Below are 113275 nucleotides of genomic sequence, written 5' to 3' on the forward strand. Positions count from 1 at the left end.
GCGCCGTGTAGAACAGCATCGCGATCGTGGTCTCGGTCGTGGCGAGCATGCGCGACAGCAGCTGGTAACCGACCGTGAATGCCGCCGCGCCGAGGGCGAACGCGGTGCCGGCCAGATCCATCTCGCCGCCCGGATGGGCGATCAGCAGGATGCCGCCGAAACCGGCCAGCGCGGCGATCCAGCCCAGCACGCCGGCGCGCTCGCCGAGCACCGGGCCGGCGAACAGCATAACCAGCAGCGGCGACAGAAAGAGGATCGCGGTCGCTTCGGCAACCGGCATCCGCTGAAACGCCAGGCCGACCATCAGCGAAGCCCCGGCCAGGCAGGCCGCGCGCAGCACAACCAGGCCGGTGCGCTGCGTCTGGACGAGCTTGCGGCCCTGGGTCGGCGCCAGCAGCACGATCATCAGAAGACAGTTGCCGATGTAGCGGATCGCGACGACCAGCGGCACGTCGTAGCTGGCGACCAGATACTTCGTCGCGCTGTCCATGCAGGCGAACAGGAAGACGCCGAGCATGAACAGCAGCACACCGCGCAGGGAGTGCGGCTCGGTGAGCGGCGCGTTTGGAGTTTTCGAGGGTTCCGGCGGAGTCGCGCGGGGGGTGCCGGCATCTGTCATGCGCATAGTTTACGGCGAGTCATATGTCGTCCGTTTGTTATGCTCGCGCCCATGCAGCTTCCAGACCGGACCGTGCTTGCCGCGGCAATCCTCAGCGCGCTCGGCATCCTTGCCGGCGAACATCTGGTGTGGCCCCTGCTGTCCCGCAGCGAGACCGCCGTGCCGGCGACGCCCAGCCCGGTCGACATCGGTTTTGCCCAGTCCATGGCCCTGCATCACCAGCAGGCGATCGGCATGGCGCAGCTGATGCTCGACAACCGGCCGACGCCGCTGGCGCCGCTCGCCAGGACCATCGCGGCAACCCAGCTGCTCGAGCTTGGCGAGATGCGCGGCTGGCTGCGGCTGTGGAACCAGCCGCTGATCTCCGACAAGCGCGGCATGGACTGGATGCGCCTCGGCAGCAAGCCGCTCGACGAAACCCTGCAGCGCTACCTGCTCGACTGCCAGCGCGCACCGACCGGCATGGTCGGCCTGGCGACCGACGACGAGCTCAACCGCCTGCGCTTGCTCGACGGCCGCGCCCGCGACAAGGAGTTCCTGCGCCTGATGCTGGCCCATCACCAGGGCGGCATCCCGATGGCGCAGTTCGCAGCCGCGGAAGCGCGCGTGCCGGTCGTGCGCGACCTCGCCGGCCGGATCGTGCTCGAGCAATCGGAGGAGATCTATCGCATCCAGCGCACGCTGATGGCGATAGCAGCGACACCGGAGTGACCCCGCGCGCGGATATACTGCGCGAAACGGCACGCAAGACAGTGTCGGAAACAGTGCTCGGGGGAGCCAGACCATGAAAGCTCAGACCAAGATCAAGACGCCGCTCACGACGCTGCGGCGTTCCCTGCTGTGCCTGACCGTCGTGTCGGCGCTGAGCGCCTGCGGCGGCAGCGAAGGCGGCCCGACGGAAGTCGTCGACGGCCCCACGCCGAAAGCGAGCTGCGGCACCGGCTCGCGTCCGGAAACCGGCATGCAGGGACGCGTCAGCCGGGAAGACCACGACAGCGGCCGTGCCGCCGAGGGGTACACCTGCAACACCGAGATGGTCGGCTCGTACACGGTCGAGAATCCGATCGGCACGGTCGGCGGCTTCAAGGTCGAGCGCTACGTCGACAAGAACGGCCGCGAGTGCGCGTACTACGACACGACCCTGCTCTACCCGACCAACATCCTGGACCTCGAGGCCGGCGTCAACGTCCTCGACATGAGCGATCCGACCCAGCCGGTGCGCACCGCGCGCCTGCTGACGCCGGCGATGCTGTCGCCGCACGAATCGCTGGTCGTATCCCAGCAAGGCGGCGTGCTCGCCGCCGTGCTCGGCAACCCGGCGTTCTATCCGGGCGCGATCGACGTCTACGACCTGTCGGAAGACTGCCGCCACCCGGTGCTGCGTTCGACGCTCGGCTTCGGCTTCCTCGGCCACGAGAGCGGCATGGCGCCGGACGGCAAGACCTTCTTCTCGTCGTCGCCCGGCACGCCGACGCTGACCGCGGTCGACATCAGCAATCCGCTGCTGTCGATCCCGTTGTGGACCGGCAACTACCGCTCGCACGGCCTGTCGATCAGCGACGACGGCAACCGCGCCTATCTGGCCGCCGGCAACGGCAACGGCGTGCTGATTCTCGACACTTCGGAAATCCAGGCACGCACGGCGAACCCGCAGGTGCGCGAAGTCGGCAAGGTGTCCTGGGACAACCAGACGATTCCGCAGAACGCGCTTCCGTTCACCCGCGACGGCAAGCCCTATCTGCTGGAAATCGACGAGTACTCGTCGAACGGCGGCAGCGTCGCCGCGCATGGCGATATCGTCGGCGCCGGTCGCATCATTGACATCAGCGACGAGACCGCGCCTTTCGTCATCTCCAACCTGCGCCTCGAAGTGCACGAGCCGGAGAACCGCGACGCGATTGCCGGCGATCCGGGCGCGTTCCTGCCGATCCAGGGCTACGCCGGCCACTACTGCAACATCCCGACGCGGGTGAATCCGGATATCGCGGCCTGCAGCATGATCGTGTCCGGCCTGCGCATCTTCGATATCCGCGATCCGAAAAAGCCGCGCGAGATCGCCTACTTCAACGCGCCGGTCAATCCGCGCATCACGCCGGTATTCGAGGCGAGCAACTGGGCGATGTCGAGCCCGTCGTTCGTGCCGGAGCGCAAGGAGATCTGGTACACCGACGGCTACGGCGGCTTCTACGTCGTGCGGGTGACCAACGGCGCCTGGTAACGCCTCACAACAACCAGCCGAGCCCGTTGCGGATGATCGCGCGGGCATCGCGCTCGATGTTGGCGCCATGCGCCACGAGCACGCGCTCGAACGGCAGGTCGAGAATGCGCTGCATCGAGGCGCGCGCCTTGCGGCGCTTGATGTACATCATCCGCAGCAAGGGATGCCAGCCCGGCTTGCCATAGATACCGCCAAGCTTCAGGTACCAGCGCGTCGGCGCATGGTCGCTGTGCGAGAAATTCTCGATCAGGTCCGCCGTGATCAGCGTCTTTGACGCGCCGTGAAACAGCACGGTCTCGCCGAGCAGGCTGCCGTCGATCGTCACGCCGACGAGGTCCTCACGCCAGCTGGACGGCAGCGACTCGCCGAACAGCCCATCGAAGCTCAGATCCTTGCGCTTGCGCTGCAGGGCCGCCGGCCCGTACAGCTTCGCTTCCGGCCAGATCGCGAGTGCGCTGCCGGCGTGCAGATGGTGAAACAGGTTGGGACAGACGATGTACTGCACCGGCCCGAGCGCTTCGATCCGGTCGCGCAGCTCGGGCGCGATGGCGATCGGCGAATGCAGCACGAGGCCACCGCCGCTGAGGCGCACGACGGTCATCTGCGTGCCGATGTGCAGGCCGATGAAGGTCTGCGGCGCGCGCACCGTCCAGAGATTGTCGGCAATCGGCTGCAGGGCTTCCACGATGCGCTCCGGCGAAACGGGCACCTGCCCGTCGCCAGAGCCTAGCATCGGCTTGGCGCTTTAGGGCTGTCGTTCGCCGACCAGCTTGGCCGTGCCGAAGATACCCATCTTGCACTTGCCGGTCAGCTTGTCGCCTTCGATGTGCGCCTCGTACTTCAGCGTGATGTTCATCGGCTTGGTCACCTTCAGGTCCCACTTGAGGTGATTGCCGGTGACGGTGCCGCTGAAATGCGCCTCGTCCATGTTCATGATGAAGACGCCGGTCAGCTTGTCGCCATCGGTGCTCATGCGGCCGGTGAAGGCCTGCGGGCCGAGCGGCGTCGACAACACGAACTTCCATTCGCCATCGACCTGCACGGCGGCGTTGCTGACGATCTTTTCCTGCGGCGCCGACGGCGTCGCCACGTTGTGGACCGCTGCTGCGGGCGATGGCGTCGACACGTCGACCGCCGGTGCCGCGACCGGCGCGGCATGCTCGGCGATCTCGCGCCGGCCTTCGATGTGCGCGAGCAGGCGCGACGGTGTCAGCGGGAATTCCAGCTTGATCTCGCCGAACGGCGCGAGCGCATCGGCGATCGCGTTGACCAGCGTCGGCGGGCCGACGATGCAACCGCCCTCGCCGACGCCGCGGAAGCCGCCTTCGGCCTTCGACGGCTGCGAAGCGTCGTGGTTGTACTCGAAGTCCGGCACGTCGAAGATCGTCGGCAGCATGTAATCCTTGTACGTCACCGACGTCGGATTGCCGCGCGGGTCGTAGTGGATCTCTTCCATCAGCACGCTGCCGATCGCCTGCGCGAGACCGCCGGCGATCTGGCCCTCGACGACGGCCGGATTGATCATCACGCCGCAGTCCTCGCTCGAGACCCAGCGCTTGATCTTGACGAAGCCGGTATCGGCATCGACCTCGACGATGCAGGCGTGCGCCGCGCTGGTCATCGTGATCGGCGGCGGCCGGTAGCGGTACTGCACCTCAAGTCCGGCATCCATGCCTTCCGGCAGACGCTCCGGCTCGCCGTAGGCGATGTCGGCGAGATCGCGCAGGCTCACGGTCTGCGGCTTGTCGCCGGAGACATGGATATAGCCTTCGCGCAGCAGGACGTTGTCGGGCTTGGTGTTGAGCAGATGCGCGGCGATCGTCTTGATCTTGTCGACCAGCAGATCGGCGGCGCGGATGCAGGCGCCGCCGCCGGCGACCGCCTGGCGGCTGCCGTAGGCGCCGGAACCGTAGCCGCCGCGCGAGCTGTCGTCCTCGTGGACGCTGACGTCGTCGAACGGCACGCCGAGGCGCTCGGCGATGACTTGCGCCATCGTCGTCTGCGTACCGTGGCCCTGCGAATGCGTCGATACCACCGCGTTGACGCGGCCGTTCGGCTCGATGCGGATATGCGCCGACTCGCTGATCAGCACCGCGATGCCGGTGCTGCCAGCGGTCGGCTCGATGTACGTCGCGATGCCCAGGCCCAGATAGCGACCCTGCTTGCGGGCCTCCGCCTGCTCGACGCGGAACGCCGCGATGTCGACCTTGGTCAGCAGCACATCCAGGCATTCGGCCGGGCTGATGTCTTCGAGCTGCAGGCCCATCGGTGTTGTGCAAGGCTGGTCTTCGCGACGGATCAGCGTGCGCTTGCGCAGATCGACGGCGTCGATCTTGAGGCTGCGCGCCGCGCGATCGAGCAGCACTTCGCGCACCAGCGATTCGATCGCCCAGGGGCCGCGGTACGCGGCGAGACCGATCGTGTTCGTGAACCAGCCACGCGAGTAGAAATCGAAGCGCGGCAGCTTGTGCGCACCCCACAGGAACATCATCACCGCGATGTTGCTGTCGGCGCCTTGCGGATAGGCGCCATTGTTGAGGCCGTACTCGGCATGTGAAGCCAGCATGTTGCCTTCGAGATCGAAGGCGACGCGCAGCTTGATCTCCTGCTCGCGCGCCTGGTTCGCCGCGGTCAGATTTTCGAGGCGATCCTCGATCCACTTCAGCGGCCGCTTGAGCAGCATCGCGCCGAGCACCACGGCAACTTCCTCGCGCCAGGGCTGTCCCTTGAGACCGAACGAGCCGCCGACATCCTTGGAGATCACGCGGATCGAGGTCTGCGGCATGCCGAAGGCCTGCGCGAACCAGCGCGCGCACAGCTGCGGCCCCTGGCACGAAAGATAGACAGTCAGCTCGCCCGAGCCCTGCGGCGCGGCGACGACACCGCGCGTTTCCATCGGCGACTGCGCGATGCGCTGATGGTTGAACTCGACGGTTTCCAGATGCGGTGCGCTGGCGAGCAGCGCTTCAAGCTCCTCGTCCGGGTCTTCCGAGCCGGTCGCGGCGGCAACATTCGAATCAGAATCCGGATGCACCTTGGCGCCGGTCTTCGCATCGGCGAGCGTGACGACCGGATCTTCCTCGTCGTACTCGACCGTGATCAACCCCGCCGCGTCCTCGGCGATGTAGCGATCCTCGGCGACGACCATCGCGATCGGATCGCCGACATGGCGCACGCAGTCGGTCGCCAGCACCGGCACCGGCACGACCGGCGCCGCGAGGAAGAAGCTCAGCATGTCGACATGAAAGCGCGCGAGGTCTTCGGCGATCAGCACCGCATGCACGCCGGGCAGCTGGCGCGCGACGGAAAGATCGATCGCCTTGATGCGGCCGCGCGCGATCGGGCTGCGATGGAACGCGACCTGTAGCATGCCGGGCAGGCCGACATCGTCGACGTAGACGCCGCGGCCGGTCAGCAGGCGCGCGTCTTCCTTGCGCGGCACGCGCTCGCCGATGTAGCGGCCGGTGCGCACGCCGCCCTGCGTATCGGGCGCGTTCATGCCGCTTCCCCGCCGAGCTTGAGCGCCGCGCGGCGGATGCCTTGGTAGCCAGTGCAGCGGCAGATGTGGCCGGACATGGCCTGCACGAGCGACTCGCCGGTCGGCTTCGCCGGCGCGGCGGTCAGTGCCGTCAGCGTCATGACGATGCCCGGCGTGCAGAAGCCGCACTGCAGGCCGTATTCGTCGCGCAGCGCCTGCTGCACCGGGCTCAGCGTGCCGTCATCGGCGGCGAGACCTTCGACCGTCGTCACGCTGCTGCCGTCGGCCTGTACCGCGAGCATCAGGCAGGAGCGCACCGCCTTGCCGTCGACGATGACCGTGCAGGCGCCGCAGACGCCGTGTTCGCAACCGACATGCACGCCGGTATAGCCGGCGTTGCCACGCAGGAAATCGCTGAGCGTCAGACGGCCTTCGACGTTCGCGCTGTGCGTGCGGCCGTTGATCGTGAGCTGAATCTGATGATTGCTCATGCGGCCTGCCTCAGATTCAGGGTGTCGCTCAGCGCCCGCGCAAACACGCGCTTGCCCACCGTACGCCGGTACTCGGCCGTCGCGTGCTGATCGTCGAACGGTGCGGTGTCTGCAATCGCCAGCTCGGCGAGCGCACGCGCATCGAGTGCAGCAATGGATTGACCGAGCAACGCCGCTTCGACCTGGCGCGCCTTGATCGGCGTCGGGCCCATGCCGAACCAGGCGATGCCGGCTTTCGTGATCTTGCCGTCCTGCACGCTGAGCGCACCGGTGAGGCCGACCAGTGCGAAGTCGCCCGGACGCTGTGCGAGTTCCTGGAACAGCCAGACCGTGCCGGTGGGCCATTCGGGAATGTGGATCGAGGTCAGCAGTTCGTCCGGCTCCAGCGCCGTCGCGTACGGCCCGAAGTACAGCGCGTCGGCGGCGATGCTGCGCGTGCCGCGCGTCGACTGCACTTCGACAGAAGCACCGAGCGCAACGGCGGTTGCCGGCAGTTCGGCGGCCGGTTCGCCGAGCGCGATCGAACCGCCGATCGTGCCGCGGTTGCGCGTCTGGTGATGGCCGACGTGTTTCGTCGCGGTGACGATCAGCGGCTGCGCCTGCGCGAGCACCAGATCGGCGATCGCCTCGTTCTGCCGCGTCACCGGGCCGATGCGCGTGATGCCGGCATTGCGCGACACACCCTTGAGCGCGGCGATACGGTTGATGTCGATCAGGATGAATGGCTGGCTCATGCGCAGCGCGAGCAGCGGCATCAGCGTCTGGCCGCCGGCGATGATCGTCGCGCCGCCGCCCGCCTCGGTCAGCAGCTTGCAGGCTTCGTCGACCGTATGCGGCGCGTAGTAGTCGAACGGCGCCGGCTTCACCGCTTGTCCTCCAACAGCCGCGCGAGCAGCTGCGGATCGAGCGTGACGACCGGTGCGGCGGCACGGCGGCCGAACTCGAAACCGACGGCGCCGACGATCAGCAGCAGCAGACCAATCGCGATGCCCATCCAGTCGGCCTGGCCGACCCCACCGCCCTGGCCGATCAGGTAACCGGCTGCGGCCGCGACACCGACCGACAGCACCCAGACCAGCGGGCTGCCGCGCATCGCAGGTGCAGCCGCCGCACCTCGTGCAGCGACCGCGGCCTTCGCGGAAGGCGCGGGACCAGCGATGACGTTGCCGAACTGGCCGAAGAAGCGCGCCGCGAGCTGCTTGGCCGTCGCATCCATGATCGGCCCGCCGAGCTGCGCGAGACGGCCGCTGACCTGCGCGTCGACGTCGTAGGACAGCACGGTGACGCCGTCGCCGCCGTCCGACAGCTTGACCTTGGCGATGCTCTTGACCGAACCGACCGTGCCGCCCTGGCCTTCGATGATCAGCGTGTACGAATCCGGCGCGACGATGTCAGCCAGCTCGACCGCGCCGTTGAAGCGCGCACCGATCGGGCCGATCTTGATCTCGACCGTCGCCACCATGCGCGTATCGGATTCCTTGCTCAGCGACTGGCAGCCGGGAATGCAGCGGCGCAGCACTTCCGGATCGTTCAGGGCGTTCCAGACCTGTTGGCGGCTGGCTGGAATGCGTTGCTGGCCTGTGATCTGCATGTTCGGCTCTCTCTTCCTTCGGTGCGTTGCTGCCTGATGTTCAGCGCTTCATAACCTGTAGCCCGCGTGCAACCCGGGTTTCACCCGGGCTACGGTCGGACTCAGCGCTTCAATCGATACGCGACAACCGAATCGCCGGTCGTCGAGTGGTACATGGTGTGGCCGCCGGCGGCGATGACGACGTACTGCGTGCCGTTCGCCTCGTAGCTGACCGGCACCGCGGTGCCCGCGGCCGGCAGGTCCGACTGCCACAGCACCTTGCCGCTGTTGAGATCGAAGGCGCGCAGCGTGTCGTCCAGCGTGTAGCCGATGAACACCAGGCCGCCGGCCGTGACCAGCGGGCCGCCGGCGCCCGGCGTGCCGAGGTTCGTGTCGAAGTTGGCCCATGCCGGCGGCTTCATCGGCATCAGCTTGTCGATGCTGCCGAGCGGCACTTCCCAGACGATCTTCTTGTTGGCGAGATCGACGGCGGTCAGCGCGGCCCACGGCGGTGCCGAGCACGGCGAACCGAGCGGCGACAGCAGCGGCGAGATTTCGTAGACATACGGCGCGCCCTGCGCGGCGAACGCCATCGTGCCGCCCAGTTCGACCTTCTGGCCCTTGTTGTCCTTGGCCTGCGCAACCGGCACCAGCTTGACGATCGTCGGCACGCGGTTCGACGGCACGATCATCAGCCCGCTCGCGGGATCGTAGGCGCCGCCGCCCCAGTTCGGGCCGCCGCCGACCGACGGCGAGAAGATCGTGCCCTTCTCGCTCGGCGGCGTGAACGTCGGGCCGTAGTTCAGCGCCTCGACCTTGCGCTTGCAGAGCCAGCGGTCGATGAACGAAAAGCCCCAGGCGTCGTCCGGCGCGAAGCCCTGCTTGACCAGCGTCGGCATGCCTTCCGGGAACGGCTGCGTCGGCGACAGCACTTCGTCGGCGACCTTGCCGGCCTGCGGCACCGGCTTCTCGACGATCGGCACCAGCGGCTCGCCGGTCGCGCGGTTGAAGACGAAGATCAGGCCGGTCTTGTTGTTCTGCACCAGCGCCGGCACCTTCGAGCCGTCGTCCAGCGTCCAGTCGATCAGCAGCGGCTCCGACGGCGTGTCGTAGTCGAACACGTTGTGATGGACGAACTGGAAGTGCCAGGCCACCTCGCCGGTCGAGCCCTTCAGCGCGACGATCGACGACGAGTAGCGGTTGTCGCCGGCGCGCGTGCCGCCGAAGAAATCGCCGGACGGACTGGTTGTCGGCAGGTAGACCAGATCGAGCGCCTGATCGACCGCCATGTTGGCCCAGACGTTGCCGCCGCCGAAGCCTTCGGCCGTGCCCTTGGCCCAGGTCTTCGCCGCCGGGTCCGACGGATCACGCGGCAGCGGATCGAACTGCCACTTCGGCGCACCGGTGCGCGCGTCGTAGGCCAGCACGCGGCCGCTCGGCGCATCGACGCGCTGGTTGTCGGCAACCGCCGACCCGACGACGACCACGCCGTTGACGACCGCCGGCTTGGAGCCGGAGACGACCTCGCCGACAAAGATTTCCGGCTTGCTCTTCGGCATGACGACCTGACCGTTGTCGCCGAAGCCCGCGCAGCGCTTGCCGTCGCGTGCGTCGATCGCCATCAACCGGTAGTCGGCGGTGCCGAACAGGATGCGCGACTGGCAGGCCGCACCCACTGCGGCCTCTGGATCGACCCAGTGCGAGACGCCGCGGCACTTCTGCATGCCGACGACCGGATCCTTCGGATCGAAGGCCCAGCGTTCCTTACCGGTCGCCGGATCGAGCGCGATGATGCGGCGCGAGGTCGTGCAGATCACGAGGTTGCCGTCGATCAGGCTCGGCTGGTCCTCGAACGCGATCATCTTGCCGACGCTGTCCTTGGGCGGCGCTTCGCCGGTGTGGTACTCCCAGGCCAGTTCCAGATTGGCGACGTTGTTCTTGTTGATCTGCGTCAGCGGCGAGTACTTGGTACCGCGCTGATGCGACTCGGGGTCCGCCGCCTGGGCGCCGAGCGAGATGCCCAGCAGGATCAGCAATGCGGCACGGCAAGACGTTCTGAGGCTGGCTTTGAAGCGCACGACGAATCCCCTGTAATTTTGCTGTCAGAAGTATGACACTAATATCTGAACGTGATCTACTTAGCTCATAAAATGCGGCATCGCAGCATTTCCCTCGCGACGGAACGGCCGTGCTCAGATCCCCGATCCGAGCCGGATCAGCGGCGACATGATCAGCCAGTCGAGCATCTTGGCGACCTGTTCTGCAGGCATCGGCTCGGGCTGGCGCAGCCACCAGGACAGCACCTCGACGGTCGAGCTGGCGGTGACGATCACGCCGAGCTCGGCCGGAATCCAGCCGGACGAACGGGTCGACGCGACGATCATCGAGACCCGCACCAGCTCTTCCTGCACCGCCTTCTTCGCGCCACTGCTGAACAGCGCCGCCCAGACCTTGCGGTGCTCGTCGACGTAGGTGCACAGCGCCAGGCAGGCGGCCCGGGTATCGACATCCTCGAGCGCGGTCAGCGAGCGCGAGACCAGCTGCCGCACCTGGTCGCCGGCAACGTCGTCGAGCAGCGCTTCCTTGCTCTCGTAGTGGCGGAAGAACGTCGCGTAGCCGACGCCGGCCTCGGCGGTGATCTCACGCACCGTGATCTGGTCGAAGGCACGCTGGTCGATCAGCGCCAGCAGCGCGGCGCCCAGCGCGGCGCGCGACCGCACCATGCGGGCGTCCTTGATATCCGACGTCTTCGTGTTTGACGTCTTCGCGCTCGGCTGCTTATGATCCATCTGTATCATATTTGGCAGTCTAACCGGCAATTCCGGACTTGGGTAGAGGGTCCGGCGCCCTGTTTTCGGAGTCATGGAATGACCGAGTTTCGCCGTCACCGCCTCATCGCAGGCCCGCTGTGCACCGCACTGCTCGTACTGGCAACCGCCGGCGCCGCGCTGGCCGCCGACGCCGGCGGCTGGAAACTGCAGAAGGACAAGGACGGCATCCAGATCTCGACGCGCCCCGTCGCCGGCTGGGAAATCCATGAAGTACGCGGCCAGGTCGTCATCGACGCGCGCCTGCCCAGCGTCGTCGCGACCATCACCGACGAAGCCGCAACGCCGGAACTGACCGATCTGGTCAAGCATTCCGAAGTGCAGAACCGCGAGAGCGATACGCGCTATCAGATCTATGCGCAGATGAAGATGCCGTGGCCGGTCAGCAATCGCGACATCGTCAACCAGCGCGAAGTCGTGCAGGACCCGCAGACGCTCGCCGTCACGATCACCGACACCGCGACCACCGCCGGCATTCCGCCGAACAAGGACTATGTGCGCATCGTCAAATCGACCCAGCGCTGGGTGCTGACGCCGCAGGCCGACGGCGGCGTGCTCGTCGAGTCTTACATCCTGTCCGATCCCGCCGGGCCGATTCCGTCGTCGATCATCAACGCCATGTCGGTCAGCACGCCGTTCAAGACGCTGACCAAGCTGCGCGAACTGGTCAAGCGGCCGAAGTACGCCGATGCGAAACTGACTTACATCACCGAGAAGTCCGGCGCCTGACCCGGCACCGCCCCAACCCGCCAGCGCGATTTCGAGCGAGCCCCGCATGCCCAAGATCCTCTTCATCGAACACAACGGCACCGAACATGTCGTCGAGGCCGAGATCGGCAAGTCGCTGATGCAGACCGCGCTCGACAACATGGTGCCCGGCATCGTCGGCGATTGCGGCGGCTGCTGCAGCTGCGCGACCTGCCACGGCTACGTTGATCCGGCGCAGTGCGACAAGCTGCCGGCGAAGAGCGAAGAGGAAGTGATGATGCTCGACGGCGCGCTGCGCGTCGAAGACAACAGCCGCCTGACCTGTCAGCTGATCGTCAAGGAAGAACTCGACGGTCTGATCGTGCGCCTGCCGCCCAGCCAGTTCTGAATCTGTTTTTCGCAGCGCGTCCGGCGATCGAGTTCGTCGGGTGACGGCTTTGGCCCGCAACAAGGCTCGCCCGATATCCAGTTCGGAATAAGTGCAGATGAAATGATTCCTTCATTTCGAATAAATGCCTGCCTAGAGTAAGGACTCCGGCTTGTTGCCGAGCCGGCTGCAACTCCTCCAGCACGTCGTATCTTGGCCAACGGGACTGACCCTGTTCCCGTTGGCCTTCCTTTTTCTGCCACCGCACGCGGCTTCCTGATCAGGCCGCTTTTAGCCCCGCATCTCGATTCATATGCGCCCTAAACTCGTTGCACGTTCGCTGGCAAGTTATCAGGACAAGTGCTGTGAAGACTGGACCCGCGGACTGCCGGCTCGCCCGGCCAATGCGCTCAAGCGATACGGATTCTCCAGCCGGGCGGAAGTGGCCGCGGTGCCCCAGCAGGTGCTGTGGCAGGTCGAAGGCCTTGGGCGTGGCGGCATGGCCGAGCTCATGTCCTGGCTGCGACAGCGTGAAGACGATACCGAGCATCGCCCGACCTTGGCGGAAACCGGGCTGAACCCATAATGCCGGCGCTTTGCCAGCGGCGATGGGCATCACTCCGCGGATCGAAGCCCGCCGCGGAATAAGCAGAGGCCCCGAAAGTCTTTCCAATCCGGAACCGCGGACTCCTAGCATCCTCGAATCTCGATTGACCGAAGGACCGGCATGAAGCTGTCTTGCTCGAAACCGCTCGCAGCGCTGGCTGCGCCAAGGCCGATGTCGGGCATCCTGCGGTCTCTGCTGCTGATGCTCTGCGCGGCGACGATGCCCGGTGCGCTGGCGAACACCGGCGAGTGGCGCCTCGAGCGGGACCGGGACGACATCCGGATCTACACGCGCCCCGTCGGCAACAAGGAGATCCGCGAGATCCGCGGCAACATGCAGGTGGTCGCGCGCCTCAGCAGCGTCGTGGCCGTGCTGACCGACATCGGCGCCCGTCAGCTGCTCAGCGACTCAGTGTCCGAGGCCACGGTGATACAACGCGACAACAGCACGCGCTATCAGGTGTATTCGGTTCTGAAAGCGCCTTGGCCGTTTTCAAAGCGCGACCTGCTCAACCAATGCGAGATTGTTCAGGATCCGCAAACCCTGGCGGTGACCATCAGCAGTTTTGCGTTGACCGAAGGCCTGCCGCTGAAGGACGGCCACACCCGCATTGTGGACTCCCGCCAGAGCTGGCGGATAACACCGGCCGAGGGCGGCGCAGTCGACGTCGAGCTGCTTGCATTTACCGATCCCGGCGGCACGGTACCCGCTTCACTGATCAACAGCCTGTCGGTCAGCTCGCCGTTCAAGACGCTGGACGCCTTGCGAGCGCTGAGCCAGCAACCGCTGTATCGCGACGCCGCGCTCGAGTTTGTCAAAGAACCCTAGCGGCGACTCGCGCGCCTGCTCTGCCGGCGGTGAGTGGTTGATGGGCGCAGCCATCGTCCATCACTATGCTGTAGCGCTTATCAAGGACAGCGATCAAGAACATGGAATCTGCCGCAACGACCTGGCGCGTCGGCGCCGCCAAACGCGAGATCGTCTTCTCCGGCGACGGCATCGGCATGATGGGCTACGGTCGGGCGACCAATGTCATCAAGGGCCGCGCAACGTCTTTGTACGCTCGCGCGTTCTGCTTCGCGGACACGGCGGACACCGCGGTGTTCTTCGCCCAGGCCGAAGTGTGCATGGTCTTTCCGGAAATCAAGCGGGCCGTCCTGGAACGGTTGCAGCAGAAGCACGGCGCGAGGGTTTTCCGCGACGACAATGTGCTGCTTGCCTCGCAGCACACGCATAGCGCGCCGGGCGGCTACTCGCATTTCCCGTTCTACAACTTTTCGATTCCCGGCTTCCGACCGCAGATCTTCAATGCCATCGTCGAGAGCCTGACGGATGCGCTCGACGGCGCCTGGACAGGCCGGCAGCCGGCCGTGCTGGGATTTACCCATGGCGATTTCCCGGACGATGTCGATGTTGCGTTCAATCGTTCGCTCGCTGCCTACAATCGCAACCCCGACGTGACCCCGCTGCCGGCCGGCGAGACCCATCGCGCGATCGAGCGAACGATGTGGTTGCTCAAGGCGGAGGCCCTCGATGGCCGCGCGATCGGGCAGATCAACTGGTTTGGCGTACATCCCACCAGTGTCGGCAATCGCAACACGCTGGTTTCCTACGACAACAAGGGCTACGCCGCGGAGGCCGTGGAGCAAGCGCTGGGCGGCGACGCGGTTGCCATCTTCGCGCAGCAGTTCGCCGGCGATGTATCGCCCAACGCGCAAGGCAGCGGCAAGCAGGGCTGGCCCAAGGGCCGCTACAAGGACGATCACGAGAGCGCGCGCTTCAACGGCCGCTTGCAGAGCGATCACGCGCTGCGCCTGCTCGGCGCGCTGCGCAAGGAACAAGGCCTGCAGGATGCGACGCTGGATGCCGCGCTGCTGCGCAGCGATCTGTCCGACGTCGAGTGCGATGCCGATTTCACCGGCGGCCGCATCGGCGAGCGGACTTCAGCGCCCTGTCATGGACTGGCCTTCTTCGGCGGATCGCCGATCGACGGACCCGGCGCACCGAAGCCGGTGCTGGCCTTGCTGAAAGCACTCGCGCGCGGCAAGCGCTGGCGCGACGATCGACGCATGCGTCGCGCGGACGCAGCGCAACAGGCGGCTTACGAAGCTCAGCAGCGTGCGCAGTGGCCGAAGCTGATCGTGTCGGAATCCGGCATCGGCCGCCTGCTCGGCATGAACACAGTGCAGAACCTGCCGGGCGCACTCGATCCCATCCTGCAGGAAATGCAACGCCAGGAACGCGCGGGTGCGCTGGAAGAAAAGCCCTGGGTGCCTTGCGTGCTGCCGCTGCAATTCCTGCGCATCGGCGAGTTGGCATTGATTGGCTTTCCCGGCGAGATCACGACGCAGGCCGGGCGCCAGCTGCGCGAACTCTGCGCCGAACTGCTCGCTCCGGCCGGCGTGCGCCACGTGCTCATCTCTTCGTACGCCAATGCTTACTTCGGTTACTGCACCACGCATGCCGAGTATCAGGAGCAGCTTTACGAGGGCGGGCATACGACGTTCGGCAACCGCACTCACGACGCCTTTCGCACGGAATACCGCAGGCTGTTGCGCGAGTGCCTGAAGCCGGCCGCACAGCGGCAGTTGTCCGGTCCCGATGAAGAGCGCTTCTCGGCGCAGACGCTGGCCTTGCGTACGGTGGCGTAGTCACCCTTAAGGCATATGCATATGGATACATATTCTTGGTCGGCATATGGATTCCATTGGCAGTGTCTTGCATCCTTAGGCGGCTCGGGGGAACGTCTGCATGGATCACACGGCCATGTCGGACACCGCTGGCAAGCGGTACCCGTCGACCGGACCGGTGCAATCAAGGCAGACGCAAATCGAATGTTGAGCGATACAGGAAGAAAGCTGCTGGCCGCAGGCCTCGCGACGTGGGCCAGCTTTGCGTTCGCGCAGCCGGAGACCGGCGACGCGGAAGAAAGCACGCCGGCCATCGAGGCCGAAGCGCCGGCGACGGCGTCCGAGCCGCTGCTGGATACGATCCCGCTGCCGCAGGCCACACCAGCGCCTCAGGACCTTGCGGAGAAAGCCCCTTCGGCGACAGCGTTGGAAGAAATCGTCGTCACCGCTCGCCGCCGCGAGGAGCGTGCGCAGGATGTGCCGATCTCCCTCGCCGTCCTCGATGGCGATGCGCTGGGTGCTGCCGGCCTGACGCTTGCGACCGATATCCAGGAACGCGTTCCCGGCCTCGTCGTCACGGTGCCCAATCCGCGGCTGACCAGCTACACGATCCGCGGCCTTGGCTCCAGTTCGGTCAACGACGGCATCGAGAGCAGCGTCGGCCTGTTTCTCGACGGGGTCTACCTCGGTCGTCAGGGCCTGTCCTTCTTCGACCTGGTCGATCTCGATCGTGTCGAGATCCTGCGCGGGCCGCAGGGCACGTTGTTCGGCAAGAACACCACGGCCGGCGCGATCAACCTCGTCACCAAGATGCCGACGCATGCGTACGAGGCGAATCTCGAAGGCACGGTCGGCGATTACGGCCTCAAGCTGCTGCGCGGCAGTGTCGGCGGCCAGGTCTTCGAAGACCAGACCCTCGCCGGCCGCCTGACCGGTTACGTCAGCCAGCGCGACGGCATGATCGACAACGTCTACAACGGCCATGACCTCAATGAACGCAACAAGTGGGGCTTGCGCGGTCAGCTGCTGTGGACGCCGTCGTCGGATCTGAACTGGCGCTTCATCGCCGAGTACGGCAGCACCGACGAAGAATGCTGCGTCTATCCGCTGATCGGCCCGGTGCGCGCCGCCGTGCAGGCCCGCGACGATTTCATGGAGTACACGCGACCGTCGCTGAATCCCTACGACCGCGTCACCGATTCCGACAACGTGACGGATGTCGACATGCAGCAGAAGGCGCTGTCCGCGGAGTTCAACTGGGACCTCGGCGACGATCACCGCCTGACCGGCATCAGTGCGTGGCGCGACTGGTACTTCCTGCCAGCCAACGACGATGCAACGTCGCTGGAGCTGGTCGCGACCGGCACGCTCAACGAGCACAGCCAGCTCAGTCAGGAGTTCCGCCTCGATTCGAGTTTCGACGGCTTCGACACCGTGCTCGGCCTGTTCTACCTGCGCCAGGATTTCAACGGCAACGAAAGCGTGCTGCTCGGCGAAGACATGGTCGGCTGGACCTTCGGCGGCCTGATCCGCGAACGCACCGGCCTGCCGCTGACCGAAACCACCTTCGGCCCGGTGCTGTATCTGGTGATCCCGCCGGCCACGCTGGACGGCACGCTGATCAACACGACGTACACGCAGACCACCGACAGCCTTGCCGGCTTCGGCTCGGTGAACTGGCATCTGACCGATCGGCTCGACCTGACCACCGGCCTGCGCTACACCTACGAGTGGCGCGACTCCGAGGTCAGCCGCGCCCGCACCGGCGGTTGCCCGGAGTGCACGGCGCTGAACCTCATCAACCCGGTCATGCAGCTCGCAGGGCTGTATGACCTGACGGTCGAAGGCCTGCTCGACGCGATCGCCGGCGGCGCGTATTACCGCGCGACCAAACGCAACGAAGGCAATGCCTCCGGCCAGGTCGCGCTGAGCTACAAGCTGCTGCCGAACCTGATGACCTACGGTTCGGTGGCGCGCGGCTACAAGGGCGGCGGCATCAACCTGGGCGTCACCGGCGAATCGGTGAAGCCGACGTTCGAGCCGGAAGAAGCCACCGCCTACGAGATCGGCGCCAAGGGCCAGTTCTTCGGCAACCGCCTGTCGATGTCGCTGGCGCTGTATCACACCGACATCCGCGACTACCAGGCGCTGACCTTCGACGAGGAAGACACGGTCATTCCGAATCCGCGTCAGATCAACCTGCTGAACGTCGGCAAGGTGCGCCTGCGCGGCATCGAGCTGGACGCGTTCGGCTTTGCATCCGAAGGCCTGCGCCTGCGCGGCGGCGTCGCCTACAGCGACGCGATCACCGTCGACTTCGACAATGCGCCGAACGAGGACACCCGCGACAACGACCGCGATCTCAGCGGCGAAACGCTGTTCAACGCACCGCGCTGGTCGGCCACCGCCGGCGCCGAGTACGGCTATTTCTTCGGCAGCGGGCTTGAAGGCTATGGCGCCGTCGACGCCATGTATCGCAGCGGCTACTGGGGCACGGTCGAGCACGGTCGCTCCACGTACATCGACGGTTACACGCTGACCAGCCTGCGCCTCGGCGTGCGCGACAGCGGCCAGGCCTGGGATGTGTGGGTCTGGTCGCGCAACATCTTCGACGAGGAGTACATCGCCGGCGTCTATCCGCTGTACGGCGTCGGCGACTACGGCGCCTATGCCGGCGATCCGCGCACCTGGGGCGTGACCGTGCGCGCGAACTTCCGATGAGCGCCACCGAATTCGCTGAAGGGCTCCACACCATGACGGCCGACTATCCACGTTTCACCCTCGGGGATGCACTGACCCAGGCGCAGATCGAACACTTCCGCGACTTCGGCTTCCTGCATTTCCGGAACTTCATCGACGCCGCGCAGGTTCGCACGCTGGTGCAGGCGTCGACCGAAGTTCAGCAGCAGTGGCTGAAGGACGATGTGCAGAAGGTCAACGGCGTGCCGATCCGTTATGGCGTCGACCTCGATGGCCAGCCGATCGTGCAGCGTTTCGCCTTTGCCAACCAGCATCATCCGGTGCTTGCCGGCTTCCTCGAAGATCCGCGCTTCAAGCTGCTGTTCCCGCTGATCGGCAAGCCCGACGTGCGCGTCGGCGGCGACGAGAAGGACGGCCTGGTCATCAACCATTACGTGCATACGCCGGGCAGCGTGCACAGCCGCCTGGGCTGGCACACCGACGGCCTGCGCGACATCTTCCTCGGTACGCGCCTCGAGCCGCTGCTCAACGTCGGCGTGCATCTCAACGATCTGGGACCCGAGCACGGCGGCCTGCGCCTGATTCCGGCGACGCACCAGCAGAGCGTGTGGAGCATGCTGTTCCGCAAGCGCTACTTCCGCGACCACGGCGTCGATCCCGAGGAGGTCGCGGTGATTCCCGCCGCCGGCGATCTGACCGTGCACGATGGCCGGCTCTGGCATCGCGTGGCGCAGTCGACCATCGAAGGCGAGCCGAGCCGCCGCCGCGTGATGTACATCCCGGTGATCTCCGGCAAATACCAACCCAAGCACGCCAACAGCCCGACGCCGTTCTACCAACGCCTGGCCGCCTTCGCGAAATGAGCACCGGCATCCGCCCTGGCGACGTCGCGATCGTCACCGGCGGCGCATCCGGCATCGGCCTGGGCCTGGTCGAGGCGCTCGCCGCCGCCGGCGCACGCGTTGCCCTGGTCGACCGGCTTGAGGCCGCTGCGCGGAACGCCGTCGCCGCACTTGGATTTCCCGCCGGACAGGTCAAGGCCTACGGTGTCGATGTCGCCGATGCGGAAGCGGTGAATGCACTGGCGGCTGCCGTCGCGGCGGACTGGGGCCGCATCGACTACCTGTTCAACAACGCCGGCATCGGCATGGCCGGCGCACTCGCCGACACCCCGCGCGAAGACTGGCGGCGCATCCTCGATGTGAATCTGTGGGGCGTCATCAACGGCATCCACGCCGTGTATCCGCGCATGATCACGCAAGGCCGTGGCCATATCGTCAACACGGCCTCCGGCGCAGGCCTGGGGCCGCGTCCGTTCATGGTGCCCTACGCGACCAGCAAGCATGCCGTCGTGGGGCTTTCGACCTCGCTGCGCGCCGAAGCGGCCATGCACGGCGTCGGCGTCAGCGTGGTCTGCCCCGGCAACATCGCGAGCAACATGCTCGGCACGACGACCTTCCGCAATCTGGATGGCGACGGCCTGCGCGCCGCGGTGCCGTTCAAGCCGATGCCGGCCGACGAGTGCGCGCGTCGAATTCTCGTTGGCGTCGCGAAGAATCGCGCGATCATTCCGGTGCAGTGGATCGCCTTCGCCGAGTGGTGGCTGTATCGGATCAGTCCGGCCTTGTACGCGAAGATCGCGGCGTTTCGCGCCAGCAAGTTCCGCCAGCATCAGCGCAGCGGCGGGTCGCCGTCTTGAGTGCGGCGCCACAACGCCGCTGGATTTTCCTGCGCGGGTTGATGCGCGAGCAGCGCCACTGGGGCGAGTTCCCGCAGATCTTCCGCACGCAGCTTGGCGACGCCGACGTGCTGACGCTCGACCTGCCGGGCAACGGCGCGCTGAATGCGCAGCCGAGTCCGGACCGCATCGAGGCGAATGTCGAATACCTGCGTGCGGAGTTGCGCCGCCGCGGCGTGCCGCCGCCGTATCACGTGCTCGCCAATTCCCTGGGTGCGATGGTCACCGTGTCCTGGGCGGCGACCTATCCGCAGGAGCTCGCTGGCGCAGTGCTGATCAATACCAGCCTGCGGCCGTACAGCGCGTTCTGGCAGCGCATGCGCCCGACGGCCTGGCCGACATTGCTGCGCATGGCGTTCACCGCGCCGGATGCGCGGACGGTCGAGCGCGCGATTCTGAAGCTGATCAGCCGCTATCCCGAACGTACCGGCGCAGCCATCGAAGACTGGATCGCCTGGCGCGGCGAAACGCCGGTGTCACGCGGCAACGCGTTGCGCCAGCTGATCGCTGCCGCGCGCTTCCGCGCGCCGCCGGCGCCGCCCGCCGTACCCTTGCTGCTGCTGGTCGGCGCCGGCGACCGCCTCGTCGATCCACGTTGTTCGCGCCGTATTGCGCAGGCCTGGAACTGCGCGCTCGCCGAGCATCCGGGCGCGGGGCACGACTTGCCGCTGGACGATGGACCGTGGGTGGCACAGCAAGTGCAGCGCTGGCTGGCCACTTAGTCCCCTCGCCCCGCTTGCGGGGAGAGGGTCAGGGTGAGGGGCGCGCCGCAAGCGAAAGCGGCCCCTCATCCGCCCTTCGGGCACCTTCTCCCCGCACGCGGGGAGAAGGAGAAGTCCCAGTGCCTAATCGCGGCGTAGTGTGGGGTTGCTGTGAATCGCGCTCTGCTCGCCGGTAACGGCGATCAGCCAATGCAGGATCAGCGCCGCCCAGAGGCTGCCGCTGTGCAGGGTCATCAGCGCAAACAGCACGCCCATCGCCACGCTGCCGAAGGTCTCGCCGGCGTCCTTGTGCAGATGCGCGTAGGCGTACAGCGCACTGCTCGCGAAGACGCCGGGCCACAAGCCGAACTCGCGGGTCAGCCAGATCAGGCACAGGCCGCGGAAGAACAGCTCATAGCCGGACAGATAGACCAGCCAGGCAAGCGAGTTCAGCACCTGCCGGCGCCGGCTCCAGTGCGTCAGGCGCATCTGCGGATACAGCGCATGCCGCTTCGGCTGCGCGGCGCCGCGCGCAATCAGCGGCAGCAACAGCAGCGCCGCAGCCAGCACCCAGATCAGCGTGCGCAGTGGATTGCCGACGGCGAGACCCAGCGCTGCGGGCGACAGGTTCACGATGGCACCGACCAGGACCGCGGCGCTGCCGAGCCACAAGCCACCGGTCACGCGCTGCGCCAGCACGCTGGCGATTTCCAGACGTTCGCCCGCATGGCGCCGAGCCAGACGCGGGCGCCATTGCGGTGCCTGCAGGAAGTAGTGATAGATCGGATAGATCAGGCTGATGCCGGCAAAGGCGATTGCGATGTCGCCGGCCGGCCATGTCCAGAACTCGCTCATCGCAGCCATCCCAGTTGCCGATAGCCGTCCGCGGTCTGGCGCAGCCGCTGCGCCAGCGGCGCCGGCGCAAAGCCCAGCGTGCGCTTCGCCTTCTCTGCGGAGCACAGCCAGGGACCGCTGGAGAGTTCGCGCGCCTTGTCGAGATTCATCAACTGCGGCCGGTCCGTGACGCGCCCTTTCAATTCACCGAACGCGCCCGCGATGCGCAGCACCATCGGCGGCACGGCCAGCACGCGAGGCGCAGGACGCTCCATCGCCGTGGCGATCATTGCGCCCAGTTCGGACAGCGTCGGCGTCTCGTCGGCGCTGGCGTAGTAGTAGCCCTGCCCGTCTTCGAGGTCGCCGCGCGGCGGCAGGCGTTCGCCATGCAGCAGGGCGGCCCGCAACAGCTCGGCGAGATCGGCCGCATGCACCATCGACAGACGGTGACGATTGCCGCCCGGCACCGGATGCCAGCCGGCGCCGGCGGAACGGAACAGCGTCAAGGCCGAACGGTCGGTTTCGCCGAAGACCATCGGCGGGCGCACGACGCTGATCGGCACGATCGCGGCGCTGGCAGCTGCCGCGCGTTCGGCGTCGAGCTTGACCCGGCCATAGATCGAGATCGGCGTTGCCGGCATCGACTCGGTTCGCGGCGCCGCAGTCGGTGCGGGTCCGGCGGCGGCCAGAGAACTGACGACGACCAGCGGCGGCGGTGTCGGCATGGACGCGCAGGCGGCAGCGATATTCGCCGTGCCATTGACGTTGGCGCTCGCGAACGCCGGCCGCCACGGCGCCTTGAGCATCGCCGCCGCATGGATCACACCATCGACACCGCGCAGCGCCGGTGCCAGCGACGCGGCATCGGTCATGTCGCCGATGACGCAGCGCGCACCGAGCGCTTCGAGCGCGGCGCGATCCGCGCTCGGGCGCAGCAGGCAAACGGCTTCGTCGCCGCCGGCAAGAACGGCACGCACGACATGCCGGCCGATGAAGCCGGAGGCGCCGGTGACGAGAATGCGGGCCATGTCTTGAGTCTGCGGACGCGTGCCGCTTACTTCGCCGCTGCCGCGGAATCAGGCGCAGGTGCGACGCTGCGATAGAGGCTGCCGACGACCTTGCGCAGCAGCAGGCGCGGCACCAGGCGCGGGACGAAGGCCATCACGCGATTGGTCCAGCGCGGCACGATGATCGCGCGATTGCTCGCGAGCCCGGCCAGCGTGATTCTGGCAACGTCCGCCGGTTGCATGACCAGCGCCGCCGGCGCCGCCTTCTCGACGTCGATGCGTGCCTTGTCGAAGAACGGACTGGCGGTGGTGCCGGGACACAGCACCGACACCTTGACGCCACGCGGCGCCAGCTCTTCGCGCAGGCTTTCCGAGAAATTCAGCACGTAGGCCTTGCCGGCGGCGTAGTTGCTCATCCAGGGCCCGCACATGAAGCCGGACACCGACGACACGTTGAGGATCTGCCCCTCGCCGGCGCGCGCCATGCGGCCACCGATGGCGTGACACAGGCGCACCAGCGCAAGGACATTGACCTGCAGCTCCTGCTGCTCGTCGGCCCAGGGCAGATCGACGAACGCGCCGCTGGTGGCGAAGCCGGCGTTGTTGACGAGCAGGCCGACGCGCAGCGATCCGCGGTCGATGAACTCGAGCAGGGCTTCAACGTCGGCGGGTTTGCCGAGGTCGCTGACCTGGGTCCGCACTTCGACGCCGTGGCGCTGACGCAGCTCCGCGGCCACCGACTCCAGAGCGTCGGCGCGGCGTCCGACCAGCAGCAGTGCATCGCCCCGCGCCGCCAGCGCTTCGGCGAGTGCCAGGCCGATCCCGCTGGTGGGGCCGGTGACGAGGCTGAACGAAGGGCTGGGTGCGGACATGCGTGCTCCACGCTGGGTTGGAAAAAAAGAACGCCGTATTGTGTCTGTTGTGCCGGCCGCATGCTGCGGATTTGGCTCGAAGCTTGCAGTCGTTATTTGGATAGCGCCCGGCGGTATTTCACAAGCCCGGCGCGACCGCGTATCACTGCACGGCCTCTCCACCCTCCTGCCCCGGCACCATGCTCAGCGGACTCGAAAGCGCTGTCGTCCAGTTCTCCCCCGAAGGGATGCGCGCGCTCAATGCCGCGCAGGCGCTGATGATGTTCATCGTCAGCCTGTACCTGGGCGGCGCCGCCTTGCGCGAAGCGCGCCGCTTTCCGCGCGCGGTCGCGATCGGCCTGCTGTCGCAATGGCTGCTGCTGCCCGTGCTGACGGTGGCGTTGATCGTGATCCTGGAGATTCCGCTGTGGCCGGCGCTCGGCCTGCTGCTCGTGGCCGCCTGCCCGGGCGGCAATGCGTCCGGCTTCCTGACCCTGCTGTCTCGCGGCAGCCTCGCCGTCTCGGTCAGCACCACCGCCGTGTCGATGCTGGCAACGGCGCTGCTGACGCCGCTGGTGTTTGCCGCCGGCACCGCGTTCGCCGGTCTTTCGCAGGAAGATCGTGCGCTGCAGATCGAGCCACGGCTGGTGCTCGAAACAGTGCTCCTGCTGCTCGTGCTGCCCCTGTGCGCGGGCCTGCTGTTCCGGCGTTTCTTCCCACGCGCGGTGCAACGCATACGCGGACCGCTGAAGGCCGCGCTGGGCGGCTTGCTGCTGCTCGCGATCTTCGGCGCGCTGCAGACCAACGGCACGGTGCTCAAGGACTACGCGCTCGCGGTCGCGCCCTGGGTCATCGGCCACAACGCGCTCGCGCTGGCCGGCGCTTACGGCCTGGCTTGGCTCGCCCGCTTGCCGGAAGCCGATCGGCGCAGCATCGCCATCGGCACCGGCATCACCAACTCCGGCATCTGCCTGCTGCTCGTCTTCAGTTTCTTCGGCGGCTCGGGGGCGATGGCCGTGATCGCGGTCGCCTGGAGCGTGTGGCGCCTGATCACCGGCGGGCTGCTCGCGTTGCTATGGTCGCGCATGCCGCCGGCAGCGCAGACGGCGAATGCGCCTGAGCCCGAGCGGGACGGCGCGCGCGGCTGACAAGGCTTGCCCGGCCTTCGCCTCGCTAGGCGCGGAACGCATCCAGCTTCGCGACGGAGCGCAAATAGAAGAACGGCGCGCGCTCGTTGGTCGCGGAGAACAACGCGACGACGACGTCGCGGCCCGGCGACACGTACAGGCTCTGCCCGTGGAAACCGCCCTTCCACAGATCGCCGTCGTCGAACACTGCATCCCATTGCCAGGAACAGGCCACCGGCGCTTCGCCGAGCCAGGTCGAGAACTTGTCCATCTTGGCGTTGCCGGGGTACAGCGCGCGGCGGCCGCCGTGCTGAATCATCTTCAGCGTCTCGTCGGACAGCAGCTTGCCGTTCGCACGGCCGCTGGGCGTCAGCAGCAGACCGAAGCGCGCCATGTCGCGCAGGCGCGACGAGAACATGCCGTGGGCAATCGCGTTGCCCTGCGGCGACAGGCCCATCATGCCGTCGCCTTCGGCACCCATGCGCGACCAGATGCGTTCGCTCAACACATCGGCATAGCGCTGGCCGGTCGCTCGCTCGATCAGCAGCCCCAGAACGTTGGTGTTCGCCGAAGAGTATTCATAGTGCTCGCCGGCGGGGCGCTTGCGCGTCATGCTCAGCAGTGCTTCGTTGTGGCCCGGCACCGCCCCGCTCTCCGGCACCGCGATCTTCTCCGCGGCGATCAGCCAGCTCAGCTCGGACTGCGGCGAGACATAGGACGTGACATCCAGCTCTTCGGCATTGATGCCGCTGCAATGGTCGGCGACATCGCGCACCGGCGTGCCTTTCCAGGCGCTGTCGGCGAACGCCGGCAGATAGTGTTCGACCGGCGCATCCGGATCGAGCTTGCCATCGACCGCCAGCTGCGCCGCCAGCGTGCCGGCCAGCGCCTTGGCGGACGACCACCACAGGTGATTGTCGGTTGGCCGCATCCCCGGATAGCGTTCGAAGACGATGCGGCCCTTGTGCAGGACGAGATACCCCTGCACCTGCGCGCGCGGATCGATCAGCATCTGCTCCAGCGACAGGCAGCCGAGCGGCGTGGTCATCTGCAGCGCGCCGATCTCGCGCCCGAGGTCCGGCTCGGCGATCGGCAGTTCGCGCACCGCGCCGTCGCGCGCGACCGTCTGGTGCGGGAAGAACTGCGCCATGTTGAGGTACATGTACTGCGTCTGGTCTTCGCCCAGCGGCGTCTTTGCCGGGGCGTAATCGCGCTGCAAGGCATAGGCCTCGTCGGCGGAGTATCCGAGCGCGGCGGACTTCAATGCCGCAGGGATGGCGCGATCCGTCATGAGCCTTGTCTTCAGTCCCAGGGATTTTCGACGCGCGGCCAGAAATGGTTGTCGCGCCGGGTGAACGTCAACTCCGAGAATGCCTGCGAAGTCGACCCTGGCGTGCCGATGTACAGCACCTCCTGCGCGATCGGCGCGAAGGCGGTGTGGAAATGCTGCGAGGACTTGACGACGATCATCTGCTTGTCGGCCAGCGTGATGCCGAGCTTCTCGAAGCAGTCCCTCGAGAAGACCTGCGAGCGCACGGTGTTCAGCATGATGTCGATGCCGCCGTCAGTCCGCACCCACACCGCCGTGCCCAGCGGGCGTTCGGCGCCGATGCCTTCCTGGCTGTGCCGTTCGAGGATGGCGCGCACGGTGACATCGACGTCGATCGGATCGCCCGACATCGGGCCGCACTTGCCGCCGATGCGCAGGCTGAGCCGCGCATCGACACCGGCGCTCTGGCACAGCGCGACCGCGCCGAGGTCCCAGAAGCAGCCGATCACGGCGTTGCCGATGCCGGCGTCGAGCATGGACCGCAGCACGAACGTACTGTCGCTCATCGCACCGCCGCCGGCGTTGTCGCCGATGTCCGCCAGCACATAGGGCTTCTGTGCCGGCGCGCTGGCCTGCCGCAGCGCGGCGGCAATCGTCAGCGGCGGATCGTAGGTCTGCATGCGCAGGTCGCGGAACTCGCGGGCGAGCTGCTGCGCCAGCGCCTCAGCCTTGGCGGGGTCGTTGTCGGTAACGACCCACAGCTTTGCGCCGCATTCGGGGACATCGCCCCAGGGGAATCCATGACCCAGCGACACCGTCAGCACGCCATCCCTGCCTTCCAGGTCCTGCATGCGCCTGACGAAGGACACCATCGGCTCGCGCGTGGTGTGCCACAGGCCGATCATCCGGCAGTCGATCATCGACGTCGTCGGACGGATGCGGCCCGCGGCCTGCTGCGTCAGCAGCGCATACAGTTCGCGCAGGCGGTCGATGCCGTCGGTATGCGGATATTCCTTGAAGGCGATGATGATGTCGGCATGCGCCTGCATGCGCTCGGTCGTGTGGCAATGCAGGTCGAGCTCGACGCCGATCGGCACCTGCGGGCCAACGATCGCGCGCACCGCCTCGATCAGATCGCCTTCGCAGTCGTCGTAGCCCTGCGCGACCATCGCGCCATGCAGGGTCAGCTGCACCGCATCGACCGGCAGTGCCACGCGCAGATCGTCGAGGATGATCTGGCGGTAGTCTTCGTACACCGCACGCAGCGTCGGTCCGGACGGCTGGGCGAAGGCGCTGAGGCTCTCGACGACCGTATGGCCGTCGGCGGCCGCGAGGCGGCGGATCTCGGCATGGAATACACCGACGCCGGTCGGGTCCTTGAGCCCGGCGTCGCCACGGTAGACGCCCTGCAGCTCGAAATCGATCCGCCCGGTCGGCACCACGCCGGCGGTATTGGTTTCGGTGGCAAGCATCGCGACGAACAGTTTCATGGATCAATCACCGGCATTCGTAGTCCGCGCAATCTGACAGGGCGCCGCTCTGGCGTCATCCGTGAAAGTACCGGCACGCGCGCCAGGTCCCGTGCTTCCACGGATGGCGTCCGCCGCCGCGCAGTGCTCCACTGCCGCTCATGAAACGACAACTCACGCTCAAGCCGGTCAGCTGGCGCTTCAAGGAACCGTTCAAGATCGCGCGCGGCACCCGCACGGTCGCCGTCGCGCTCGCGGTCGAGCTGCGCGAAGGCGCGTCCATCGGCCGCGGTGAAGCCGGCGGTGTCGGCTATCGCGGCGAGACGCCGGAAACGATGACCGCGCAGATCGAACAGGTCCGCCAGGCGATCGAGGACGGTGCGAGCCGCGCCGACCTGCTCGGGCTGCTGCCCGCCGGCGGCGCGCGCAACGCGATCGACGCTGCACTGTGGGACCTCGAAGCAAAGCAGACCGGCGTGCGCGCCTGGACGCGCGCCGGCGTACCGCAGGGCGGACCGGTGCAGAGCGCCATCACGATCGGCATCCGCGAGATCGCCGCCTACGAGAGCGCAGCGCGTGCGCTGGCCGACCATCCCTGGCTCAAGATCAAGGTCGATGCCGGCGATCCGGTCGCCGCGATCGGCGCCGTGCGCCGTGGCGCACCGCAGGCGCGCCTGATCGTCGACGCCAACCAGTCCTGGTCGCTCGACGAACTGGTGCGTCACGCCCCGGCACTGGCCGCGCTGAAGGTCGATCTGCTCGAGCAGCCGCTCGCCGCCGGCAAGGACGGTGATCTGACCCGCGACATGAGTCCGATCGCGATGTGCGCCGACGAGTCGGTCAATACCCTCGACGACTTGCCGGGACTCGTCGGCCGCTACGACTTCATCAACATCAAGCTCGACAAGGCCGGCGGCCTGACGGCCGCATTGCAGCTCGCCCAGGCGGCGCGGCAGCTGGGCTTTCGCCTGATGAGCGGCTGCATGGCCGGCGCCTCGCTGGCGATGGCGCCGGCCGTCGTGCTCGGCCAGCTCTGCGAGATCAACGATCTCGACGGCGCCTGGCTGCTCGCCGAGGACTGGCCCGGCGGCATCGTCTACGAGCTTGGCGCGCTGCAGCCGCCCTGGCCGGCGTTCTGGGGCTGAACGAGCGCAACCGCGTAGCCCGGGTGAAACCCGGGGTCCACGCCCTCGGAAAATGTGTCTCCCGGATTGCATCCGGGCTACGCTTTGTGAGGAATGGGCGGCCTGCCCTACCTGACTCGGGTGGGGTGGAGATCGCGCAGCGGCCGCACCAGCAGCAGCGCCAGCATCGCGAGCAGGCTCATCGCGCCGCCGCCACTGCCACCGCCACTGTTGTTGCCACCGCCTGCACCCGGCGCGGGCTGCGTCGCCGGCGTGCCGTCCGCGTTGATGCCGACCAGTTTCTTCGCACCGGTTCCCGCCGGATCGAGCCAGCTGGCAACGCTGGTCAGCGGCGTCGGCAAAGCCGTCCAGTGCTGCTCGAAGCGACCATACCAATCGGAGCCCTCAGGGGCTTCGCACGAAGACTCGCCGCCCGACAGCGTGCCGACCAGCAGGTGCTCGCGGTTCCAGATGCCCGAGCCGGAGGAACCGCCTTCGGTCACACCGCGTTCCCAATTGCCGACGCGCAGATGGCTGGTGCCGGAGCCGGGCGCGCCGCCATAGGCCGCGATCTCCAGCTGATCGTCGTCGAAGCTGATGCGCATCTCGTCGCCGTTCGGATGATGGATGCCGGTGACGCCGCGCGGCGCGCTGTCGCTGTTGTCCCAGCCGGAATAGAACAGCTTGTAGGCGGGATCGGGCCGCTGCAGCAGGCGCATCAGCGCGAAATCGGAGCCCGCCACGGTCGCCAGCACCGAGCTGGCAACCATCACCGCGCCGGTCGAGGACTGGTCGAGATTGCCGTCCGGAGTGCCGCCGCAGGTGCTGGTCCGGAAATTCCAGTAGTACACCGTCGTCGGCGCCAGGGCCTGGCTCGGCACGCAGTGGCTGGCGGTCAGTACGTAAGGCGTCAGATCCTGCGCGGTGTTGTTGACCAGCTGCCCACTGCACGCCAGCACCCCGGCGATCGTGAATTGCGTGACACTGCGGATCTCGTTGCGCCAGGCATCCGCTTCCGGACAAGCGACGTCGATGTTGCAGACGCCGGACTTCGCCCGAATGCCGCGGAAACCATGGCCGACCTGGGCGATCTTCAGCTGCAGGCGCTCACGGCTCGCAGCCGGGACGATGACCTCGACGACCGCCTCATCGCCCTCGACCAGCGGCGTCCACAGCTGATCGGCGGCGTTGTTGTTTGCGTCCGTGTAGGGACCGCGCTGCTGAGAGCCGTCCGCCGCGTAGATGCGCAGCGTGCCGCCGCTCGGCATGACGTAGGGACTGAAGCCGAAATTGAGCGAGCTGGCGCCGGCCGAACGAACCTTCGCGCGCCACATCTCGCGGCCATCCGCGAGCGTCTCCCAGACCCCGTCCGTCGACGGCGTCAATGCGGTGACGATGGGGACCGCGAAGCGGAACGGTTGATCCGGCCCACGCTCGCGATCCGCACGCAGCGTCGCGTCGATGTCGACCTTGGGCATGACGATTTGCGCCAGCCGCTCGACCGGCACGGCGGCTGCGGCGGGCAACGCAATCATCAGTGAAATCGCGACGGCAACCGTCGCACTGCGCCGCACGGACGCATTTCCTGGCTGGTTCATCTGTGGTTCTCCCTACGGTTTTTTGTGTGTCTTTTATTGCCTAACCGTACGCCAGAATCGCCGCGCGCGCCAATACCGGGAGCGTTATTCCCGGCTGCAGTCCCGGGCCACACGCTCCGCAGGTTCATCCCGGATTGCATCCGGGCTACGACGGATGATGTAGCCCGGGTGAAACCCGGGATGCACAGCGATCAGCCGCGCGGTTTCGGCTTTTCCATGCCGCTGCCGATCGGCACCAGCCAGATCAGTGCGGCGCTGATCAGGAAGCCGAGCGCGGGAATCCAGGCCGCGACCCACTTCAGCGCAAGCTCGGCGTGAGGCGTGATGTCGGCGCCGGACTTGGTCGCGTCGAAACCGAGCCAGCCGAGCAGGATCAGACCGCTGCCGCCCGAGACCGCCCTGAGCGCCTTGGTCGCCTGGCCCTGGCAGGCCTGGTACAGGCCCGCGCATTCGACGCCGAACTTCGCCTTGCCGTAGTCGATCGCATCGCCGAGCAGCACCGGCACGGCCACCAGGCCGGCGAGCACGCAGAACACCATCAGCGACACCATCAGCGCAAACGCAAACACATTCGGCTGCGGCGGATACAAGCTCATCGCGCCGTAGGCGAGTCCGCTCAGCGCCAGACCGATCGACCATATTTTCTGCCGCGGGTACTTGGTCGCCAGCCAGCCCCAGAACGGGATGCCGAGCATCGTCAGCGGAATGCTCAGCGCCATCACGGTGTTCGCCGAGCTGCCGAGCAGCAGGTAGTTGCTCATGTAGATCAGCGAGACGCTGCCGCCGAGGCCGAGCGCCAGGCTGGCGATCGCGTAGCAGCCGAACAGGCGCAGCAGCAGCGGATTGCCGATGATCGTCTTCCATAGCAGCGACCAGCTTTCCCTGGGCCGTTCGAGGGCCGGTGGCGGCTGCGGAAACTGCGTGTCCGGTACGCGCGCGAAGCTGAGGAAGTTCAGTGCCGGCAGGAACATGACGACGATGATCGCGGTCAGGCCGAGCATCTGCAGATTGTATTCGGCGCTGTCGAGCAGACCCGCGGCCTTGCCGAGCGGCGCGACGCTGTAGAACAGCAGGCCGCCGAGGAAGGTGAACATCGCCACATAGGTCACGATGCGCGTGCGCTGCGCCGCATCCGGGCTGAACTCGATGGTCCACGACCGGTACGGCACCTCGACCAGCGACCAGCCGATATTGGCGAGCCAGAACCAGAAGCCGAAGTACCACACCGATACCGGCGCCGGCGGCCGGAACAGGAACCACAGCGCCAGCACCGTGACGAAAGTGCCGACGACCATCCAGACCTTGCGGCTGACGCCGCGCTGCACGCTGTAGTCCGACAGATAGCCGATCAGGATGTCGCTGAAGATATCCAGCAGCCGCACGACCATGATCGCGACACCGAGGGTCGCCAGCAGGATGCCGGACTCCTGCGCATAGACGGTCTGCAGGATGACGCCGGCCGGCATCAGCATGAAGGCCTGCAGGATGGCCGGCAGCGCGAACAGGATCAGCAGGCCGCGGCCGATCGGGGGCGCGATGAATGCCTGCGTGTTCAAGCCGACGCCCTCGCCTTCAGGCTACGCGCGAACGCGAGGATGGATTCGGCCAGCTGCGCGGCATGCAGGGGATCGTTGACGAGATTGCCGTGATGCGCGGTGTCGACGACCACCTGCCGGCTCAGCGGCGCCGGTGCGATCTGCGCAAGCGCATCGTGCATCGGACGGACCTTGGCGAACTCCTCGGCGGTCATCCGCAGCGGCTTGAGGCCGGCGAGCACCGCGAGCGTCGGATGCCGCGGCTGTGCCGCGACGCGCTCGACCTCGGCCTGCACGGCGGCGATCGCATCCATCTCCGCGGCCATGTTCGGCACGAAGTCCGGCGACGCGAAGCGCGCGACGGCGCGACGGGTCTTGTCGTCGTACTTGCCCTTGATGCGCAGGTACAGCGAGCCCAGGCCCGAACGTGCGAGCCAGTGAAAGACCGTCAGCAGGCGCATGACCTTGCGGATTTGGTCCGTCGGAATCTCGTTGGCGGTCGGCGTCGTGTCGAGCAGCACCAGGCCGGCGACATCCTGCGGATACTGCTGCGCGTAGTGGCGCGCGTACAGACCGCCCAGCGAGTAGCCGGCGAGGACGAAGGGCTTGCGGATGCCGGCGTGCTCGACCAGCTGCGCGAGGCGCCGGCTCACTGCCGGTGCACCGCAGCCGAGACCGTCGGCCGGGCTGTTGCCCATGCCGGCGCGGTCGTAGCGCAGCACGCGGCAATGCGGGATGAGCAGCGGTGCCAGCGCGTTCCAGTCGTCCGCGCTGCCGCCGCCGCCGTGATCGAGAACGATGTCCGGCAGATCGCTGGGCGCGCCGGAGACGCTGAAGTGCAACTGGGTCGGGCCGAAGGCGGCGATGCGCGTCTCGGCCGGGCTCTCGCTCATGCTCATTCGAAGTTCAGCGTGAAGTTGAGGCGCAGGGTGCGCGGCAGCGTGAAGACGTAAGGCCGCGGCGTGATCGCCTGCGACAGATCGGGAAAGCCGGGCAGCGTATCGGAACCGCCCAGCGCCGATGTCACGGCGCGCTCGTCGGTCAGGTTGCTGACGCCGATGCTCAGGCTTGGCACGTACGGCAGGCCGATGTTCGACACCGAGAAGTTGATCCCGTACAGATGGTAGTCGCCGACCTCCACATCGTGCTCGATGTTGTTGAAGGTCGGGCCCTGAAAGGTGTGCGTCAGCGCGGTCTGCGTCATCCAGTTGCCGAAGCCGAGCGTGTAGCTGAGCGTGGAACTGGTCTGCAGTTTCGGCGAACTCGGCATGTCGGTGCCCGCCGGAATCGTGTCGCCGGTGGAGTTCTCGTACGGCACCGTGGTCTTGGCGTCGATGTAGGCGGCCGAGGTCTCGAGTGTCACGCCGGGAATCGGCGTGATGTAGCGCAAGGTCGTCTCGGCGCCGACGCTGCGCACCTCGCCGACGTTGTCGGTGAACGAGCCGGCCGGATTGGTCACGCCGTTGACCGTCGACACCTGCCGCACCTGCGGGTTCTTCCACAGCACATAGAGCGCGGTCAGATCGAAGCGCAGCGTGCGGTCCAGCCAGTCGGAGCGCAGGCCGATCTCGTGATTCAGCAGCGTGCTGGACTCGAAGGTCGCCGGATCGGTGTTGGGGCCGACGCCGCCGAGATTGAAGCCGCCGTACTGGAAGCCGCGCGAGACCGTGCCGTACAGCATCAGGTCGCGGTCCAGCCGGTACGACACCGACACCTTGGGGCTGAAACCCTTGCCTTCCGACGTGAGGGCCTCGGTCTCGCCGTCCGGCGTGCCGTCGACGCTGGCGCGGTAGAGGCGGCCGCCGAGCGTGACGCTCCAGTGCTCGCCGAAGGCGCGCGTCAGTTCGCCGAACAGCGCCTGCTCGCTGGCCTCGAGCGGATGGAAACTGGTGGCCGGCACCTTGATGCCGTTCTCGTCGATCGGCAGGCCGAGCAGGTCCGGCGGCAGCAGCTCGAACAGATCGGTGAGGCCGGGATTGACGTACAGCGCCGCGCTGACGTCGGCGGTATAGGTGCTGTAGAACAGACCGCCGACCCAGGTCCAGGGACCGTCGTCCGGCGACACCAGGCGCAGCTCCTGCAGCCAGCCGCTGGTATCCACGGTGCGGCGCGCCTGGATCGTGCGGATGCCGAGCTGGGCGAGCGGCCGCACCAGGTAGGACGTATCCGTGTTGTTGAAGCTGTACTTGGTCTGGTAGCCGGTGACCGAGACCAGCGTGGCCCAGTCGAATTCATAGCGCGCGTCGAGCGTGCTCAGCGTGTAGCGGTTGTCGACCGGCGACGGTGCCACCGCATCGTCGCGCACCGGGATGGCGTCGGGGTTGGTGAGGTAGCCGAGTTCCTGCGCCTCGCGGCCGCCGCGCACATGCCAGGCATTGAGACTGAAGCGATCGTTCGGCTGCCACAGCACCATCGCGCGGGCGGTGCGCGAGTAGGCGTCCTCGACGTCCTCCGCGGTCCACGCCGGATTGTCGATGTCGATGTAGCCCGGTTTGTGCTGCCAGGATCCGGCCAGCCGCACCGCGACGCTGTCGCCGAGCGGCGCGTTGAGCACCGCGCCAAAGGTCGGCTCGGCGCTGCCGTCCTCGACCGACACCCAGTCCGCCGACACGCGGCCACTCCAGTGCCCCAGCTCCGGCGTGTTCGGCACGTAGCGGATCACGCCGGCGAGCGAAGTGGCGCCGAACAGCGTGCCCTGCGGTCCCTTCAGCACCTCGACGGTCTTCAGATCCCAGGGGCCCGGGTCGGCAATCGAGAACGAACCGTAGGGGTCGGACAGCGGCACATCGCCGAACACCGTGCCGACGGTCTGGTTGGTGCCGGTATCCGGACCGACACCGCGGATGCTCAGCTTGCGCTGCACGCCGGCGATCTCGTCCTGCGAGTTGATGCCCGGCACGAGGTGAATGAAGTCCTTGAGCTCCTGCGCGCCGATCTTCTCGAGCTTGTCGCCGGTCAGCGCGGTGATGCTGACCGGGATGTCGCGCACCGACTGCGCGCGCTTGGTCGCGGTGACCACGATCTCCTCAAGCTGCGCGGCGCGCGGCGGCTCGCTGACCGTATCGGGCCTGGCGGTCTCGCTCAGCGGCTCGACTGCAATCGTCGGCGTCGTCTCGGCGGGCGCGGCGTCGCCGGCCGACTCGACGAGGGGCTCGGCAGGCGGTTCCGGCATCACTTCCGGCACGGCGTCCTGAGGCTCGCTGGCCGGCGCAGACGTTTCGGCGTCCTGTGCCCAGGCCGCCATCGTCACACCCCAGCAAAGCGCCGCCAGCGCCGGCTTCGACCACTTGATCATTACAGCCCCTTGAACAGGAGATGACGCAAAATCGCATCCGACCCGAGCTTGCGGCGGCGCATACCCGGCCGCCACTCGTGAAATCACCGGTTTTCCGGCCGCAGGCGCTCAGAAATTCAGGGTCAGATTGAGCCGCAGCGTCCGCGGCTGGGTGTAGATGCGCAGGCGCGGCGTGGTCAGGGCATCGGACAGATCCGGTGCCTGCGGAATGCTCGGATTGCCCAGCGCGGAAATCACTGCACGCTCGTCGGTGAGGTTGCTCACGCCAATGCTCACACTGGGCGTGAACGCGAGATCGATGCGTGAAACGGCCAGACTCAGGCCCAGCAGCTGATAGTCGCCGACCTCCACCTGATGCTCGATCGTGTTGAAGGCAGGCCCCTGATAGGTGTGCGTCAAGGCCGTCTGGGTCATACAGTTGCCGAAACCGAGGGCGTAGCTCAGCGCCGAGCTGGTCTGCAGCTTCGGCGAGCTCGGCATCTCGGTGCCTTCGGGAATCGTCTGGCCGGACGAGGTCACGTAAGGCACCGTTGTCTTGGCTTCGATATACGAGGCCGAGGTTTCGAGCGTCAGGCCGGGCAGCGGTGTGAGGTAGCGCAAGGTCGTTTCCGCACCGATGCTGTGCACCTCGCCGACATTGTCGGTGAATCCGCCGATCGGGATCTGCACGCCACCGATCGTCGAAGGCTGGCGCACCTGCGGATCCTTCCACACGACATACAGCGCGGTCAGGTCGAAACGCAGCGTGCGGTCCAGCCAGTCGGAGCGCATGCCGAGCTCGTGGTTCCACAGCGTGCTCGACTTGAACGTGCGCGGATCGCTGTTCGGTGTTGCCACGGCCAGATTGAAGCCGCCGTACTGGAAGCCGCGCGAAACCGTGGCGTAGAACATCAGGTCACGGTCGACCTTGTAGACCAGCGAGACTTTCGGACTGAAGCCCTTGCCCTCGACCTCCTGCCTCGTCTCGTCGCCATCCGGCTTGCCCTCGACATTGGCCTGATACAGGCGGCCGCCGAGCGTCAGGCTCCAGTGCTCGCCGAAGGCGCGCGTGACTTCGCCGAACAAGGCATTCTCGCTCGCCTCGAGCGGGTGGAAACTGACGGCCGGCACCTTGACGCCATGTTGATCGAAGGGCAGCCCCAGCAGGCCCGGCGGCAGCAGTTCGAGCAGCTCCGTCAAACCCGGCAGATCGGGATTGACGTACAGCGCCGAGGCGATGTCGGCGGTATACGTGCTGACGTACAGGCCGCCGAGCCAGCTCCAGGGGCCCTCGTCCGGCGAGACCAGGCGCAGTTCCTGCAGCCAGCCGCTGGTATCGACCGTGCGCCGCGCCTGTACGGTGCGCACGCCCAGTTGCGACAGCGGGTGGACCAGGTAGGAGACATCCGTGTTGCTGAAGCTGTACTTGGTCTGGTAGCCGGTCACCGACACCAGCGTGGCCCAATCGAATTCGTAGCGCGCATCGAGCGTGCTGAGCGTGAAGCGGTTGTCGCCCGGCGAAGGCCGCGGCGCGTCGTCACGCACCGGCTCGCCGTCAACATTGGTCAGGTAGCCCAGCTCCTGGAACTCGCGCCCGCCGGCAACGTGCCAGGCATTGATGCGCAGCCGGTCGGTCGGCTGCCACAGCAGCATCGCGCGGCCGGTGCGCGAATAGCTGTCGTCGGCATCGACCTCGTTGCGCACCGGATTCTCGATGTCGATGACGCCAGGCTTGTGTTGCCAGGACCCTGCCAGCCGCACGGCCACGCTGTCACCAAGCGGCGCGTTGAGCACGGCACCGAACGTCGGTTCGGCACCGCCGTCCTCGATCGAAATCCAGTCCGTCGAGAAGCGCCCGCTCCACTGCCCCAGCTCCGGCGCATTCGGTACGTAGCGAATCATGCCGGCCAGCGAGGTCGCGCCGAACAGCGTGCCCTGCGGACCCTTGAGGACCTCGACGGTTTCCAGATCCCAGGGCCCCGGGTCGGCAATCGAGAACGTGCCGTACGGATCGGACAGCGGCACATCCCCGTACACCGTACCGACCGTCTGGTTGGTGCCGGTGTCCGGGCCGACGCCGCGAACGCTGAGTTTGCGCTCGATGCCCGCGACCTGGTCCTGCGAATTGATGCCGGGCACCAGGTGAATGAAATCCTTCAGCTCCTGCGCGCCGATCTGTTCGAGCTTGTCGCCGGTCAAGGCGGTGATGCTGACCGGGATGTCGCGCACCGACTGCGCGCGCTTGGTCGAAGTGACGACGATGTCGTCGAGCTGGGTGGCGTTGCGCGGTTCGCTGACGGTGTCGGGCTTCGCATCATCGGCCAGCGGCTCGACCGGGATCGTCGGCGTCGCCTCGACCGGCGCCGGCTCCGGCAGCGCTTCCGGCGCGGCCTCCTGCGCCCAGGCGGCGGTCGTCACGCCCCAGCTGAGTACCGTCAATACCGACTTGGCCCATTGCATCATTGCAGCCCCTTGAGCGAGACATCGAACACGGCCTGAGCTCGCGGCGCGGCGGAGGCAGCAACTATTCGTGAAAGTACTGGGTTTTCAGCGGCAGGGCACGCCGCCTGGATCGGGTTTTCGGTATTTTCATGGGTGTTCGCAGCCGCGCCGCGGACTACATTGGAGATGTCCTCCAAAACTCAGCGCCATGACCACCACCTTCGACAGCATCTTCCAATCCGCCGGCGTCACAGGCTACGTCCATGCCAAGGACCTGCGCAGCGGTCGCGAGATCGGCCACCAGGCCGACGAGCCGGTCGTCACCGCCTCGGTGTTCAAGGTGCCGGTGCTGGTCGAACTGTATCGCCAGGCCGATGCCGGACTGATCGATCTGAGCGAGGCTGTCGAAGTGCCGGTTGCCCATCGCGCACCGGGCCCGACCGGGCTGTCGGTGATGCTCGACCCGGTCACGCTGTCCTGGCGCGATCTGGCGCTGTCGATGATGGTCGTCAGCGACAACGCGGCCACCGATTTCATCTGCGCCAAGGTCGGACTGGACAAGGTCAATGCCGCGATGCGCGGCCTCGACCTGCCCGGCACCGTCGTCGAAGCCGATTGCCGTGCGCTTTTTGCGCAGATGGCGCAGGACGCCGGGGTCAAGAGCACTGCGGAACTGACGACCAAACCGAGCGCAGAGATGCTCAGCCGCCAGCGCGCGCTGCATGGACCGTCGACCAACCGCACGACGCCGCGCGAAATCTCGCGCCTGTTCGAGCTGATCTGGACCGACCGCGCCGCATCGCCGGCAAGCTGCGCGCAGATGCGCCGCATCCTCGGTGCGCAGGTCTGGCCGCACCGCCTCGCCTCCGGCTTCCCGGAAGACGACATCAAGACCGCCGGCAAGACCGGCACGCTGGTCACCATCCGAAACGAAGCCGGCCTGGTCAGCTATCCGGACGGACGCCACATCGCGGTGTCGGTGTTCACCCGCAGCCACGAATACCGCGCCAAGCACCCGGCGCAGGATGCGGCGATCGGCAAGGCGGCGCGGCTCGCGGTCGACCTGCTGCTCGACGAAGACGAGTAAAGGCCGTGCCGGGCACAGACGCCGCGACGAACCGACCGCTGTGGCCTGTGCCCAAATTGAACGCCGTCAGCCGGTCGGCGATTGTCGATCTGCAAAGCGCACTGGAACTCGACGATCTCTGGCGGGCGGTACGCACGGTCCTGCAGCACGAACTGCCTCGGCGCACGCTGCAGCTGCCGTCCGATCTTGCCGGCGACGCGCCCGCCAGTAGCCTCGCGCTCTCCGAACACGAGCGCGGCGTGCTTGAGTATCTGCGGCCGATGATTGCGGCCGCGCAGCGAAGAATTCGCGACGCCGAGACCGAGCAGCAGCGCCTGCGCGTCTACGAAGACCTGCTCGCGCGGATGCCGACCGCAACGCTGCTGCTCGATGCCGATGGCGAAGTGCTGTTTGCCACCGCCGAAGGCGACAAGCAGTGTCAGCGCTGGAACCGCGGTCTGCCGCGCAGCGCTGCGGATGCGCACATGCCGCAGCGACTGCTGCAGGAACTCGCGGTCGCGGCACCCGACGTCAGCGCGATCAAGATCCGCCATCCGGCGATCAAGGGGCTGACTGCGGGCATCGAGCGCAAGTGGCACACACCTTCTCTGCAGCAGCAGGCTGCCTACGTCGTCGAGTTCAGCGAGGCGCCGGCAGATGCGCTGGACGATGCCGACTCAGCCGGCCTGTCGCCGGAAGCCTGGATCGCGCTGCAGAAGCTGTCGAGGTCCGAGCGCCAGGTCGCCCTGCTCGCCGCGCGCGGCCTGAGCAACGAAGAGATTGCCCTGCACCGCTGCCGCTCTGCGCGCACGATCGAATACCAGCTGCATCTGATCTTCCGCAAACTCGAGATCAATCGCCGCGCGCAGCTGGTGCGCTTGCTGAGCTGAACCCGCTCACCGGCAATTGAAGTAGCCCGGGTGAAACCCGGGAATCCTGCGCCTTCAACGAACCGCCCATCCTGGATTGCATCCGGGCTACGATGACTATCGTCGCAGTGGAGTAGCCCGGGTGAAACCCGGGAATCCCGCACCCTCAACGAACCGCCATCCCGGATTTCATCCGGGCTACGATAGGCCATGGTTTTCTATCGTCGCAGCCGGACGGTCAATGCGCCGTACTTTCTCACGCTCACGTTGAGCGACAGGCGCTCGTCCTTGCTGGTGGATCACATCCGCGCGCTACGGGAAGCTTTTCGCGAAACCAAACGGCGCTACGGATTCCAGACCATCGCGATTGCGGTGCTGCCGGAACACCTGCATTGGCTATGTGCATTGCCAGAAGGAGATGGCGATTTTTCTACGCGAGTACGTCTGATCAAACGCGGTTTCACGATGCGTCTGCTGGCGATGGGCCTGAGCCTTTCCCGAAATGCTCGCGGCGAGTACCGCCTCTGGCAGCGGAGATTCTGGGAGCACACAATCCGCGACGACGACGATCTGCAGCGGCATGTGGACTACATCCACTACAACCCGGTGAAGCATGGCCTGGTCGGTGCAACGAAGGATTGGCCGCACTCGTCGTTTCAGCGCTATGTGCAGAAAGGATTACTGGACGTAGATTGGGGCGGCAATGCCGACGACACAACCGGCATCAGTTACGGCGAGCGATGATCCCGGATTTCATCCGGGCTACGGGCTCGCCGTAGCCCGGGTGCAACCCGGGTTGACGCCGTGCATCAATCGATACGATCGAAACGGATATCGCGCGTGCGGTCGTTGCTGATCCAGAAGCCCTGCACCTTGCCGTCCCGACGGTCGATGACCAGCGTCGCCAGGTTCGGCAGCGGCATCGGCGGCACGGTGTGGAACATGCCGCAGGCTAGAACGTCCGTCGACAGTGGCTCGACGTCCCAGCGCGCCAGGCCGTACTCCGGCAACAGGTCGAGCTGCAGCTTGCCGTCGCGGAGGGCAATCTCCACCTCGGTGCCGAATTCCGCGAAGCGGTAGCGCCCGCACAGCGCCGGCGCGACATCGGCAGTGGTCGGCGCGGTTTCCGGCAGGCGCTCGAAACGCTCGAGGTCGCCGCAGATGTGGACGTCGAGCGTCGCCGCCGGCGTCTCGCCTTCCGGCCGCTGACGAATTTCATACATGCTGACCGGACCTTCGGGCAGCGTCAGGCCGGTATCGGTTTCGTACAGCGCGGCGACCGGCGCGTTGTAGGTCGACAGCAGCAGCACTTCAGGCAGTTCCGGCTTGATCTTGCGCGCCGCAATTTCCATCAGGGTGCGCGACTGCGCGCTGTACCAGCGGCCCTGCACGGCGGGATGGCCGGTGGCAGCCGCCGGCAGGCGCGGACCGGCCAGTCCGTCGGATTCAAGCACGGCGTCGACGATCTTCAAGGCCAGCGCGGGCGCCGCGACGTCCATGCGATTGGTCATCACGATGATGTCCAGCTCGTGCTGCGGCACGGTCAGCATCTGCGACTGGAAGCCCATCGTCGCACCGGCGTGATGGATGATCTCGACACCGCGATAGGTCTCGCGCATCAGGCCGAGGCCGTAGATCATGCTCAGGCCGCTCTGCGCGAGCGGCCGTTCCGTCATCCGGGTCCAGGTCGCGGCGCTGCCGACTTTGCGGTCGGTCGCCGGTGCGCGCAGGTGCGCGATCCAGCACAGCATGTCGTCGACGGTGGAGATCATGCCGCCGGAACCCATCAGCTCGTCCGACGGATAGAGGCCGCGGCGCCAGCTGCCATCGGCGCGCGGGATATGCCCGGTCGCCATGTTCGTTGCCAACGTATGGTCGCTGCGCAGCAGAGCCGTGTCGGACATGCCCAGCACGCTGAACACGCGCTGCTCGAGGAAGGCTTCCAAGCTCAGGCCGCTGAGGCGCTCGATCACCAGCGACAGCAGCGTATAGCCGCTGTTGCTGTAGGCAAAGCGCGTCCCCGGTGCGAAGTTGCGCTCGTTGAAGCGCGCCATCAGCTGCAGGCTGGATCCTTCCGGCGGGTGGCCGTAGGTGCCGCGGTTGATGATGAAAGCGGCCATCAGCGGATCGCGCAGACCGCCGGTGTGCTGCATCAGCTGCAGCAGCGTCGGCTCGCCGCAGACCTTGTCCAGCTCCGGCAGGTAGCTGCGCACCGGCTGGTTGATGTCGAGCTTGCCTTCCTCGGCGAGCAGCATGATGCCGAAGGCGCAGAAATGCTTGGTCGTCGAGCCGATGCGCATGCGCATGCCCGGCGTGTTGGCGATGCCGTGCTCGACCGTTGCCAGACCGAAGCCGCGGCGGTAGATCACGCGTCCCTTGTGCGCAATGGCCACGACCGCACCCGGCACGTCGCTGCGATTCCAGGGCTTGAACAGCTCGTCGAGCTTCTGCGTCGTGGTCAGGGCGGCGGGAACGGGGCTGTTCATCGATGTGGAGATCCGGGTGATGTGTGTATCGAGTGTGCGTCGGCGGCCGCGCCGCGACATCCAAGAAAGTACTGAAACGACCATAACCCGAACGCGACCCGGCCATCGCGGTCTGCCGCCGGCTGACCGCCGATCCGGTGATTCCACCGACTCCCGCTGGCACGAACCTCGCTATGATTTTGCCGATGCTTGAGCCATTGCCCCCGATTGCCGATCCCGACGACGCTCACACCGCGGTCATCGACCTGCAGAGCGCCATGGACCTCGACAGCGTCTGGCGCAGCAGCCTGCGGCTGATGCAGGAGCAGCTGCCGCACCGCAGCTGCAGCCTGTTCTTCGGCATCGTCGACTTCGAGCCGACGGCTGCCATCCATCACGTCGAATCGCCGCGCAATCCCGGCTACCGGCCGGCCACCAGCCTGACGATCTCGGCACCCTTTCTCGCGCGGCACCGGCATGTGCCGCTGTACACCTATTCGCAGATCGTCTCCGAGGATCCCGACGCCCGCCGCCGCCGCGTCGAGCAGGAACCCGATCCCGAGTGGAACGAGTTCGTCCATCTGGCGTTCTGGCGCGACGAGCGGCCGGAGGCAGTGTTCAGCATCACCCGCGCAGCCGACCAGCCACGCATCAGCAGTGACGAGCGCGGACTGCTGGAACAGCTGCATCCGATGCTGGAAGCCGGGCTGCGGCGGATTCGCGCGGCCGAGCGTACCCGCACGCGCCGGCTGGCCTACGAGGATTGCCTGCGGCGGATGCCGGTGGCCACTTTGCTTGTCGCGGACGACGGCCGTCTGCTCTTCGCCAACGGCGAGTGCGAGCAGCTCCGCGCGCGCTGGAACCGCGGCCTGCACGCCGGCGATGAGGCTGCATTGCTGCTGCCGCAGCGGATTCCGCAACTGCTGCGCGAACATGCCGGCGACGGACCGCGCTTCAGCGTACGGCACCCGCGCATCGCCGGCCTGACGGCGACGATCGAGTGCAGCACCAGGGCCGCGATGCCGGGACAGCGGCCCTGCTACGTCGTCACGCTGAACGAGGCTGCCGGACGCGCCAGGGCAACGCCGGCGGAGCGCAGCGACGACAGCGGCCCGCCGATCCTGCAACAGCTGACGCCGGCGGAACGGCGCGTTGCGCTGCGGGTCGTCGACGGCCTGAGCAACGACGAGATCGCCGGACAGCTGGGTCGCTCGCGCCGCACCGTTGAGTTCCAGCTCAACACGATCTACCGCAAGCTGGGCCTGACCCGCCGCGCGCAGCTGGTCCGTCTGCTGGGCTGATCGTCACCGCGCGGCTACGCCGCCTGGCGGATCTGCGCCGGCGAGGCGAACAGCGGCAGACCGGCGTGGCGATCGCGGATGTCGCCGACAACCTTCGCGAACTGCTCCAGCGGCACCGCCTTGGACATCAGGAAGCCCTGAATCTCGTCGCAGCCGCGTTCGCGCAGGTACTGCAGCTGCTCGAGGGTCTCGACGCCTTCGGCGACGACCGTCATGCGCAGGCTCTTGCCCATCGCGATGATGGCGCTGACGACGGCGGCATCGTCCGAGTCCTCGCTCAGGTCGCGGACGAAGGAGCCGTCGATCTTGATCTTGTCGATCGGGAAGCGCGTCAGGTAGGACAGGCTTGAATAGCCGGTGCCGAAATCGTCGACCGCGATGCAGATGCCCAGGTCGCGCAACTTGCGCAAGGTGGCCACCGTGTCCTCGCGGTTCTCCAGCAGCAGGCTTTCGGTGATCTCCAGCGTCAGCAGCTCCGGCGCGAGGCCGGATTCCTTCAGGGCGCGGCGCACCGCGGCGACGATGCCGTCCTGGCGGAACTGGCGCGGCGACACATTGACCGACAGCGACAGCGGTCGGCCGAGCTGCGCCTGCATCTGCTGTACGTCGAAGCAGGCCTTGCGCAGGACCCACTCGCCGATCGGCGCGATGACGCCGGATTCCTCGGCGAGAAAGACGAAGCTGCTCGGCCCCAGCGGCCCGCGCGTGGGGTGCGCCCAGCGCAGCAGCGCCTCGACGCCGATCACGCTGCAATCCGCCATGTCCACCTGCGGCTGGTAGTGCAGCGAAAATTCCTCGCGCTCCAGGGCGCGGTGCAAGGCGTTGGTCAAGGCCAGTTCCTCCTCTGGTGCGCGCAGCATGTCCTGGCTGAACCATTGCAGGCGGCCACGGCCAAGCTCCTTCGCGCGATACATCGCGGTGTCGGCGTTCTTCAGCAGCGTCAGTGCGTCGCGACCGTCGGCCGGATAGGCGCAGACGCCGATGCTCGGCGTCGTCACCAATTCTTGTTTTCCGAGCATCATCGGCAACGACAGCTGGCGAACGATGTTGTCGGCAATGCGCTCGACGTCGCTGCGCTGCTGCACATCGGTCAGCAGAATCACGAACTCGTCGCCGCCCATGCGGGCGACGGTGTCGGTCTTGCGGATGCAGTCGCGCAGGCGGTCGGCGACGGTCAGCAGCAGCTGATCGCCGACGTGATGACCGAGCGAGTCGTTGATGCGCTTGAAGTGATCGAGGTCGAGCATCATCACGCCGAGCATGCGGTTCTGCCGCTCGGCGGTGACGATCGCCATGTTCAGGCGGTCCTGCAGCAGCGCGCGATTCGGCAGCTTGGTCAGCGTGTCGTGATGCGCGAGATGCTGGATGTGCGCCTCGGCGGTCTTGCGCTCGCTGATGTCGGCGACCATCGCGACGTACTCGCGGCGGTCCGGATGCGGCATGCGATTCAGCGCGAGGTCGATCGGAAACTCGCTGCCGTCGCGGCGCAGGCCGATGCTTTCGCGGCGCAGGCCGGCAACGTCGGCATCGCCCAGCTGGGCGAAGTCGACGCGATCGCGATACTGGACCGGCGACAGCAGGCGGATGTCGCGGCCGATCATCTCGGCCGCCGACCAGCCGAACATGCGCTCGGCGGCCGGGTTGAAGGACTGCACGACGCCGCGGTCGTCGACGCTGATGATCGCGTCAATCACGCCGGCGACGATCGCGCGCTGGGTCTGCTCCGCCGCGCGGTAACGCGCTTCGGAGGCTTTCAGCGCCGCTTCGGCGGCGCGCCGCTGGGTGACGTCGCGGAAGCTCCAGACGCGGCCGACCACCTCGCCGGCCACCCGATGGCTGCGCGAATAGCGCTCGAAGGTCTTGCCGTCCCTGAACTCGAGCAGGTCGGAATGTTCGTCGTTCGGCTCGTCGTACAGTTCGCGGATGCGCCGCGTGAACGCGTCCGGATAACGCAGTTGCGGCAGCACCGAAGCGAGCACCAGCTTCTCGTCGCGGGTCTGGGCGATGACCTCCGGGACCTTCCACATCTCAAGGAACTGGCGGTTGTAGCTGACGATGCGGCCCTTGAGGTCGACCACCAGAATGCCGTCGGCAGTCGCCTCCAGCGTGGCGGTCAGCACCGACAGCGTGTTGTTCAGTTGCGCCTCGGCCTGCTTGCGCGCGGTGATGTCGCGGATCGCGCTGGTGACGATGACCTCGTCGCCGACGCGCAGCGGACTCAGGCTGATCTCCAGCGGGAACTCGGATCCGTCCTTGCGACGGCCGAACAGCGCACGGCCCTCGCCCATCGCGCGGGCGCGCGGCGCGCCGATGTAGCCGTCGCGATGGCCGACATGATCGTGGCGGAAGCGGTCGGGAATCAGGAACTCGACCGGCTGGCCGACCAGTTCCTCGCGCGTGTAGCCGAACAGCTTCTCGGTCTGCGAGTTGACCAGATCGATGCGGCCGCGCTTGCCGACGATGACCATCGCGTCCGGTGCCGATTCGACGAGCCCGCGGAAACGCTCCTCGCTGGCGCGTAGCTGCAGCGTGCGTTCGGCGACGCGGCCTTCGATCTTCGCCGCGCGGCCGACCAGCACCAGCAGCAGCATGCCGAGCAGCGCCGTCAGCAGCATGCCGCCGGCGAGCACCAGCCAGGCTTCCCACGACCGGTGCGCGACCAGATAGCTCGCCGGCAAGCGGTATTGCAGCTCCCAGTGGCGCTGGCCGACTTCCAGCGGCACGACGTAGACCAGATCGCCGAGCGCCAGGTTGGCGGTCTCGCCGTAGACCTGCTGCGCCGGTTGCGCCGAACGATCGACGACGCTCACTTCGATGCCGGCGGGGCGAGTGTCCTTCAGCATCTGCTCGACCAGATTGCGATGGCGGATCACCAGCGTCGCGAAGCCGCGCAACTGATCTTCCCTGCCGTGGACCGGCAGGTTCAGCAACAGTCCCTGGGTTCCTTCGATGTCGCCGATCAGACGCACCGGTGCCGTCGCGGTCGAGCGCCGCGTCGCCGCCGCCTGGCGGTTGGCCGCGCTGCGCGCCGCATCGAACTCGACATCCAGGCCCTGCGCGCCCCGGGCGGCATCGGCATAACGGATGTAAGTGACAACGACATGCGGATCGCGCTTCGCGCTCGGCACCAGCTGGCCGTCCGCGCCCAGATCGACCATATGGAAATTCGGATAGCCGCGGGCGCGCATCGCTGCCTCGAACGTCGAACGCTCGCGCTCGCTGACCACGGCGTTCCAGCTGATCGCGAACAACCCCGGCAGCTGGCGCAGCAGCGTGTTGGCGAAGTTGTCGAATTCCTGCGGCGTGACTTCCTGCGAGCTGGAGAACAGCCCGGCGACGGACGACAGCGCCACTTCGTAGCGGTCGAGGTCGGTGCGCAGATGCTGCGCCGCCTGATCGCTGGTCGCCTGGAACTCGAGCTTGACCCGGCTCTGCTCGCGTGCGCTGGTGCTGACGAAGACCGCGACCACCAGGCTGAACAGCAGCAGCAGCGGCAGCGTGATCGCCAGCTGCTGGCGCAGCCACACCGAAAACGGCCGCACCGACCAGACCAGGATCGCCGGCGCGAAGATCAGCACGCCGATGCTGTCGCCGACCCACCAGGTCCACCAGTTGAACAGCACCTGGTCGTTGCCGATCGCGCCGCTCAGCCACAGCACGCCGACGCCGATGCTCGATGCGGTGAGGCAGGCCACCGGCCCGCCGAGCGCCAGCATGCGGACGACGTCGAACTCCTGTTCGAGAATGTTGTGATAACCGACGAAGCGCCGGATCAGCGTGGCGCCGAGCAGCGCCTGCGCCGCCGCGCCCATTGCGATCGTCGCCGGCAGCAGCACCGATTCGCCGAGCGCCGTCGCGCTGGAGACATCCAGCGCGGTCCAGACATTGATCAGGAAGGAACCGAGCCAGATGCCCGGCCAGGCGCGGTTGCCGAACAGCAGCAGTGCCGCCAGCGCGATGCCGGACGGCGGCCAGACGGCGGTCGCGTAGCCCGGCGGGATCGCCAGCGACAGACCCAGCCGGCCGGTCAGGTAATACGCCACCGCGACGAGCAGGATCAGCATGAAACTGCGCACGCGTGGAACCGCCACCGGCTCGATGGGCGGTGCTGGCGTCTGCGCTGCGGGCCACGCTGGATTCATGCCGCAAAGTTTGCGGCAAGTCACATCTGCGGCCGCTGCTGCTCGGCGCCTCGCTGTTACCGTCGGTCGGCTCGCAACGTCCGGATCTGTACTGCGTTTTTGGCCGCGATCTGCTGCTTAACGCAGACCCGGCAGAGCGGCAGACTGGCGCTCGCAGGATGACCTGCGGAAAACCGGAGCCCGGACCATGCGACAGGAACAGAATCCCCAAGGGGAGACGCTGATGGCGCCGACGCTCTGGCAGGTGGCCGCCAGCGTGGCCTGGTCGTTCTTCGGCGTGCAGAACTCGCGCAACCGGCGCCGCGATTTCACCTACGGCAAGCCCTGGCAATTCATCGTGCTGGCCTTCGTGATGACGGGGGTCGTGGTGCTGGCGTTCGTCAGCGCGGCACGCCTGGCGCTGCATCTCGCACTGCCGGCCTGATGTCGTAGCCCGGGTGAAACCCGGGGCCTGCACTTTCCAATCGCGCGAATGTCCCGGGTTTCACCCGGGCTACGGGCTTAAACACAATCGATCGCCAGGCGCCCCAAGGTCTTCAGCGCGCGAACGACGCGGCGGTCTTCCGGATGTCCGTAGTTCAGGCGGATGCAGTGCGCAAAGCGCTCGCGCGCCGAGAAGATCGCGCCGGGAACGATACTGATGCCTTGCGCCAGGGCCAGCCGGTACAGCTTCATCGCGTCGCTGCCCCTGGGCAGCTCGACCCACAGGAAATATCCGCCCTGCGGCCGTGTCACGCGCGTGCCGGCGGGGAAGAACTCGCCGATCGCATTGATCATCGCGTCGCGTTCGAGGAACAGCGTTTCGCGCAGCTGGCGCAGATGGCGGTCGTAGGCCGTGCCTTCGAGATAAGCCGCCAGCGCCAGCTGTGACGGAATCGCCGCCGACAAGGTCGTCCCCAGCTTGAGTCGGCGCACCGCGGCGGCATGCCGTCCCGGCGCGGCCCAGCCGATGCGGTAGCCGGGCGCCAGGCATTTGGAGAACGAGCCGCAGTGCAGCACGTTGCCGCTGCGATCATGGGCTTTCGCCGGCTTGGGCCGATGGTCCGCGTAGTACAGCTCGCCGTAGACGTCGTCCTCGATCAGCGGCACGCCGTGTTTCTCGAGCAGCGCGACCAGCTGCTGCTTGCGTGCATCCGCCATCAGCGCGCCGGTGGGATTCTGGAAATTCGGCATCAGCCAGCACGCGGCAGGCCGCTGCTGCCGGAGCACCGCATCCAGCGCGGCCAGATCGATGCCCTCGCCCGGATGCGTCGCCACCTCGATCGCGCGCAGGCCGAGGCGCTCCAACGCCTGCAGGGCCACATAGAACGTCGGCGACTCGACGATCACCGCATCGCCTGGCCGCGTGACGGCCTGCAGGCACAGGTTCAGGGCTTCCATCGCGCCGTCGGTGATCACCAGCTCGTCGGCGGCGATGTCCATGCCGTCGATGTGATAGCGCAATGCGATCTGGCGGCGCAGCTCGGCATTGCCGGGCGCCAGGTCGCTGACGGTGCGCCAGGGATCGAGCGTGCGCATGCCGCGGTTGAGCGCGCGCGACAGCTGCGGCAGCGGAAACAGCAGCGGACTCGGGAACGCCGAGCCCAGCGGCACGACGCGGCGCTGCTGGACGGCGTCGAGCACCTCGAAGATCAGCTCGCCTTTCCTGACCGCCGTCGACTGCGCGACCGGCCGCGACGCCGCGGGCTGCTGCGGCAAGGCCGGCAGGCGCCGACTGACGTAGTAGCCGGACCGCTCGCGCGCCTCGATCAGGCCACGCGCTTCGAGGCTGTGGTAGGCCTTCTGCACGGTCACCGCGCTGAGGCCGCGATGGCGGCTCGCCTCGCGCACCGACGGCAGGCGCTCGCCCGGCTTCAGCGCAGCGGATTCGATCAGTGCCGCCAGTTCGGCGGCGTAGCCCTTGTAAAGCGTCATCGTGGTGCGGATCGGAGGCCGGGGTTCATGCTGCAGCCATGATACGTGCGGACCATGGCTCTGCCCTGTCGAAATCGCTCGCGGCGGTTCGACCAGGGCTGCAATCCGCAAAAAAGGAGCAGGACATGAGCAAGCCCAAACCCATTCCGGACGGCATGCACACGATTACGCCACACCTCGTCTGCGCCGGTGCCGCGCAGGCCATCGAGTTCTACAAGATCGCCTTCGACGCTATCGAGGAATCGCGCCTGCCGGGGCCGGACGGCAAGCTGATGCACGCCAGCGTGCGCATCGGCGATTCCTGCGTGATGCTGGTCGACGAGATGCCCGAGCACGGCGTCATCGGGCCCAAGACCCTCAAGGGCACGCCGGTGACGATCCACATGTACGTCAAGGACGTCGACGCCGCGTTCGCCCAGGCCGCCAAGGCCGGCGCGACGGTCAAGGTGCCGCTGCAGGATATGTTCTGGGGCGACCGCTACGGCGTCGTCGAAGACCCGTTCGGCCACAGCTGGTCGCTGGCGACGCACATCCGCGATGTGAGCCCCGAGGAACTGCCGGGCGCGTTCGAGAAGGCCTGCAGCTAGGGCCGCCTCAGGCGGCCGTTGGCGTCGTCGCGGCAGCGCCGTCGACGGCCTCGGCGCCGTCCTTGAACGGCCGCTTCTTCTTCGTCGCCGGCTTCAGCGGCACGGTGTCGAGCACCCATTTGATCTCGGGGTGCTCGCGCCGTCCCGGTGACGGGATCGTGAAGGTCTTGAAGCCTTCGTGCGGGCGCAGCGCCGCGCTGTCGATCTGCCAGCCGAACTCCTCGATGTGGCGGCGGCGCGTCGCGCGCCAGCCGCTCATGAAGCGGTCGTGCTGCACCGACAACTCGTTCTCCAGCGTCTCCGGCAGCCAGTTCGGCTGCGACTGTTCGACGATCGCGGCGTCCTGCTCGAAGATCTGCATCAGGCGCCGCTTGGAGTCCTTGTCGAAGATCGGCGCGCGGAAGAACGAGCGCAGCTGTACCGCGAAGGTGCGCGTCGTGAATTCATCGACCGGCGTGTTGGCGTCGAACACGATCGTGCTCCAGCCCGGCCGCAGGTCGACCTGCAGGCGCACTGCATAGCCCGCCAGGTAATACGTCGGGTGCACGCGCGTCGGCTGACGCTCCTTGCGGACGAACTGGCGCACGATGCCCTTGAACTGCGGCGGATGCATCACAACCGTATGCGTCGCCCAGGCTTCCTCGCGATGCTCGCTCTCGATGAAGTTCTTCGCGGCGGTGCTCGGGTGGCCGAATACCGGATGCACGAACGAAGCGTGTGCCATGTCGATGCCGTTCTCGACGACGCGCGCGGCCGAGGCCTTCCAGGTGAATTCGCTCTCAAGCTTGCGCCAGCCGGACTGGCCGTATTCGGGAAACGGCGGGATCGGGTACCGCTCGTTCTCCGGCAGATCGCCGAGAAACACCCAGATCATGCCGTAGCGCTCCTCGGTCGGATACGCGTCGATCATCGCGCGCTGCGGGATCGGGCCGGCTTCTCCGCGCGAAGGAATGAAGGTGACTTCGCCTTTCCCGCTGTAGCGCCAGCCGTGGTACGGACAGGCGACGCAATCCTTGTGCACGCTGCCGCCGGCCAGCGAGCCACCGCGATGCAGGCAGACATCGCTGAGGCAGTTGACCTTGCCCTTGCTGTCGCGGAACAGCACGAAGTTCTGACCAAGCAGCTTGACCTTGACCGGCTTGTCCTTGACCGCGTGTGACCACTCGGCCACGTACCACAAGTTCACGAGCATCGATGTTGATTCCTGGAGCGTTGCGCGACCGGAGCATCGGGTCCGGCGGCGCGGTGGTCAATTGCAGGCTTTAAATGTATCATACATATATCATTAGGCGATCAAGTCCAGACGATCCGATGTTTGCCCACGGAGCTGCCAGCAAATGAGTGACACCATCCTCACGTCCATCGAGGAAATGGTCGATTCCGCCCCCGCGCTGGATCGCCAGTCGACGTTCGACCAGCTGTGGGCGCTGACCAGCGAGCTGTTCGACCGCGTGCAGTCGCGCTTTGCGCTGACCCGCGATGCCAGCTGCGACGACCTGATGCCCTATAAAGGCATCGACGGTGCCGGCGGTTACCTGGCGAGCTACAGCGGCCCGCAGATCGATTGGCTGGTGCACTCCTGGACCGGCAATCCGAAGGCGACGTTCACCAACATGCACCTGACGGTCGGCCTCGGCGCCCACATCGATGCGCCGCACCTCGGCTTCGCGCTCGGCACCACGCCGGACTTCTTTGTCTATATGGATTACCTGCCGCGCCGCGACCTGTGGACGCGGCCGGACTACTGCGACAAATACTACGGCGCCGCCAACCAGGCCTACCTCGCGCTGCAGGCAAACCCCTCGTTCCGGCCCTTCATCAGCCGCGACTTCTACACCCGCGTTGCGCAGAGCCCGGCAAGCCTGTGCTACGGCGCCGTCGTCAATGACGACAACCTGGCGACGATCCGCAAGGCCGCGCACGCGCATCTCGACAACTGGTTCAAGCTGGTTGACGACGCAACCCCGATGAGCGGCGCCGAGCGCAGTGCGCTGGCCGAGCGCGACCTGCTGATCCGCCGCACGATCACCGAACGCGACCCGGCGAACGTCGTGGTCGAGAAACTGTTCACGAAGGAGCTTGGCCAGCGGCTGGTGCGCCAGCTGTGGGGTGGCGACCGCAAGCTGCCGCGGCCGACGGCTTGAGATGACCACAGAATCCCGTTCGCATCGAGTGCCGCGCGCGGAGCGCGCGGTGTATCGAGATGCCGCAGCCGCAGCGCGAATGTCTCGATACACCGGCTTCGCCGGCACTCGACACGAACGGAGTGTGTGCACGCGGCTTGGGGAAATGCACTGATGTCCGGCACCCCAATGATCCGCGCCCTGTTCCGCTCGGTGCCCATGCCGACCGGCAGCCTGTCCTGCAAGGTCTACTACCCCGCCGTCTACGGCGCGACGCCGCTGGAAAACAATACCGGCAGCATCCCCGCCGTGAAGCCCGCCGCCCCGTACCCGCTCGCGATTCTGATGCCCGGCATCAACGTCAGCCCGGAGGCCTACGGCTGGCTGGCGACGGCGCTCGCCGAAGCCGGCTTCGTCACGACGATCTACGGCTGGATCGTCGAGGAAATGCCCGGCATGACGGCGCTGAGTCCGGGCCTGGATATCAGCGCCCTGTCACCGGCCGACTACGGCACCCGGCCGTCGGCGTCCGCGCTCGCCGCCGTCATCGCCGACCTGCGCCAGCAGAACCTCAGCGGTCCGCTCGCCGGCTTGCTCGACCTCGACCGCATCCTACTCGGCGGCCATTCCGCCGGCGGCAGCGTCGCGCTGTTCAATGCGCGGCCCGACTGGTTCCCCGGCCTGCGCGCGGTGTTCGCCTACGGCGCGCACAGCAAGGCCTCGACCGCGCTCGGTTATCCGGACAACGCACTGCTCGCGCTGCCGGATGCATTGCCGACGCTGCTGCTCGGCGGCAGTGAAGACGGCGTCATCGCCGCCAGCGCGTTCCGTTACGGCACGAGCGGCAACAGCGAACCCGATCCGACCGGGCCGGTCGTCCGCACCTTCGATGAAGGCATCCGCAGCACCCGCGGCGACTGCCATCTGGCAATCCTGCGCGGCGCCAACCATTTCTCGCCGACCTATCCGGCGGACACCGTCACCGGCCGGCCCTTTCTCGACTGGCCGACGACGCGGCCGGACGCCGAGATCCGCAGCGACCTGGCGCGCCTGATCACGCTGTTCGGCCTGGCCTACGTCGCCGACGACGCGACCGCCGTCGTCCGCTTGCAGCGGGACATCAGCGACAGCGCGATCACCGCGCACCGGCAGCGCCGCTGACAAGTTCACCTCATATTGTTATAGTTTTATAACAATACAGATCACAACAGGGTCCGTCATGGCAGCGCAACCAAGCAACTGGCAGCAATTGATCACCGGCGACTGGCATGGCATGCCGGCGCTGTTCAAGCCGGACGGCACCCAGGTCGCGTTCAACCGTGTCACGCGTTCCAGCGTGTTCGAGAACGGCCGCACGACGTATTACATGCACACGAACTTCGACGGCGCGGATGTCTTCACGAGCCGCTTCCAGATTCCGGAGTTCGCTTTCGGCGTCATCGACTCCGACAAGGACCGCATCTATACCGGGCCGGATTTCTACGGCACCGGCCGGCCGTTCGGTCCGCTGGTGCATTCCGAGTACTTCAGCCCCGGCTGGAACGTGCAGCTGCGCACGATCAACCACATCGTCGCCGACCGCGGCCTGCAGGTGTATTCGTCGCAGCTGTTCGAAGGCAACTGCCAGGTCGCCGTGTTCAACGGCCTGTACATCAACACCCGCGACAAGGGCCCCGAGACCGACGCGCGCGTCGAGGCACACATCGCCAGCGAGCGCCTCAACGCCAAGCGGCCGTTCGTGCTGCCGGTCAAGCACAGCGGCCAGTGGCGCGGCGAGATGGCGGTCTACAACAGCGAGCAGGAATACGTCGGCACGAACAATGTCGTCATCGACTACCTGCCGCTGGACCTGCTGCGCGCGCGCATCGATGTGACGATCACGGGCGTCATCGAGCGCAAGTACAGCTACCTGCGTTCGCGCGAATCGAACCACCACCAGTTCCACGGCCCGGATGTCTTCGGCAACGGCATGTCCTTCGGCCGTTACTGCTATTCGCGCGGGCATTTCCTCGGCAAGGCCGAGCATTTCGACAGCCGCGAGACGCTGATCGACGACCAGTTCAGCCTGTGCTGCTACTGGCAGTTCATGAAATCGCAGAAGGAGCAGTACAACACCTTCGGCGTGCTCGACTGGACCGAAGGCGAAGACGTGCTGAAGCCGAAGTACCTGGGCTGATCCGGATGTCCGCACCCAACAAACCACTGGCCGGAGTCCGCATCCTCGACCTGACGCATATGCTGTCGGGCCCCTACGGCGCGATGATCCTCGCCGACCTCGGCGCCGACGTCATCAAGGTCGAGCCGCTCGAAGGCGAAGGCACACGCAGACTGCTCGCCAGCGATCCGGCCAACTCCATCGACGGCATGGGCGCCTACTTCCTGACGCTGAACCGCAACAAGCGCAGCGTCTGCATCGATCTAAAGTCGGCCGACGGTCTCGAACTGTTCTATCAACTGGTCGAGCACAGCGACATCGTCATCAACAATTTCGGCGCCGGCGTGCCGCAGCGGCTGCGCATCGATCATGCAAGCCTCGCGGCACGCAATCCGCGCATCATCACCTGCTCGATCACCGGCTTCGGTTCCAGCGGCCCGAACCATCAACGCCCGGCTTTCGACCAGGTCGCGCAGGCGGTCGGCGGCGGCATGTCGATCACCGGCATCGATGCGGTGACGCCGGTGCGTGCCGGCATCCCGATCGGCGATCTCGGCGGCGGCGCCTTTTCGGTGATGGGCATCCTCGCCGCGCTGCTGGAACGCGAGCGCTCCGGCAAGGGCCAGGACGTCGACATCTCAATGGTCGACTGCCAGATCTCGCTGCTGAACTACATGGCGACGATGCATTTCCTGTCCGGCGAGAATCCGCTGCCGATCGGCAACGCGCATTTCGTCCACGTGCCGTACAACAGCTATCGCGTGCAGGACGGCTTCATCATCGTCGCCGTCATCACCGACAACTTCTGGCACAACCTCAAGGAAGTCGTGAACGTCGCGGCGTTCGCCGACCCGAAGTACGACCGCCAGCCGGGCCGGCTCGCCGACAAGGATTTCATCGATACGAAACTCGGCGAGATCTTTGCGACGAACACGCAGCAACATTGGCTGGCCCAGCTCGACGCCAAGCGCATCCCCTGCGCGCCGATCAACAATTTCGGCCAGGCCCTGCGCGATCCGCAGGTGGTCCATCGCAACATGGTCGTCGAGCTGCAGCATCCGAACGGCAAGACGACCAAGGCCCCGGGCAGTCCGCTGAAGTTCTCGCGCACGAACGAGGAGACGTTCTCCTCGCCGCCTCTGCTTGGCCAGCACACCGACGAGGTCCTGCAGTCTCTGCTCGGCATGCCTGCGGAACGCATCAGCGCGCTGCGCGAACAGCAGACGATCCGCTGAACGCCATGGCCGAGTCCGTCATCGTCAACGACGTCGGCCCGCGCGACGGCCTGCAGAACCAGCCGCGCATCCTCGCGCCGGCCCAGCGCCTGCAGCTGATTGACGCGCTGCTCGCTGCCGGCATCCGGCACATCGAAGTCGGTTCCTTCGTCTCGCCGAAGGCCGTGCCGGCGATGGCCGGCACCGATGAGCTGGCGGCACAACTGCCGGCCGGTCGTGCCGAATACTCGGCGCTGATCCCGAACCGCAAGGGTTACGAACTGGCGCGTGCCGCCGGCATCCGTTCCATGGTGCTCGTCGTCGCCGCCAGCGACACGATGAACCAGAAGAACATCCGCATGAGCACGGCCGGTGCGCTCGATGTCTGCACGGAGGTGCTCGCGCAGGCGAAGTCCGACGGCCTCGCCGTGCAAGCCTGCATCGCGACGGCCTGGGAATGCCCCTTTGAAGGACCGACGCCACAGCAGCGCGTGTCCGAGCTCGCCGCACGCCTGCTGGCCGACGGTGCGAGCCAGATCGTCGTCGCCGATACGATCGGCGCCGCGAATCCGGCGCAGGTGCGCAAGCTGATGCAGCGCCTGGCCGGCGAAGTCGGCGCCGCCGCACTCACCTGCCATTTCCACGACACCAGGGCGATGGGCGTTGCCAATGCCTACGCCGCGCTGGAGGCTGGCATCCGCCGCTTCGATGCGTCGATCGGCGGCCTCGGCGGTTGCCCCTTCGCACCCGGCGCGACCGGCAATGTCGCGACCGAGGATCTGGTGATGATGCTCAAGCTGATGGGCTTCGAGACCGGCATCGACATCGACAAACTGCTCGACGCCTCCAGACTCGCGGGCGAACTGACCGGCACCACGACCGGCGGCCGCTCGATGGCCTGGCTGTCGCGCAACACGGCGCGGATTCCGGGTCAGTAAGGGACATGCGGCAGTTCAACCCACCACGCACGCTGTACAACAAGCTGTGGGATGCGCATGTCGTCAGCAGCCGCGCGGATGGCGACAGCCTGCTCTACATCGATCGCGTCATCCTGCATGAGGTGACTTCCGCGCAGGCCTTCGCCGGCCTGCAAATGGCCGATCGCCAACCCTGGCGCAGCCGCAGCCTGTTCGCAGTCGCCGATCACCAGGTGCCGACCACCGACCGCGCGCGCGGCATGGCCGGCTTTGCCGATCCGATGGCGCGCCTGCAGGTGCAGACGCTCGACGACAACTGCGATCGCTACGGCATCGACCAGTTCAAGTTGCTCGATGCGCGGCAAGGCATCGTTCATGTCGTTGGCCCGGAACAGGGCATCAGCCTGCCCGGCATGACGGTCGTCTGCGGCGATTCGCATACCTCCACGCATGGCGCATTGGCGAGCCTGGCACGGGGCATCGGCACCTCCGAGCTGGAGCATGTGCTGGCGACGCAATGCCTGTTGCAGCAGCAATGCCGCAGCCTGCAGGTCGATGTCGGCGGCACGCTGCCGGCCGGCGTCACGGCGAAGGATCTGGCACTGCACATCATCGGCGTGCTCGGCATCTCCGGCGGCAGCGGCTACGCGATCGAGTACAGCGGCGCGGCGGTGCGTGCGCTCGACATGGCCGGGCGCTTTACGCTGTGCAACATGACGATCGAAGCCGGTGCCCGTACCGGGCTGATCGCCTATGACGCCGTCACCGAAGCGTATGTCCGCGCAAGACCCAGGGCACCGCGGGGCGAGCTCTGGGAACGGGCGAGCGCGCATTGGCGCGCGCATCTGCATTCCGACCCCGGCGCGCAGTTCGACCGTCGCATCGCGATCGATGCGGGCGACGTCGCACCGCTCGTCACCTGGGGCACCAAGCCGGATCAGGTCATCGCCATCGATGGCCGCATTCCCCAGCTCGGCGACGCGAGCGATGCCGTGCAACGCGCCGATTGGGAGAAGGCGCTGCGCTACATGAACCTCGAAGCAGGCCAGCCGATCCGCGGACTCGCGATCGATCAGGTCTTCATCGGCTCCTGCACCAACTCGCGCATCGAAGACCTGCGCGCAGCCGCGGCGGTCGTGCGTGGCCGCAAACGCGCTGCCGGGGTTGCCCGCGCGCTGGTCGTGCCCGGGTCGGGCCTGATCAAGGCGCAGGCCGAGGCCGAAGGCCTGGACCGCATCTTCACCGACGCTGGCTTCGAGTGGCGCGAAGCCGGCTGTTCGATGTGCAATGCCATGAATCCCGATCAACTGGCACCGGGCGAGCGCTGCGCCAGCACGTCCAATCGCAATTTCGAAGGCCGCCAGGGCGCCGGCGGCCGTACGCATCTCGTCAGTCCTGCGATGGCGGCGGCGGCGGCCGTCAGCGGCCATCTGGTCGACGTGCGAGAGTTTCATTGAACATCGACGTAGTGCGACCAGCCGTCATTCCCGCGCAAGCCGGAATCCAGGACGGCGCGCGCTGCACGATCGATCCTGCCCCGCCTTCGCGAGCATGACGAGCCCATGACTTACTACCTGACGCTCAAGCTGCTGCACATCCTCGCGATGGTCTACTGGCTGGGCGGCGATCTCGGCACCTATTTCTCCAGCCGCTTCGTCGTCGATCCGAAGCTGAGCCCGGCGCAGCGCCACACCGCGCTGAAGATCATGCTCGGCTGCGACCAGGGTCCGAAACTGTGCATGCCGCTGATCTTCGCACTCGGCTTCTCGATGTCGACGCAGCTGCGGCTGATCGACGTGCCCGGCTTCGTCGACGCCGGCGTCTGGATCGTCGCGCTGGTCTGGTTCGCCAACGTCAACTACCTGTACTTCACGCAGAACCTGCAGGCCAAGGCACGGCTCGCGCAGATCGACCTGTGGTTTCGCGTGCTGATCGTCATCGCGCTGGTCGCCGCCGGCGTGCATGCGCTGCTCGCCGACAGCTTCATCAAGGCCGACTGGGTTGCCGCGAAGCTGCTCGTGTTCGCTGCGCTGGTCGCCTGCGGCATCTACATCCGCATCCAGCTGAAGCCCTTTGTCGCGGCGTTCGGCCAGCTGATGGGCAAAGGTTCTAGCCCTGAGGTCGAGCAGACGCTGAGCCGCGCCCTCGCCCGCTGCCGGCCGCCGGTTTACCTGATCTGGATCGGCCTCATCGTCAACGCCGCCTTCGGCATCCATTTGCTGAATCTGTAAAAGGAACGCGCCATGCAGCTGTACAACTCCGCCTTCTCGCCGTACGCCGCGCGCTGCCGCATCCAGATCTATCACAAGGATCTGCCGGTCGAGATCGTCGCGCCGCCGGGCGGCATGGGCTCCGACACGATCAAGGCGAAGAACGCGATCGGCAAGATTCCGGTACTCGATCTGGGCGACCGCTCGCTCGCCGAGTCCTGGGCGATCATGGAATACCTGGAGGCGACGCACCCGCAGCCGCCGATGCGGCCGGCCGATGCCCTCGGCCAGGCACAGCTGCAGGCGCTGGTGCGCTTCGCCGACCTGTATCTGGCCACTGCGCTGTTCCCGCTGTTCCGCGCGCTGCGCGGCGCGGTCGGTCCGGACGGCATCGCCGAGGCCCTGCCCGCATTGCAGACGCAGCTGCAGACGCTGGAACAACTGCTGTCGACGGCCAAGCCGCGCAGCGAGACGATCGACCTCGCCGACGCGGCGCTGCTGCCGATCGTCTGGTACGCGCGCGTCCTGGTCCGCCATTTCGGCAAGACCGATTGCCTGGACGGACTGTCGCTGACGCAGCAATGGTGGCAGCGCAGCAGCGCCGCGCCGGCGGCTGCGAAGGTGCTCGACGAAATGGAGACGGGCCTACGCGCCGCGATCCCGGCGCTGTTCCCGAGCAACTGATCAACCATCGTCATTCCCGCGAAAGCGGGACGCGTGCGCTGAAGCACGCGTTGGCGCTGCCAGAGAAATGGCACGCTCTGGATTCCCGCTTTCGCGGGAATGACGACCCAAACATTGCGCATGGAGGATGAGCCGATGCATGCAGCAGATATGACTCGCAGCACCAGGGGTCTGCGATTCCTCGGCCTGCAGCTGCAGACCGACATCCGTCGCCTGCACCTCAGCCACTTCCTGATCGCGAGCTTCGCCGCGATCATGCTGTCGTCATTCCTGCCGCAGATGCAGGCCTTCCTGTTCAGCGAGTTCCTGCAGCTGCCGCAGGAACGTCACGGCCGCGTCAGCGGCATGCTCAACTTCTGGCAGGAGATCGTCATCATCGCGGTCGTCGCCGTCGTCGGGCCGCTGTCCGACCGCTGGGGCCGCAAGCCGCTGATGGCCGCCGGCTTCCTGCTGATGGCACTCGGCATCGCGCTGCATCCGCAGGCGAGCACGGTCGGCGAACTGCTCGCCTATCGCTGCGTCTTCGCGGTCGGCGTCGCCGCCGTCATCGTCATCATGGTCACGCTGCTCGCGGACTACGTCGCCGATCAGAGCCGCGGCAAGGCCGCCGGCTACCAGGGCATCATGAACGGCCTCGGCGCCGTCGTCGCCGTGTTCCTGCTGCTCCGCCTGCCGGCGATGTTCCAGAAGAATGGCGCCACCGCAATCGAAGCCGGCACCGACACCTACTACCTGGTCGCCGGCATCGCCGCACTGGCCGGCGTGATGATGCTGTTCGGCCTCAAGAGCGGTCGCCCGCAGGCCGCCGTCGAGGCACGCCTGCCGTTCATCGACAGCCTGCGCGCCGGCTACGGCGCCGCGCGCGATCCACGCATTGCGCTCGCCTACGGCGCCTCGTTCATCGCGCGCGGCAACCTGGCGATCGTCGGCACCTTCCTGGCGTTGTGGGGTGCGAATCACGGCACGACCGAGCTGGGTCTCGATCGCGCCGCGGCGCTCGCCAAGGCCGGCATGCTGGTCGGCATGGCGCAGGGCGTGGCGCTGCTCGGCGCGCCGCTGTTCGGCATCCTCGCCGACCGCGTCGACCGCGTGAAGGCACTCGCCGTCGCGCTCGCGGTTTCAGGCACCGGCTACAGCAGCACGTTCTTCGTCCACGATCCCTTCGGCGGACTGATGATGGCGAGCGCGATGCTGATCGGCCTCGGCGAAGTCGGCTGCATCATCACCAGCGGCGTGCTGATCTCGCAGCAGAGTCCCGAACACAACCGCGGCGCGATCATCGGCACCTTCAACCTCAGCGGCGCAGTCGGCATCCTCGTCGCCAGCGTCGCCGGCGGCTGGCTGTTCGATCACTGGCGCGAGCCGGGGCCGTTCGTGGTCTTCGGCCTGCTGGCGCTCGTGATGATGGTGTGGGCGCTGCTGCTGAACCGCGGAGAGCGCCAGGGAAGCGCTGATTGACATCCGCAGCCCGGATGCAATCCGGGTTCGCGCATTCCCTGCCGGTGCAGATCCCGGGTTTCACCCGGGCTACGTGCTGACGCCTAGCGGCGCCCGGCCGGCATCCGCACCGAGAACAGCGGCGTCTGCAGATCCATGCGCAGGCGCGTCAGCTCCGAGGACTTGATGCGCCAGATGCCGTCGATCTTTTCGTAGGTCTCGTGATAGTGGCCATAGCCACGCAGCGTGAAAAACGGCGCGAGCCGCACCAGATCCTCCATCGCCCAGATGCCGTTCGCGGTCGTCGCCGAGGTCAGCGACACTTCCGGCGCATGCACATGATGGACCGTCGTGCGCGACGGCCGCCCCAGGATGCCGCGAACAAAAGCCACGAAGGCATCGCCGCCCTCGATGAGCTTGCCACCCGATGCGCGGGTGTCGCTGACGAAATCGTCGGTGAACAGGTCGCGCCAGGCGGTCCAGTCCTTGGCGTCGAGGCTGCGGCAGTAGCGCGCCTTGAGCTGCTTGAGCGCTTCGAGTTCGCGCAGTGTCGTGAGGTCATCCATACGCGCGGACATTAACAAACGGCCTGTCGCCGGTTGACACCCCAGTCATGGCAGGCAAGATCGCCTGCAGTTCTGGTCATGCGTTGCCAGGGCCGCGTCCCTAGAATCCGCTCATGCCCAGCTCTACAGACCAGCCGGTCCTGGTCACCGGCGCCAGCGGTTTCGTCGGCAGCCATATCACTCGGCTCCTGGTGCAGCGCGGCCGCAAGGTGCGCGTACTGCTGCGCAAGTCGAGCAATCAGGACGCGCTGAAAGGCCTCGACGTCGAGATCCACTATGGCGACGTGCTCGACCCGGCCTCGCTGCAGAAAGCCATGCAGGGCTGCGGCACGGTCTTCCACAGCGTGGTCGATCCGCGCTTCTGGCTCACCGATACAACACCGCTGTACCGCAACAACGTCGACGGCTTGGTCAACGCGATGGACGCCGCGCTGGCCTGCGGCGTCGGCCGCTTCATCTTCACCAGCACGATGGGCACGCTGGGCTTCAATCCCGGCGGGCCGGTGACCGAAGACATTCCGTTCAACTGGCGCGACCGCGCCTCGGGCTACATCCTCGCCCGCGTCGAGGCGGAGAACCGCTTCCTGGCGTATTGCCGCGACAAGGGCCTGCCCGGCGTCGCGCTGTGCATCGCCAACACCTACGGCCCCGAGGACTATCAGCCGACGCCGCACGGCAACATGGTGTGGCAGGTCGCCAGCGGCAAGGCGCGCGCAGCGATGAACGCCGGCGCGCCGACGGTCGACGTCCGCGATGTCGCCGAAGCGGCCCTGCTCGCCGAACAGCACGGCCGTCTCGGCGAGCGCTACATCATCGCCAACGAGTTCATCAGCAACCGCGACTTCTACGGCCAGGCCGCCGCCGCCGGCGGCCAGCTGCCGCCGAAGATCATTCCGCGCTCGCTCGCGTATGTCGTTGCGCTGATCGCCGAGACGATCTTCAAGCTGATCGGCCGCAAGGATTACCTGATCAGCACCGATGCGGTGTTCCTGTCGAATGCCTTCCAGGCGATGGACAACGGCAAGGCGCGCCGCGAGCTGCACTGGACGCCGCGGCCGATTGCCGAGACGATCAAGGACGCAGTGGCCTGGTACGCGCAGCGCAACAACCGCTCCTCGTAGCCCGGGTGAAACCCGGGTTGCACCCGGGCTACGGGCCAAGAGTGTTCTACCCCGCCCGCGCGCTGACCAACCAGCACGCCGCGTTGAAGCGCACCTGATCGCCCTGCACGTAGGGCTCGAACGCGGCGCGGACGGTCCTGATGATCTCCGAACGCAGCGGCTCCTGGATCTCCGGCAGCGCACGGCCCAGCGGACCGAGCCGGCTCAGATACATCAGCAGTTCCGACTCCGGGAAGCTGCAGGCGGTATCGAGCGGCGCGATGTCGATGTCGCCCCAGCCGCTGCCTTGCAGGATGCCACGGACCTGCTGCGGATCGGCGAGGCCGAACTGACCCGGCGCACCAATCTCGCGCTGCTCGATCTTCGGCAGCAGCGGCGCGGCGGCGCGCTCGGCCGCCGTCATGAAGGGATTGTCCTGCGGCCCGCGCCAGACGATCAGCGTCAGGTCCGCGCCTAGCCTCGCCGCGCGGCGCAGATTGCCGAACGCCGCGAGCGGATCGGCGAAGAACATCACGCCGAAGCGCGACATGATCAGATCGGCGCCGGCCGGCTCGAACGGATAAGTCTGCGCATCGCCCTGGACGAACTCGGCCGGCAGGCCTTCGCGCCGTGCACGGGCACGTGCGGCGTCCAGCATCGGCTCGGAGATGTCGACACCGACGCAGCGCGCTTGCGCACCGAGTTTGCGCGCCACCGCCAGCGTCGTCGCACCGGTGCCGCAGCCGATATCGAGCACGCCGTTGCGCGGCCGCGCAGCCGCAGCCGCCAGCAACAGCTGTTCGAACGGCAGGAACATGCCGTCGAGCAGGGCCTGCGCATCGACCCAGGCATTGCCGCCGCTGCCGTTCCAGGCTGCCGCCTGCTCATTGACGCTCAATGCATTCATCGCTGTCTCCACTTGTCTTTCCGATACCGGAAGCCGCAGCATGCAACTTCAAGTCGACTTGAGGTCAAGGGCATGCAGGAACTCGACATCGCCGCCGTCGCCGAACGTTCCGGCCTGCCGGCCTCGACGCTGCGCTATTACGAGGAGCAGGGCCTGATCCGCTCCATCGGGCGCAAGGGCCTGCGACGCATCTTCAACGATAGCGTGCTCGAACGCCTGGCGCTGATCGCGCTCGGCCGCAGCGCCGGGTTCACGCTTGACGAGATCGCCCGCATGTTCGGCGCCGACGGCAAGCCGCGCATCGACCGCAGGCTGCTGGCCGCCAAGGCAGACGAACTCGACGCGACGATCCGCAGGCTCGGTGTACTGCGCGATGGCCTGCGCCATGCCGCCGCCTGCCCTGCGCCCAGTCACATGGAATGTCCGAAGTTCGGCCGCATCGTCCGCGCGGCGGCATCGGGATCGATTGCCTCAGTGCAACAACAATTTTCCCGACGGCCCGCACGCTCTACAATCGTCCGCACGAAGCAGCGTTGAAACCAAACAAAGCGCCGGCCGGACCGCAGGTCCGGCACGGACGCGAATCCTCGAGGAGATTTGTCGCATGAAGCTTCAAGCCTGGTGGCTCGTCGGCGGCCTTGCATGCGTCGCGATGGCAGCGCAGAACGCGCAGGCCAAGGTGGCGGCCGACAAGGCTGCCGAACTCGACGGACCGAAATACAGCTGCATCGGCGCCGAGCGCGCCGGCAGCGCCAGCGGCATTCCGGAATTCAGCGGCAAGTACGAGGCGACCTGGCCCGGCGTGACGCAGAAGCACGGCTACGAACCCGGCCCCTATGCCGCCGAGAAGCCGCTGTTCAGCATCACCGCGAAGAACGTCGCGGAACATGCAGCGCACCTCAGCGCCGGCCAGAAGGCGCTGTTCGAGAAATACCCGGACGAATTCCGCATGGACGTCTATCCGAGCCACCGCGACTTCCGTGATTCGGCCGGCGTCTGCGAGCGGACCAAGAAGAACGCCCTTGAAGCCGTCGTGCAGGAAGATGGTCGCGCCGTCGACGGCACGACCGGCGCGATTCCGTTTCCGTTTCCAGCCAACGGCCTCGAAGCGATCTGGAACGTCGCCAACGCGCTGCGCGTCTACACGCAGACCGCGCAGTGCGACATCGCCGACGTCTATGGCAATGGCTCGACCGCCTGGGGCCGCATCAACTTCAAGGTGATGACCCCGGCCAACGATCCGGACAAGGCCGGCTCCTACCGCGACCGCATCAACTCCTACTTCCTGCAGGGCTATCTGCTGCCCGAGCGCGATCGCGGCTTCACCGCGGTCGGCTACCAGCCGAACGACTACTCGAAGGACGCCACGCAGTCCTGGCAGTACCTGCCCGGCGTGCGTCGCGTGCGGCAGGCACCGAATGTCGGCTTCGACTATCCGGTGCCGCCGGCCGGCCTGCGCACCGCCGACGACGACTGCGTGTTCAACGGCTCGCCCGAGCGCTACAGCTGGAAGCTGGTCGGCAGGAAGGAGATGTACATCCCGTATCACAACTTCCGCATCAACGATCCGGCGGTGAAGTACAAGGACCTGCTCGGCAAGGGCACGGTCAATCCCGACTACCTCCGCTACGAGCTGCACCGCGTGTGGGTCATCGAAGGCACGCTCAAGCCGGGTCTGCGCCACATCTACGCGAAGCGCACGGTCTACGCCGACGAGGACAGCTGGCTCGCCAGCCTCGGCGACAATTACGACCAGACCGGCATGCTGACGCGCACGCCGCTGATCACCTATTTCCGTTCGCAGGAATCCGGCACCTGGCATCGCGGCGTGTCGATCTACCACGACCTGACCTCGGGCGCCTACGAAGTCGGCTACCTCGTCAACGAGAGCAAGCAGTGGTGGCGCCTCAACACGCCGATGTCGCCGCCGATGTTCTCGCCGGAAGCCGCGGCGCGTGCGGGCCACTGAGCTGCATTCGAATCCTTTGTTCCCATTTCCTGAACCAGCGAGCAGCGGGCATGTCCACAGCGATCGGTCGTAACGAACTTCTGGTCAACTGGCGCGCGCTGCTGGCGGCCAGCCTCGGCATGAGCGCCGGCATCGGCATCATCGGCTACGTCAACAGCGTGATCGCGCCATACCTGCTTGCCGACTTCAGCTGGTCGCGCAGCCAGTTCGCGCTGGCGAGTACGGCGACCCTGCTGACGATCCTGTGCATCCCGCTGGTCGGGCGCTGCACCGACCTGTTCGGCGTGCGCCGCGTCGCGGCCGTCGGTGTCGTCGCGTTTCCCGTCAGCTTCCTGATCCTGTCCGGCATGCAAGGCGATATCAGCCTGTACTTCGCGATGCTGATCATCCAGTCGCTGCTGTGCACGACGACGTCGGCAACCGTCTACAGCCGCCTGATCGCGGAGAACTTCGTTGCCCGGCGCGGGCTCGCGCTCGGCCTGATCGCTGCTGGCCCGGCTATCGTCGGCGCCGTCGGTAGTCCGCTGCTGACCGGCTTCATCGACTCGGTCGGCTGGCGTTCCGGCTATCTGGCGATCTCGACGTTCTGCGCGGCGCTGGGTTTCGCGGCGCTGATCGTCATGCCGGCGAGAAATCCGCTCTTCGCCCAGCGCGCGGCGCAGACACCACGTCGTGCGGGCGCGGACTATCGCGCGATCGTCCGCTCGCCGGCCTTCAGGATCATCGTCATCAGTTCGGTGCTGTGCAGCCTGCCGCATGCGCTGTCGGCCTCGCAGCTCAAGCTGATGCTGACCGACCGCAACCTGACGTCGATCGAAGCCGGCTTCATGGTGTCGGTGTTCGCGACCGGCGTGATCTTCGCGCGCATCGTGTCCGGCTGGGCGCTCGACCGCTGGCCGGCGTATCTGGTCGCCGCGGTCGGTATGGGCATGCCGCTGTTCGGCCTGCTGATCCTCGCGTCGACCGCGAGCGACATCTATCTGATCGGCTTCGCGGTCTTGCTGCTCGGCATGTCCTATGGCGTCGAGGGCGACATCCTGACGTACCTGGCCGCGCGCTATTTTCCGATCGAGATCTACAGCACCGTGCTGGGCCTGCTGATGGGCAGCGTCGGCGCCGCGATGGCACTCGGCGCCGCTGTGCTCAGCATCACATTGGCGAAGACGGAAACGTATAGCCTGTTCATGACGATCTCGGCGATCGGCGTCATCATCGGCTCGGTCAACTTCTTCCGGCTCAGGCGCTTGAGTTGATCCGCAGGGCACTTTTTGCGCGGGAGCGCGTCTAAACCCGGTCGCTGCCTCGTATCAGCAGCATCACGGCAAGGATTGCCGGACTTTCAGAGGGTGAAACCGTGAACCTGCAGAAGCTGGCCTGGATCTCCATCGCGGCACTGTCGATGATCTTCACCGCGAGTTGCTCCGCGGGCTCTGACTCGTCGAGCAAGAATGCGGCGGCATCCGAGCAGGCTGCGTCCGGCAAACCCGTCGAGATGTCGCTGCCCGAGCTGGGCGGCAAGACCGTCAAGCTCGCCGACTACCGCGGCAAGAAGGTCTACATCAAGTTCTGGGCGAGCTGGTGCCCGATCTGCCTGGCCGGCATGTCCGAGGTCGAGACCCTGGCCGCCAACCAGAGCGACGACGTGGAGGTGCTCACCGTCGCTTCACCGGAATACATCGGCGAGATGCCGGCCGGAGAGTTCGAAGCCTGGGCCAAGAAGAGAAAGTTCGCCGTTCCCATCCTGGTCGATTCGGGCGGTGCCTTCGCCGCGTCGCTGGGGATCGACAAATATCCTTCGGGCGCGTGGATCGGCGCGGATGGCAAGCTGCTCGACGTGCACACCGGACAGGTCTCGAACGACTGGATCCTTGCGCATTTCGACGACGCCAAGGGCGCCAAGACGCATGCGAATTCACGCTTCCCGCCCAACCCGAATATCGGCGTGGATTACAGCAAGTCGGAGCTCAAGGAGATCTGGCTGGCGGGCGGTTGCTTCTGGGGCGTCGAGGCCTACTTCGCTCGCGTGTACGGCGTTGCGGATGCCGCCTCCGGCTATGCCAACGGTTCCACCGAGAAACCCAGCTACGAGGATGTGATCGACGGCTCGGGCCACGCCGAGACCGTGCGCGTCCGCTACGACCCGAAGCGGGTCAGCCTCGAGAAGCTGCTCGGCATGTTCTTCAAGATCATCGACCCGACGTCGCTGAACAAGCAGGGCAACGATCGCGGCAAGCAATATCGCACCGGCATCTACTACAAGGATCCGGCGGATCTCGCGGTCGCCGAGGCGGTCGTCAAGGCGCAACGCGGTCTGTGGTCCAAACCCATCGTGACCGAGCTGCAGCCGCTCAAGCAGTTCGCCCTCGCCGAGGACTACCACCAGGATTATCTGGAGAAGAATCCGAACGGCTACTGCCATACCGATTTCTCCAGCCTGACCAACGCCTCGGTGCCGCCGTCCAAGGTCAAGGTGGATCCGTCGAAATACCGCAAGCCGGACGACGCGACCCTGCGCAAGACGCTGACGCCGGCGCAGTACGCGGTCACGCAGGAAGAAGACACCGAGCGCGCGTTCGGCAACGAATACTGGGACAACTACGTGCCCGGCCTGTACGTGGACGTGGTGACCGGCGAGCCGCTGTTCACGTCGAACGAGAAGTACGACTCCGCCTGCGGCTGGCCGAGCTTCACCCGACCGATCGTGCCGGAAGTGGCGAAGTACCACAGCGACACCCGTTACGGCATGACGCGCACAGAGGTGCGCAGCCGGGTCGGCGATTCGCATCTCGGCCACGTCTTCGACGACGGCCCGAAGGATCGCGGCGGCAAGCGCTACTGCATCAACAGCGCGGCGATCCGCTTCGTACCGGTCGACAAGCTCGCCGCCGAAGGCTATGCCGAATACCGCCCGCTGTTCGGCGAAAAGTAACCAGCGCTAAGGCTTGCCCTTGCTCGCCGAGAAACCGACCAGGGCGAAGAAGCCGAACAGGAACACGACGAGGATCGCGAACGGCGCCCACAACGGCGACAGCACCCACAGCCAGGGCCAGTGAATGGTGCCGGTGAGCTTCAGCAGGACCAGCCCGCCGGCCACCGCGCTGAAGAATCCGAAGCCGAGCTTGCGCGCCGCCGTCTTGCCGCTCATAGGACGCTCCTGGCGTGTGTCGAATTGAGCATGAGTCGCTCGACTAGAAGCATGGAATCCTTCCAGCCGACAGGAGAACCGATCATGGCACTCGCCTCGCGATCCCGCATCTTTACCCATCTCTGGTATCGCGCCGACGCCGAAGCGGCGGCGCGGCTGTACAGCTCCATCTTCCCCGACTCGCAGATCGATCGCATCACGCCGCTGCCCGCCGCCACGCCCAGTGGCCCGGCCGGCTCGGTTGTCATCGTCGATTTCACGCTGCTCGGGCAACGCTTCCAGGCGATCACCGCCGGACCGCATCACCCGTTCAACGATGCGATGTCACTGGTCGTGCTCTGCGAAGACCAGGCCGAACTCGACCGTTACTGGAACGCGCTGTTGGCCAACGGCGGACAGACGCAGGCCTGCGGCTGGCTGATCGACCGCTACGGCCTGCGCTGGCAGATCGTCCCGGCGCTGATGGAGACGATGATGACCGACCCGGATACCGGACGCGTCCAGCGGGTCTGCGCAGCGATGCTGAAGATGATCAAGCTCGATATCGCGGCACTGCAGCGCGCCTATCAAGGATAGGTGGGGTAAGCGCGCCTCGCGCTACCAGGCGCCGTTGGTCACGCGAATCACGTAGAGCCCGCTCTTGGTGTCGCTGTACCAGATCTCCTTGCGCTCCGGCGCGAAGGCCGGACGCGACACGGCGTTGTTGCCGCCGTTGCTGAGCACCGCCGGGTTGAAGTACGCGACCTCGCGCGGACGATGGACGTCGCGGATGTCGAACACGCGCAGGCCGGACAGGATCATGCTGCAGGCGGCGATGTCCGGATCGACCGTCGTCGGCACATTGCAGTAATGACCTGCATAGCCGCCGATCGTCCCGCCGGCACCCGGATCATCCTTGGTGATCTCGCGATTCTCCGGCTGGTGTACTTCAAGCCGCAGTTCGGACACGACGAAGGGCTGTGTCTCGTCGCTGATGTCGATGATGCGCGCGGCGCCGACGTTCATGCCGTTGGGCGCCGGCAGGCCGCGGTCGCTGTTGCTGGCGAACTCGTCGATCTCCAGCAGATAAGGCTTGCCGTTGCGGCTGAACGGCATCGCGTTCTGCGGGATGCTCATGTTGTCCCACACCAGCCGCGAGATCTCGCGCACCTCGGGATTCGGCTTGCGCGCCTGGATGTCGGAGACGTCGAGAATCACCAGGCCGGTATTCGTGTAGGTGCCCGAGGCCAGATACGCGCGATTGCCGTCGGCGCTGATCGACAGGCCGTGCGACTGGTAGTTGGTCGTCAGAAGACGGCGCGGTCGCGAGGGATCGGAAATGTCGACCGCGGTCAGCGTCGGCGTACCGATCGACGACGAATAGAAGGTCTTGCCGTCGGGCGCGATGCCGCTCTCGTGGCCGAGCACGCCGACCAGCGCCGACGAACGCAGCTGCGGAGAGCGGCAATCCTCGGACAGATCGTAGACGTCGACGATGCCGGGATACGTGACGAAATTGCCCATCACCGCCGCCAGCACGCCGGCCTGCTGCGAGACGACCAGCGACTCATGCGGCGACAGCATCGCCGGCGTGATCAGGCGCGTGCTGAGCTGCGGGTTGGCCGGATCGCTCATGTCCATGACGTTGACGCCGATGCCTTCGAGCGCGCTGGTCGGAAACAGGATCGTCGTGTCGTAATAGGCGCACTCGCGGCCCGTCTTGTCGACGTAACGCTCGACCTTGTAGCCGGCGACGCTGCCGATCGGATTCTCCGTCGTATAGGCGCCGATCAACTCGGTATTGCAGGTATAGCCCTCCGCGGCGCGGCCGCTGGCCTGCTCCTCGGCGGTGACGCGCCCCTGCATGCCGATCTCCGGACGCGAGCCGGGGCCGCAGGCGGCTTTTGGCGTGGCGATGCTGGTGTTGTCGGGGATGGGCGCGGACGACCCTGACTCGCCGCTGCCGCCGCAGGCGACGAGCAAGGCGCTGGCAACCGCGATCAGGATGGCGGACTGTGCTGATTGCATGGCGTGGTTCTCCCCCTGCCATTGTTTTCAGCAGCGTAGCGCCGCGGCTGCCGCAGCAACAAGCCATTCAGCGCTATGTGAATAGACTGGGACCGCAGAGAACCGCAGCGACCCATTCACCGTCGCATCCCGTCTTCGCGGGAATGACGGTCTAGAACTCTTCCATCAAGCGGCCCTTGCCGATGACCTGATCCTTGATGCCACAGGCGCGCAGCGCATGCCAGATCGTCGCGACGTTGATCGGGATCAGCGGCTTCTCCAGCCAGTGCTCCAGGGTCGGGAACACATCGACGCAGGACAGGTTCGTGCCGCACTGGATGATCGCATCGACATCGTCGCCGTCGATCGCCTTCACCGCGTCGACGACCTGCTTGATCGTCGTCTCGGCAATCGCCGTCGCCGACGGCCGGTTGAGTCCGGCGATGTGCTTGACCTCGAACCCGATCTCGTCGAAGAAGCGCCGCACATTGTCGTCACCGACCGGCGGATACGGTGTGATCACCGAGATGCGCTTGACCTTGAACAGGTGCAGCGCGTCGCGGCAGGCGGCGGCGCCGGTGGTCAGGCCCAGATCGCCGATCTGCGACTGGATGTCCTGCTCGAAGGCGATGTTGCCTTCCATGCCGCCCCAGAACGTCTCGGCCGACATGCCGAGCATCAGGTGCGTGATCTTCGCGCTCAGCACGTTCTTGATGCCCATCGGCATCTCGCCGCGCATCATGTCGAGGAAACGCTCGAAGATGGTGTTCTCGTCATCGCCGGTCTTCTTGCCCTCCTCGGCCCAGTTCTTCAGCTCGATCCAGAAGCGCGATGGATGCCAGCTGACGCCGGTCAGGCCGAACTTCTGCAGGTCGTACTCGACGCCGGTGTTGGTGGAGGGAATCAGCACGCCGATGCGCGCGCGATGAGCGACCTGGTAGTTGTCCATCTTCAATCTCAGTGAGTGTTGGCGCCAGCGAACAGATCGCGCTTCCTGAAGCCGGCCGTCATGAAGCGGCCGAAGGCCTTGCCATTGGTCAGCCACGCCACTTTCGCGCCGGGCTTGCTGCTGGCCAGCACCTGATCGGCCAGCCACGGCGTGACGGTTTCGACGGTGTCGCCGAGGATATTGAAGATGCGCTTGGCCTTGGCCCATTCCTCCGAGCTCTGGTCGTAGTCGCCGACCAGCAGGTCGGTGACGACGATGCCGGGGCTCAAGGTGCAGACCTGCACCGGCGCGCCCTTCAGCTCCTTCTGCAGCGCCTGGTTCAGATAATTGATCGCACGCTTGGTCGCCCCGTAGGCGGCAATGCCCGGCTGCGTTGCACCGTTGCTGCCGAAGCCTTCCATGTTCCAGACCTGGCCGCTGCCCTGCGCCAGCATGTTGGCGATGACCACGCGATGGGTCAGCAGCACAGCGGTCAGATTGGTCGCGACGATGGCCTCGATATCCGTCGGCCTGGCCTCGTGCAGCGGCCCGCGGCGGATGCTCATGCCGGCGTTGTTGATCCAGACATCCACGCCCTTGAACTTCGCGCAGCCGAGCCGCCACAGCGCCTCGATCTGCGTCAGCTCGGTGATGTCGCAGGCCGCGCCGGCAACACAGCCCGGATGCCGCGCATCCAGCTCCTTGACCACCCGGGCGACCGCGACCGCATCGCGTGCGCTGACGACGACATTGCAACCGCGCGCAAGAAAGGATTCCGCCAGGCCGCGGCCGATGCCGCGGGTGCTGCCGGTGATGACGATGGTTTTCATGAGGACTTCAGTACTGGCGGCTCGCTTCCATCTGCGCCGCACCCATGCGCATGCGGATCATGTTCTCGACCTGGCCGGCGCCGAACACGTTCTCGGCGAGCTTGTTCATCGGATCGCGCTGATAGCCGAGCGCGCGGACGCGGTGGTCGTACTTCTGCAGCGCGACGCGCTCGCCGGCCGCCACCGGCTGCGACTGGTCGAGCCAGCCGAGCCAGCGCGACACGAAACGCTGCGCATAGGCTTCGAGCTTGTCGATGTTGGCGTCGTTGAGATCGCCGGCGATGCTCAGCGCCAGCGGCGACAGCAGCGCGCGCATATAGGTACCGTGGCTGACCGACCAGTGGAAGGCTGGATCGCCGCGCAGCTTGAGGAAGTCCTCGTTCGCTTCGCCGCCGTAGTACTTGTCCAGGTACTCCGTGTCGGTACGCAGATCGCGACGCGGCACGTAGTCGGCATAGAAGAACAGCTTGGGAATCGTGCCGAAGATGACGATCAGGTGCGGCGTGTCGGTGTCCTGGCCGAGAAAGCAGGTCGCGTTCATGTCGAGGATCGACGCCTTGCGGTTGCCGAGCCAGGAATGCACCAGCCACTCGGCGCCGGCGCCGCTGTAGGCGTTGAACGAACCTTCGAAGGCACCGTCCGGGCTCGTGTAGTACTCGCGGCCGGCGCAGGACGGATGGCGCTCGACCGGCAGACGCGCGGCGATGCGGTCCTTGATGCCGCCGAGGATGCCGAAGCAGCGCTCCCAGGCCTTGCTGACATCAACGTTGGGGTTTTCGGCGAGGAATTCGTGAATCGTCTTGGTGTCGGTCGTCATGGAATGCGCTTTGTGTGATCAGAGGCCTACGGTCTGGAACAGGTCGGCACGCGGTTTGATGCGTGCCATCAGGAAACGCTTGGCGATCTTGCCGCCGTTGAGCCAGGCGATCTTGCTGCCGGACTTTTTCATCGCCAGCATCTGCTCGACCAGGTACGGCGCGACGGTGTCGGGCAGGTCGCACAGCGTGTTCATCAGCCTGCGGCTCTTCGCGAACGTCGCCGGATCGGCCTGGATCTCACGCAGCACGCCTTCGGTGACGAGCAGGCCCGGACGCACCTTGCCGACCAGCACGCCGCTGCCGGCCAGCTCCTTGGCGAGCGCCGTCGTCAGGTAATCGAGCCCGCGCTTGGTCGTGCCGTAGATGCCCATGCCGGGGAAATACTCGCCGTCCGAGCCGCCGCCGAGGATGTTGAACAGCTTACCCCCGCCCTGCGCGACGAAACCGCGCGCGGCAACCTGGCTGCCGTGAATCGTGCCGAGCACATTGGTCGCGACCATCGTCTGCACGTCCGTCTCCGGCGTGTCGACGATGCGCCGCGTCGTGTTGGCGACGCCGGCGTTGTTGATCCAGACATCGACGCGACCGAATTGCGCCACCGCCTCCTTCCACAAGGCCTCGACCTGCGCCAGTTCGCTGACGTCGGTGGCGACGCCGTGGACCCGACCCTTGCCGGCGGCCTTGATGGCCGCTGCCGCCTGCGCGACCGAATCCGCACCGCGACCGCTGATGACGACGTCATGGCCCTGGCTGACGCAGTACTTGGCGAGTGCATGGCCAATACCCTTGGTGCTGCCAGTGATCACGAACGTCGTCATGGATGGACTCAGCGCAGCGGGTGGTCGGGGTCGGTGAACTGCGGGGCGAAGCCGGTATCGAACAGCTTCTGCGCGGAGATCGCCCGCGTCGGCGCCTTGATCTGGCCGAGGAACTCAAGCTTGGTCAGGCCCTGGCGCTCGCACAGCGCGTCGAAGACTTCCGCATTGGTCTGCGGCAGCCACTGGTTGTCGCAGACGTTATAGATGCCGCTCAGGTTCTTGCGCAGCGCATGCAGGGCGGCGCCGACCACATCCAGATAATGAATGACGTAGAGGCGGGCGTCGGCACTGAACGGGCCCTTGCCGCCCATGATCTCGTGGGCCAGCTTGACGCGTTGCGCGTAGCTCATGTCGCCCGGCGCGCCGTAGATGTCCGGCAGGCGCAGCACGCAACCCTTGCCGCTTGCCAGCACGGATTTCTCGGCTTCGCTGTAATAACGTGCGGACGGCTCGATGACATTGCTGACGGGCGTGTTCTCGGTGATCGGCTCACTGCCCGCACCGCCGTCGCCATAGACCGAAAACGAAGACAGGAACAGCACGCGCGGGTTTGCCGCGACCGCGCTCTCGCAGCTGGCAACCAGCGCGTCGCGGTAAGTGGCCTCGCGCTCCTCGCGGTTGCGCGCCTGGCGGACATTCGGCGCCACGGTCGACACGATGGCGTCGCTGCCGCGGGCAATTTCGGCGATGCGGGCCGAATCGGTGCCGCGCACCACATAGACCTCGTCGGCGAATTCGCGCAGCTCTTCCACCTTGGACGGCGTCGTCGTCGTCCCCTTCACCCACACGCCTTCGGCGCGCAACTCGCGCGCCAGGGCCTTGCCGACATGGCCAAGACCAAGAATCAACACATCCTGCATGACTGTCCCCGTTTCTGATTCTTCATAATGTTATATCATTGATACAACATCCCCGACAACGCCTGCCTGACCCACGACGCCAACATGACTACGCATCGCACGCTCGGCATCCAACTCGTCCACGGCGTCCGCCCCGTCCATCTGTGGGCTTACTTATTGGTCGCCGTGATCTCGTCAGCTTACGCCGGGGCGCTATCGGTATTACAGCCCGGCCTGCTGCATGCGCTGGAAATTCCGCCCGGCGAGCAGGCCACGCTGACTGGTTCGCTCGCGGTCCTGCAGGAGCTGGTGTTCATCGTCCTGCTCGGCCCGATCGGCGCGCTGGCCGACCGCGTCGGCCGGCGCCTGGTCTATACGGTCGGCCTGCTGCTGACCGGCGCCGGCTACGCGCTGTATGCCCAGGCCGGCTCGGTCGAGATGCTCGTTGTCATGCGCCTGATCGTCGCGCTGGGCAGCGCCGCCGTCGTCGGCATGATGGTGACGGTGATCGCCGACTATCCGCAGGAAGCCGACCGCGGCAAGGCCAACGGCCTGCAGGGCGTCGTCGCGACGCTCGGCGCCTTCATCCCGCCGATGCTGCTGGCCCTGCCGGCGGCGTTCGCGGCGCAGGGGCACGATCAGCTGAGCGCGCAACAGGCGACCTTTGCGGTCGCCGGCAGCCTCGGCGTGTTCGCTGCGATCGTCGCCGCGACGGGCCTGTCGAAGCAGGCCGGCCGGATCGCCGCGGCGGCGCAACCGCCGCTGCGCGCCCTGCTGGTCGAAGGCCTGCGCAGCACCCGTAACCCGGCCATCGCACTGGCCTGTGCCGCCGCCTTCACATCGCGCGGCGTGCTCGCCGTCACCGGCGCCTTCATGAGCCTGTGGCTGATCCAGTACGGCACTGGCCAGCTCGGCCTGAGCGGCAGCGAGGCGATGAGCCAGCTGGCGATGCCGCGCGTGCTGGTCATCGTCACCGGCGCCATGGTCGGCGCGCTGCTGATGGGCTTTCTCAGCGACCGTATCCGCCGCGTCACCGCGGTTGCGATCTCGACCGGCCTGACCGCGGCGGTCTATCTGTCGCTGTTCTTCGTCAAGGATCCGACTGCACCCTGGGTCTTCGGCCTGCTCGGCCTGATGGGCATCGCCGAGATCAGCGCCTTCGTCAGCAGCCAGGCCCTGATCGGCCAGCAGGCGCCGGCGGCGCTGCGCGGCGTGATCATCGGCTTCTTCGGCGTCGCCGGCGCGGTCGGCATTCTCGTCGGCTCCGGCCTCGGCGGCGTGCTGTTCCGCAGTCTCGGCCCCAGTTCGCCGTTCGTGATGTTCGGCCTGATCAATGTGGTCGTCTTCGCCGGCGCGCTCATCCTGCGCCGGCGCACCGACATCGCACCGGCCAGCGCATGAAGACCCTGCAACCGATCGTCATCGCCGGCTCCGGCCCCTGCGGCTCGGTGCTGGCGCTGCGCCTCGCCCAGCACGGCATTCCGGTCATCGTGCTGGAGAAGCACCCCAGCCTGCCGCGCGATCTGCGCGCGTCGACCTTTCACCCGCCAAGCCTGGAGATGCTCGATGAGCTCGGCGTCGCACAGGCGATGATCCGTCAGGGCCTGATCGTCGATCGCTACCAGTACCGCGACCGCCGCAGCGGCGACGTCGCCGAGTTCAGGATGGACGTGATCGCCGGCGAGACGGCATTCCCGTTCCGCCTGCAGCTCGAGCAGTACGAGATGACGCATATCGTCAACGCAAAGCTGCGCGAATCCGCGCACGCGCAGGTGCTGTTCCAGCATGAGGTGATCGGCGCGCAACAGCTTGCGGATTCGGTCCGCGTCAGCGTTCGCACGCCGGACGGCGACAAGGTCATCGACACGCCGTTCCTGATCGGCGCAGACGGCGCCGGCAGCGCGGTACGCAAGGCGGCGGGGATCGGCTTTGGCGGCTTCACCTACGACGAGAAGTTCCTCGTCGTCAGCACCCCGTTCGCCTTCGAGAAGGTCTTCGACAACCTTTCCTACGTCAACTACGTCAGCGATCCGCAGGAATGGTGCGTGATCCTGCGCACCGAGAAGATCTGGCGCGTGCTGTTCCCGGTCTTCCCGAAGACGCCGGAAGCGGAGGCCTGGGTACTGTCCGACGAACATGTGCAGGCGCGCCTGCAGCATCTGTACGCGCGCGACGTGCCGTACGAGATCGGCCACCGGACGCTCTACAACGTCCACCAGCGCGTCTCGGAAACCTATGTGAAGGGCCGCATCGTGCTCGCCGGCGACGCCTGCCACATCAACAATCCGCTCGGCGGCATGGGCATGAACGGCGGCATCCACGACGCGCACAATCTCGCCGGCAAGCTGATCGAGATCCTGCACGAGGATGCCGATGCCGCCGATCGTCTCGCGCTCTACGACCGCCAGCGCCGCGAACTCGCGGTACGATTCGTGCAGGAACACACGATCAACAACAAGAAGCTGATGGAATCGACCGACCCCGACGTGCAGATCAAGCGCCAGAAGATGCTGATGGAAACCGCGGCCGATCCGGTCAAGGCCAAGGCCTTCGTTCTCGAACGCGCGATGATCAACTGCGTTCGCGACAGCCTGGCCGTTGCATAAGGCCATGCTCGGCCTACTGCGCTGGCTGTTCCGCACCCTGCAGGTGGTGGCCATCGCGGTCATCGTCTACGTTGCCTATGCCAGCTTCGCGTATCGCGATATTCCCGCGGAGACGCTGGAACAGAAGTACGGCGGCTCCGACCTGCGCACCGCCTATATCGAAGGGGCCGTCATCCGCTACCGCCTCGAAGGCTCGCGCGATCCGCAGGCGCCGATGCTGGTGCTGATCCATTCGCACTTCCTCGACATGGGCATGTGGGATCAGTGGATTCCGGTCTTCGCGCCGCATTACCGCGTGCTGCGCTACGACCTCACCGGCCACGGCCTGACCGGCCCCGACCCGCGCGGCAACTATCAGGTCACGCGCGACGTGGCGCTGCTCGCCGGCCTGCTGAAGAAGCTGCAGATCGACAAGGTCTCGCTGGCCGGCTCCAGCCTCGGCGGCAACATCGCGTTCACCTATGCAGCCATCCATCCGCAGCAGGTGCAGGCCCTGGTGCTGATCAACTCCGGCGGACTCAAGCGCAAGGACAAGCCGGAGCGCGGCAGCGGTCGCGCCATTCCGGCCTGGGCGGATCAGGTGCTGCCGCTGATCCCGCCGCTGGCACTGCACCATTTCCTGAACTGGATGACCGCGGACGATCGCGTTATCACCAAGGCGCTGAAAACCCGTTTCGTCGATCTGTGGCGCCGCAAAGGCAACCGGCAGGCGGAGATCGAGCGCCTGCGTCAGTTCGAGACCGGCGATCCGGACGCGCTGCTCGCTTCGATCACCGCATCGACACTGATCCTGTGGGGCGAACAGAACCCGCAGCTGCCGGTCGCACTGGCGACGGAATTCGAGCAGAAGCTGAAAGCCGCCCGCAGCGTGCAGCGCAAGATCTATCCGGACGCCGGCCATCTGCTACCCGTCGAACGACCTGCCGAGAGCGCGGCGGATACCTTGAATTTCCTGCAGGCGATCGAAGCCCCATGAGAACACTGGCTGCCCTGCTGCTGGCGCTCGGCCTGAGCGCCTGCGCCGACGAAGTCGTGCTGCCACCGGCCAAGCCGCTGCAGGCCGGCGCGGAGCAGCTTGCGGCGATTCCGAATCTGCAGCACGGCGATGCGGCGGTGTCGAAAAGCGCGCCGCTCATCTGGGCGGTCGCGGATCGCGAACTGCGGCTGCGCATCATCGCGCCGCAGGGCGACGGCCCCTTCCCGCTCGTGATCTTCTCGCACGGCAACTGGTCCGACATCGACAAGTACGATGCGCTGCTCGAACACTGGGCCAGCCATGGCTATCTGGTCGTCGCGCCCTACCATGCCGACGGCGGCGGCATGGCGCGCGGCATCTTCAACAGCCTGCGCAAGGGCAACGAAGGCCTGATCGCGGCGCGCGTCGACGACATCCGCCTCATTCTCGATCACCTGGGTGATCTCGATGCCGTCGAGCCCGGCCTCAGCCGCCGCGTCGACCCGCAGCGCATCGCTGTGGCTGGCCACTCCTTCGGCGCCTTCACCGCGCAGCAGTTCTCCGGCGCCGAAACCGTCGACCCCGAAAGCGGCGTGCGCATCGGCGGCCGCGATCCGCGCGTGCGCGCCGTCGTCGCGATTTCGCCGCCCGGCCCGATGTTCGGCCTGATCAACGACCAGTCCTGGCTCGGCGTCGACCAGCCGATGCTCGTCACGACCGGCACCTGGGACGTCAACGCGCACTTCTGGCCGGACTGGCGGGCGCACCTGCTGTCCTACGACACCGCCCAGCCAGGGCTGAACTGGTCGCTGGTCGTCGATGGGGCCGACCACTATCTCGGCAACCTGATCTGCCGGCCGGAACGCAAGGAAGCGCCGCAGACCGATGCGCTGCGCATGGTCAATGCAACGGCGGTGACGTTCCTCGACGCCTTCGTCAGGGACGATGCTGCCGCACGCGGCTACTTCGACGCAGCGCCGCTGGAAACGCTGACCGGCGGATTCGCGATCCTCAGGCATCGCTAGCTCGGCGCCTGGCTCCCGATACACCGCTAAGCGCTGGCAGGCACTACACTACAATCGGCGTCCCGCCACCTCGCAGGTCGCCCGATGTCTCAAGCAACAGCCTATCCCGTCGGAACCCCCGGCACGCCCTGGGGAGACGCCGAGCGCGCCGCATGGCTCGCCCGGCAAATACGCCAGCGCAGCTACCAGATCGACGTCCTGACGCGCATCGACGACCTGCGCGCGCATTTCGACGTGCAGGAATACGGGCAGCTTGATTTCGATGCGGCGCGCTATCCGCTATTCGCCTTGCGCAGCCGCAGCTGGCAGAGCGATCTGCCGGTCGTGCTGGTGACCGGCGGCGTCCATGGCTACGAGACCAGCGGCGTGCATGGCGCGCTGCGCTTTCTGGAACAGCATGCCGGCAACTACGCAGGCCGCATCAACCTGCTGGTCGCGCCCTGCGTGAGCCCCTGGGCCTACGAGACGATCCAGCGCTGGAACATGCATGCGGTCGATCCGAATCGCTCGTTCGGCAATCGCGCGGCGCAGGAATCCGCCGCGCTGCTCGATCTGGTGACCCCGCTGCGCGAGCGCGTGCTGATGCACATCGATCTGCACGAGACGACCGACACCGACGAATCCGAGTTCCGCCCGGCCGTCGCCGCGCGCGATGGCAAGGAATACCTGCCCGGCCTCATTCCCGACGGCTTCTATCTGGTCGACGACACCGAGCACCCGCAGACGGATTTCCAGAACGCGGTGATTGCCGCCGTCGCCAAGGTCACGCATATCGCGCCCGCCGACGATCAGGGCGAAATCATCGGCTCGCCGGTCGTCGCACCCGGCGTCATCCAGTACCCGCTCGAGAAACTCGGCCTGTGTGCCGGCATCAGCGGCGCGAAATACCGGACGACGACCGAGGTCTATCCCGACAGTCCGCGGACGAATCCGGAAGAGTGCGTTACGGCGCAGTGCGTGGCGATCTGCGCCGCAATCGACTACGCGCTGGCGCGCTGAGTTTTTCTTTGCGGTCTCTCGATACACCCGCTTCGCGGGCACTCGAGACGAACGGCGAGTTGTGGTGCGCGGAGACAAACACACTCCGTTCGTCTCGAGCGCCGCGCGTTAGCGCGGTGTATCGAGAGACCACCACGAACCTCAGCCCTGATACCGCTCCGACTGCGCCAACAACTCCGGCGCCCCCAGCAGCGCATTGATGCGGTTCAGGTCGATCAGCCCAGGCCACTCACGCGTACTGCCCTGCGCACGGATATGCGCCAGCAAGGCCTGCGCCTGCGGCACGAAGGCATGCAGCAGCGCCGCCGGATACAAGGCAATGCGATAGCCGAGGCGTTCCAGCTCATCCGCAGTGTCGACCGGCGACTGCCCGCCTTCGACGAGGTTGTGCACCAAGGGACTTCGGCTCGCGAAACGCGTTGCGATCTGCTGCATCTGCTGCAAGCTCTTCGGCGCCTCGATGAACAGCGCGTCGGCGCCCGCTTCCAGATAACGTTCGGCGCGTTCGAGCGCATCGTCGAAGCCGGTCACGCCGAGTGCATCGGTGCGCGCGACGATCAGCGTGTCCGCATCGTGACGCGCATCGAGCGCGGCCTTGATCTTGCCGACCATCTCGGCCGTCGGAATCACCTGCTTGCCGGCCATGTGTCCGCAGCGCTTGGGCATCACCTGATCTTCCATCTGCAGCGCCGAAGCACCGGACCGCTCGAACACGCGCACCGTGCGCTGCACGTTCAAGGCGTTACCGAAGCCGGTGTCGATGTCCACCGCCAACGGCATTGCAACGCGCTCGCGCAACAGCGCCACGGTGTCGGCAACCTCGGACATCGAGACCAGGCCCATGTCCGGGCGGCCATGTCTCGCAAAGGCGATGCAGGCCCCAGACACGAAGCCCAGTTCGAAGCCGGCCTGCTCGGCGAGCAGGGCGGTCAGACCGTCGTACACGCCGGGGGCGCGCAGGCAACGAGGTTCGGACAGGGCGCGGCGCAGCGCGGCGGCATGGGACATTTGCGAATTCCAGTTGTACTATTCCTATACCAATATATCTGATCATCGGATGAGTCGTTCCCGCACATGAAACGCATCGCGCTTGTCACCGGCGGCAACCGCGGCATCGGCCTGGCCATCGCCAGCCAGCTCGCCGCGCAGGACATCCGCGTCATCGTCGGCGCGCGCAACACTGCGCATGGCGCGGCGGTCGCCCAGCAGCTGATCGAGGACGGCTTCGATGCCGGCGCCGTGGCGCTCGATGTCTCCGACGAGACCAGTCGCCAACGCGCAGTGCGGACGCTGCTGGAGCGCGAGGGCCGCATCGACATCCTGGTCAACAACGCCGGGGTCGCGCTCGACAAGTGGATCAAGGTCGAACAGCTCGATATCGACGTGCTGCGCAAGACGCTGGAGATCAATCTCTATGGCGCGCTGCACCTGTGCCAGCTGCTGCTGCCGGCGATGCGCGCGCAAGGTCATGGCCGCATCGTCAACCTGTCCAGCGAGCTCGGATCCATCGGCGGCAGCGCAATGGGCGGCAGCGCCGCGTACCGGATTTCGAAGACTGCGCTGAACATGCTGACCCGCTTGCTCGCGCTGGAACTCAAGGACCAGCCGGACATTCTCGTCAACGCCGCCGCACCGGGCTGGGTCAGGACCGAGCTGGGCGGCGACGACGCACCGCGCACACCGGCCGAAGGTGCACGCACCCCGGTATGGCTGGCAACATTGCCGGCGGGCGGACCCAGCGGCGGATTCTTCCGCGACGAGCAGGCTTATCCCTGGTAAGCGCACAGCGACATGAACTTCAAGGTCTTCGTCTCCCGCAATCTGCCCGGCAGCGCATTGGCTCAGCTAGCGCAGCAGGTCGACATGAATTGCTGGCCTGAGCGCGAGCCGCCCTCACCTGCGCAATTGCGCGACGCGCTGCAGGACTGCGACGGACTGCTGTGCACGCTGACTGAAACGATCGACGATGCACTGCTGGCATCGGCACCGCGGCTGCGCGTGATATCGAGCTGTTCGGTCGGCGTCGATCACGTCGATGTCGCCGCGCTGAGCCGGCGCCGCATTCCGCTCGGCCACACGCCGCACGTGCTGACCGATGCGACCGCCGACCTGACATTCGCGTTGCTGCTCGCCACCGCGCGGCGGCTGCCCGAAGGCGATCGCTTCATGCGCGACGGGGGCTGGACGCCGGCGCGGCGCTGGGAGCCGGACTTCCTGCTCGGCAAGGATCTGCGCGGCGCCACGCTGGGCCTGATCGGCCTTGGCGCGATCGGCCAGGCGGTCGCGCGCCGCGCGGCCGGCTTCGGCATGAACATCGTCGGCTGGACGCCCTCCGGCCGCAGCGTGCCCGGCGTCGAGTCGCTCGGCTTTGCCGCCGTACTTGAGCGCTCGGACTTCCTCAGCCTGCATCTGGCGCTGACTGCGCAGACGCGCCACATCATCAACGCCGCGGCGCTGGCGCAGATGCGCAGCGATGCGGTGCTGATCAACACGGCACGCGGCGGCCTCGTCGACGAATCCGCACTGATCGCCGCGTTGCGCGGCGGCCGCATCGCGGCTGCGGGGCTCGACGTCTTCGAGCGCGAGCCGATCGGCGCCGATCATCCGCTGCTGACGCTGCCAAACGTCGTCGTCGCGCCGCACATCGGCAGCGCCACGCTCGGCACGCGCTCGCGGATGGCGCAGCTGGCGGTCGACAACCTGATCGCCGGCCTGCGCGGTGAGCGGATGCCGCATTGCGTCAACCCGGAGGTGCAGTCATGAGCGCCGTGCCGTCGGGCGTCAGCCAGTATCTGCTCGGCCTGCGCCATGTCGGCGTCATCACCGACGATCTCGATGCCATGCTGGCCCGCCTGCAGGCGATCTTCGGCCTTGTCGACGGCGAGATCCTCCGGGTCCCGGCGGCTGGCCAAGCCAGCGAGACCCGCTTCGCGTTCTTCAGCATCGGCGGCACGCCGTATGAGGTGATCGAACCGGTGTCTGCGCGCTTTCGCGAGATTCTTCTCAACAGCAGCCGCGGCGCGAATCACGTCTGCTACAACGTCAGCGACCTGAGCGCCGCGGTGGCCGCGATGGCCGCCGCCGGCGTCCGGCTCGGCCATGTGACACCGGACGGCATCATCGAACTGCCGACCTCGCGCATGGCCTATTTCAATCCGGCAGACACCGCCGGCCTGCTGATCGAATTCGTCGAGACCCGCGCGTGACGGAGCTGGCGCGCGGTAGCTACGCGTACTGGCGCGATGGCGAACTGCAGAACATCCGTGAACCCTGGTGCCTCGTTCGCAACGCCGATGGCCTGCTGCTGCGCGGCGAGCGCTGGGTGAACGACAGGCTGATGCTGTCCGTCGAAGCGCGCTACGAAGATTCACTGTGCATCTCGATGCAGCTCATCTGGCTGCCGGACGAAGCCACAGGCGCGCACAGCATCAGCTATCTGCATCGCGGCGACCATCTCGAATGGACCGAGGCACAGCGCACGCAAACCTTGCCGCTGCCGACCGGCAGCCTGCTCTATCCATTGCTGCGCGCCGCCACCGGTCCGCTGCTGACTGCTCTGGGCACGGAACGCACCGTCGTCGTCCCATGCCTGCACAATCCGCAGGATGCCGCCGCGTTCCTCCAGCCGCTGCTATCGCAACGTCAAGCGACGAAGTCTGGCGCCAATCAGTATCGCTATCGCGGCGGCGAGTACGGCGACGCCGGCTGCGAATGCTGGCTGCATCCGCAAGGATTTCTGCAGCGCTATGTGTGGCCATCGTCGCAGGGCGCATGGAAGGTCGAACTCGGCAGCTACATTGCCCACGCGGACTTCCTGCATTGGCCGATCGCCACGACCGGGCAGCGTGTTCGGGTCTGACCAAGCCAGAGACGCCATTGGATTAAACGCTGATACAGGGAATGGCAGCGAAGTGCCAGAAGCGGGCCGTCACGAGCGGCTGCTTTCGGGCAGCCCAGCACTCAGAATCTGCAGGTGAAATGGCTCGCTAAATACGGCAACATCAGTCGGGCATTGCCTTCCGTGCATATGTCGACTCGTTGGAGATCACCTCAACATGATCAATCAGCTGTCCGCTTCCACCGCCATACGGTGTCGCCTGCATATGCCGCCCTGCGGTCCGGCTATTAGCTGTTAGGCCACAAAGAAATGACAGAGCATTTCGCCGAGTATGCAGTGCCATCGGAGTCGATGGAGGCCGTCGCTGCTCATCTCAAGAGGGCCTTCGGGCTTGTGTTTAAGCCACACGACAGCGGGTATAAGGGGCCGTATCTTCTACACGGTCAAGCTCACTATCCCCATGTAACGGTTTACCTCAATAAAGATCCCATGTGGCGTCGCGGCGATGCTGAGGATGAGCAATGGTTTAAATCGGAGTACCGATCGCACGGCGTGCTCGTGGAGATATGGCGACCCATTGAAGAGGTAGATGCAATGGCCCAATCGCTTCAAGAGACATTTCCAGGAACTGTGGAGTTATCTCGTGGACCGCTGCAGGCCTAACAATCGGTTCCAGTGGGACGTCTCCGCCTTCGGCGGAGCCGCCCCTGAACCTGGGCGTTGGGCAACATGAAGATCCACTGTCCATACTGCAACGCAGAGTTGGTGGAGGCATCAGAGGGCGAGCTCCGCTGCACAGCCATCGGCTCACTTTTCAGCCGTTCCGTGAGCGATCAGCTTCGGGCACTGACCCTGCGTGGTCCTGGACAAGGGACAATGCCGCCGCAGTTCTCAATCGGTCAGTTCTTCTGCCCAAAATGCGGTTCCCCTACCAGCAATGGCATTTGCTCCTCTTGTGGCGTCGTGTTTACAGCAGGGCTTGCGCGTCAGATTGTCGAGCTCAATCCGCATGTGAGCGACCGGGAACATAGGTAACAGAATAGTCCGGAGACTTGGGTAACAGTCGCTGGCGCGGCCGCGGCTTAACCTAGGTATTCGAACGACCGCTTTCGGGCGCTAATTCCACGCAGACGTACTTCCGCTTTGGGCTGATAGCTGCCGGTCAATCTAACCAAACCATCCGCACGAAACACAGAAGATCGCACTTCAGCGACTTACACCGAGGCTACGCTCAAGCCCCGGCTCGGCGCTGTAGTCGTCCCACCAGGCCGGGAAGCGCATGAAGAATGCCGACAGGGCCAGCGCGGTTGCCTGCAGCAGCACGAAGATGCCGGCGTTGTTGTACAGCGCGAGGTAGGCCAGGCAACAGATCAGATTCGGCGTGTGGCACAGCAGCACTTTGCGCACATTCCATTCGCTGTAGTTGTGCGGCGGCGAAACCTGGATATCCCAGTACGCGCGATGCCACAGCGCGTTGTAGCCGCCGATGCAGAAGTAGCTGAGCACGGCCACCCACGGCGCCGCCAGTCCGCTGCGCGCGATGGCGCTCCAGATCGACAGGAACAGCAGGCCCTGGCAGGCGCCCCAGGCGGCGCCGAACGTAGGCGCCAGCAAGGGATGGCGCTCGCGTCCGTCGGTGAAGGTGCCGCGCGGCCAGATCACGGCATAGCCGACGACGATGACGGCGACGCAGAGAGCCGTGAAGGCCAGCCAGTACGGATCGCGCAGCTGGGCGCCGCTGAACAGCGGTGCCGACAGCAGCGCCTGCAGCACGCCGGACAGACCGGCGATCAGCACGCAGGCAGCGAAGTAGACGCCGGCACGCCGCCAGGCCCGTCGCGGCGAGTACGCTCCGGCGGCGGCCTGTCGCATTTCAGTCCGTCTTGTATCGATAGAGTTTGAGGAAACCCGGCGGCAGGCTGGTACCGCCGTCGTTGCTGTTGTGCTGGGTCGCGATGATCTCGTTGCGGCCGTCGCCTTCGATGTCGGCGACCACTGCCATGCCATACATCTTGTTGCCGGACTCGATGATATCTTCGGCAAAGCTGCCGTCGGCGCGCTGGCGGAACGCGTATAGCTCGTCGTTGCCGTCGCCCGGCACCGCGAGATCGAGGCGGCCGTCGCCGTCGATGTCGCCGACGCTGAAGATGCCCGGAACACCCTGCGCGCGCACGCTGCCTGCCAGCGTGACGCGGAAGCGCTGCGAGATGACATGGCGCGTCCACTGCGAGCTTGCTTTCGGATCGTCCGGAATCTCGAACCAGTACAGGCCCGGCAGCACCCGGTTGCCGTCGGGATCGACCAGCGCCTCGTTGTCCTGGTGGCTGTGCGCGCCGACGACGAGGTCAGTGCGGCCATCACCGTTCAGGTCGACGACTTCCATGTGGTAGCCGTAGCCGATCGTCGAGTCGATCGCATGCTGCTGCCAGACGCCCTTGCGGTCGTTGCCGGCGGCAGGCCGTTGGACCTGCTCCAGCCAGACCACCGCCGGTACCGCGGGCGGGCCGAAGAACTGGCTGAGGATGATGTCGACATCGCCGTCGCGGTCGACGTCGTGCAGCTTGACGAACACGCCGCCGACGCCGGTCGCGATCTCGTGATATTCGAACTCGCCGCCGCCGAGATGGCGATACCACTCGACCTTGAGCTTCTCGTTGCCGTCGGGGCTGCCGAAAATATTTGTCGGGTTGTTGATCAGGTCCTGCGTCTGCGCGGAGGTGCTGACGATGTCGAGCAGGCCGTCGCCGTCGATGTCCGCCTGCCCCGCTTCGTGCCAGAAATAGCCGGTCCGGTAGCGCGTCGTTTGCGGCGCGAAGGGGCGCCGCTCGTTGAAGTCCGGCCCCGGCATCCAGAACTGCGCGCCGCCCAGCGTGCTGAGGAAGCCGGCCTGCACCAGCAGGTCGCGATGGCCGTCGCCGTCGATGTCGAAGACCTGCGGCGTGTTGATGAACGGATAGCCGGTCGGATCAAGCGCCGAGATGACGACGCGCTCTTCCCAGGGACCGGCCGCATCGCCAGTGGTACTGAAGATGCGCAGCGCGCCACGCGACAGCGGGGTCGGCGGACCGGGCGGCGTGCGCTCCAGCAAGGTCGACAGCACGATCTCGCGGCGGCCGTCGCCATCGAGATCCTCCACCGCGAGAAACGCGGCCGACTGCTGCGGGTCCTTGACGGTCAGCGCTTCATAGCGCGCCTCACCGCCCCCCGACGGTGAGGCGGACTCGTCATCCGAGCAGCCGGCCAGCGCGCCGGCAACCAGCGTCAGACCCAGCGCAAGGCGGCGGGCGTGGCGCATGGCGATCAGAAGAACTTGTACTTGAGGTTGGCGCCCCAGGTGCGGCCCGGCCCCTTGCCGACCATGTACTGGTTGAACACGCCGATCACGAAGGAGTTCGCGGCGTAGTCCTCGTCGGTGAGATTCTTGCCGTAGGCGCTGATCTCCCAGTGGTAGTCCGGGCTGACGAATTTCACGGAAGCATTGGTCAGCTGGCGTTCCGGCACCCAGCCGAGGTTCAGCGGCTCGACGAACTGCTTCGACTGGTAGTTGGTATCGAGGCGGCCGCTGATCATCCAGCCGGCGACGAACAGATCGGTGTTCATGCCGAAGCTGTACTGCACCTTCGACGTGCGGGCGAGCTGGTTGCCGCCGATGTCGCCGTCGAGCGGACAGGTCACGCCGTCGCAGTGGAAACTGCCGGTGTCGTGGTCGCCGGCGGCGTACTTGGTGTCGTCCTTGTACTGCGCGTCGTTGTAGGTGCCGCTGGCATCCACCGAGAAGGCCTCGGTGAACATGAAGCGCGATTCGAGTTCGACGCCAAGGCTCGTCGCTCCGCCGATGTTGGCGATGATGTCCGAGGTCGACAGCCCGGCGACGGTCGGCGGAATGCCGCCCTGCAGGCCGGTCCAGTCGATGAAGTAGACCGCACCGTTGAGCATCAAGCGGCGATCGAGGAACAGGTTCTTCGAACCGAGTTCGTAGGTCCAGTTCTCCTCGTCCTCGTAGGTCAGCTCCGCCTCGGTGTTGGCGTTGTTGAAGCCGCCGGACTTGACGCCCTTGGCCACCGACACATAGGCACTGTGATCGTCGACATAGGCCCAGTTGAGGATCGCACGCGGCGTGAACTGCTCGAACTTGGCATTGTCGTACGGCACCGCAATCTGGCTTGCCAGCGTGTTGCCGAACGGCAGCACCGGATCGCCCGGCAGCGAATAGGTGATGCTCTCGCCCGGCGCCAGCGCCGACGAATCGGTGTAGCGGTAGACGTCCTTGTCCTCGTAAGTCATGCGCGCTTCAAGCGTGCCTTCGAGTGCCGGCGTGAACTTGTAGCTCGCGGTCGCGAAGACCGCGGCGATGCTCTCGTCGTAGCCGGTCCACTCACTGCGCGCGGTGGAATGCTGGCGGACATACTGGTCATACGCCGCGGCCGCGGTCAGGACGGTGCGCTCGGCCAGCGTGTTCGGTGCCGACAGCGGCGTGTTGCAGTTCTCGATGTTCTGCGGCGTGTCGGCGTTGCAGAGGTCGGCGATGAACAGCGTGGTCCACTCCTCGTCCTCGACGACCGAGTAGTAGGCACCGGCGCTGGCGCGGAAGTCGCCTTCCGGCACCCAGTCGAAGCGCAGCTCGTGCGAGCTGGTCGACAGCTCGGTATTCGGCCGGCCACTCGCCGTGTTGGCGAAGCTGTAGCCGAGCGGATTCTGGTTGTCGATCGTGGTGATCAGCGCATTGGTCGCGATGCCGCGACCGGCGAGCGGATCCTCGTCGCTGGGGCCGCCGTCGGTATAGGAATTGTGGTCCGCCCAGCCGAACAGGTAGTGCAGGCTCATCGTGTCCGACAGATTGATGTCGGTCGACAGCGTCAGCGCATCGGTTTCCGAGATCGTGCCGATCGCGCGCGGATCGACGACGATGCCGTTGACCGTGCGCGGTGCGACGTCGGACGCGTAGTTCGGCAGCTCGCCGCACCACGCCGAGAAGCCGGTATGCGTGCGCGGCGGAAACGGCGAGATGTCGTTGACGGTCGCGACGTTGCAGTTCAGATCGTTCTGATCGTCGAAGCGCAGGCCGAAGCGCGCCGCGTTGACGCCGGAGATCGAGTAGCCCGGGCCAGCTTCGTGCTCCAGCTTGCTGTGATAGAAGCCGGCGCGCACCTTATAGATGCCGTTCGGCTCGTACAGCAGGCCGAGGCTGTAGGTGATGTCGTCGTTGCCACCGAGATTGCCGCGCAGGTTCGGCCCTTCCGGATTCGCGTTGGCGACCGGGTGGTTGTTCGGCGTCGCGCCGTCGTAGCTGCTGACACCGATCGTCGCCTTGCCGAGCAAAGTGCCGCTGCCGGTGATCGGCCCGGCGACGCTGGCGCGATACTCGGCGCGATCGTTGTCGCCTACGCCGCCGAAGACATAGCCCTCGAAGGTATCGGTCGGCGCGAGCGTCACGTAGTTCACCGCGCCGGCGAAAGCATTGCGGCCGTACAGCGCGTTCTGCGGACCCTTGACGACCTCGATGCGCTCCATGTCGACCATGCCCAGATTGAGCATGCTTTGACGCTGCAGGTAGACGCCGTCGAGAAAGAAGGAGACGTTCTGGATGCGCGAGGTGGTGAACGTCTGCGCGAGACCGCGGATCACCGGATTGCCATGTGCGCCGCCGGTGACGAAGCCTTCAAAGGTGAAACCCGGCGTTGCCGCCGCGATGTCATCAAGGCCGGTGAAGCCGCGCTGTTCCATCTCGCCGGCGCCGAACGCAGTGACCGACAGCGGCACTTCCTGCAGCGACTCGGTGCGCTTGCGCGCGGTGACGACAATTTCTTCGAGCTGCGTCGAGCGCGCATGCGCAGGCTCCGCCGGCAGGTCGGGTTTGGCTTCGGCCTTGAGCTGGTCGACCGGGATCGAGGCTTCGACGGTGCCGATTCCAGCCTCCCCGGATTCGGCCGAGGCTTCGGCGGAGGCTTCTGCCGGAGCCGGTGCTTCCTCCGTGATGACCGGCTCGGCAGCGGGCTCGCTCGCCGTCGCGGACTCCGCAGGCTCTGCAAAGAGGCTGTCGACGATCGCTTCGTCCGGCGTCGCTGCATCCTGGGCTGCCGCAGCAGCGGACCAGATCGCCGTTCCCAGCCCCAACGCGCTGGCCAAACAGAGCGTTGTTCCCAAATACTTCGACATAAGGAGCCCCTCGATGAGCGCCGTCAATTCTTCGCGTTGTCGAAGCAAGCACCGGGCCTTTTCCCCGCACCGTTGCCTGCGATCCAGGACACCTCGCCTACAGATGTCTTGATATAATGTACTAATAATATGTCATTTAGACAACAGCGGATCTGAACCTTGGAAAGCTACTCGATCAGCGTCGCGATTTTCGATTTTCTGCCGGTGTTTGCACTGGCAGCGGGCATGATTCCGCTGGCGCGCGCCATTGCGGTGCGCCTGCCCGCACTCGCGGCGGTCAGCTGGGCCGCGGCATTGATCATTCCGCTCGGCGGCTTCTGCAAGGCGAGCTGGAAACTGAACATGGCACTGCAGCAGCAGGATCTGCAGTGGCTCGAAAACATGCTGTTCATCTGCCTCGCGCCCGGCTTCGTCGCGATGGCGTTCAGCCTGTTTCACGCGCGCCGCGCCTGGCTGGTTCCCGGCAGCGCACCCGCTTCATTGCCGCGGCTGCTGCTGTGGCTCGCGCTGCCGGCCGGTGGCGCGCTGCTCGCGGCGACGCTGATGCCGGCTTCACGCCTGTGGTTCTTCTGGCTGCTGGCAATCACGACCGTCGCCAACGCGGCACTGATCGTCAACGCCGTCGTCGCATCGCGGCGCGCCGGCCTGCACTGGGGCGTGTCGGCCTGTTTCATCTACAACTTCGCCGCCACGCTGACGCTCAGCGGACTCGCGCGCCTGCCGCCCGGCGAAGCGAGCGCGTGGATCCAGGAAGGCGTCAACCTATCAGCACAGACGATGCTGGCGATCGGCTGCATCGGGCTGGCGCGTCGCATGCGTGAGGACCGAGCATGAATTCATCCTTTGTCAGAATCGCGATGCTGATGCTGGCCCTGCTGGCCATGCCGACGCTGGTACTGCCCGCTGGCATCGGCGATCCGTTGCCGGCCTTGGCCCTGGTCGGCAGCGACGGCAAGCCGCGCAGCGTCGGCGACAGCGTGATGCGCGTCTATGCGAGTGCGGATCGCGCGGCGGATGCCTTGCTCAAGGAAGCATTGCTCGACGGCGGCCAGGCCGCGCTCGACGCCCAGCACGCGGTCGTCGTCGCCGACATCAGTGCGGCACCCGGCTTCGTCAAATACCTGATCCGCTCCAGCCTCAAGGACCGCAGCTACGCGACCTGGCTCGACAACGACGGTGCGGCGAAGGCGTCGATTCCCTTCGTCGCCGACCAGGTCACGCTGATCGAGCTCGAACAGGGCCGCATCAAGGCACTGCGCCATGTCGGCACCGCCGCCGCGCTCAAGCAGGAACTGCAGCCACCCGCGCAGTGACAATCGATCGCCCCGTTCACTAGCATCTCCCCACAAAGCGCTGCAGAGCACTCATGGAACTCTCCGACAAGACCGCACGCCAGATCTGGCAGGACGTCAAAGCCAACCCCAACCGTGCGCGCTTCGGCTACGGCCGCAAGGCGGCGTTGGTCAATATCGATTTTCAAAAGGCCTATACCAAGGTCGATGAATTCAAGACCGCCTACGAGACCGATCCGCGTCAGATCGAGTACGTCAATCGACTCGCCGCCGGTTTCCGCAAGCTGAGCTGGCCGGTGGTCTGGACCCACGTCGCGTACATGGACTCCGCCGAGGACGCTGGCGTCTGGGGCACGCGCACCGACACGCCGGACTCGCTGCAGAACATCAAGTTCGGTTCGCGCCGCGCCGAGTTCGACGACCGCTGCGAGATCGACCGCTCGCGCGATGTCGTCTACTGCAAGCGCATGCCCTCGCCGTTCTTCGAGACGCCGCTGCAGTCGCTGCTGGTCTGGCATCAGGTCGATACCGTGATCATCACCGGCGGCTCGACCTCCGGCTGCATCCGCGCCGCGGCGGTCGACTCGCTGTCGCGCGGGTACCGCACCATCGTTCCCGAGCAGTGCGTCGCCGACAAGCATGAGTCCTATCACTTTGCGAACCTGACCGACCTGATGCTCAAGTACGCCGACGTCGTCGATGTCAGCGAACCCCTGGCCTGGCTGGAACAGCAAAGCCATGCGTGAGGACAGTGGCTACTACGACTACTGGCCGTACAAGCACCGGCCGAAGATCACCTGGCCCGGCGGTGCGCGCGTCGCATTCTGGGTCGCCCCGAACATCGAGTTCTACGAGCTCGATCCGCCGGCCAACAAGCATCGCGCCGCCTGGCCGACGCCCTACCCATCCGTACCCGGTTACACCATCCGCGACTACGGCAACCGCGTCGGCCACCTGCGCCAGATGCGGTTGCTCGACAAGTACGGCATCCGCGGCTCGATCTCGCTGTCGACCGCGCTGTGCGAGCACCATCCGGAGATCATCGCGATGTGCCGCGAGCGCCACTGGGAGTTCTTCTCACACGGCATCTACAACACGCGCTACACCTACGGCCTGAGCGAAGACCAGGAGCGCGCGATGATCCTCGACTCGATCGAGACCATCGAACGCCATACCGGCCAGAAGCCGGCCGGCTATCTGGCGCCGGCGCTGTCGCATTCGGAAGTCACGATCGACCTGTTCGCCGAACTCGGCGGCCTCTATACCTGCGACCTGTTCCATGACGACCAGCCGACGCCACTGAAGGTGCGCAGCGGCAAGCCCTTCGTGTCGATTCCATACTCGCTAGAAATGAACGACACGATCGCCTATGTCGTCAACAAGGTCGAGCCGCGCCTGTACGGCCAGATGCTCAAGGACTGCTTCGACCGGCTCTACGCCGAGGGCGCCGGGTCCGGCACCGTGATGTGCATCCCGACGCACAACTACCAGGTCAGCTGCCCGCATCGGCTGAAGGCCTTCGAGGAAGCGCTGGAATACATCACCGGCCATTCCGATGTCTGGGTCACGACCGGCCGCGAGATTGCCGAGCACTATCTGCAGCATCACTACGCCGCGGCAACGGCAGATATCGCGGAGCAGGCGGCATGAGCGATCCCCTGCACTATCCGCTGCGCCGTTACGGCATGGACCACGAACGCTACGAATGGTCGATGCTTGGCCAGCGCAATCCGGTGCAATGGCCGGATGGCAAGAAGCTGGCACTGTGGGTCAACGTCGGCATGCAGTTCTTCCCGATGAACCCGCAGGGCAAACCGCTCAAGGTCGCCGGCAACATGACGATGCCGTATCCGGACCTGCGCCACTACAGCCTGCGCGACTACGGCAATCGCGTCGGCATCTTCCGTCTGCTGCAGGCCTTCGACCGTTACGGCGTCAAGCCGACGTTCTCGTTCAACACCCGCCTTGCCGAACGCTATCCGCGCCTGCTGCGCGAGATCGTCGAACGCGGCGACGAGATCAGCGCGCACTCCTGGAGCATGGACACCGCGCATGCCGGCGGACTCGACCCGTCCGCCGAGGCCGAGCTGGTGAAGCGCTCGATCGGTCGCCTGCGCGAACTCAGCGGTCGCAACATCCGCGGCTGGCTCAGCCCCGGCAAGATCGAAAGCGCGCTGACCCCGGAACTGATCAAGGCCGAAGGCATCGAGTACTTCAGCGACTGGGTCAACGACGACATGCCCTATCGCTTCAACACAGCGAACGGCCCGCTGTGGGCGATGCCGCTGTCGACCGAACTCGAAGACCGTTTCGTGCTGATGGACAACCTGCATCCGGCCGCGTCCTGGGCCGAACAGGTGATCGACGCCTGCGACGCCCTGCTCGCCGAAGCGCAGACCGAGGGTGGCCGTATCCTCGCGCTGAGCCTGCATCCCTGGGTGCTCGGCCAGCCGCATCGCATCAAGTATCTGGAGCAGGCGCTGGAATACATCATGGCGCAGCCGCAGGTCTGGAGCGCGCCGGCCGCTGGCATCCTCGACAGCTTCACGGCGCAGCAGTGAGCGGAACAACGCTCTTCGACAAGATCTGGGATGCGCACACGGTTGCGCAGCTGGCGGACGGCAGCACGCTGATCCTGATCGATCGCATCTTCCTGCACGAACGCACCGGCGCCGTCGCACTGGAAAGCCTCGCCGAAGCCGGCCGCGGCGTGCGCAACGTCGACGCGGTGTTCTGCACGATGGACCACATCGTCGACACGACAGCAGGCCGCAACGACGACACACGCATGCCCAGCGGCGGCGACTTCATCCGCAGCACACGCGCCGCGACGCGCGCCGCCGGCATCCGCCTGTTCGATCTCGACGATCCGCTGCAGGGCATCGCCCATGTCGTCAGCCCGGAACTCGGCATCGCGCTGCCCGGCATCACGATGGTCTGTCCGGATTCGCATACCTGCACGCTCGGCGGTCTGGGTGCGCTGGCCTGGGGCATTGGCTCCAGCGAAGCCGAGCACGCGCTGGCAACGCAAACGCTGCGCGTCAGCAAGCCGCGCAACATGCGCGTGTGGTTCGACGGCAGTTTGCCGCCGGGGCTCAGCGCGAAGGACCTGATCCTGCACCTGATCGGTCTGCATGGCGCCGCCGGCGGCAGCGGCTATGCGATGGAATTCGCCGGGCCGGTCATCGAGGCGCTCGACATCGAAGCACGGCTGACGCTGTGCAACATGGCCGTCGAGTTCTCCGCATTCACCGGCCTCGTCGCACCCGACCGCAAGACCGAGGACTACGTCCGCGGCCGCCCGTATGCGCCGCAGGGCGAGCATTGGGACAGTGCCACCGCATACTGGCGCACGCTGAGCAGCGACGCCGATGCCCGCTTCGACCGCGAGCTGCGCATCGACTGCGCTGCACTTTCGGCAACGGTGACCTGGGGCACGAGTCCGCAGCACACGACCACCGTGAGCGGCGCGGTGCCGGACCCCGCCGCGGTGGCGGACGCAAACCAGCGCAGCGCCATGCACCGCGCCCTCGCCTACATGGACCTGCAGCCGGGCCAGGCCATGCGCGAGCTGGCGATCGACTCAGCGTTCATCGGCTCTTGCACCAACGCACGCCTATCCGACCTGCGCGTCGCTGCCAACATCCTGCGCGGCCGCAAGGTCGCGGCTGGCGTCAAGGCGATCTGCGTACCCGGATCGAGCAGCGTCAAACGTGCCGCTGAAGCCGAAGGCCTCGACCGGATTTTTGTCGACGCCGGTTTCGAGTGGCGCGAGTCCGGCTGCTCGATGTGCTTCTACGCCGGCGGCGAATCGATGGGCTTACGCGCCCGTGTGATCTCGACGACCAACCGCAACTTCGAGTCGCGTCAGGGTCCGGAGACGCGCAGTCATCTGGCGAGCCCGGCCGTTGTCGCCGCATCCGCCGTGCTCGGCCGCATTGGCGAACCGAAGGAGCTGGCGTAGCGATGCAAGCCTTCACTCGTCATACCGGCATCGCCGCGCCGCTGCTGCGGATCAACGTCGACACCGACGCGATCATTCCCTCGCGTGAGATGAAGTCAGTCTCCAAGCGCGGCCTGTCCGACGGCCTGTTCGCGGGCTGGCGCTACCTGCAGGCGAACAGTCGCGAGCCGGATCCCAGCTTTGTGCTGAACCGGCCCGAGTACGCCGGCACCAGCATCCTGCTGTCCGGCGCCAACTTCGGCTGCGGCTCTTCGCGCGAGCATGCGGTGTGGGCGCTTGCCGAGTACGGTATCCGCTGCATCGTTGCGCCGAGCTTCGGCACGATCTTCCACGGCAACTGCATCCGCAATGGCGTGCTGCCGCTGGTACTCGACGATGCCGTCATCAAGGCGATTGCGGCGCAAGTCGCAGCAGATCCGCAGCACGCGCGCCTCAACATTGATCTCGGCAGCAGGCAGCTGATCGCGCCGGACGGCATGGTTTACGGCCTCAGCCTCGAAACGGCAGACCGCATGATGCTGCTCGAAGGCCTGGACGCGATCGGCCTGACCCTGAAGGACAGCGCGCGGATCGACGCCCACGTCGCCCGCGACCGCGCGCAACGGCCCTGGGCCTGGCTACAGCCGCGCCAGCCGTGACCGCCACCGACCCGTTCGGCGCAGGCACGCGGTCGGCCTACAGCACGCTCGCTCACTGGCTGGCGACGCAACACCGAGATCGCGGAATCAAAGTCCTCGGCATCAACGGCGGACAGGGCTCCGGCAAGAGTGCGCTGGCGAGCTTCATGGTCAACGAGCTGAAAACCGTCCACGGTCTGCGCGTCGTGGCTGTCTCCCTCGACGACTTCTACCTCGGACGCATCGCGCGCGCTGCGCTTGCCGATACCGTGCACCCGCTGCTGATCACCCGCGGCGTGCCGGGCACGCATGACGTGCAGCGCGGCATCGAGTGTCTGCACCAGCTGCTCACACTGCGGCCGGGTCGGCACTGCAGGCTGCCGTCATTTTCCAAGGCAAAGGACGACACGCTCGAATCCGCGCATGATCGCGTGATCGCTGAAGCGCCGGACCTGATCCTGTTCGAAGGCTGGTGCGTCGGCACACCGCCACAATCCGACCCAGCACTTGGCCCGCCTGTGAACGAGCTGGAGCGTCGATACGACGCGTCCGGATCGTGGCGCCGTTATGTCAACCAGCAACTGGCCGGCCCTTACGCTCAGTGGTTTTCCGCGCTGGATGCCCTGATCCATCTCGCGGTACCCGGCTGGGAACAGGTACGCACCTGGCGTGCGCAGCAGGAGCGCGAAACCGCTGCGCAGCATTCCGGCATCAGCATGCTGCGCAGCGATGCCGAGCTGGATCGTTTCCTGCAGCACTACCAGCGCCTGACCGCGCATGCACTGGCAGTCGTTCCGCAGGCAGCAGATGTGGTGCTGCAGCTCGACGCCGCGCACGACGTCATGGAAGTCCGTTACCGCTGAAGACCGTCAGCAGTAGCGGAGCGCTACCACCCGCTACTTTCCGCAGGCGCCGAGGTACTTGCCACTGGTGTTGATCGACATGTCCACCGGATGACCGTGCGTGGTGCCGCGCGCCTTCACTTCGCTCCTCATGCTGCTGCCGCTGTACTCGGCCCAGCCTTCGCTGGTCATGTCGGTATCCTTGCCCTTGCAGTGCGCGGCGAACTCGACGCGATTGCCGCTGCGCTCCTGCTTGGTGACGTCGCACTTGACGCCCGGCTCCTCGCGCTGCGGCGGCACGAGGTCGTCCTTGGTCACGCATTTCTTGAACGTGCTGGTGATGCCGCCGCCGGCGCCGAACTCGATGCCCGGCATCTTGACGCCCGGCGGCATCTTCGCCTTCGCGGCCTCGATCTGCGCACGCTGCTCCGGCGTCAGCTGCGGACCGCCGCCCGCGCCGTTGATCGTGGTCTGGTATTCCCACTGACCTTCCTTGAGGTCCTGGGCCTGAGCAATCGTTGCGGAGAAGGCCAGAAGGATTGCGATGGAAAGTCGGTTCATGAAGGATTCTCCGCAAGGCACAGGTGGAGGGACAGGCCGGCTTAGGCTAAGCCCATCGACACGCAGCGGGCAATCTGCTCAGGAAACCGCGCCACCCTCACGCAGACGCGCAATCGCCGCGGCGTCGTAGCCGCATTCGGCGAGCACATCGTCGGCATCCTGGCCGACCGTCGGCAAATCCTGGCGCAGGCCGAGGCGCTGATCGCCGAAGGCCAGCGGCATCGCCGGCAGCTTCGCGCGCCGACCATCGGCCAACGTGATCTCAACCAGCCCGCCAGCGTTCATCTGCGGGTCGTCGAACAGGTCTTCGGGCCGCGCGATCGGCGCGAATGGCAAGCCCGTGTGTTCCAGCGTGTCCATCAACGCCTGCTTGCTCAACTCGCGAAAGCGGGCACGGATCACCGGCAGTATCTCGTCGCGACGCGCGACGCGCGCATTGTTGCCGTCGAGCCCGCGATCAGCGGTGAATGCTGCAAAGCCGAAGGCTTCGCAAAGCAGCCGCCACTGCGTATCGCTGACAACGCCGACAAACAGTTGCTGATCGTCGGCCGTGTCGAAGATGTCGTAGACCGCCCAGGCCGAGGTGCGCACGCTCATCGGCTGCAGCGGTTTGCCGGTGACCGCGTGCTGCGCCATGTGCTGTCCGACCAGGAAACCGGTGGTCTCGAACAGCGAGCTCTGCACATGCTGGCCGCGACCGCTGCGGCGGCGCTGCTCCAGAGCAGACAGGATCGCGATGACGCCGAACATGCCGCCGGTGACATCGACGACCGAGGCGCCCGCGCGCATCGGCTTGCCCGGCAGGCCGGTCATGTAAGCGAGGCCGCCCATCATCTGCGTGACTTCGTCGAGCGCGGTGCGATGTGCGTAAGGGCCATTGAGAAAACCCTTCAGCGAGCAGTAGATCAGCCCGGCATTGTTCGCCGACAGCGCCGCATAGCCGAGCCCAAGCTTGTCGAGCGCGCCGGGGCGAAAGTTCTCGATGACGATGTCGGCACGCTCACACAGCCGCTGCGCGACTTCGCGACCTGCCTCGGTCTTCGTATCGAGGCAGACGCTGCGCTTGTTGCGGTTGTACATCGGGAAGTAGCCGGCGCCCGAGCCGCCAAGGCGCCGCGTGTTGTCGCCGCCCGGCGGTTCGATCTTGATCACCTCGGCGCCGAGATCGGCGAGGATCAGGCCGACGACCGGCCCCATGACCATGTGGCTGAACTCGATGACGCGAAGACCGGCAAGCGGCAGTTCTTGAGGCGCAGAAGTCACGGCATTCCCGCAGGCGGACAGGTCTTGGGTATATGATATATCAATAGGTCATTTGAGAGAGCCGCATGTCGAGCGTGGATGTCGAAATCAGCGAAGTCGGTCCGCGCGACGGCCTGCAGAGCATCAAGCCGATCATGCCGACCGCCGCGAAGAAGGCCTGGATCGCGGCCGAAGCGGCCGCCGGCGTGCCCGAGATCGAGGTCGGGTCTTTCGTTCCGGCCAGCGTGCTGCCGCAGCTGGCCGACACCGCCGAACTGGTCGAGTACGCACTGACGATTCCCGGCCTCAAGGTCGCCGTGCTGGTGCCGAACCTGCGCGGCGCCGAAGCCGCGATTGCCGCCGGCGCGCACAAGATCACGATTCCGCTGTCGGTATCGGAAACCCACAGCCAGAAGAACGTGCGCCGCACGCACGCGCAGATGTTCGAGGAAGTCGCGCGCATCGCCGCGCTGATCAAGACCCTGCCGCCGCAACAAAGGCCGCATTTTGAAGGCGGCTTGTCGACCGCCTTCGGCTGCACGCTGGAAGGCCGGATCACCCAGGCTCAGGTGCTGAAGGCCGCGGAGCAACTGCTGGCTGCCGGCTGCGACGAGGTCGGTCTGTCCGACACGACCGGCTATGCCGATCCACGCAGCGTGCGCGAGCTGACGCGCGGCATCTGGGATGCGTTCGGTCGCGACAGGCTGACCGGCATTCATTTGCACAACACGCGCGGTCAGGGCCTGGCCTGCGCACTCGCGGCGGTCGAACTGGGGATCAAGACGGTGGACGCTTCGCTGGCCGGCATCGGCGGCTGTCCGTTCGCGCCGGGCGCGTCGGGCAACATCGTCACCGAGGATCTGGTGTTCATGCTCGAAGCGATGGGCCTGCGGACCGGCATCGACATCGACAAGCTGCTCGATGTTCGCAAGCTCGTGCGAGCTGCCTTGCCGGCCGATGTCGAGTTGTATGGCTTTACGGCCGAGGCCGGACTGCCGAAGGGCTTTCGCGCAGCAAGCTAGGCCCTGCTGGCACCAGCCGGCAGCCTTCGCGGAAACGCGCGCAGATACCGGTCGCCTAGCGCAGCAGCAGGTTCGTGGCGTCTTCGGCCGGACTTATGCCTTCAATCCTTGCCCATGAGCTTTTCGCTGGCCTTGGCCATGAGGCCGACCACAAAGTTGCGCGAGAACGGATAGAGCAACCTCAGCCCGCGGCGCATCGTCCTGTTGGCCAGACGAATCGGGCCTTTCTCCAGATGGGCGATGGCATCGTCGACCACCGCCTGCGGGGTCTCTGCACCCTTGACCGGCTCATCCGGACTGCGGGCAAGGCCACGCTCATGACGCAGGCGCCGCAATGCCGGTGTGTCGGTCTCTCCGAGGATCAAGCCAAGGACGTCGACCCCCTTGGGCTTGAGCTCGCACCACAGCGCTTCGGCAAAGACCATGTCGAAGGCCTTGGTCGCGCAGTACGCGACCATATTCCGGGTGCCGGCAAACCCGGCTCCCGACCCGAAGATCACCGCCGCGCCGCGACCGCGTCGCGCCATCGGCCCGCAGAGGTGATGGCAGAGCTGCATGAGCACCGTGCAGTTTCGATGCACCATCGCTTCGGCCACATCCAGCGGCGACGACAGGAAGGGCTTGTAGTTCGAATCGGCTCCCGCGCAGTAGACGAAGAACCCGATCTCGACGTCACGCAGCTCGGCAACGATGCGCTCGGCCGCGTCCGTGTTCGCCAGATCCATTGTCACGATACGGGTCTGCACCCCGTACTGGTGCGCGATGGCGCTGGACACTTCGCTCAGCGCTTCCCTGCGCCTTGCCAGCAGGACGACATTCAAGCCACGGCTGGCAAGCGTCTCGGCAAACGCGCGGCCGACGCCTTCGGAAGCTCCGGCAACCAGCGCCCAGGGCCCATAGCGCTCTGCAAATGTCGTTTGCTGCATTTTGATTTCCGGGCCTGCGACGCCGTTAGCCGTGATACTCCTCGGCATCCAGCTCCAGACGGAAATGGAAGCGGCGCGGATTGTGATGGCAGTAGAGGATATCGACGAGGCGGTTCTGCTTGTCGAAGATGCGCCGCACCATCAGCAGCGTCGGCTCGCCGATGTCCATGTTCAAGGCCGTGGCGAAGAAGTCGCGCGCCGGCACTGCACTGATGATCTGTTCGATCTTGGCGATCTCGATGCCGTTCTCGCGCAGGATGTCGAGCCGCACGCGGCGTTCGAGATCGCGCTTGGTGTAGCCCTTGCTGACGCCGATCGTCCAGCTGATCAGATGGCCGTAGGGCACGTCGTCCTTGGTGTAGCGGATGCGCGTCGCACGCCAGGCCAGCTCGCCGCGATCGAGGCCCATTTCGGCGGCGACGTCGCCCGGCGGCAGCTGCTTGCCGACATCGATGACCTTGACGTGGGTCTGCTTGGCGACGTTGCTGAGCTTCTCGAGTTCGCCGACCAGCGGCGCATGCACCGACTCGAAGGTCGCGGTATAGGTGACGAAGGTGCCCTTGCCGCGGCGGCGTTCGACCAGCTCGGCGGCGGCCAGATCGTCGAGCGCGCGCTTGGCGGTGATGCGCGAGACGTTGAAGCCTTTCGCCAGCTCCTCTTCCGTCGGCATCTGCTCGCCATGCGAGATCGAGCCGTTGAGGATGCGGTTCTTCAGCAGCGTGAACAGCTGGAAATACAGCGGCGTCGGCGCCTCGTCCTGCAAGGACTGCATTTCCCGACTGCTGAACAAATCCGTCATTGAGGTCATGTGAGGCTTTTCGCTCCCTGAGCCGGCGGGCACAGTCCCCGCACCGTAGAGGCTGCCGCCCAATGAATGCAGCCCGTTCGCACCGGCGATGCCAGAGACTACGGCTGCAATCCGCGGCTTGCCTGATTGTGCAGTCATTGTAACGGGCCTCAGAGGGGATAGCAGATCGGCTTGGCCAGGCGTCCGATCGCGCCGAGCACTTCGGCCAGACTCTGCACGTCGGCATACTTCGCGTGCATGTCGAACAGGTTCGCGGCATGGGCGTCGGCATTGCGGTCGCCGACCGCCTCGCGCGGCACGATGACCGGATAGTCGTGCTGCAGGCCATCGACGACCGTGGCGCGGACGCAGCCCGACGTGGTCAATCCGGTCACGACCAGCGAATCGGCCTGCGCGGCCTTGAGCTGCTCGGCGAGCGTCGTCGCGAAGAACGCACTCGCCCACTGCTTCTCGATCACCGGCTCATCGGTGCGCGGCGCCAGGGCGGCGTCGACCTGCACCCACGGCGAATCCGGCGTCAGCAGGTTGAGCGCGCCGATGCGCTGGCGGAACACGCGGGCCTGCCCTTCGCTGCGATAGATCACGGTCGTGAAGAACACCGGCAGCTCGGCCTTGCGGAAGGCCTCCAGCAGCTGCGCATTCGCGGCGACCACGTCGGGGCAGGCGCTGCCGAGCGGACAGGCCGGATCGGTGAAGCCGCGCACCATGTCCACCAGCAGGAGGGCCGGCCGCTGGCCGAGGCCCAGGCTGTTGCGCGCCAGATCAGCCACGGTCATCTCCCAGAAAGTCCTTCAGCAACGCGGCCACTTGCGCGGTCTGCCGCTCGCAGACAAAAGTGCGTGCGCCGGCGATCTCGGCCTTGCGGCCGTCGGCCAGCAGCTTGTGGGTGGCGTCAAGTTGTCCGTAAAGCGGATCGGCGGTGCCGGCGAAAACCAGTGTCGGACAGCGCAGCGCGCGCAGCTGAGCGGCGGTGTCGGTGGCAATCACAGAGAGATAGGCCTCGGCGTACTGCGTGCCGGCGGCGACACCGGCAAGGAATTCGCGCTGGCGAAGTTGCAGATTGGCGTCGGCATCCTTCGCGGCGATGCGCTGCCACAAGGGCAGCAGGTGGCTGCCTTCGGCATCCGGCGCCAGATAATTTGAAACCTGCGGCAGACGCTCGCGCAGTGCATCGTCGAGCAGACAGGGGCCGGACAGTGCGAGACGCCGGACCAGGGCCGGGCGATCATGCGCCAGCTGCAGCGCCAGGGCGGCGCCGGTGTGATGGCCGAACCAGTCGCAGGGCCCCTGATGCAGCTGGGCAAGCCCCGCCCCCAGCGCGGCGGCGGCAACGGCAATCGAGAAACGGCCGGGCAAGGCATCGGAATTGCCGAAGCCCGGCGTGTCGAACGCGATCAGATCGAAGCGATCCGCCAGCGCCTGCATCAGCGGCTCGTACATCGCCGACGTGCTCGGCGTCTGGTGCAGCAGCACCAGCAGCGGCGCGCCGCGCGGGCCGGCGCGGCGATAGTGCAGCTGGCCGGTCGGCAGGTCGACGTAGGCGCGACGCGAACTCAAGGTGCGTCCCCAAGCTCCAGCGACACCCATTTCAGTTCGGTGAACTCTTCGATGCTGTAACGGCCGCCGGAGCGGCCGAGGCCGGACAGGCCGGTGCCGCCGACCGGCGCCAGCGCATTGCTCTGGAAGCTGTGCATGCCGATGTGCACCGCGCCGCTCTTGATCTCGCGCGCCGCCCGGAAGCCCCATTGATAGTCGCGCGTCAGCACCGCCGCGGACAGGCCGTACTCCGAGTCGTTGGCGATCGCGATCGCATCGTCGAGATCGGCGGCCGCAACGACCGACGTCAGCGGGCCGAAGGATTCGTCGCACCAGGCCGTGCTGCTGCGAGCGGTGTTGAGCAGCGCGGTCGGCGCATAGGTCAGGCCGCGCACGGCACGACCGCCGGTCAGCAGCGTCGCGCCGTCGGCAATCGCATCGTTCTGGTGTTTCTCGATCTTCTCCAGCGCGCGGCGGTTGATCAGCGGCCCGTAGGCAGTCGCCGGATCGCGCAGGTCGCCGAGCGGCAAGGCCTCGCAGGCGCCGCGGAGGGCCGTCAGGAAATCTTCATAAATCGGACGCTCGACGACGATGCGCGAGTTCGCCATGCAGATCTGGCCGGCGTGGTTGAACATGCCGGCGGCGGCGACGCGCGCGGCCTTTTCGACATCCACATCGCGCAGCACCAGCAGCGCGCTCTTGCCGCCCAGTTCGAGCTGGGCGCGCAGCATGCGCTGCATCGCCTGCGCGCCGATCGCCTTGCCGGTCGCGGTCGAGCCGGTCAGCGCAATGCCGTCGATGCCGCGATGCGCCACCAGCGGCGCGCCGCATTCGGCACCAAAGCCAGTGACGACATTGACCGCCGCCGGCGGCAGGCCGGCATCGAGCAGCAGGCGCGCGAAGGCCAGCGCGATCAGCGGCGTTTCCTCGGAGGGCTTGATGACGACGGCATTGCCGGCGGCGAGCGGGAACGCCACCATCTTGACCAGCAGCGCGAGCGGCGCGTTGTACGGCGAGACGACGGCAACGACGCCGACCGGCTCGCGGAACACCATCGACAGGCGCTGTGGATTGTCGTTCGGGAACGTGTCGCCGTAGAGCCGGCGCGCTTCACCGGCGGCGGTGCGCAGCAGGTCGACCGAGTAGCGCAGCTCGAAGCGAGCCTTGGTGATCGTCGAACCGGACTCGTCGATCAAGGTATCGAGCATCTCCGCTTCGCCGCGCTGCTCAAGCAGATCGGCGGCCTTGAGCAGCACCGCTTCGCGCTCCTTGGGCGCCAGTCGCGACCAGACGACAAAGCCACGCCGGGCAGCAGCAATCGCCAGATCGACATCGGCAGCGCCGGCGCGCGCCGCGTGGCCGAACAGCGTTTCCGTCGCCGGCGCGAGGACATCGAAATGCTGGCCGCTCGCCGCGGCGACATCGCGGCCATCGATCAGCAGCAGGCCGTGTTTCATGCGGAAGCTCCAGGACGCGCAGCGACGCCGGTGACGCGCGTACCGCGGAAGAATTCAAAGGTTTCCAGCGTGCCCTCGTCGCCCAGCCCCGACAGTCCCCAGGCCGGACGCGGCGCCTGCGGATGCAGGTTGAGCATCGTCACCGCATTGAGCTTGATCAGGCCGGCGCGCACGCGGCTGGCCACGCGCCAGGCGTGGTCTTCGGCGCCGAAGACGTAGGCGGCAAGACCGAACGGCGTCTGGTTGGCGAGCGCGACGGCTTCGTCGTCGCTGTCGAAGGCATGCACGGTCGCGACCGGTCCGAAAATCTCTTCGAGCGTCTGCTCGGGCGCCAGGCCGGTGACCAGCGTCGGCGCGAGGAACCAGCCGGGCAGCTTCGGCAAGGTCGAAGACTGCCGCACGACACCGCCGAGCGCCTGCAGATGCGCGAGCTGCTGCGCGACGAGATCGCGATGCGCCTGCGAGACCAGCGGACCCATTTCGCTGGCGAGATCCATCGAGCTGCCGATGCGCAGCGTCGCCAGCTTGGCGAGCACGCCGGCCAGCAACTCGTCGACCCGCGAGCGATGCACGAGCAGACGGCCGAGCGCCCTGCACCACTGGCCGTTGAGCGTCGTCAGCGCGGCGACGACGCCATCGATCGCCGCGGTCAGATCGGCGTCAGCAAGCACGATCAGCGGGTTGTTGCCGCCAAGCTCCAGCTGCGCGGGCTTGATGTCCTTTGCGCAAGCGGTGGCGACGGCCCGGCCGGCTGCGAGGCCGCCGGTGAACGACACCGCACGCACGCGCGGATCGCCAACCAGCGCCGCGCCGGTTTCGGCGCCGCCATGCAGCAGCTGCAGCATGCCGGCCGGCAATCCCGCGGCGCAGGCCGCATCGACAATCAGCTGCGCCGACAGCGGCGCAGCTTCGGAAGGCTTGAGCAGCACCGGGCAACCCGCCGCGAGCGCCGAAGCGACCTTGTGCGCGGCGATGCCGGCCGGCGCATTCCAGGGCGCGATGACCGCGGCGGGACCGAGCGGCAGGCGCTCGATCGCCAGTGCGCCGTGCGGACCTTCGCGCTGCGGCAGCGCCGGTGGCGCGAGCACCAGTTGCGCGGCCTGGCGGAACGCACCCGCACAAACCTGGACGAACTTGCTGGTCAGGCTGACGACGACGCCGGTGATCTGGGCATCGGCCGCCGCGATGATCTCGGCGCGCTTGAGGATCTCATCGGCAACGCGCTCCAGCTGCGCGGCGCGCTGCTGCGCGGGCAGGCGCAGCCAGGCGTTGTCGGCGTGCGTCGCCGTCGCCAGCGCGATCGCGGACTCGATCTGCTGCGGCGAACTGGCGCGCTGGCGGAACAGTTCGCGACCCGTGTTGGCATCGCAGACGGCGCGGTCGAGTTCGAGCGCCGGGGCCTGCCAGCGGCCTTCGATGTAGTTTGACAGCGCCACTAGTTCTTCCCGACCACGCCGAAGCTGAGCTGCTCGGCGCCTTCGACGAGCAGCGCCGCGGTCTGCAGGCGGCCGCGCTCGGCGGGAAACGCCTGCACCAGGCCCATCGCCAGATCGCGGATCGCGCGCGACGCAGGCATCGAGAAGCCGGTGCCCGAGGTGCCCATCATCTTCAGCGCGCTCTGCGCGACCTTGAACGAGTACTCGGCGATCTGGCCCTTGGCGGTGCGCCAGAACAGGTTGATGTCCGGCTTCTGCGCGCCCGCGATGGCACCCGACTCCAGCGCGACCATGCGCTGCGCCCACAGGATCGCGGTCTGCATGTCGGCATACATCTGGCCGATCAGCTGCTGTTGGAACGGGCCCGTGCCGAGCGGCCGGCCGGTGTCGGCGAACTTCTTCGTCGTGACCTGATGCATCGCCGAGCGGTAAGCCTCGTAGGCGCCGCCGAGATAGATCACCGACGCGGCGACCTGATTGCCGACGAAGGACGTGCGGCTCATCTGGCAGCTGCGCGTGAAGGCCGCCGGCATCGCCAGCGCGTCGGCGTCGGCGACATATACATTCTCAAGAACCAGGCCTTCCGTCGCGGTGCCGCGCATGCCGAGCGAATCCCACTTCATGCGCGGGCGCTGGCCCTGCGCGTCGCGGCGGACGATGAAGTTGCACAGGCCGCTGGCGTCGTCGACGCCTTCGAGGCTGGCGGTGACCAGATACAGGTCGGCGATGCCGGTCGCGCAGCCGAAGGACTTGCTGCCGCTGAGCAGCCAGCCGCCGTCGGTCTTCTTCGCGACCGTCTCGATCGTGATCGCGGCCTTCTCCGATTTCACTTCCTCCGACGTGAAGTTCGCCATCCACAGGCCTTCGCGGCCCATCAGGTTCAGTACCTTCTCGGCCCACGCGCGCACGACCGGCGCTTCGTCTGCATTGAACAGACCGGCATCGAGCGCGGCGAGCGCGAGCGTGCCGCGCGACGCGGAGGTGTTGTGAAAGAAGTAACACAGGCCGGTCGACGGACAGACCGTGCCGATCGCGAACGCCGCCGCCGCCCAGTCGCGCAGGCCGCCGCCGAGGCCGCCGTAGGCTTCCGGCACGACGAGGCCGAGCAGGCCGGCGTCGCTCAGCGTCCTGATGTTCGCCGGGTCGAGATAGCCGTCGTGGTCCATCTTCGTCGCGCGTTCGCGCAGCACCGGCAGGATCGCTTCGACGCGCTCGGCGCGGGCGCGTTCCGCGGGGGTGAGGTCGTCGATCAGTGCTTCGGCAGTGAGTTTGCTCATTCGCGTCCCAGCTCAAAAATGGAATCGTCATTCCCGCGAAAGCGGGAATCCAGGGCCGAGACCACTGCGCCTCTTAACCCTGGATGCCCGCTTTCGCGGGCATGACGAGAAGTTGGTTTTTGCATCATCTTCAGCCGCGCGTGTTGCGCAGCGCTGCAATCAGTTTCTCGACCGCATCGGCACCGATCAGCGGCGCGATCTGCTTCCAGACCTTGTCGACGTCCGGGTTGAACAGCACCGCGCGATGGCCGGCGTCGCGCGCGGCGCGCTGTGCCGGCGTCGTCGCGCCCAGGGCCGCCGGCGAGACGCCGCGTTCGAGCACGCCGAACCAGTGATCGAGGTAGGCGGCCACCGCGTCGAAGGTCGCGCGGAACGCCGTCTCGTCGGCGCGATTGACGAGCATCCATGGCGACATCACCGCGTACTGGCGCGGATCGAGCTGCGCCGGCGTCAGGCCCGGCAGCTCGCGGTGCTGCTTGAACTGTGCGGTCAGCGGCGCGAGCACTTCGTCCATGTATGCCAGCTCGACCGCGAGGTCGAGGCGCGGAATCAGGTCGAGGTGGAAGGCGTAGTCCTTGCCATTGCGCACCGAGTCGACGGTGAAATGCGGCACCGCGCCTTCGGTGTCGGTGAACGCGAACAGCATGTGCGAGTCGAGGCCGATCGCCGGCACGATGATCGTGCAGCTGATCAGCTGCGTCAGTGGCGCACCACGGTACAGACGCACCTGGCCGATCTGGCCCTGCGCGAGCGGGACCTGGCTGATCAGCGGCAGCCAGGCGCCACCGCCGCTGCCCTGCACCTCCTTGAGGTTCAGGCGCTCGACGATGCGCGTCAGGGTCTGGTCGTGCAGCTGCTGCGAAAGCGATGTGCTCATGGCGGGGGTTTTTTAGTGATTGGATTTGACGATCGGACCGGCAAGCCACCACGCGCGGCCGCGGACCATGTCGGTACCGACCGAGACGATCTTGTTCGTGGCATTGGCCGGGTGCACGGTCGCCAGCGTAACCCCGGGCACCGGCGCGGCGCGGGTCAGCACCGGCTGGCTCAACAGACCGTCGAACGGCCGTTCGGCCCACGGCGTCAGCACCGTGAAGTCCTTCTGCAGCGCGGCGATCAGGCTCGTGCCGAGCGCGCCCGGCTGGCAGGCGGCGACGAGATTGATGCGGTTCTCCGCCGCGCGCTCGACGAGGCCGGTGCGCAGCTCCCAGGCTTCGAGCGGCGCGCAAGGGACGAGCAGCAGGTCGACGCCGCGGATCGCGAGCAGGCGGCCGAGTTCGGGATAGATCGCATCGTCGCCGCTGAGCACCGCGACATGCGCATCGCCGAGCTGCAGGGTCTGCAGCTGCGTGCCGGGCACCGACCACTGATAACGCGCACTCGGATGCAGCAGCGGCTGACGCAGCTGGATACCGTTGCGGTCGACGACGACGGCGACGAGCGCATGGCCGCTACCGTTGGCTTCGACGATGTTCAGCGCGACGCGCGCATGGCCGCAGGCTGCGCTCAGTGCGCTGACGACTTCGCGTGACAGGGCGGCCAGTGCGGCAGGCTCGGCGCCGTCGCGCGGCGAGGCGAAGAACAGTTCCGGCAGCACGACGAACGCGGCGCCATCGGCGACCGCCGCACGCACAGCAGTCACCGCGGCTTCGAGCGCACCGGCGCCGACACCCGGCAACTGCAGCGCGGCAACCTTCAAGGACTCGGCGCCGGAGAACTTCGGTTCCGGTTGCTGCGCGGGATCGGCGGCGATCTCGGCGTAGAGCATCGGCCGGCGCGCGGCGATCACATCGGTACCGTCCGGGCGCTGCGCGCGGGCGACGGCGCTGACGTCGATGTCGGCCCAGATCACTTCGGCCCGGTCGCTCGACGCCATCGCGAGCACCGTACCGTCCGGCGCGACGATCTGGCTGTCGCCGGCGCCGTTGAGGAAGCGCACTGGAATGCCGGTCTGCGCGCTGACCGGTTCGAGCAACGCTTCGGGAATCAGCGCGCCGACCTTGTTGGCGGCGACGACGAAGACGCGGCTCTCGGCGGCGCGCACCGGGATGTGCAGCGAGCCTTCGTCGGTCGCGAAGGAATTGAGACTGTTGCAGAGAATCTGCGCACCGCGCAGCGCCAGGCAGCGCGGCGTCTCGGCGACGACGCCGTCCATGCAGGCGTATAAGCCGAGGCGGCCGAGCGGCGTGTCGACGATCGGCCCCGGCGCGCGGGCGCGCTGCAGGAACAGGTTCTCGTGGCCGATCAGCACCTGCTTGTCGTTGGTCGCCAGCAGCTTGCCGTCGGGCGAGATCAGCAGGCTGGTGCCGGTGCAGGTCTGGTTGGGCCCGCGCACCGTGCAGTTGACGACCACATAGGCGCTGATTTCGGCAGCGGCCTCGGCGATCGCGCGGACGAACGGGCCGTCGAGCTCGACCGACACGCGGTAGCAGTGCTCGCCGTCGTCATACCAGGACGCATGGTTGGCGAACTCCGGCAGCACGACCAGATCCGGCCGGCAGCGGCCGGCCTCGCGCAGCCAGTGCAGGCAGGTCTGCAGATTGGCGTCGACGTCGGTGCCGACCGCGAACTGCGCCGCGGCGACCCGCACCGTATTGCCCTTGTCCCGCTTCGTCGCCGCCATCGGTAGTGACTCGTTGCCTCGATGGTTGTATTATTGTTATATCAACTTCGCAATGCAAACCGTACCGCCTCAGGAACCGCCATGCGCCCTCATGTTGAACTGATCGATGAAAAGGACCTGATCTGGCATGTCGCCGAACTGGTCGGCGGCAACGGCACGGCCAAGCAGCGCAATCTCGCCTACGACGAGGAAGATGGCTCGGTCTCGGCGAAGATCCATTTCGACACCGACTGGACCCGCCCGGCCGGCGTCCATGTCGCGCAGACCGAGTGGTACATCCTTGAAGGCGAGGTCAAGCTCGGCGACGCCGTGCTGGTCGCCGGCGATTACTGGATGACGCCGGCCGGCGTCGTTGCACCGGCACTCGCGGTCAAGGCCGGCACGCAGATCCTGTACTTCCGCGAATACGGCGACTGGCGCTTCGAGGTCACTGACAAGAACTGGGACAGCGTGCGCGAGGACCAGAAGCTGGTCGTCATGCACAGCAGCAAGATGGACTGGATCGACGTCGTCGACGGCAGCCCGATGCGCTTCGACCTCGGCGGCACGCCGGTGCCGGGCCTCTACATCAAGCTGCTGTTCCGCGATGCGAAGACCGGCTTCTACACGCGCCTGATCAAGGCCAAGCCGAACTGGCGCGAACATCCGCTCGCCCACCATCCGGTCTACGAAGAGGCCTACTGCCTCGAAGGCAGCTTCCACTACAACTTCGGCAAGATGTGGCCGGGCACGTATTTCTTCCGCCCCGCGCTGGTCCGCCACGGCGACTTCACCGCCGGCGACGACGGCACTGTCTGGCTGCTGCGCTGCGACGGCGACCTCGTCGACTGGTACACCGACAACGCCAAGATGGAAATGAAGGGCGATCCGGTGAACTGGGGGCCGGGATATCCGCATGCGATGGCGCCGCTGCCGATTTTGCCGGTGCGTTCGCGGTCGATGGGACGGATGGAAGACGAGTACTACAGCTGAACAACCACGACCCGTTCGTGACACACGATTCCGGAACAACGCATGGCTGACTACTACGGCTACCGCAAGAAATTCGCCGTTCTCGTCCCCTCGACGAACACCGCCGTCGAGAACGAATACCACCGCATGTGCCCGGCCGGCGTCGTGCTCGCGACGCGCGCCTGCGTGATCCCGCCGTTCTCGGTCAAGACCGAGGACGACTTCGTCAACATGGTCAAGGCGATCGGCGCGGCGACCGAGCAGGGCCTGCGCGATGCGCTGACCTGCCAGCCGGACCACGTGATCTTCGGCTACTCGGCCGAGACGTTCTGGGACGGCAAGGAACGCTCGGACCGCGAGTTCCGCAAATACAACGAGATCGCCCAGCAGGCCGGCGGCTGCAACATCACCTTCGGCGCGCAGGCAATCCTCGACGCCCTCGCCTGCTATCCACACGTCAAGCGCCTCGGCGTGATCACGCCGTACATGCCGGTCGGCGACAACCAGGTCATCAAGTTCCTCGGCGACATCGGCTATGAGGTCGTGCGCATCGCCGGACATCGCTCGAACAGCCCGGTGACGATCGCCCACGAAAGCTTCGCGAAGACGCGCGAGCTGGTGCGCCAGGTCGACGGCGAAGGTGTCGATGCGATCCTGCAGGCCGGCACCAACCTGTACTTCGTCGAGCTCGCCGACCAGCTCGAGAAGGAACTCGGCAAACCAGTCCTCGCCATCAACGCGATCACGTTCTGGCATGCACTGCGCAACAACGGCATTCCGGATCGCATCAAGGGCTTCGGTTCGCTGCTGGCAGAGCACTGATGCCGATCCTGTTCGCGACGGTCCTGATCGACCTGATCGGCTTCGGCATCATCATCCCGATCCTGCCGTTCATGGCGCCGCCGCTCGGCGCGAGCCACTTCGACATCGCGCTGATCATCGCGATCTACTCGGTCTGCGGTGCGCTGGTCGGGCCGTTCTGGGGCCGGCTCAGCGACCGGCTCGGGCGCAAGCCGGTGCTGATCATCTGCCTCGCCGGCGCCGCGCTGTCCTATGTGCTGCTGGCCTTCTCGACGACGCTGAAGATGCTGTTCGTGTCGCGCGCCCTCGCCGGCCTGATGGCCGGCAACTTCGGCGTCGCGTCGGCGATGGTCGCCGACATCGGCACCCCGCAGAACCGCGCGAAGCTGATGGGCATGATCGGCGCCGCGTTCGGCCTGGGCATGGTCATCGGCCCCTTCCTCGGCGGCATCCTCGCCGACGATCACGGCAACTTCCTGCGCGCCGGCCTGTTCGCCGCCGGCCTGTCAACACTGGCAATGCTCGCCGCGATGCTGTTCCTGCGCGAATCGCTGACGCCGGCCCTGCGCGCCGAGCATGCGGCACAGCAGGCGCGCCACGGCAACGGCGGGTCGATCCTGCAGATGCTGCGCGACAGCGGCAATACGCTGCTCGCCGGCCAGTACTTTCTCGGCAACAGTTGCCACACCGCGGTGAGCTATCTGTTTCCGCTGTGGGTCGGCAGCCTGCTCGGCTGGGGCGCGAAGGAAGTCGGCATGGTGTTCGGCGTGCAGGGCCTGGCGATGGTCGTCCTGCAGGCCGGCCTGATCGGCACGCTGGTACGGACGCTCGGCGAACTGCGCCTGCTGGCGCTCGGCGCCGCGACCATGAGCGTCGGCTTCCTCATCGCCGCGACGGCCAGCGGCCCGGTCGCGATCCTCGCCGGCTTCTTCGTCGCGATCACCGGCGGCACGGTCTGCACGCCGGTGCTCAATGCGCTGGTCGCCAACCGCACGCCGCTGCACCTGCGCGGCCGCATGATGGGCACGACCAGTTCGTTCTCGGCCTTCGGCCGCGTGTTCGGGCCGCTGATGGCCGGCGCACTGCTGAGCCAGTTCGGATTCCATTGGGCCTGGATCGGCGGCGCGATCGCCGCGTTGCTGATCGTCGCCTGGGCGGTCAGCCAGCTGCGCAGTCCCGCCGCAGCCGTTGCGGAGTTGCCATGAGCGTCAATGCGGAAACCTTCAAGGCGGTGATGGGCCAGTGGCCGTCCGGCGTCACCGTCGTCACGACGGCCGACGCGAACGGCCATGCCGGCATGACCGCGTCGAGCTTCTCCAGCGTGTCGCTAACGCCGCCGCTGGTGTCGATCTGCGTCGCGCGGCATCTGGGCATGCATGCGCGCCTCGCCGCGGCCGGCATCTTCGCGGTCAACATCCTCAGCAAGGACAACGTCGACGACGGCCTGCGCTTCGCCGGCATGCTGCCCGGCGTCACCAACAAGTTCGACGGCGTTGCAGTGACGAGCGCCGTCACCGGCGCACCGCTGCTGCCGAAGACCCTGGGCTGGGTCGACTGCCGCATCTGGGCCAGCTACGACGGCGGCGACCATACGATCTTCGTCGGCGAGGTGCTCGATGCCGGCATCGACAAGACCGCCGCGCCGCTGCTCTATCACTCGCGCTCCTGGGGCCAGTTCGCCGATGTGCTGGCGAATGCGGCGACGGTCGCAACCGCCGGCACCGAGGCCGGCGCGGTCGTCATCGACAATGCCTTCGGCGCAGACCGGCAGCAGCCGGACGACATCGAGCGCATCGTCGCGCGGGTTCGCGGCGCCCTTGAATCCGCGGCACCGGCGCTGTTGATCCTCGACGACGCGGCCGCCGCCGCGGATCCGCTGCTGGTGCGCCTGACGATCCAGGCGATTGCCGGCATCGTCGGCCGCACCGCGGTCGGCCTGCGTCCCGGCGCGGGGCCGATGGCCCTGGCCAACACGCTCGTCGGTCTGAAGTCCGGCGTCCGTCACGTCTCGGTCTCGACCGGCGCAGACGGACCCTACGTCGCCGCCGCCGACGTCCAACTGATGCTCGAACGCATGGGCGTCACGATCCGTAAGCCGGAATAACCAGCCTCAGTCAATTGACGCAGTCATTGTGCAACCGCACAATTTGGCCTTCACGAGCGCC

At 66.5% G+C, this 113275-nt stretch carries 102 protein-coding genes (1 of these 102 running past the window's edge); 56 read left to right on the forward strand and 46 right to left on the reverse strand.

Going from position 1 to position 113275, the window contains the following annotated elements; all coding sequences use genetic code 11:
- On the reverse strand, positions 1-625 hold the 5' portion of the coding sequence (locus tag AC3WUF_RS12010; protein ID WP_492425831.1) for a DMT family transporter. The gene continues 335 nt to the left of window position 1, outside the view; the window shows 625 of its 960 coding nt (coding positions 1-625); the start codon lies at positions 623-625; the stop codon falls past the left edge of the window.
- Between the two features lie 45 nt (positions 626-670).
- Between AC3WUF_RS12010 and AC3WUF_RS12015 the strand changes: the two genes are divergently transcribed.
- Positions 671-1330, forward strand: coding sequence for a DUF305 domain-containing protein (locus AC3WUF_RS12015; RefSeq protein WP_492425833.1), 660 nt, complete (start codon positions 671-673; stop codon positions 1328-1330).
- Positions 1331-1403: 73 nt separating this feature from the next.
- Positions 1404-2837, forward strand: a complete 1434-nt coding sequence (locus AC3WUF_RS12020) for an LVIVD repeat-containing protein (RefSeq protein ID WP_492425835.1) — start codon at positions 1404-1406, stop codon at positions 2835-2837.
- Positions 2838-2841: 4 nt separating this feature from the next.
- Here the strand turns inward: AC3WUF_RS12020 and AC3WUF_RS12025 are convergent, their stop codons facing one another.
- From AC3WUF_RS12025 to AC3WUF_RS12055, 7 genes are all read right to left on the reverse strand, one after another.
- A complete protein-coding gene (locus AC3WUF_RS12025) occupies positions 2842-3522 on the reverse strand; it encodes a DUF4336 domain-containing protein (protein ID WP_492425837.1) in 681 nt (226 codons plus the stop codon).
- Positions 3523-3582: 60 nt separating this feature from the next.
- Positions 3583-6336, reverse strand: coding sequence for a xanthine dehydrogenase family protein molybdopterin-binding subunit (locus AC3WUF_RS12030; protein ID WP_492425839.1), 2754 nt, complete (start codon positions 6334-6336; stop codon positions 3583-3585).
- A complete protein-coding gene (locus AC3WUF_RS12035; RefSeq protein WP_492425841.1) occupies positions 6333-6806 on the reverse strand; it encodes a (2Fe-2S)-binding protein in 474 nt (157 codons plus the stop codon). Before AC3WUF_RS12035 ends, AC3WUF_RS12030 begins: the two co-directional genes overlap by 4 nt.
- Positions 6803-7672: an FAD binding domain-containing protein gene (locus AC3WUF_RS12040; RefSeq protein WP_492425843.1), complete on the reverse strand. Its 870-nt coding sequence runs from the start codon at positions 7670-7672 to the stop codon at positions 6803-6805. Before AC3WUF_RS12040 ends, AC3WUF_RS12035 begins: the two co-directional genes overlap by 4 nt.
- Positions 7669-8397: an SRPBCC family protein gene (locus tag AC3WUF_RS12045; protein WP_492425845.1), complete on the reverse strand. Its 729-nt coding sequence runs from the start codon at positions 8395-8397 to the stop codon at positions 7669-7671. Before AC3WUF_RS12045 ends, AC3WUF_RS12040 begins: the two co-directional genes overlap by 4 nt.
- 101 nt (positions 8398-8498) lie before the next feature.
- Positions 8499-10454, reverse strand: coding sequence for a pyrroloquinoline quinone-dependent dehydrogenase (locus AC3WUF_RS12050; RefSeq protein WP_492425847.1), 1956 nt, complete (start codon positions 10452-10454; stop codon positions 8499-8501).
- Positions 10455-10568: 114 nt separating this feature from the next.
- The gene (locus tag AC3WUF_RS12055; protein WP_492425849.1) at positions 10569-11165 is read right to left on the reverse strand and encodes a TetR/AcrR family transcriptional regulator; all 597 of its coding nucleotides are present in this window, start codon (positions 11163-11165) and stop codon (positions 10569-10571) included.
- A gap of 78 nt (positions 11166-11243) precedes the next feature.
- On the opposite strand from AC3WUF_RS12055, the gene AC3WUF_RS12060 reads away from it, so the two are divergent.
- The 9 genes from AC3WUF_RS12060 (at position 11244) to AC3WUF_RS12100 (ending at position 20676) form a co-directional block, all read left to right on the forward strand.
- Positions 11244-11933, forward strand: coding sequence for an START domain-containing protein (locus AC3WUF_RS12060; protein ID WP_492425851.1), 690 nt, complete (start codon positions 11244-11246; stop codon positions 11931-11933).
- 46 nt (positions 11934-11979) lie between these two features.
- Complete coding sequence (locus AC3WUF_RS12065) at positions 11980-12300, forward strand: 2Fe-2S iron-sulfur cluster-binding protein (RefSeq protein WP_492425853.1); 321 nt, start codon at positions 11980-11982, stop codon at positions 12298-12300.
- Positions 12301-12592: 292 nt separating this feature from the next.
- Complete coding sequence (locus AC3WUF_RS12070) at positions 12593-12865, forward strand: hypothetical protein (RefSeq protein WP_492425855.1); 273 nt, start codon at positions 12593-12595, stop codon at positions 12863-12865.
- 192 nt (positions 12866-13057) lie between these two features.
- Positions 13058-13714, forward strand: coding sequence for an SRPBCC family protein (locus AC3WUF_RS12075; protein ID WP_492425857.1), 657 nt, complete (start codon positions 13058-13060; stop codon positions 13712-13714).
- A 101-nt stretch (positions 13715-13815) separates the two neighbouring features.
- Positions 13816-15537 carry a neutral/alkaline non-lysosomal ceramidase N-terminal domain-containing protein gene (locus tag AC3WUF_RS12080; RefSeq protein ID WP_492425859.1) on the forward strand — a complete coding sequence of 574 codons (1722 nt, stop codon included), beginning with the start codon at positions 13816-13818 and terminating at the stop codon, positions 15535-15537.
- 186 nt (positions 15538-15723) lie between these two features.
- Positions 15724-18237: a TonB-dependent receptor gene (locus AC3WUF_RS12085; RefSeq protein WP_492425861.1), complete on the forward strand. Its 2514-nt coding sequence runs from the start codon at positions 15724-15726 to the stop codon at positions 18235-18237.
- Positions 18238-18269: 32 nt separating this feature from the next.
- Positions 18270-19079 carry a phytanoyl-CoA dioxygenase family protein gene (locus tag AC3WUF_RS12090; RefSeq protein ID WP_492427178.1) on the forward strand — a complete coding sequence of 270 codons (810 nt, stop codon included), beginning with the start codon at positions 18270-18272 and terminating at the stop codon, positions 19077-19079.
- On the forward strand, positions 19076-19915 hold the full coding sequence (locus AC3WUF_RS12095; RefSeq protein WP_492425863.1) for an SDR family NAD(P)-dependent oxidoreductase: 840 nt from the start codon (positions 19076-19078) through the stop codon (positions 19913-19915). The genes AC3WUF_RS12090 and AC3WUF_RS12095 overlap by 4 nt, the downstream gene beginning before the upstream one ends.
- A complete protein-coding gene (locus tag AC3WUF_RS12100; RefSeq protein WP_492425865.1) occupies positions 19912-20676 on the forward strand; it encodes an alpha/beta fold hydrolase in 765 nt (254 codons plus the stop codon). The genes AC3WUF_RS12095 and AC3WUF_RS12100 overlap by 4 nt, the downstream gene beginning before the upstream one ends.
- 123 nt (positions 20677-20799) lie before the next feature.
- Here AC3WUF_RS12100 and AC3WUF_RS12105 read toward each other — a convergent pair whose 3' ends face one another.
- Genes AC3WUF_RS12105 through AC3WUF_RS12115 form a run of 3 tightly spaced genes read right to left on the reverse strand, consistent with a single transcriptional unit; the run spans position 20800 to position 23368 of the window.
- Positions 20800-21510, reverse strand: a complete 711-nt coding sequence (locus AC3WUF_RS12105) for a CPBP family intramembrane glutamic endopeptidase (protein ID WP_492425867.1) — start codon at positions 21508-21510, stop codon at positions 20800-20802.
- On the reverse strand, positions 21507-22517 hold the full coding sequence (locus AC3WUF_RS12110; protein ID WP_492425869.1) for an NAD-dependent epimerase/dehydratase family protein: 1011 nt from the start codon (positions 22515-22517) through the stop codon (positions 21507-21509). The genes AC3WUF_RS12105 and AC3WUF_RS12110 overlap by 4 nt, the downstream gene beginning before the upstream one ends.
- A gap of 26 nt (positions 22518-22543) precedes the next feature.
- Positions 22544-23368, reverse strand: a complete 825-nt coding sequence (locus tag AC3WUF_RS12115; RefSeq protein WP_492425871.1) for an SDR family NAD(P)-dependent oxidoreductase — start codon at positions 23366-23368, stop codon at positions 22544-22546.
- Between the two features lie 179 nt (positions 23369-23547).
- Between AC3WUF_RS12115 and AC3WUF_RS12120 the strand changes: the two genes are divergently transcribed.
- Complete coding sequence (locus tag AC3WUF_RS12120) at positions 23548-24495, forward strand: bile acid:sodium symporter family protein (protein WP_492425873.1); 948 nt, start codon at positions 23548-23550, stop codon at positions 24493-24495.
- 25 nt (positions 24496-24520) lie between these two features.
- Here the strand turns inward: AC3WUF_RS12120 and AC3WUF_RS12125 are convergent, their stop codons facing one another.
- Together AC3WUF_RS12125 and AC3WUF_RS12130 are read right to left on the reverse strand one after the other, a co-directional pair.
- A complete protein-coding gene (locus AC3WUF_RS12125; protein ID WP_492425875.1) occupies positions 24521-25765 on the reverse strand; it encodes a serine hydrolase domain-containing protein in 1245 nt (414 codons plus the stop codon).
- A gap of 11 nt (positions 25766-25776) precedes the next feature.
- Complete coding sequence (locus AC3WUF_RS12130; RefSeq protein WP_492425877.1) at positions 25777-27234, reverse strand: M81 family metallopeptidase; 1458 nt, start codon at positions 27232-27234, stop codon at positions 25777-25779.
- Between the two features lie 140 nt (positions 27235-27374).
- On the opposite strand from AC3WUF_RS12130, the gene AC3WUF_RS12135 reads away from it, so the two are divergent.
- Positions 27375-28358 carry a dipeptide epimerase gene (locus tag AC3WUF_RS12135; protein ID WP_492425879.1) on the forward strand — a complete coding sequence of 328 codons (984 nt, stop codon included), beginning with the start codon at positions 27375-27377 and terminating at the stop codon, positions 28356-28358.
- Positions 28359-28465: 107 nt separating this feature from the next.
- Here the strand turns inward: AC3WUF_RS12135 and AC3WUF_RS12140 are convergent, their stop codons facing one another.
- The 5 genes from AC3WUF_RS12140 to AC3WUF_RS12160 form a co-directional block, all read right to left on the reverse strand.
- Positions 28466-29935, reverse strand: coding sequence for a trypsin-like serine peptidase (locus tag AC3WUF_RS12140; protein ID WP_492425881.1), 1470 nt, complete (start codon positions 29933-29935; stop codon positions 28466-28468).
- A gap of 191 nt (positions 29936-30126) precedes the next feature.
- The gene (locus AC3WUF_RS12145; RefSeq protein ID WP_492425883.1) at positions 30127-31491 is read right to left on the reverse strand and encodes an MFS transporter; all 1365 of its coding nucleotides are present in this window, start codon (positions 31489-31491) and stop codon (positions 30127-30129) included.
- Positions 31488-32363, reverse strand: a complete 876-nt coding sequence (locus tag AC3WUF_RS12150) for an alpha/beta fold hydrolase (RefSeq protein WP_492425885.1) — start codon at positions 32361-32363, stop codon at positions 31488-31490. The genes AC3WUF_RS12145 and AC3WUF_RS12150 overlap by 4 nt, the downstream gene beginning before the upstream one ends.
- 2 nt (positions 32364-32365) lie before the next feature.
- Complete coding sequence (locus AC3WUF_RS12155; RefSeq protein WP_492425887.1) at positions 32366-34765, reverse strand: TonB-dependent receptor; 2400 nt, start codon at positions 34763-34765, stop codon at positions 32366-32368.
- Positions 34766-34873: 108 nt separating this feature from the next.
- Positions 34874-37204, reverse strand: coding sequence for a TonB-dependent receptor (locus tag AC3WUF_RS12160; RefSeq protein ID WP_492425889.1), 2331 nt, complete (start codon positions 37202-37204; stop codon positions 34874-34876).
- Positions 37205-37394: 190 nt separating this feature from the next.
- Between AC3WUF_RS12160 and AC3WUF_RS12165 the strand changes: the two genes are divergently transcribed.
- The 3 genes from AC3WUF_RS12165 to AC3WUF_RS12175 all read left to right on the forward strand — a co-directional run bounded on the left by AC3WUF_RS12165 (position 37395) and on the right by AC3WUF_RS12175 (position 39865).
- Complete coding sequence (locus AC3WUF_RS12165) at positions 37395-38273, forward strand: serine hydrolase (protein WP_492425891.1); 879 nt, start codon at positions 37395-37397, stop codon at positions 38271-38273.
- A gap of 56 nt (positions 38274-38329) precedes the next feature.
- The gene (locus tag AC3WUF_RS12170; RefSeq protein ID WP_492425893.1) at positions 38330-39142 is read left to right on the forward strand and encodes a helix-turn-helix transcriptional regulator; all 813 of its coding nucleotides are present in this window, start codon (positions 38330-38332) and stop codon (positions 39140-39142) included.
- Positions 39143-39331: 189 nt separating this feature from the next.
- Entirely contained in the window at positions 39332-39865 is a 534-nt protein-coding gene (locus tag AC3WUF_RS12175) for an REP-associated tyrosine transposase (RefSeq protein WP_492425895.1), read from the forward strand.
- Positions 39866-39930: 65 nt separating this feature from the next.
- On the opposite strand, the gene AC3WUF_RS12180 is transcribed toward AC3WUF_RS12175, so the two are convergent.
- Entirely contained in the window at positions 39931-41607 is a 1677-nt protein-coding gene (locus AC3WUF_RS12180; RefSeq protein ID WP_492425897.1) for a serine hydrolase domain-containing protein, read from the reverse strand.
- Positions 41608-41792: 185 nt separating this feature from the next.
- On the opposite strand from AC3WUF_RS12180, the gene AC3WUF_RS12185 reads away from it, so the two are divergent.
- Entirely contained in the window at positions 41793-42887 is a 1095-nt protein-coding gene (locus AC3WUF_RS12185) for a helix-turn-helix transcriptional regulator (protein WP_492425899.1), read from the forward strand.
- Between the two features lie 14 nt (positions 42888-42901).
- Here AC3WUF_RS12185 and AC3WUF_RS12190 read toward each other — a convergent pair whose 3' ends face one another.
- Positions 42902-47029 (reverse strand): EAL domain-containing protein, encoded by a 4128-nt coding sequence (locus AC3WUF_RS12190; RefSeq protein ID WP_492425901.1) that lies wholly within the window; start codon positions 47027-47029, stop codon positions 42902-42904.
- Positions 47030-47216: 187 nt separating this feature from the next.
- Here AC3WUF_RS12190 and AC3WUF_RS12195 point away from each other — a divergent pair, with 187 nt between their 5' ends.
- Entirely contained in the window at positions 47217-47453 is a 237-nt protein-coding gene (locus tag AC3WUF_RS12195; RefSeq protein ID WP_492425903.1) for a DUF2970 domain-containing protein, read from the forward strand.
- Positions 47454-47530: 77 nt separating this feature from the next.
- Here the strand turns inward: AC3WUF_RS12195 and AC3WUF_RS12200 are convergent, their stop codons facing one another.
- Positions 47531-48943: an aminotransferase-like domain-containing protein gene (locus AC3WUF_RS12200; RefSeq protein ID WP_492425905.1), complete on the reverse strand. Its 1413-nt coding sequence runs from the start codon at positions 48941-48943 to the stop codon at positions 47531-47533.
- Positions 48944-49068: 125 nt separating this feature from the next.
- Between AC3WUF_RS12200 and AC3WUF_RS12205 the strand changes: the two genes are divergently transcribed.
- Positions 49069-49530: a VOC family protein gene (locus tag AC3WUF_RS12205; protein WP_492425907.1), complete on the forward strand. Its 462-nt coding sequence runs from the start codon at positions 49069-49071 to the stop codon at positions 49528-49530.
- Between the two features lie 7 nt (positions 49531-49537).
- Here AC3WUF_RS12205 and AC3WUF_RS12210 read toward each other — a convergent pair whose 3' ends face one another.
- On the reverse strand, positions 49538-50722 hold the full coding sequence (locus AC3WUF_RS12210) for an aromatic ring-hydroxylating dioxygenase subunit alpha (RefSeq protein WP_492425909.1): 1185 nt from the start codon (positions 50720-50722) through the stop codon (positions 49538-49540).
- 145 nt (positions 50723-50867) lie between these two features.
- Between AC3WUF_RS12210 and AC3WUF_RS12215 the strand changes: the two genes are divergently transcribed.
- The 9 genes from AC3WUF_RS12215 (at position 50868) to AC3WUF_RS12255 (ending at position 60291) form a co-directional block, all read left to right on the forward strand.
- Entirely contained in the window at positions 50868-51674 is an 807-nt protein-coding gene (locus AC3WUF_RS12215; protein WP_492425911.1) for a red chlorophyll catabolite reductase, read from the forward strand.
- A gap of 153 nt (positions 51675-51827) precedes the next feature.
- Positions 51828-52814: an alpha/beta hydrolase family protein gene (locus tag AC3WUF_RS12220; RefSeq protein ID WP_492425913.1), complete on the forward strand. Its 987-nt coding sequence runs from the start codon at positions 51828-51830 to the stop codon at positions 52812-52814.
- 58 nt (positions 52815-52872) lie between these two features.
- Positions 52873-53829 (forward strand): hypothetical protein, encoded by a 957-nt coding sequence (locus tag AC3WUF_RS12225; RefSeq protein ID WP_492425915.1) that lies wholly within the window; start codon positions 52873-52875, stop codon positions 53827-53829.
- Positions 53830-53834: 5 nt separating this feature from the next.
- Entirely contained in the window at positions 53835-55043 is a 1209-nt protein-coding gene (locus tag AC3WUF_RS12230) for a CaiB/BaiF CoA transferase family protein (RefSeq protein ID WP_492425917.1), read from the forward strand.
- A 5-nt stretch (positions 55044-55048) separates the two neighbouring features.
- A complete protein-coding gene (locus AC3WUF_RS12235) occupies positions 55049-55960 on the forward strand; it encodes a hydroxymethylglutaryl-CoA lyase (protein WP_492425919.1) in 912 nt (303 codons plus the stop codon).
- A 5-nt stretch (positions 55961-55965) separates the two neighbouring features.
- Positions 55966-57396, forward strand: coding sequence for a 3-isopropylmalate dehydratase large subunit (gene leuC, locus AC3WUF_RS12240; protein WP_492425921.1), 1431 nt, complete (start codon positions 55966-55968; stop codon positions 57394-57396).
- Between the two features lie 105 nt (positions 57397-57501).
- The gene (locus AC3WUF_RS12245; RefSeq protein ID WP_492425923.1) at positions 57502-58170 is read left to right on the forward strand and encodes a hypothetical protein; all 669 of its coding nucleotides are present in this window, start codon (positions 57502-57504) and stop codon (positions 58168-58170) included.
- 12 nt (positions 58171-58182) lie between these two features.
- Positions 58183-58833 carry a glutathione S-transferase family protein gene (locus AC3WUF_RS12250; RefSeq protein WP_492425925.1) on the forward strand — a complete coding sequence of 217 codons (651 nt, stop codon included), beginning with the start codon at positions 58183-58185 and terminating at the stop codon, positions 58831-58833.
- Positions 58834-58968: 135 nt separating this feature from the next.
- The gene (locus AC3WUF_RS12255) at positions 58969-60291 is read left to right on the forward strand and encodes an MFS transporter (protein WP_492425927.1); all 1323 of its coding nucleotides are present in this window, start codon (positions 58969-58971) and stop codon (positions 60289-60291) included.
- Between the two features lie 83 nt (positions 60292-60374).
- On the opposite strand, the gene AC3WUF_RS12260 is transcribed toward AC3WUF_RS12255, so the two are convergent.
- Complete coding sequence (locus AC3WUF_RS12260; protein WP_492425929.1) at positions 60375-60836, reverse strand: nuclear transport factor 2 family protein; 462 nt, start codon at positions 60834-60836, stop codon at positions 60375-60377.
- 113 nt (positions 60837-60949) lie between these two features.
- Between AC3WUF_RS12260 and AC3WUF_RS12265 the strand changes: the two genes are divergently transcribed.
- Positions 60950-61957 carry an NAD-dependent epimerase/dehydratase family protein gene (locus AC3WUF_RS12265; protein WP_492425931.1) on the forward strand — a complete coding sequence of 336 codons (1008 nt, stop codon included), beginning with the start codon at positions 60950-60952 and terminating at the stop codon, positions 61955-61957.
- Positions 61958-62003: 46 nt separating this feature from the next.
- Here AC3WUF_RS12265 and AC3WUF_RS12270 read toward each other — a convergent pair whose 3' ends face one another.
- On the reverse strand, positions 62004-62843 hold the full coding sequence (locus AC3WUF_RS12270) for a class I SAM-dependent methyltransferase (protein ID WP_492425933.1): 840 nt from the start codon (positions 62841-62843) through the stop codon (positions 62004-62006).
- 72 nt (positions 62844-62915) lie between these two features.
- Between AC3WUF_RS12270 and AC3WUF_RS12275 the strand changes: the two genes are divergently transcribed.
- From AC3WUF_RS12275 to msrAB, 4 genes are all read left to right on the forward strand, one after another.
- On the forward strand, positions 62916-63380 hold the full coding sequence (locus tag AC3WUF_RS12275) for a helix-turn-helix domain-containing protein (protein WP_492425935.1): 465 nt from the start codon (positions 62916-62918) through the stop codon (positions 63378-63380).
- Between the two features lie 67 nt (positions 63381-63447).
- Positions 63448-64812 carry a DUF1329 domain-containing protein gene (locus AC3WUF_RS12280; RefSeq protein WP_492425937.1) on the forward strand — a complete coding sequence of 455 codons (1365 nt, stop codon included), beginning with the start codon at positions 63448-63450 and terminating at the stop codon, positions 64810-64812.
- Positions 64813-64862: 50 nt separating this feature from the next.
- Complete coding sequence (locus AC3WUF_RS12285) at positions 64863-66065, forward strand: MFS transporter (RefSeq protein ID WP_492425939.1); 1203 nt, start codon at positions 64863-64865, stop codon at positions 66063-66065.
- A gap of 101 nt (positions 66066-66166) precedes the next feature.
- A complete protein-coding gene (gene msrAB / locus AC3WUF_RS12290; RefSeq protein WP_492425941.1) occupies positions 66167-67741 on the forward strand; it encodes a bifunctional peptide-methionine (S)-S-oxide reductase MsrA/peptide-methionine (R)-S-oxide reductase MsrB in 1575 nt (524 codons plus the stop codon).
- 6 nt (positions 67742-67747) lie between these two features.
- Here the strand turns inward: msrAB and AC3WUF_RS12295 are convergent, their stop codons facing one another.
- On the reverse strand, positions 67748-67957 hold the full coding sequence (locus tag AC3WUF_RS12295; protein ID WP_492425943.1) for a hypothetical protein: 210 nt from the start codon (positions 67955-67957) through the stop codon (positions 67748-67750).
- An 84-nt stretch (positions 67958-68041) separates the two neighbouring features.
- Here AC3WUF_RS12295 and AC3WUF_RS12300 point away from each other — a divergent pair, with 84 nt between their 5' ends.
- Positions 68042-68533, forward strand: coding sequence for a VOC family protein (locus tag AC3WUF_RS12300; RefSeq protein WP_492425945.1), 492 nt, complete (start codon positions 68042-68044; stop codon positions 68531-68533).
- A 21-nt stretch (positions 68534-68554) separates the two neighbouring features.
- Here AC3WUF_RS12300 and AC3WUF_RS12305 read toward each other — a convergent pair whose 3' ends face one another.
- From AC3WUF_RS12305 to AC3WUF_RS12330, 6 genes are all read right to left on the reverse strand, one after another.
- Positions 68555-69964, reverse strand: a complete 1410-nt coding sequence (locus AC3WUF_RS12305) for an LVIVD repeat-containing protein (protein ID WP_492425947.1) — start codon at positions 69962-69964, stop codon at positions 68555-68557.
- Positions 69965-70115: 151 nt separating this feature from the next.
- On the reverse strand, positions 70116-70892 hold the full coding sequence (locus tag AC3WUF_RS12310; protein ID WP_492425949.1) for a maleate cis-trans isomerase family protein: 777 nt from the start codon (positions 70890-70892) through the stop codon (positions 70116-70118).
- A gap of 8 nt (positions 70893-70900) precedes the next feature.
- Positions 70901-71701: an SDR family NAD(P)-dependent oxidoreductase gene (locus tag AC3WUF_RS12315; protein ID WP_492425951.1), complete on the reverse strand. Its 801-nt coding sequence runs from the start codon at positions 71699-71701 to the stop codon at positions 70901-70903.
- A 7-nt stretch (positions 71702-71708) separates the two neighbouring features.
- Positions 71709-72518, reverse strand: a complete 810-nt coding sequence (locus tag AC3WUF_RS12320; RefSeq protein WP_492425953.1) for a hypothetical protein — start codon at positions 72516-72518, stop codon at positions 71709-71711.
- An 18-nt stretch (positions 72519-72536) separates the two neighbouring features.
- Positions 72537-73337 carry an SDR family NAD(P)-dependent oxidoreductase gene (locus AC3WUF_RS12325; protein ID WP_492425955.1) on the reverse strand — a complete coding sequence of 267 codons (801 nt, stop codon included), beginning with the start codon at positions 73335-73337 and terminating at the stop codon, positions 72537-72539.
- Positions 73338-73345: 8 nt separating this feature from the next.
- Positions 73346-74197 (reverse strand): NAD-dependent epimerase/dehydratase family protein, encoded by an 852-nt coding sequence (locus tag AC3WUF_RS12330; RefSeq protein WP_492425957.1) that lies wholly within the window; start codon positions 74195-74197, stop codon positions 73346-73348.
- Positions 74198-74281: 84 nt separating this feature from the next.
- Between AC3WUF_RS12330 and AC3WUF_RS12335 the strand changes: the two genes are divergently transcribed.
- The 5 genes from AC3WUF_RS12335 (at position 74282) to AC3WUF_RS12355 (ending at position 79761) form a co-directional block, all read left to right on the forward strand.
- The gene (locus tag AC3WUF_RS12335) at positions 74282-75577 is read left to right on the forward strand and encodes an MFS transporter (protein ID WP_492425959.1); all 1296 of its coding nucleotides are present in this window, start codon (positions 74282-74284) and stop codon (positions 75575-75577) included.
- Positions 75574-76782 carry an FAD-dependent oxidoreductase gene (locus AC3WUF_RS12340; RefSeq protein ID WP_492425961.1) on the forward strand — a complete coding sequence of 403 codons (1209 nt, stop codon included), beginning with the start codon at positions 75574-75576 and terminating at the stop codon, positions 76780-76782. The genes AC3WUF_RS12335 and AC3WUF_RS12340 overlap by 4 nt, the downstream gene beginning before the upstream one ends.
- 4 nt (positions 76783-76786) lie before the next feature.
- Positions 76787-77758 (forward strand): alpha/beta fold hydrolase, encoded by a 972-nt coding sequence (locus AC3WUF_RS12345; protein ID WP_492425963.1) that lies wholly within the window; start codon positions 76787-76789, stop codon positions 77756-77758.
- Positions 77755-78762 carry an alpha/beta hydrolase family protein gene (locus AC3WUF_RS12350; RefSeq protein ID WP_492425965.1) on the forward strand — a complete coding sequence of 336 codons (1008 nt, stop codon included), beginning with the start codon at positions 77755-77757 and terminating at the stop codon, positions 78760-78762. The genes AC3WUF_RS12345 and AC3WUF_RS12350 overlap by 4 nt, the downstream gene beginning before the upstream one ends.
- Positions 78763-78846: 84 nt before the next feature.
- Entirely contained in the window at positions 78847-79761 is a 915-nt protein-coding gene (locus tag AC3WUF_RS12355; protein WP_492425967.1) for a M14 family metallopeptidase, read from the forward strand.
- Positions 79762-79902: 141 nt separating this feature from the next.
- Here the strand turns inward: AC3WUF_RS12355 and AC3WUF_RS12360 are convergent, their stop codons facing one another.
- On the reverse strand, positions 79903-80769 hold the full coding sequence (locus AC3WUF_RS12360; RefSeq protein WP_492425969.1) for an isocitrate lyase/PEP mutase family protein: 867 nt from the start codon (positions 80767-80769) through the stop codon (positions 79903-79905).
- Positions 80770-80835: 66 nt separating this feature from the next.
- On the opposite strand from AC3WUF_RS12360, the gene AC3WUF_RS12365 reads away from it, so the two are divergent.
- From AC3WUF_RS12365 to AC3WUF_RS12380, 4 genes are read left to right on the forward strand one after another with little or no spacing between them, the layout of a single operon-like run.
- Positions 80836-81540 (forward strand): SDR family oxidoreductase, encoded by a 705-nt coding sequence (locus AC3WUF_RS12365; RefSeq protein ID WP_492425971.1) that lies wholly within the window; start codon positions 80836-80838, stop codon positions 81538-81540.
- A 12-nt stretch (positions 81541-81552) separates the two neighbouring features.
- On the forward strand, positions 81553-82524 hold the full coding sequence (locus AC3WUF_RS12370; protein WP_492425973.1) for a 2-hydroxyacid dehydrogenase: 972 nt from the start codon (positions 81553-81555) through the stop codon (positions 82522-82524).
- Positions 82521-82967, forward strand: coding sequence for a VOC family protein (locus tag AC3WUF_RS12375; protein WP_492425975.1), 447 nt, complete (start codon positions 82521-82523; stop codon positions 82965-82967). Before AC3WUF_RS12370 ends, AC3WUF_RS12375 begins: the two co-directional genes overlap by 4 nt.
- Positions 82964-83620: a hypothetical protein gene (locus AC3WUF_RS12380; RefSeq protein WP_492425977.1), complete on the forward strand. Its 657-nt coding sequence runs from the start codon at positions 82964-82966 to the stop codon at positions 83618-83620. The genes AC3WUF_RS12375 and AC3WUF_RS12380 overlap by 4 nt, the downstream gene beginning before the upstream one ends.
- 1185 nt (positions 83621-84805) lie before the next feature.
- Here AC3WUF_RS12380 and AC3WUF_RS12385 read toward each other — a convergent pair.
- The 3 genes from AC3WUF_RS12385 to AC3WUF_RS12395 are packed head-to-tail and all read right to left on the reverse strand — an operon-like array spanning position 84806 to position 89755.
- Complete coding sequence (locus AC3WUF_RS12385; protein ID WP_492425979.1) at positions 84806-85471, reverse strand: hypothetical protein; 666 nt, start codon at positions 85469-85471, stop codon at positions 84806-84808.
- Position 85472: 1 nt separating this feature from the next.
- Positions 85473-86894 (reverse strand): FG-GAP repeat domain-containing protein, encoded by a 1422-nt coding sequence (locus tag AC3WUF_RS12390; protein WP_492425981.1) that lies wholly within the window; start codon positions 86892-86894, stop codon positions 85473-85475.
- Between the two features lie 5 nt (positions 86895-86899).
- Positions 86900-89755: a TonB-dependent receptor gene (locus AC3WUF_RS12395; protein ID WP_492425983.1), complete on the reverse strand. Its 2856-nt coding sequence runs from the start codon at positions 89753-89755 to the stop codon at positions 86900-86902.
- Between the two features lie 159 nt (positions 89756-89914).
- Between AC3WUF_RS12395 and AC3WUF_RS12400 the strand changes: the two genes are divergently transcribed.
- Genes AC3WUF_RS12400 through AC3WUF_RS12435 form a run of 8 tightly spaced genes read left to right on the forward strand, consistent with a single transcriptional unit; the run spans position 89915 to position 96491 of the window.
- On the forward strand, positions 89915-90589 hold the full coding sequence (locus AC3WUF_RS12400; RefSeq protein WP_492425984.1) for a hypothetical protein: 675 nt from the start codon (positions 89915-89917) through the stop codon (positions 90587-90589).
- Positions 90586-91068 (forward strand): hypothetical protein, encoded by a 483-nt coding sequence (locus tag AC3WUF_RS12405; protein WP_492425986.1) that lies wholly within the window; start codon positions 90586-90588, stop codon positions 91066-91068. The genes AC3WUF_RS12400 and AC3WUF_RS12405 overlap by 4 nt, the downstream gene beginning before the upstream one ends.
- A 53-nt stretch (positions 91069-91121) precedes the next feature.
- Positions 91122-91793 (forward strand): isochorismatase family protein, encoded by a 672-nt coding sequence (locus AC3WUF_RS12410; protein WP_492425988.1) that lies wholly within the window; start codon positions 91122-91124, stop codon positions 91791-91793.
- Positions 91786-92697 carry a polysaccharide deacetylase family protein gene (locus AC3WUF_RS12415; RefSeq protein ID WP_492425990.1) on the forward strand — a complete coding sequence of 304 codons (912 nt, stop codon included), beginning with the start codon at positions 91786-91788 and terminating at the stop codon, positions 92695-92697. The genes AC3WUF_RS12410 and AC3WUF_RS12415 overlap by 8 nt, the downstream gene beginning before the upstream one ends.
- Positions 92694-93608 (forward strand): polysaccharide deacetylase family protein, encoded by a 915-nt coding sequence (locus AC3WUF_RS12420; RefSeq protein ID WP_492425992.1) that lies wholly within the window; start codon positions 92694-92696, stop codon positions 93606-93608. Before AC3WUF_RS12415 ends, AC3WUF_RS12420 begins: the two co-directional genes overlap by 4 nt.
- On the forward strand, positions 93605-95011 hold the full coding sequence (locus AC3WUF_RS12425; RefSeq protein ID WP_492425994.1) for a 3-isopropylmalate dehydratase large subunit: 1407 nt from the start codon (positions 93605-93607) through the stop codon (positions 95009-95011). The genes AC3WUF_RS12420 and AC3WUF_RS12425 overlap by 4 nt, the downstream gene beginning before the upstream one ends.
- 2 nt (positions 95012-95013) lie before the next feature.
- The gene (gene leuD / locus AC3WUF_RS12430; RefSeq protein ID WP_492425996.1) at positions 95014-95649 is read left to right on the forward strand and encodes a 3-isopropylmalate dehydratase small subunit; all 636 of its coding nucleotides are present in this window, start codon (positions 95014-95016) and stop codon (positions 95647-95649) included.
- Positions 95646-96491: a hypothetical protein gene (locus AC3WUF_RS12435; RefSeq protein ID WP_492425998.1), complete on the forward strand. Its 846-nt coding sequence runs from the start codon at positions 95646-95648 to the stop codon at positions 96489-96491. The genes leuD and AC3WUF_RS12435 overlap by 4 nt, the downstream gene beginning before the upstream one ends.
- Before the next feature lie 33 nt (positions 96492-96524).
- On the opposite strand, the gene AC3WUF_RS12440 is transcribed toward AC3WUF_RS12435, so the two are convergent.
- Complete coding sequence (locus AC3WUF_RS12440; RefSeq protein ID WP_492426000.1) at positions 96525-97031, reverse strand: DUF3617 domain-containing protein; 507 nt, start codon at positions 97029-97031, stop codon at positions 96525-96527.
- A gap of 78 nt (positions 97032-97109) precedes the next feature.
- On the reverse strand, positions 97110-98294 hold the full coding sequence (locus AC3WUF_RS12445) for a CaiB/BaiF CoA transferase family protein (RefSeq protein WP_492426002.1): 1185 nt from the start codon (positions 98292-98294) through the stop codon (positions 97110-97112).
- A gap of 65 nt (positions 98295-98359) precedes the next feature.
- On the opposite strand from AC3WUF_RS12445, the gene AC3WUF_RS12450 reads away from it, so the two are divergent.
- Positions 98360-99295, forward strand: coding sequence for a hydroxymethylglutaryl-CoA lyase (locus AC3WUF_RS12450; protein WP_492426004.1), 936 nt, complete (start codon positions 98360-98362; stop codon positions 99293-99295).
- A gap of 101 nt (positions 99296-99396) precedes the next feature.
- Here the strand turns inward: AC3WUF_RS12450 and AC3WUF_RS12455 are convergent, their stop codons facing one another.
- The 9 genes from AC3WUF_RS12455 to AC3WUF_RS12495 all read right to left on the reverse strand — a co-directional run bounded on the left by AC3WUF_RS12455 (position 99397) and on the right by AC3WUF_RS12495 (position 109358).
- A complete protein-coding gene (locus AC3WUF_RS12455; protein WP_492426006.1) occupies positions 99397-100269 on the reverse strand; it encodes an SDR family NAD(P)-dependent oxidoreductase in 873 nt (290 codons plus the stop codon).
- The gene (locus AC3WUF_RS12460; RefSeq protein ID WP_492426008.1) at positions 100247-100993 is read right to left on the reverse strand and encodes a GntR family transcriptional regulator; all 747 of its coding nucleotides are present in this window, start codon (positions 100991-100993) and stop codon (positions 100247-100249) included. The genes AC3WUF_RS12455 and AC3WUF_RS12460 overlap by 23 nt, the downstream gene beginning before the upstream one ends.
- Before the next feature lie 185 nt (positions 100994-101178).
- A complete protein-coding gene (locus AC3WUF_RS12465) occupies positions 101179-101805 on the reverse strand; it encodes an isochorismatase family protein (protein WP_492426010.1) in 627 nt (208 codons plus the stop codon).
- The gene (locus AC3WUF_RS12470) at positions 101792-102586 is read right to left on the reverse strand and encodes an alpha/beta fold hydrolase (RefSeq protein ID WP_492426012.1); all 795 of its coding nucleotides are present in this window, start codon (positions 102584-102586) and stop codon (positions 101792-101794) included. Before AC3WUF_RS12470 ends, AC3WUF_RS12465 begins: the two co-directional genes overlap by 14 nt.
- Entirely contained in the window at positions 102583-104022 is a 1440-nt protein-coding gene (locus tag AC3WUF_RS12475) for an aldehyde dehydrogenase family protein (protein WP_492426014.1), read from the reverse strand. Before AC3WUF_RS12475 ends, AC3WUF_RS12470 begins: the two co-directional genes overlap by 4 nt.
- Positions 104019-105458 (reverse strand): aldehyde dehydrogenase family protein, encoded by a 1440-nt coding sequence (locus tag AC3WUF_RS12480; protein WP_492426016.1) that lies wholly within the window; start codon positions 105456-105458, stop codon positions 104019-104021. Before AC3WUF_RS12480 ends, AC3WUF_RS12475 begins: the two co-directional genes overlap by 4 nt.
- Positions 105458-106735, reverse strand: a complete 1278-nt coding sequence (locus tag AC3WUF_RS12485; protein WP_492426018.1) for an acyl-CoA dehydrogenase family protein — start codon at positions 106733-106735, stop codon at positions 105458-105460. Before AC3WUF_RS12485 ends, AC3WUF_RS12480 begins: the two co-directional genes overlap by 1 nt.
- 130 nt (positions 106736-106865) lie before the next feature.
- Positions 106866-107612, reverse strand: coding sequence for a hypothetical protein (locus tag AC3WUF_RS12490; protein WP_492426020.1), 747 nt, complete (start codon positions 107610-107612; stop codon positions 106866-106868).
- Between the two features lie 12 nt (positions 107613-107624).
- A complete protein-coding gene (locus tag AC3WUF_RS12495; protein ID WP_492426022.1) occupies positions 107625-109358 on the reverse strand; it encodes a carbon-nitrogen hydrolase family protein in 1734 nt (577 codons plus the stop codon).
- Positions 109359-109439: 81 nt separating this feature from the next.
- Here AC3WUF_RS12495 and AC3WUF_RS12500 point away from each other — a divergent pair, with 81 nt between their 5' ends.
- From AC3WUF_RS12500 to AC3WUF_RS12515, 4 genes are read left to right on the forward strand one after another with little or no spacing between them, the layout of a single operon-like run.
- Positions 109440-110330: a DUF4437 domain-containing protein gene (locus AC3WUF_RS12500; protein WP_492426024.1), complete on the forward strand. Its 891-nt coding sequence runs from the start codon at positions 109440-109442 to the stop codon at positions 110328-110330.
- A 42-nt stretch (positions 110331-110372) separates the two neighbouring features.
- The gene (locus AC3WUF_RS12505) at positions 110373-111131 is read left to right on the forward strand and encodes a maleate cis-trans isomerase family protein (RefSeq protein WP_492426026.1); all 759 of its coding nucleotides are present in this window, start codon (positions 110373-110375) and stop codon (positions 111129-111131) included.
- The gene (locus tag AC3WUF_RS12510; RefSeq protein WP_492426028.1) at positions 111131-112315 is read left to right on the forward strand and encodes an MFS transporter; all 1185 of its coding nucleotides are present in this window, start codon (positions 111131-111133) and stop codon (positions 112313-112315) included. Before AC3WUF_RS12505 ends, AC3WUF_RS12510 begins: the two co-directional genes overlap by 1 nt.
- Positions 112312-113214 carry a flavin reductase family protein gene (locus AC3WUF_RS12515; RefSeq protein WP_492426030.1) on the forward strand — a complete coding sequence of 301 codons (903 nt, stop codon included), beginning with the start codon at positions 112312-112314 and terminating at the stop codon, positions 113212-113214. The genes AC3WUF_RS12510 and AC3WUF_RS12515 overlap by 4 nt, the downstream gene beginning before the upstream one ends.
- Positions 113215-113275: the final 61 nt, after the last annotated feature.

The sequence above is a fragment of the Fontimonas sp. FW305-C-3 genome, from assembly GCF_058783185.1.

Excerpts from the sequence above, each read along its gene's own strand:
- AC3WUF_RS12150 (WP_492425885.1), bottom strand. The coding sequence starts at position 32,363 with ATGAGCGAGAGCCCGGCCGAGACGCGCATCGCCGCCTTCGGCCCGACC.
- AC3WUF_RS12285 (WP_492425939.1), top strand. The coding sequence starts at position 64,863 with ATGTCCACAGCGATCGGTCGTAACGAACTTCTGGTCAACTGGCGCGCG.
- AC3WUF_RS12265 (WP_492425931.1), top strand. The coding sequence starts at position 60,950 with ATGCCCAGCTCTACAGACCAGCCGGTCCTGGTCACCGGCGCCAGCGGT.
- AC3WUF_RS12135 (WP_492425879.1), top strand. The coding sequence starts at position 27,375 with ATGAAACGACAACTCACGCTCAAGCCGGTCAGCTGGCGCTTCAAGGAA.
- AC3WUF_RS12370 (WP_492425973.1), top strand. The coding sequence starts at position 81,553 with ATGAACTTCAAGGTCTTCGTCTCCCGCAATCTGCCCGGCAGCGCATTG.
- AC3WUF_RS12225 (WP_492425915.1), top strand. The coding sequence starts at position 52,873 with ATGGCAGCGCAACCAAGCAACTGGCAGCAATTGATCACCGGCGACTGG.
- AC3WUF_RS12235 (WP_492425919.1), top strand. The coding sequence starts at position 55,049 with ATGGCCGAGTCCGTCATCGTCAACGACGTCGGCCCGCGCGACGGCCTG.
- leuD (WP_492425996.1), top strand. The coding sequence starts at position 95,014 with ATGCAAGCCTTCACTCGTCATACCGGCATCGCCGCGCCGCTGCTGCGG.
- AC3WUF_RS12115 (WP_492425871.1), bottom strand. The coding sequence starts at position 23,368 with ATGTCCGCACCCAGCCCTTCGTTCAGCCTCGTCACCGGCCCCACCAGC.
- AC3WUF_RS12260 (WP_492425929.1), bottom strand. The coding sequence starts at position 60,836 with ATGGATGACCTCACGACACTGCGCGAACTCGAAGCGCTCAAGCAGCTC.
- AC3WUF_RS12105 (WP_492425867.1), bottom strand. The coding sequence starts at position 21,510 with ATGAGCGAGTTCTGGACATGGCCGGCCGGCGACATCGCAATCGCCTTT.
- AC3WUF_RS12255 (WP_492425927.1), top strand. The coding sequence starts at position 58,969 with ATGCATGCAGCAGATATGACTCGCAGCACCAGGGGTCTGCGATTCCTC.
- AC3WUF_RS12120 (WP_492425873.1), top strand. The coding sequence starts at position 23,548 with ATGCTCAGCGGACTCGAAAGCGCTGTCGTCCAGTTCTCCCCCGAAGGG.
- AC3WUF_RS12385 (WP_492425979.1), bottom strand. The coding sequence starts at position 85,471 with ATGCGACAGGCCGCCGCCGGAGCGTACTCGCCGCGACGGGCCTGGCGG.
- AC3WUF_RS12490 (WP_492426020.1), bottom strand. The coding sequence starts at position 107,612 with ATGAGCACATCGCTTTCGCAGCAGCTGCACGACCAGACCCTGACGCGC.
- AC3WUF_RS12515 (WP_492426030.1), top strand. The coding sequence starts at position 112,312 with ATGAGCGTCAATGCGGAAACCTTCAAGGCGGTGATGGGCCAGTGGCCG.
- AC3WUF_RS12330 (WP_492425957.1), bottom strand. The coding sequence starts at position 74,197 with ATGCAGGATGTGTTGATTCTTGGTCTTGGCCATGTCGGCAAGGCCCTG.
- AC3WUF_RS12160 (WP_492425889.1), bottom strand. The coding sequence starts at position 37,204 with ATGCAATGGGCCAAGTCGGTATTGACGGTACTCAGCTGGGGCGTGACG.
- AC3WUF_RS12505 (WP_492426026.1), top strand. The coding sequence starts at position 110,373 with ATGGCTGACTACTACGGCTACCGCAAGAAATTCGCCGTTCTCGTCCCC.
- AC3WUF_RS12410 (WP_492425988.1), top strand. The coding sequence starts at position 91,122 with ATGGAACTCTCCGACAAGACCGCACGCCAGATCTGGCAGGACGTCAAA.
- AC3WUF_RS12185 (WP_492425899.1), top strand. The coding sequence starts at position 41,793 with ATGCTTGAGCCATTGCCCCCGATTGCCGATCCCGACGACGCTCACACC.
- AC3WUF_RS12090 (WP_492427178.1), top strand. The coding sequence starts at position 18,270 with ATGACGGCCGACTATCCACGTTTCACCCTCGGGGATGCACTGACCCAG.
- AC3WUF_RS12455 (WP_492426006.1), bottom strand. The coding sequence starts at position 100,269 with ATGCCGAGGAGTATCACGGCTAACGGCGTCGCAGGCCCGGAAATCAAA.
- AC3WUF_RS12390 (WP_492425981.1), bottom strand. The coding sequence starts at position 86,894 with ATGCGCCACGCCCGCCGCCTTGCGCTGGGTCTGACGCTGGTTGCCGGC.
- AC3WUF_RS12165 (WP_492425891.1), top strand. The coding sequence starts at position 37,395 with ATGACCACCACCTTCGACAGCATCTTCCAATCCGCCGGCGTCACAGGC.
- AC3WUF_RS12175 (WP_492425895.1), top strand. The coding sequence starts at position 39,332 with ATGGTTTTCTATCGTCGCAGCCGGACGGTCAATGCGCCGTACTTTCTC.
- AC3WUF_RS12420 (WP_492425992.1), top strand. The coding sequence starts at position 92,694 with ATGAGCGATCCCCTGCACTATCCGCTGCGCCGTTACGGCATGGACCAC.
- AC3WUF_RS12060 (WP_492425851.1), top strand. The coding sequence starts at position 11,244 with ATGACCGAGTTTCGCCGTCACCGCCTCATCGCAGGCCCGCTGTGCACC.
- AC3WUF_RS12495 (WP_492426022.1), bottom strand. The coding sequence starts at position 109,358 with ATGGCGGCGACGAAGCGGGACAAGGGCAATACGGTGCGGGTCGCCGCG.
- AC3WUF_RS12155 (WP_492425887.1), bottom strand. The coding sequence starts at position 34,765 with ATGATCAAGTGGTCGAAGCCGGCGCTGGCGGCGCTTTGCTGGGGTGTG.
- AC3WUF_RS12440 (WP_492426000.1), bottom strand. The coding sequence starts at position 97,031 with ATGAACCGACTTTCCATCGCAATCCTTCTGGCCTTCTCCGCAACGATT.
- AC3WUF_RS12300 (WP_492425945.1), top strand. The coding sequence starts at position 68,042 with ATGGCACTCGCCTCGCGATCCCGCATCTTTACCCATCTCTGGTATCGC.
- AC3WUF_RS12020 (WP_492425835.1), top strand. The coding sequence starts at position 1,404 with ATGAAAGCTCAGACCAAGATCAAGACGCCGCTCACGACGCTGCGGCGT.
- AC3WUF_RS12140 (WP_492425881.1), bottom strand. The coding sequence starts at position 29,935 with ATGAACCAGCCAGGAAATGCGTCCGTGCGGCGCAGTGCGACGGTTGCC.
- AC3WUF_RS12130 (WP_492425877.1), bottom strand. The coding sequence starts at position 27,234 with ATGAAACTGTTCGTCGCGATGCTTGCCACCGAAACCAATACCGCCGGC.
- AC3WUF_RS12325 (WP_492425955.1), bottom strand. The coding sequence starts at position 73,337 with ATGACGACGTTCGTGATCACTGGCAGCACCAAGGGTATTGGCCATGCA.
- AC3WUF_RS12450 (WP_492426004.1), top strand. The coding sequence starts at position 98,360 with ATGTCGAGCGTGGATGTCGAAATCAGCGAAGTCGGTCCGCGCGACGGC.
- AC3WUF_RS12320 (WP_492425953.1), bottom strand. The coding sequence starts at position 72,518 with ATGACGACCGACACCAAGACGATTCACGAATTCCTCGCCGAAAACCCC.
- AC3WUF_RS12355 (WP_492425967.1), top strand. The coding sequence starts at position 78,847 with ATGTCTCAAGCAACAGCCTATCCCGTCGGAACCCCCGGCACGCCCTGG.
- AC3WUF_RS12465 (WP_492426010.1), bottom strand. The coding sequence starts at position 101,805 with ATGACCGTGGCTGATCTGGCGCGCAACAGCCTGGGCCTCGGCCAGCGG.
- AC3WUF_RS12055 (WP_492425849.1), bottom strand. The coding sequence starts at position 11,165 with ATGGATCATAAGCAGCCGAGCGCGAAGACGTCAAACACGAAGACGTCG.
- AC3WUF_RS12095 (WP_492425863.1), top strand. The coding sequence starts at position 19,076 with ATGAGCACCGGCATCCGCCCTGGCGACGTCGCGATCGTCACCGGCGGC.
- AC3WUF_RS12310 (WP_492425949.1), bottom strand. The coding sequence starts at position 70,892 with ATGGACAACTACCAGGTCGCTCATCGCGCGCGCATCGGCGTGCTGATT.
- AC3WUF_RS12360 (WP_492425969.1), bottom strand. The coding sequence starts at position 80,769 with ATGTCCCATGCCGCCGCGCTGCGCCGCGCCCTGTCCGAACCTCGTTGC.
- AC3WUF_RS12460 (WP_492426008.1), bottom strand. The coding sequence starts at position 100,993 with ATGCAGTCCTTGCAGGACGAGGCGCCGACGCCGCTGTATTTCCAGCTG.
- AC3WUF_RS12510 (WP_492426028.1), top strand. The coding sequence starts at position 111,131 with ATGCCGATCCTGTTCGCGACGGTCCTGATCGACCTGATCGGCTTCGGC.
- AC3WUF_RS12475 (WP_492426014.1), bottom strand. The coding sequence starts at position 104,022 with ATGAAACACGGCCTGCTGCTGATCGATGGCCGCGATGTCGCCGCGGCG.
- AC3WUF_RS12315 (WP_492425951.1), bottom strand. The coding sequence starts at position 71,701 with ATGAAAACCATCGTCATCACCGGCAGCACCCGCGGCATCGGCCGCGGC.
- AC3WUF_RS12245 (WP_492425923.1), top strand. The coding sequence starts at position 57,502 with ATGACTTACTACCTGACGCTCAAGCTGCTGCACATCCTCGCGATGGTC.
- AC3WUF_RS12035 (WP_492425841.1), bottom strand. The coding sequence starts at position 6,806 with ATGAGCAATCATCAGATTCAGCTCACGATCAACGGCCGCACGCACAGC.
- AC3WUF_RS12295 (WP_492425943.1), bottom strand. The coding sequence starts at position 67,957 with ATGAGCGGCAAGACGGCGGCGCGCAAGCTCGGCTTCGGATTCTTCAGC.
- AC3WUF_RS12045 (WP_492425845.1), bottom strand. The coding sequence starts at position 8,397 with ATGCAGATCACAGGCCAGCAACGCATTCCAGCCAGCCGCCAACAGGTC.
- AC3WUF_RS12180 (WP_492425897.1), bottom strand. The coding sequence starts at position 41,607 with ATGAACAGCCCCGTTCCCGCCGCCCTGACCACGACGCAGAAGCTCGAC.
- AC3WUF_RS12270 (WP_492425933.1), bottom strand. The coding sequence starts at position 62,843 with ATGAATGCATTGAGCGTCAATGAGCAGGCGGCAGCCTGGAACGGCAGC.
- AC3WUF_RS12340 (WP_492425961.1), top strand. The coding sequence starts at position 75,574 with ATGAAGACCCTGCAACCGATCGTCATCGCCGGCTCCGGCCCCTGCGGC.
- AC3WUF_RS12415 (WP_492425990.1), top strand. The coding sequence starts at position 91,786 with ATGCGTGAGGACAGTGGCTACTACGACTACTGGCCGTACAAGCACCGG.
- AC3WUF_RS12070 (WP_492425855.1), top strand. The coding sequence starts at position 12,593 with ATGCGCCCTAAACTCGTTGCACGTTCGCTGGCAAGTTATCAGGACAAG.
- AC3WUF_RS12375 (WP_492425975.1), top strand. The coding sequence starts at position 82,521 with ATGAGCGCCGTGCCGTCGGGCGTCAGCCAGTATCTGCTCGGCCTGCGC.
- AC3WUF_RS12220 (WP_492425913.1), top strand. The coding sequence starts at position 51,828 with ATGTCCGGCACCCCAATGATCCGCGCCCTGTTCCGCTCGGTGCCCATG.
- AC3WUF_RS12110 (WP_492425869.1), bottom strand. The coding sequence starts at position 22,517 with ATGGCCCGCATTCTCGTCACCGGCGCCTCCGGCTTCATCGGCCGGCAT.
- AC3WUF_RS12395 (WP_492425983.1), bottom strand. The coding sequence starts at position 89,755 with ATGTCGAAGTATTTGGGAACAACGCTCTGTTTGGCCAGCGCGTTGGGG.
- AC3WUF_RS12405 (WP_492425986.1), top strand. The coding sequence starts at position 90,586 with ATGAATTCATCCTTTGTCAGAATCGCGATGCTGATGCTGGCCCTGCTG.
- AC3WUF_RS12200 (WP_492425905.1), bottom strand. The coding sequence starts at position 48,943 with ATGACGCTTTACAAGGGCTACGCCGCCGAACTGGCGGCACTGATCGAA.
- AC3WUF_RS12345 (WP_492425963.1), top strand. The coding sequence starts at position 76,787 with ATGCTCGGCCTACTGCGCTGGCTGTTCCGCACCCTGCAGGTGGTGGCC.
- leuC (WP_492425921.1), top strand. The coding sequence starts at position 55,966 with ATGCGGCAGTTCAACCCACCACGCACGCTGTACAACAAGCTGTGGGAT.
- AC3WUF_RS12485 (WP_492426018.1), bottom strand. The coding sequence starts at position 106,735 with ATGAGCAAACTCACTGCCGAAGCACTGATCGACGACCTCACCCCCGCG.
- AC3WUF_RS12350 (WP_492425965.1), top strand. The coding sequence starts at position 77,755 with ATGAGAACACTGGCTGCCCTGCTGCTGGCGCTCGGCCTGAGCGCCTGC.
- AC3WUF_RS12365 (WP_492425971.1), top strand. The coding sequence starts at position 80,836 with ATGAAACGCATCGCGCTTGTCACCGGCGGCAACCGCGGCATCGGCCTG.
- AC3WUF_RS12210 (WP_492425909.1), bottom strand. The coding sequence starts at position 50,722 with ATGCTCGTGAACTTGTGGTACGTGGCCGAGTGGTCACACGCGGTCAAG.
- AC3WUF_RS12205 (WP_492425907.1), top strand. The coding sequence starts at position 49,069 with ATGAGCAAGCCCAAACCCATTCCGGACGGCATGCACACGATTACGCCA.
- AC3WUF_RS12195 (WP_492425903.1), top strand. The coding sequence starts at position 47,217 with ATGCGACAGGAACAGAATCCCCAAGGGGAGACGCTGATGGCGCCGACG.
- AC3WUF_RS12080 (WP_492425859.1), top strand. The coding sequence starts at position 13,816 with ATGGAATCTGCCGCAACGACCTGGCGCGTCGGCGCCGCCAAACGCGAG.
- AC3WUF_RS12215 (WP_492425911.1), top strand. The coding sequence starts at position 50,868 with ATGAGTGACACCATCCTCACGTCCATCGAGGAAATGGTCGATTCCGCC.
- AC3WUF_RS12335 (WP_492425959.1), top strand. The coding sequence starts at position 74,282 with ATGACTACGCATCGCACGCTCGGCATCCAACTCGTCCACGGCGTCCGC.
- AC3WUF_RS12075 (WP_492425857.1), top strand. The coding sequence starts at position 13,058 with ATGTCGGGCATCCTGCGGTCTCTGCTGCTGATGCTCTGCGCGGCGACG.
- AC3WUF_RS12500 (WP_492426024.1), top strand. The coding sequence starts at position 109,440 with ATGCGCCCTCATGTTGAACTGATCGATGAAAAGGACCTGATCTGGCAT.
- AC3WUF_RS12280 (WP_492425937.1), top strand. The coding sequence starts at position 63,448 with ATGAAGCTTCAAGCCTGGTGGCTCGTCGGCGGCCTTGCATGCGTCGCG.
- AC3WUF_RS12230 (WP_492425917.1), top strand. The coding sequence starts at position 53,835 with ATGTCCGCACCCAACAAACCACTGGCCGGAGTCCGCATCCTCGACCTG.
- AC3WUF_RS12275 (WP_492425935.1), top strand. The coding sequence starts at position 62,916 with ATGCAGGAACTCGACATCGCCGCCGTCGCCGAACGTTCCGGCCTGCCG.
- AC3WUF_RS12030 (WP_492425839.1), bottom strand. The coding sequence starts at position 6,336 with ATGAACGCGCCCGATACGCAGGGCGGCGTGCGCACCGGCCGCTACATC.
- AC3WUF_RS12125 (WP_492425875.1), bottom strand. The coding sequence starts at position 25,765 with ATGACGGATCGCGCCATCCCTGCGGCATTGAAGTCCGCCGCGCTCGGA.
- AC3WUF_RS12305 (WP_492425947.1), bottom strand. The coding sequence starts at position 69,964 with ATGCAATCAGCACAGTCCGCCATCCTGATCGCGGTTGCCAGCGCCTTG.
- AC3WUF_RS12250 (WP_492425925.1), top strand. The coding sequence starts at position 58,183 with ATGCAGCTGTACAACTCCGCCTTCTCGCCGTACGCCGCGCGCTGCCGC.
- AC3WUF_RS12190 (WP_492425901.1), bottom strand. The coding sequence starts at position 47,029 with ATGAATCCAGCGTGGCCCGCAGCGCAGACGCCAGCACCGCCCATCGAG.
- AC3WUF_RS12015 (WP_492425833.1), top strand. The coding sequence starts at position 671 with ATGCAGCTTCCAGACCGGACCGTGCTTGCCGCGGCAATCCTCAGCGCG.
- AC3WUF_RS12065 (WP_492425853.1), top strand. The coding sequence starts at position 11,980 with ATGCCCAAGATCCTCTTCATCGAACACAACGGCACCGAACATGTCGTC.